General features: G+C 48.8%; 106 protein-coding genes, 2 tRNA genes and 1 other RNA gene (2 of these 109 cut by a window edge). 65 read left to right on the top strand and 44 right to left on the bottom strand.

The window, feature by feature from the left end; all coding sequences use genetic code 11:
- Nucleotides 1-596 carry the 3' portion of a restriction endonuclease PLD domain-containing protein gene (locus tag ACTHS8_RS04100; RefSeq protein WP_063075382.1) on the top strand. The gene continues 442 nt to the left of window position 1, outside the view, so the window shows 596 of its 1,038 coding nt (coding positions 443-1,038); the start codon falls outside the window, past its left edge; its stop codon occupies nucleotides 594-596.
- Nucleotides 597-2,486: a Z1 domain-containing protein gene (locus tag ACTHS8_RS04095; RefSeq protein WP_440373052.1), complete on the top strand. Its 1,890-nt coding sequence runs from the start codon at nucleotides 597-599 to the stop codon at nucleotides 2,484-2,486.
- Between the two features lie 69 nt (nucleotides 2,487-2,555).
- Here ACTHS8_RS04095 and ACTHS8_RS04090 read toward each other — a convergent pair whose 3' ends face one another.
- Both ACTHS8_RS04090 and ACTHS8_RS04085 read right to left on the bottom strand, forming a co-directional pair.
- Complete coding sequence (locus ACTHS8_RS04090) at nucleotides 2,556-4,028, bottom strand: S41 family peptidase (protein WP_314592162.1); 1,473 nt, start codon at nucleotides 4,026-4,028, stop codon at nucleotides 2,556-2,558.
- A gap of 215 nt (nucleotides 4,029-4,243) precedes the next feature.
- Nucleotides 4,244-6,160 carry a peptidoglycan DD-metalloendopeptidase family protein gene (locus ACTHS8_RS04085; RefSeq protein WP_440373051.1) on the bottom strand — a complete coding sequence of 639 codons (1,917 nt, stop codon included), beginning with the start codon at nucleotides 6,158-6,160 and terminating at the stop codon, nucleotides 4,244-4,246.
- A gap of 174 nt (nucleotides 6,161-6,334) precedes the next feature.
- Here ACTHS8_RS04085 and ACTHS8_RS04080 point away from each other — a divergent pair, with 174 nt between their 5' ends.
- The 7 genes from ACTHS8_RS04080 to ACTHS8_RS04050 all read left to right on the top strand — a co-directional run bounded on the left by ACTHS8_RS04080 (nucleotide 6,335) and on the right by ACTHS8_RS04050 (nucleotide 10,660).
- Nucleotides 6,335-6,880 (top strand): CreA family protein, encoded by a 546-nt coding sequence (locus ACTHS8_RS04080; protein ID WP_440373050.1) that lies wholly within the window; start codon nucleotides 6,335-6,337, stop codon nucleotides 6,878-6,880.
- 28 nt (nucleotides 6,881-6,908) lie between these two features.
- A complete protein-coding gene (locus ACTHS8_RS04075; protein ID WP_283121366.1) occupies nucleotides 6,909-7,457 on the top strand; it encodes a YqgE/AlgH family protein in 549 nt (182 codons plus the stop codon).
- Entirely contained in the window at nucleotides 7,450-7,905 is a 456-nt protein-coding gene (gene ruvX, locus ACTHS8_RS04070) for a Holliday junction resolvase RuvX (protein ID WP_003680463.1), read from the top strand. The genes ACTHS8_RS04075 and ruvX overlap by 8 nt, the downstream gene beginning before the upstream one ends.
- 162 nt (nucleotides 7,906-8,067) lie before the next feature.
- Entirely contained in the window at nucleotides 8,068-8,490 is a 423-nt protein-coding gene (locus ACTHS8_RS04065) for a YidB family protein (RefSeq protein WP_003684921.1), read from the top strand.
- Nucleotides 8,491-8,639: 149 nt separating this feature from the next.
- The gene (locus ACTHS8_RS04060) at nucleotides 8,640-9,188 is read left to right on the top strand and encodes a carboxymuconolactone decarboxylase family protein (protein ID WP_003685141.1); all 549 of its coding nucleotides are present in this window, start codon (nucleotides 8,640-8,642) and stop codon (nucleotides 9,186-9,188) included.
- A gap of 125 nt (nucleotides 9,189-9,313) precedes the next feature.
- Entirely contained in the window at nucleotides 9,314-10,405 is a 1,092-nt protein-coding gene (locus ACTHS8_RS04055; RefSeq protein ID WP_440373049.1) for an acyl-CoA dehydrogenase family protein, read from the top strand.
- A gap of 84 nt (nucleotides 10,406-10,489) precedes the next feature.
- Complete coding sequence (locus ACTHS8_RS04050; protein ID WP_049328628.1) at nucleotides 10,490-10,660, top strand: rubredoxin; 171 nt, start codon at nucleotides 10,490-10,492, stop codon at nucleotides 10,658-10,660.
- Between the two features lie 57 nt (nucleotides 10,661-10,717).
- Here the strand turns inward: ACTHS8_RS04050 and dapC are convergent, their stop codons facing one another.
- The 4 genes from dapC to ACTHS8_RS04030 form a co-directional block, all read right to left on the bottom strand.
- Nucleotides 10,718-11,905 (bottom strand): succinyldiaminopimelate transaminase, encoded by a 1,188-nt coding sequence (gene dapC, locus ACTHS8_RS04045; protein WP_440373048.1) that lies wholly within the window; start codon nucleotides 11,903-11,905, stop codon nucleotides 10,718-10,720.
- Between the two features lie 122 nt (nucleotides 11,906-12,027).
- On the bottom strand, nucleotides 12,028-13,200 hold the full coding sequence (locus tag ACTHS8_RS04040; protein WP_137040981.1) for an NAD(P)H-dependent flavin oxidoreductase: 1,173 nt from the start codon (nucleotides 13,198-13,200) through the stop codon (nucleotides 12,028-12,030).
- A gap of 339 nt (nucleotides 13,201-13,539) precedes the next feature.
- Nucleotides 13,540-14,220, bottom strand: a complete 681-nt coding sequence (locus ACTHS8_RS04035; RefSeq protein WP_070749195.1) for an OmpA family protein — start codon at nucleotides 14,218-14,220, stop codon at nucleotides 13,540-13,542.
- A gap of 218 nt (nucleotides 14,221-14,438) precedes the next feature.
- Nucleotides 14,439-15,314, bottom strand: a complete 876-nt coding sequence (locus ACTHS8_RS04030) for a YoaK family protein (RefSeq protein ID WP_440373047.1) — start codon at nucleotides 15,312-15,314, stop codon at nucleotides 14,439-14,441.
- A 161-nt stretch (nucleotides 15,315-15,475) separates the two neighbouring features.
- Here ACTHS8_RS04030 and ACTHS8_RS04025 point away from each other — a divergent pair, with 161 nt between their 5' ends.
- From ACTHS8_RS04025 to ACTHS8_RS04010, 4 genes are all read left to right on the top strand, one after another.
- Nucleotides 15,476-15,865, top strand: a complete 390-nt coding sequence (locus ACTHS8_RS04025) for a hypothetical protein (protein ID WP_049351446.1) — start codon at nucleotides 15,476-15,478, stop codon at nucleotides 15,863-15,865.
- A 123-nt stretch (nucleotides 15,866-15,988) separates the two neighbouring features.
- Complete coding sequence (gene ribF, locus ACTHS8_RS04020) at nucleotides 15,989-16,915, top strand: bifunctional riboflavin kinase/FAD synthetase (RefSeq protein WP_440373046.1); 927 nt, start codon at nucleotides 15,989-15,991, stop codon at nucleotides 16,913-16,915.
- Between the two features lie 138 nt (nucleotides 16,916-17,053).
- Nucleotides 17,054-19,846, top strand: a complete 2,793-nt coding sequence (gene ileS, locus ACTHS8_RS04015; RefSeq protein ID WP_440373045.1) for an isoleucine--tRNA ligase — start codon at nucleotides 17,054-17,056, stop codon at nucleotides 19,844-19,846.
- 656 nt (nucleotides 19,847-20,502) lie between these two features.
- Nucleotides 20,503-20,637: a hypothetical protein gene (locus tag ACTHS8_RS04010; protein WP_350223300.1), complete on the top strand. Its 135-nt coding sequence runs from the start codon at nucleotides 20,503-20,505 to the stop codon at nucleotides 20,635-20,637.
- A 46-nt stretch (nucleotides 20,638-20,683) separates the two neighbouring features.
- Here the strand turns inward: ACTHS8_RS04010 and ACTHS8_RS04005 are convergent, their stop codons facing one another.
- The 3 genes from ACTHS8_RS04005 to ACTHS8_RS03995 all read right to left on the bottom strand — a co-directional run bounded on the left by ACTHS8_RS04005 (nucleotide 20,684) and on the right by ACTHS8_RS03995 (nucleotide 21,733).
- On the bottom strand, nucleotides 20,684-21,091 hold the full coding sequence (locus ACTHS8_RS04005; protein WP_254346858.1) for an MliC family protein: 408 nt from the start codon (nucleotides 21,089-21,091) through the stop codon (nucleotides 20,684-20,686).
- A gap of 241 nt (nucleotides 21,092-21,332) precedes the next feature.
- On the bottom strand, nucleotides 21,333-21,458 hold the full coding sequence (gene ykgO / locus ACTHS8_RS04000) for a type B 50S ribosomal protein L36 (protein ID WP_107769292.1): 126 nt from the start codon (nucleotides 21,456-21,458) through the stop codon (nucleotides 21,333-21,335).
- Nucleotides 21,458-21,733 (bottom strand): type B 50S ribosomal protein L31, encoded by a 276-nt coding sequence (locus ACTHS8_RS03995; protein ID WP_004464264.1) that lies wholly within the window; start codon nucleotides 21,731-21,733, stop codon nucleotides 21,458-21,460. Before ACTHS8_RS03995 ends, ykgO begins: the two co-directional genes overlap by 1 nt.
- A gap of 172 nt (nucleotides 21,734-21,905) precedes the next feature.
- Here ACTHS8_RS03995 and ACTHS8_RS03990 point away from each other — a divergent pair, with 172 nt between their 5' ends.
- Nucleotides 21,906-23,402, top strand: a complete 1,497-nt coding sequence (locus tag ACTHS8_RS03990) for a TrkH family potassium uptake protein (RefSeq protein ID WP_440373044.1) — start codon at nucleotides 21,906-21,908, stop codon at nucleotides 23,400-23,402.
- Nucleotides 23,403-23,456: 54 nt separating this feature from the next.
- Here the strand turns inward: ACTHS8_RS03990 and galU are convergent, their stop codons facing one another.
- From galU to ampD, 4 genes are all read right to left on the bottom strand, one after another.
- A complete protein-coding gene (gene galU / locus ACTHS8_RS03985; protein ID WP_440373043.1) occupies nucleotides 23,457-24,320 on the bottom strand; it encodes a UTP--glucose-1-phosphate uridylyltransferase GalU in 864 nt (287 codons plus the stop codon).
- A 126-nt stretch (nucleotides 24,321-24,446) separates the two neighbouring features.
- Nucleotides 24,447-26,915 carry an NAD-dependent DNA ligase LigA gene (gene ligA, locus ACTHS8_RS03980; protein ID WP_440373042.1) on the bottom strand — a complete coding sequence of 823 codons (2,469 nt, stop codon included), beginning with the start codon at nucleotides 26,913-26,915 and terminating at the stop codon, nucleotides 24,447-24,449.
- Between the two features lie 140 nt (nucleotides 26,916-27,055).
- Nucleotides 27,056-28,324, bottom strand: a complete 1,269-nt coding sequence (locus ACTHS8_RS03975; protein WP_440373041.1) for a cell division protein ZipA C-terminal FtsZ-binding domain-containing protein — start codon at nucleotides 28,322-28,324, stop codon at nucleotides 27,056-27,058.
- Nucleotides 28,325-28,499: 175 nt separating this feature from the next.
- Complete coding sequence (ampD, locus tag ACTHS8_RS03970; protein WP_440373040.1) at nucleotides 28,500-29,066, bottom strand: 1,6-anhydro-N-acetylmuramyl-L-alanine amidase AmpD; 567 nt, start codon at nucleotides 29,064-29,066, stop codon at nucleotides 28,500-28,502.
- 115 nt (nucleotides 29,067-29,181) lie between these two features.
- Here ampD and mltG point away from each other — a divergent pair, with 115 nt between their 5' ends.
- The 3 genes from mltG to ACTHS8_RS03955 all read left to right on the top strand — a co-directional run bounded on the left by mltG (nucleotide 29,182) and on the right by ACTHS8_RS03955 (nucleotide 32,415).
- The gene (mltG, locus tag ACTHS8_RS03965; protein ID WP_049336479.1) at nucleotides 29,182-30,177 is read left to right on the top strand and encodes an endolytic transglycosylase MltG; all 996 of its coding nucleotides are present in this window, start codon (nucleotides 29,182-29,184) and stop codon (nucleotides 30,175-30,177) included.
- A 67-nt stretch (nucleotides 30,178-30,244) separates the two neighbouring features.
- Nucleotides 30,245-30,871 (top strand): dTMP kinase, encoded by a 627-nt coding sequence (gene tmk / locus ACTHS8_RS03960; protein WP_440373039.1) that lies wholly within the window; start codon nucleotides 30,245-30,247, stop codon nucleotides 30,869-30,871.
- A 263-nt stretch (nucleotides 30,872-31,134) separates the two neighbouring features.
- Entirely contained in the window at nucleotides 31,135-32,415 is a 1,281-nt protein-coding gene (locus ACTHS8_RS03955) for a malic enzyme-like NAD(P)-binding protein (RefSeq protein WP_440373038.1), read from the top strand.
- Between the two features lie 383 nt (nucleotides 32,416-32,798).
- Here ACTHS8_RS03955 and ACTHS8_RS03950 read toward each other — a convergent pair whose 3' ends face one another.
- The 8 genes from ACTHS8_RS03950 to ACTHS8_RS03915 form a co-directional block, all read right to left on the bottom strand.
- Nucleotides 32,799-33,806: an IS5 family transposase gene (locus ACTHS8_RS03950; RefSeq protein WP_440373037.1), complete on the bottom strand. Its 1,008-nt coding sequence runs from the start codon at nucleotides 33,804-33,806 to the stop codon at nucleotides 32,799-32,801.
- 129 nt (nucleotides 33,807-33,935) lie between these two features.
- Nucleotides 33,936-35,279 carry an aldehyde dehydrogenase family protein gene (locus ACTHS8_RS03945; RefSeq protein WP_440373036.1) on the bottom strand — a complete coding sequence of 448 codons (1,344 nt, stop codon included), beginning with the start codon at nucleotides 35,277-35,279 and terminating at the stop codon, nucleotides 33,936-33,938.
- A 79-nt stretch (nucleotides 35,280-35,358) separates the two neighbouring features.
- On the bottom strand, nucleotides 35,359-36,018 hold the full coding sequence (locus tag ACTHS8_RS03940) for a MarC family protein (RefSeq protein ID WP_003685320.1): 660 nt from the start codon (nucleotides 36,016-36,018) through the stop codon (nucleotides 35,359-35,361).
- A gap of 1 nt (nucleotide 36,019) precedes the next feature.
- Nucleotides 36,020-37,168, bottom strand: a complete 1,149-nt coding sequence (gene rodA / locus ACTHS8_RS03935; protein WP_440373035.1) for a rod shape-determining protein RodA — start codon at nucleotides 37,166-37,168, stop codon at nucleotides 36,020-36,022.
- Complete coding sequence (gene mrdA, locus ACTHS8_RS03930) at nucleotides 37,161-39,209, bottom strand: penicillin-binding protein 2 (RefSeq protein ID WP_440373034.1); 2,049 nt, start codon at nucleotides 39,207-39,209, stop codon at nucleotides 37,161-37,163. The genes rodA and mrdA overlap by 8 nt, the downstream gene beginning before the upstream one ends.
- 4 nt (nucleotides 39,210-39,213) lie before the next feature.
- Nucleotides 39,214-39,714, bottom strand: coding sequence for a rod shape-determining protein MreD (gene mreD / locus ACTHS8_RS03925; protein WP_063075403.1), 501 nt, complete (start codon nucleotides 39,712-39,714; stop codon nucleotides 39,214-39,216).
- Nucleotides 39,715-39,718: 4 nt separating this feature from the next.
- Nucleotides 39,719-40,561, bottom strand: coding sequence for a rod shape-determining protein MreC (gene mreC / locus ACTHS8_RS03920; RefSeq protein ID WP_440373033.1), 843 nt, complete (start codon nucleotides 40,559-40,561; stop codon nucleotides 39,719-39,721).
- An 11-nt stretch (nucleotides 40,562-40,572) separates the two neighbouring features.
- Nucleotides 40,573-41,610 carry a rod shape-determining protein gene (locus tag ACTHS8_RS03915; protein WP_039862245.1) on the bottom strand — a complete coding sequence of 346 codons (1,038 nt, stop codon included), beginning with the start codon at nucleotides 41,608-41,610 and terminating at the stop codon, nucleotides 40,573-40,575.
- 224 nt (nucleotides 41,611-41,834) lie between these two features.
- Between ACTHS8_RS03915 and gatC the strand changes: the two genes are divergently transcribed.
- The 6 genes from gatC to ACTHS8_RS03885 all read left to right on the top strand — a co-directional run bounded on the left by gatC (nucleotide 41,835) and on the right by ACTHS8_RS03885 (nucleotide 48,722).
- Nucleotides 41,835-42,125: an Asp-tRNA(Asn)/Glu-tRNA(Gln) amidotransferase subunit GatC gene (gatC, locus tag ACTHS8_RS03910; protein ID WP_003685110.1), complete on the top strand. Its 291-nt coding sequence runs from the start codon at nucleotides 41,835-41,837 to the stop codon at nucleotides 42,123-42,125.
- A gap of 150 nt (nucleotides 42,126-42,275) precedes the next feature.
- Nucleotides 42,276-43,724, top strand: a complete 1,449-nt coding sequence (gene gatA / locus ACTHS8_RS03905; RefSeq protein ID WP_440373032.1) for an Asp-tRNA(Asn)/Glu-tRNA(Gln) amidotransferase subunit GatA — start codon at nucleotides 42,276-42,278, stop codon at nucleotides 43,722-43,724.
- A 98-nt stretch (nucleotides 43,725-43,822) separates the two neighbouring features.
- Nucleotides 43,823-44,443: a trimeric intracellular cation channel family protein gene (locus tag ACTHS8_RS03900; RefSeq protein ID WP_440373031.1), complete on the top strand. Its 621-nt coding sequence runs from the start codon at nucleotides 43,823-43,825 to the stop codon at nucleotides 44,441-44,443.
- Nucleotides 44,444-44,542: 99 nt separating this feature from the next.
- Entirely contained in the window at nucleotides 44,543-45,973 is a 1,431-nt protein-coding gene (gatB, locus tag ACTHS8_RS03895; RefSeq protein WP_440373030.1) for an Asp-tRNA(Asn)/Glu-tRNA(Gln) amidotransferase subunit GatB, read from the top strand.
- Between the two features lie 79 nt (nucleotides 45,974-46,052).
- The gene (locus tag ACTHS8_RS03890; RefSeq protein WP_440373065.1) at nucleotides 46,053-47,057 is read left to right on the top strand and encodes an FAD-binding oxidoreductase; all 1,005 of its coding nucleotides are present in this window, start codon (nucleotides 46,053-46,055) and stop codon (nucleotides 47,055-47,057) included.
- Nucleotides 47,058-47,432: 375 nt separating this feature from the next.
- Nucleotides 47,433-48,722: a ferredoxin reductase family protein gene (locus tag ACTHS8_RS03885; RefSeq protein ID WP_440373029.1), complete on the top strand. Its 1,290-nt coding sequence runs from the start codon at nucleotides 47,433-47,435 to the stop codon at nucleotides 48,720-48,722.
- 352 nt (nucleotides 48,723-49,074) lie between these two features.
- Here the strand turns inward: ACTHS8_RS03885 and ACTHS8_RS03880 are convergent, their stop codons facing one another.
- Nucleotides 49,075-51,183, bottom strand: coding sequence for a LysM peptidoglycan-binding domain-containing protein (locus ACTHS8_RS03880; RefSeq protein WP_440373028.1), 2,109 nt, complete (start codon nucleotides 51,181-51,183; stop codon nucleotides 49,075-49,077).
- A gap of 155 nt (nucleotides 51,184-51,338) precedes the next feature.
- Between ACTHS8_RS03880 and ACTHS8_RS03875 the strand changes: the two genes are divergently transcribed.
- The 5 genes from ACTHS8_RS03875 to ACTHS8_RS03855 all read left to right on the top strand — a co-directional run bounded on the left by ACTHS8_RS03875 (nucleotide 51,339) and on the right by ACTHS8_RS03855 (nucleotide 56,306).
- Entirely contained in the window at nucleotides 51,339-51,998 is a 660-nt protein-coding gene (locus tag ACTHS8_RS03875; protein WP_440373027.1) for a class I SAM-dependent methyltransferase, read from the top strand.
- Between the two features lie 43 nt (nucleotides 51,999-52,041).
- Nucleotides 52,042-52,869 (top strand): bifunctional DNA-formamidopyrimidine glycosylase/DNA-(apurinic or apyrimidinic site) lyase, encoded by an 828-nt coding sequence (gene mutM / locus ACTHS8_RS03870; RefSeq protein ID WP_039863624.1) that lies wholly within the window; start codon nucleotides 52,042-52,044, stop codon nucleotides 52,867-52,869.
- 64 nt (nucleotides 52,870-52,933) lie between these two features.
- The gene (locus ACTHS8_RS03865) at nucleotides 52,934-53,719 is read left to right on the top strand and encodes a 1-acylglycerol-3-phosphate O-acyltransferase (protein ID WP_440373026.1); all 786 of its coding nucleotides are present in this window, start codon (nucleotides 52,934-52,936) and stop codon (nucleotides 53,717-53,719) included.
- A 189-nt stretch (nucleotides 53,720-53,908) separates the two neighbouring features.
- Nucleotides 53,909-54,646: a redoxin family protein gene (locus ACTHS8_RS03860; protein ID WP_188209826.1), complete on the top strand. Its 738-nt coding sequence runs from the start codon at nucleotides 53,909-53,911 to the stop codon at nucleotides 54,644-54,646.
- Between the two features lie 253 nt (nucleotides 54,647-54,899).
- On the top strand, nucleotides 54,900-56,306 hold the full coding sequence (locus ACTHS8_RS03855) for a dihydrolipoyl dehydrogenase (protein ID WP_440373025.1): 1,407 nt from the start codon (nucleotides 54,900-54,902) through the stop codon (nucleotides 56,304-56,306).
- A 75-nt stretch (nucleotides 56,307-56,381) separates the two neighbouring features.
- Here ACTHS8_RS03855 and ACTHS8_RS03850 read toward each other — a convergent pair whose 3' ends face one another.
- Complete coding sequence (locus ACTHS8_RS03850) at nucleotides 56,382-57,512, bottom strand: PilT/PilU family type 4a pilus ATPase (protein WP_440373024.1); 1,131 nt, start codon at nucleotides 57,510-57,512, stop codon at nucleotides 56,382-56,384.
- A gap of 203 nt (nucleotides 57,513-57,715) precedes the next feature.
- Here ACTHS8_RS03850 and ACTHS8_RS03845 point away from each other — a divergent pair, with 203 nt between their 5' ends.
- The 3 genes from ACTHS8_RS03845 (at nucleotide 57,716) to lepB (ending at nucleotide 61,362) form a co-directional block, all read left to right on the top strand.
- The gene (locus tag ACTHS8_RS03845) at nucleotides 57,716-58,417 is read left to right on the top strand and encodes a 5'-methylthioadenosine/adenosylhomocysteine nucleosidase (RefSeq protein WP_440373023.1); all 702 of its coding nucleotides are present in this window, start codon (nucleotides 57,716-57,718) and stop codon (nucleotides 58,415-58,417) included.
- Between the two features lie 132 nt (nucleotides 58,418-58,549).
- Complete coding sequence (gene lepA / locus ACTHS8_RS03840) at nucleotides 58,550-60,343, top strand: translation elongation factor 4 (protein ID WP_440373022.1); 1,794 nt, start codon at nucleotides 58,550-58,552, stop codon at nucleotides 60,341-60,343.
- Entirely contained in the window at nucleotides 60,343-61,362 is a 1,020-nt protein-coding gene (gene lepB, locus ACTHS8_RS03835; protein WP_440373021.1) for a signal peptidase I, read from the top strand. Before lepA ends, lepB begins: the two co-directional genes overlap by 1 nt.
- Nucleotides 61,363-61,414: 52 nt before the next feature.
- Here the strand turns inward: lepB and ACTHS8_RS03830 are convergent, their stop codons facing one another.
- Nucleotides 61,415-62,293, bottom strand: a complete 879-nt coding sequence (locus ACTHS8_RS03830; RefSeq protein ID WP_440373020.1) for a DMT family transporter — start codon at nucleotides 62,291-62,293, stop codon at nucleotides 61,415-61,417.
- 237 nt (nucleotides 62,294-62,530) lie between these two features.
- On the opposite strand from ACTHS8_RS03830, the gene ACTHS8_RS03825 reads away from it, so the two are divergent.
- The 12 genes from ACTHS8_RS03825 (at nucleotide 62,531) to greB (ending at nucleotide 72,117) form a co-directional block, all read left to right on the top strand.
- Entirely contained in the window at nucleotides 62,531-63,070 is a 540-nt protein-coding gene (locus ACTHS8_RS03825) for a gamma carbonic anhydrase family protein (RefSeq protein WP_049350611.1), read from the top strand.
- A gap of 14 nt (nucleotides 63,071-63,084) precedes the next feature.
- The gene (locus ACTHS8_RS03820; protein WP_440373019.1) at nucleotides 63,085-63,684 is read left to right on the top strand and encodes a Maf family protein; all 600 of its coding nucleotides are present in this window, start codon (nucleotides 63,085-63,087) and stop codon (nucleotides 63,682-63,684) included.
- A gap of 88 nt (nucleotides 63,685-63,772) precedes the next feature.
- Nucleotides 63,773-64,552 carry a 16S rRNA (adenine(1518)-N(6)/adenine(1519)-N(6))-dimethyltransferase RsmA gene (rsmA, locus tag ACTHS8_RS03815; RefSeq protein WP_036490462.1) on the top strand — a complete coding sequence of 260 codons (780 nt, stop codon included), beginning with the start codon at nucleotides 63,773-63,775 and terminating at the stop codon, nucleotides 64,550-64,552.
- Between the two features lie 15 nt (nucleotides 64,553-64,567).
- Complete coding sequence (locus ACTHS8_RS03810) at nucleotides 64,568-65,233, top strand: sel1 repeat family protein (protein ID WP_440373018.1); 666 nt, start codon at nucleotides 64,568-64,570, stop codon at nucleotides 65,231-65,233.
- Nucleotides 65,234-65,235: 2 nt separating this feature from the next.
- Nucleotides 65,236-65,964, top strand: a complete 729-nt coding sequence (locus ACTHS8_RS03805; protein WP_003747231.1) for an amino acid ABC transporter ATP-binding protein — start codon at nucleotides 65,236-65,238, stop codon at nucleotides 65,962-65,964.
- A 63-nt stretch (nucleotides 65,965-66,027) separates the two neighbouring features.
- The gene (locus ACTHS8_RS03800; RefSeq protein ID WP_049322913.1) at nucleotides 66,028-66,387 is read left to right on the top strand and encodes a hypothetical protein; all 360 of its coding nucleotides are present in this window, start codon (nucleotides 66,028-66,030) and stop codon (nucleotides 66,385-66,387) included.
- 4 nt (nucleotides 66,388-66,391) lie between these two features.
- Complete coding sequence (locus ACTHS8_RS03795; RefSeq protein ID WP_440373017.1) at nucleotides 66,392-66,844, top strand: protein YgfX; 453 nt, start codon at nucleotides 66,392-66,394, stop codon at nucleotides 66,842-66,844.
- Nucleotides 66,845-66,882: 38 nt separating this feature from the next.
- A complete protein-coding gene (gene folC / locus ACTHS8_RS03790) occupies nucleotides 66,883-68,166 on the top strand; it encodes a bifunctional tetrahydrofolate synthase/dihydrofolate synthase (protein WP_440373016.1) in 1,284 nt (427 codons plus the stop codon).
- A 13-nt stretch (nucleotides 68,167-68,179) separates the two neighbouring features.
- Nucleotides 68,180-69,328, top strand: a complete 1,149-nt coding sequence (gene ftsN / locus ACTHS8_RS03785; protein ID WP_440373015.1) for a cell division protein FtsN — start codon at nucleotides 68,180-68,182, stop codon at nucleotides 69,326-69,328.
- Complete coding sequence (locus tag ACTHS8_RS03780) at nucleotides 69,321-69,854, top strand: CvpA family protein (RefSeq protein ID WP_063068803.1); 534 nt, start codon at nucleotides 69,321-69,323, stop codon at nucleotides 69,852-69,854. The genes ftsN and ACTHS8_RS03780 overlap by 8 nt, the downstream gene beginning before the upstream one ends.
- 152 nt (nucleotides 69,855-70,006) lie before the next feature.
- Complete coding sequence (gene purF / locus ACTHS8_RS03775; RefSeq protein ID WP_063075427.1) at nucleotides 70,007-71,551, top strand: amidophosphoribosyltransferase; 1,545 nt, start codon at nucleotides 70,007-70,009, stop codon at nucleotides 71,549-71,551.
- A gap of 74 nt (nucleotides 71,552-71,625) precedes the next feature.
- Nucleotides 71,626-72,117, top strand: coding sequence for a transcription elongation factor GreB (gene greB, locus ACTHS8_RS03770; RefSeq protein ID WP_003685038.1), 492 nt, complete (start codon nucleotides 71,626-71,628; stop codon nucleotides 72,115-72,117).
- Nucleotides 72,118-72,194: 77 nt separating this feature from the next.
- Here greB and plsY read toward each other — a convergent pair whose 3' ends face one another.
- Nucleotides 72,195-72,806, bottom strand: a complete 612-nt coding sequence (gene plsY, locus ACTHS8_RS03765) for a glycerol-3-phosphate 1-O-acyltransferase PlsY (RefSeq protein WP_063075428.1) — start codon at nucleotides 72,804-72,806, stop codon at nucleotides 72,195-72,197.
- A 57-nt stretch (nucleotides 72,807-72,863) separates the two neighbouring features.
- Between plsY and folB the strand changes: the two genes are divergently transcribed.
- From folB to ACTHS8_RS03750, 3 genes are all read left to right on the top strand, one after another.
- Nucleotides 72,864-73,214: a dihydroneopterin aldolase gene (gene folB, locus ACTHS8_RS03760; RefSeq protein WP_063075429.1), complete on the top strand. Its 351-nt coding sequence runs from the start codon at nucleotides 72,864-72,866 to the stop codon at nucleotides 73,212-73,214.
- 46 nt (nucleotides 73,215-73,260) lie between these two features.
- A complete protein-coding gene (locus ACTHS8_RS03755; RefSeq protein WP_063075430.1) occupies nucleotides 73,261-73,908 on the top strand; it encodes a nuclease-related domain-containing protein in 648 nt (215 codons plus the stop codon).
- Between the two features lie 85 nt (nucleotides 73,909-73,993).
- Nucleotides 73,994-74,530, top strand: coding sequence for an NUDIX hydrolase (locus ACTHS8_RS03750; RefSeq protein WP_440373014.1), 537 nt, complete (start codon nucleotides 73,994-73,996; stop codon nucleotides 74,528-74,530).
- 129 nt (nucleotides 74,531-74,659) lie between these two features.
- On the opposite strand, the gene ACTHS8_RS03745 is transcribed toward ACTHS8_RS03750, so the two are convergent.
- Nucleotides 74,660-75,298: an alpha/beta hydrolase gene (locus ACTHS8_RS03745; RefSeq protein WP_440373013.1), complete on the bottom strand. Its 639-nt coding sequence runs from the start codon at nucleotides 75,296-75,298 to the stop codon at nucleotides 74,660-74,662.
- 39 nt (nucleotides 75,299-75,337) lie between these two features.
- Nucleotides 75,338-76,132, bottom strand: a complete 795-nt coding sequence (locus tag ACTHS8_RS03740; protein WP_440373012.1) for a polyamine aminopropyltransferase — start codon at nucleotides 76,130-76,132, stop codon at nucleotides 75,338-75,340.
- A gap of 215 nt (nucleotides 76,133-76,347) precedes the next feature.
- Between ACTHS8_RS03740 and ACTHS8_RS03735 the strand changes: the two genes are divergently transcribed.
- The 6 genes from ACTHS8_RS03735 (at nucleotide 76,348) to ACTHS8_RS03710 (ending at nucleotide 81,988) form a co-directional block, all read left to right on the top strand.
- Nucleotides 76,348-76,423 (top strand) — tRNA-Thr (locus ACTHS8_RS03735).
- Nucleotides 76,424-76,459: 36 nt separating this feature from the next.
- Nucleotides 76,460-76,535 (top strand) — tRNA-Thr (locus ACTHS8_RS03730).
- Between the two features lie 127 nt (nucleotides 76,536-76,662).
- Nucleotides 76,663-77,454, top strand: a complete 792-nt coding sequence (panB, locus tag ACTHS8_RS03725) for a 3-methyl-2-oxobutanoate hydroxymethyltransferase (RefSeq protein ID WP_107810601.1) — start codon at nucleotides 76,663-76,665, stop codon at nucleotides 77,452-77,454.
- Nucleotides 77,455-77,573: 119 nt separating this feature from the next.
- A complete protein-coding gene (gene panC / locus ACTHS8_RS03720; RefSeq protein ID WP_070824223.1) occupies nucleotides 77,574-78,410 on the top strand; it encodes a pantoate--beta-alanine ligase in 837 nt (278 codons plus the stop codon).
- A gap of 88 nt (nucleotides 78,411-78,498) precedes the next feature.
- The gene (gene mutS, locus ACTHS8_RS03715) at nucleotides 78,499-81,099 is read left to right on the top strand and encodes a DNA mismatch repair protein MutS (protein ID WP_440373011.1); all 2,601 of its coding nucleotides are present in this window, start codon (nucleotides 78,499-78,501) and stop codon (nucleotides 81,097-81,099) included.
- Between the two features lie 37 nt (nucleotides 81,100-81,136).
- The gene (locus ACTHS8_RS03710; RefSeq protein WP_440373010.1) at nucleotides 81,137-81,988 is read left to right on the top strand and encodes a DUF5672 family protein; all 852 of its coding nucleotides are present in this window, start codon (nucleotides 81,137-81,139) and stop codon (nucleotides 81,986-81,988) included.
- Between the two features lie 43 nt (nucleotides 81,989-82,031).
- On the opposite strand, the gene ACTHS8_RS03705 is transcribed toward ACTHS8_RS03710, so the two are convergent.
- Nucleotides 82,032-82,868 carry a DUF4198 domain-containing protein gene (locus ACTHS8_RS03705; RefSeq protein ID WP_440373009.1) on the bottom strand — a complete coding sequence of 279 codons (837 nt, stop codon included), beginning with the start codon at nucleotides 82,866-82,868 and terminating at the stop codon, nucleotides 82,032-82,034.
- Nucleotides 82,869-83,255: 387 nt separating this feature from the next.
- Here ACTHS8_RS03705 and ACTHS8_RS03700 point away from each other — a divergent pair, with 387 nt between their 5' ends.
- From ACTHS8_RS03700 to ACTHS8_RS03690, 3 genes are all read left to right on the top strand, one after another.
- Nucleotides 83,256-84,305 carry a sulfate ABC transporter substrate-binding protein gene (locus ACTHS8_RS03700; protein ID WP_440373064.1) on the top strand — a complete coding sequence of 350 codons (1,050 nt, stop codon included), beginning with the start codon at nucleotides 83,256-83,258 and terminating at the stop codon, nucleotides 84,303-84,305.
- 77 nt (nucleotides 84,306-84,382) lie between these two features.
- Nucleotides 84,383-85,441: a DNA polymerase IV gene (gene dinB, locus ACTHS8_RS03695; protein ID WP_440373008.1), complete on the top strand. Its 1,059-nt coding sequence runs from the start codon at nucleotides 84,383-84,385 to the stop codon at nucleotides 85,439-85,441.
- Between the two features lie 115 nt (nucleotides 85,442-85,556).
- The gene (locus tag ACTHS8_RS03690) at nucleotides 85,557-86,288 is read left to right on the top strand and encodes a phosphoadenylyl-sulfate reductase (RefSeq protein WP_440373007.1); all 732 of its coding nucleotides are present in this window, start codon (nucleotides 85,557-85,559) and stop codon (nucleotides 86,286-86,288) included.
- Nucleotides 86,289-86,347: 59 nt separating this feature from the next.
- On the opposite strand, the gene recB is transcribed toward ACTHS8_RS03690, so the two are convergent.
- The 4 genes from recB to ACTHS8_RS03670 form a co-directional block, all read right to left on the bottom strand.
- On the bottom strand, nucleotides 86,348-90,004 hold the full coding sequence (recB, locus tag ACTHS8_RS03685) for an exodeoxyribonuclease V subunit beta (RefSeq protein WP_440373006.1): 3,657 nt from the start codon (nucleotides 90,002-90,004) through the stop codon (nucleotides 86,348-86,350).
- Nucleotides 90,005-90,149: 145 nt separating this feature from the next.
- Complete coding sequence (locus tag ACTHS8_RS03680; protein ID WP_440373005.1) at nucleotides 90,150-93,908, bottom strand: beta strand repeat-containing protein; 3,759 nt, start codon at nucleotides 93,906-93,908, stop codon at nucleotides 90,150-90,152.
- Between the two features lie 255 nt (nucleotides 93,909-94,163).
- Nucleotides 94,164-95,831, bottom strand: coding sequence for a ShlB/FhaC/HecB family hemolysin secretion/activation protein (locus tag ACTHS8_RS03675; protein ID WP_440373004.1), 1,668 nt, complete (start codon nucleotides 95,829-95,831; stop codon nucleotides 94,164-94,166).
- A 212-nt stretch (nucleotides 95,832-96,043) separates the two neighbouring features.
- Nucleotides 96,044-96,952 carry a Dyp-type peroxidase gene (locus ACTHS8_RS03670; RefSeq protein WP_440373003.1) on the bottom strand — a complete coding sequence of 303 codons (909 nt, stop codon included), beginning with the start codon at nucleotides 96,950-96,952 and terminating at the stop codon, nucleotides 96,044-96,046.
- 103 nt (nucleotides 96,953-97,055) lie between these two features.
- Between ACTHS8_RS03670 and ACTHS8_RS03665 the strand changes: the two genes are divergently transcribed.
- Nucleotides 97,056-98,144: a metallophosphoesterase gene (locus tag ACTHS8_RS03665; protein WP_440373002.1), complete on the top strand. Its 1,089-nt coding sequence runs from the start codon at nucleotides 97,056-97,058 to the stop codon at nucleotides 98,142-98,144.
- A 141-nt stretch (nucleotides 98,145-98,285) separates the two neighbouring features.
- The gene (locus ACTHS8_RS03660; RefSeq protein WP_440373001.1) at nucleotides 98,286-98,876 is read left to right on the top strand and encodes a LemA family protein; all 591 of its coding nucleotides are present in this window, start codon (nucleotides 98,286-98,288) and stop codon (nucleotides 98,874-98,876) included.
- Nucleotides 98,877-98,983: 107 nt separating this feature from the next.
- Here ACTHS8_RS03660 and ACTHS8_RS03655 read toward each other — a convergent pair whose 3' ends face one another.
- From ACTHS8_RS03655 to ACTHS8_RS03640, 4 genes are read right to left on the bottom strand one after another with little or no spacing between them, the layout of a single operon-like run.
- Nucleotides 98,984-100,096 (bottom strand): SGNH/GDSL hydrolase family protein, encoded by a 1,113-nt coding sequence (locus ACTHS8_RS03655; protein WP_440373000.1) that lies wholly within the window; start codon nucleotides 100,094-100,096, stop codon nucleotides 98,984-98,986.
- Nucleotides 100,093-101,121, bottom strand: a complete 1,029-nt coding sequence (gene patB / locus ACTHS8_RS03650) for a peptidoglycan O-acetyltransferase PatB (RefSeq protein WP_440372999.1) — start codon at nucleotides 101,119-101,121, stop codon at nucleotides 100,093-100,095. Before patB ends, ACTHS8_RS03655 begins: the two co-directional genes overlap by 4 nt.
- 10 nt (nucleotides 101,122-101,131) lie before the next feature.
- Nucleotides 101,132-102,568 (bottom strand): MBOAT family O-acyltransferase, encoded by a 1,437-nt coding sequence (locus ACTHS8_RS03645; protein WP_440372998.1) that lies wholly within the window; start codon nucleotides 102,566-102,568, stop codon nucleotides 101,132-101,134.
- Between the two features lie 46 nt (nucleotides 102,569-102,614).
- Nucleotides 102,615-103,253 (bottom strand): DedA family protein, encoded by a 639-nt coding sequence (locus ACTHS8_RS03640; RefSeq protein ID WP_440372997.1) that lies wholly within the window; start codon nucleotides 103,251-103,253, stop codon nucleotides 102,615-102,617.
- A 230-nt stretch (nucleotides 103,254-103,483) separates the two neighbouring features.
- Here ACTHS8_RS03640 and hda point away from each other — a divergent pair, with 230 nt between their 5' ends.
- The 4 genes from hda (at nucleotide 103,484) to ACTHS8_RS03620 (ending at nucleotide 106,134) form a co-directional block, all read left to right on the top strand.
- Nucleotides 103,484-104,152 carry a DnaA regulatory inactivator Hda gene (hda, locus tag ACTHS8_RS03635; RefSeq protein WP_440372996.1) on the top strand — a complete coding sequence of 223 codons (669 nt, stop codon included), beginning with the start codon at nucleotides 103,484-103,486 and terminating at the stop codon, nucleotides 104,150-104,152.
- The gene (locus tag ACTHS8_RS03630; protein WP_295861491.1) at nucleotides 104,149-104,817 is read left to right on the top strand and encodes an HAD family hydrolase; all 669 of its coding nucleotides are present in this window, start codon (nucleotides 104,149-104,151) and stop codon (nucleotides 104,815-104,817) included. The genes hda and ACTHS8_RS03630 overlap by 4 nt, the downstream gene beginning before the upstream one ends.
- A gap of 59 nt (nucleotides 104,818-104,876) precedes the next feature.
- Nucleotides 104,877-105,191, top strand: coding sequence for a TonB family protein (locus ACTHS8_RS03625; protein WP_004519868.1), 315 nt, complete (start codon nucleotides 104,877-104,879; stop codon nucleotides 105,189-105,191).
- Between the two features lie 157 nt (nucleotides 105,192-105,348).
- Entirely contained in the window at nucleotides 105,349-106,134 is a 786-nt protein-coding gene (locus ACTHS8_RS03620) for an endonuclease/exonuclease/phosphatase family protein (protein ID WP_440372995.1), read from the top strand.
- Between the two features lie 166 nt (nucleotides 106,135-106,300).
- Here the strand turns inward: ACTHS8_RS03620 and ssrA are convergent.
- From ssrA to ACTHS8_RS03605, 3 genes are all read right to left on the bottom strand, one after another.
- Nucleotides 106,301-106,663, bottom strand: a transfer-messenger RNA (tmRNA) gene (gene ssrA / locus ACTHS8_RS03615).
- 109 nt (nucleotides 106,664-106,772) lie between these two features.
- Nucleotides 106,773-107,987, bottom strand: a complete 1,215-nt coding sequence (locus ACTHS8_RS03610; RefSeq protein ID WP_003685291.1) for a pyridoxal phosphate-dependent aminotransferase — start codon at nucleotides 107,985-107,987, stop codon at nucleotides 106,773-106,775.
- 85 nt (nucleotides 107,988-108,072) lie between these two features.
- Nucleotides 108,073-108,288 carry a tautomerase family protein gene (locus ACTHS8_RS03605; protein ID WP_137040913.1) on the bottom strand — a complete coding sequence of 72 codons (216 nt, stop codon included), beginning with the start codon at nucleotides 108,286-108,288 and terminating at the stop codon, nucleotides 108,073-108,075.
- 165 nt (nucleotides 108,289-108,453) lie between these two features.
- On the opposite strand from ACTHS8_RS03605, the gene ACTHS8_RS03600 reads away from it, so the two are divergent.
- Nucleotides 108,454-109,053: an MlaC/ttg2D family ABC transporter substrate-binding protein gene (locus ACTHS8_RS03600; protein ID WP_070632918.1), complete on the top strand. Its 600-nt coding sequence runs from the start codon at nucleotides 108,454-108,456 to the stop codon at nucleotides 109,051-109,053.
- A 59-nt stretch (nucleotides 109,054-109,112) separates the two neighbouring features.
- Here the strand turns inward: ACTHS8_RS03600 and efp are convergent, their stop codons facing one another.
- The 3 genes from efp to ACTHS8_RS03585 are packed head-to-tail and all read right to left on the bottom strand — an operon-like array spanning nucleotide 109,113 to nucleotide 111,183.
- The gene (gene efp, locus ACTHS8_RS03595) at nucleotides 109,113-109,673 is read right to left on the bottom strand and encodes an elongation factor P (RefSeq protein WP_049351376.1); all 561 of its coding nucleotides are present in this window, start codon (nucleotides 109,671-109,673) and stop codon (nucleotides 109,113-109,115) included.
- Between the two features lie 42 nt (nucleotides 109,674-109,715).
- A complete protein-coding gene (gene earP / locus ACTHS8_RS03590; RefSeq protein WP_311459833.1) occupies nucleotides 109,716-110,873 on the bottom strand; it encodes an elongation factor P maturation arginine rhamnosyltransferase EarP in 1,158 nt (385 codons plus the stop codon).
- 31 nt (nucleotides 110,874-110,904) lie between these two features.
- Nucleotides 110,905-111,183, bottom strand: a complete 279-nt coding sequence (locus ACTHS8_RS03585) for a hypothetical protein (protein WP_063075455.1) — start codon at nucleotides 111,181-111,183, stop codon at nucleotides 110,905-110,907.
- Nucleotides 111,184-111,285: 102 nt separating this feature from the next.
- Here ACTHS8_RS03585 and nadE point away from each other — a divergent pair, with 102 nt between their 5' ends.
- Entirely contained in the window at nucleotides 111,286-112,074 is a 789-nt protein-coding gene (gene nadE / locus ACTHS8_RS03580; protein ID WP_254342924.1) for an NAD(+) synthase, read from the top strand.
- 68 nt (nucleotides 112,075-112,142) lie between these two features.
- On the opposite strand, the gene ACTHS8_RS03575 is transcribed toward nadE, so the two are convergent.
- Complete coding sequence (locus tag ACTHS8_RS03575; protein WP_440372994.1) at nucleotides 112,143-112,343, bottom strand: protein MIGRI; 201 nt, start codon at nucleotides 112,341-112,343, stop codon at nucleotides 112,143-112,145.
- A 115-nt stretch (nucleotides 112,344-112,458) separates the two neighbouring features.
- On the opposite strand from ACTHS8_RS03575, the gene metX reads away from it, so the two are divergent.
- Together metX and metW are read left to right on the top strand one after the other, a co-directional pair.
- Nucleotides 112,459-113,598, top strand: a complete 1,140-nt coding sequence (gene metX, locus ACTHS8_RS03570) for a homoserine O-succinyltransferase MetX (RefSeq protein ID WP_440372993.1) — start codon at nucleotides 112,459-112,461, stop codon at nucleotides 113,596-113,598.
- Nucleotides 113,595-114,176, top strand: a complete 582-nt coding sequence (gene metW, locus ACTHS8_RS03565; RefSeq protein ID WP_440372992.1) for a methionine biosynthesis protein MetW — start codon at nucleotides 113,595-113,597, stop codon at nucleotides 114,174-114,176. Before metX ends, metW begins: the two co-directional genes overlap by 4 nt.
- A gap of 94 nt (nucleotides 114,177-114,270) precedes the next feature.
- Here metW and ACTHS8_RS03560 read toward each other — a convergent pair whose 3' ends face one another.
- On the bottom strand, nucleotides 114,271-114,452 hold the 3' portion of the coding sequence (locus ACTHS8_RS03560; RefSeq protein WP_003685247.1) for a low molecular weight protein-tyrosine-phosphatase. The gene runs 283 nt beyond the window's last position; the window shows 182 of its 465 coding nt (coding positions 284-465); its start codon lies beyond the right edge, outside the window; its stop codon occupies nucleotides 114,271-114,273.

Here is a 114,452-nt window from a genome sequence, read left to right as displayed (position 1 = left end):
AGATGTTGCAGGCAGATATTCAAAATACCATTCATAAGCTAGGCAAAAATATCCAAGAAGTTGAGAGGCCGAGTACATTTATTGAACATAACAGTCATTTAGAAAATTGTTTGGGGGTACAGAAAATTGTACCAGAAAAGATTCGGCAACTATTTGCCCAAAAGTCAGAATATCATTTCTCAATTCCGGCTAAAACCGAAGAAAAAAGTAATTTGAATGTATTTTTTGGAGAAGGTCGACGAGATAAACGGGGGTTTGTCAAACCACGACCCTGGTATGAAGTAGAGTTGATTGTATCCAAAGACATCACTTCACAAGAAGGTTATCCGATTCTGAAGTCTTTTACAGTTATTACTGATGATGGTTGGCAATTTCAATGTAAGACATCGGGAGATTATTCCAAAAATTTCCGCTCAGAAAATGATTTGAAAACACTTGGCAAATGGATTAAAGGTCGTTTGGAAAATCGTGGTTGTCTGCAAAATAACGAGAAGATTACGCATGAAACCTTACGTCAATACGGTAACGATCATTTTGAGTTCCGTTCAACCGACAATCCTGATGTTTGGCTGCTCTCATTTAAGGGGAAAAACTAAATGTTGCAAACCTACTTGAATCAATTGACCCCGCCTGAATTAGCTGATTCTGTTAAAAATACCGTTGATGGTTTTATGGGGAAATTATCACAAACCGAACCGAAAATCGCTCAAAATGTTTTATTGCTGGGCAATGTTCAAAGTGGCAAAACGGCACAGGTTTTGGGTGTATTAAGTGCGCTGGCTGATGATGGCGACCACAAAGTTTTTTTGTATCTTACTACTGACAGCGTAGATTTACAGGAACAGACAGTCAAGCGCGCCGAAGCTAATCTGAAAAATTTTATTGTGTTGTCTGAAAACGATGACCGAAGTTTTATGCAGGTAATGAAGGCAAATAATCCCATCTTGGTTGTGATTAAAAAGAATGCCCGTGTATTGAAACGTTGGCGTAATTTGTTTGCCAGTCAAAGTAGCCTGAAAGGCTATCCTTTGGTTATTGTGGACGATGAAGCCGATGCGGCCAGCCTAAATACTAATGCTGATAAGCCGGATAAAGATGTCAGTACTATCAATAAACTGCTAAATGACATTAAGAATTCCTGTTGTCAAAGCCTATTTATTCAGTTGACCGCCACACCTCAATCGCTTTTATTGCAACATGAAGAATCTGATTGGCAACCTGAATTTATCCATTTCTTTGAAGCTGGTGAAAAATACATCGGTGGCAACTTTGTCTTCTCTGATCCTCCAAGCTATATCGTTCGCTTTATTGACAGTGAATTGGACGATATGAAAGATGCAAGTGGTGAAATTGCCGAAGGGGTAAAACAGGCATTGCACAGTTTTCTGCTTACTTGTGCAGAGTTTGCTTTATGCGGTAAAACCAATTGTAATTTTGCTTTACATCCAAGTTATAAAATCCAAGACCATCAAGCCTTCTCTCAAAAAATCCAAGCTTTTTTAAATGATTTGGTACAAGCGATTAATAGCGGGGAGAATCTTGCAGACAGCTTTAAAGAAGACTATTTGGATTTACAAAAGACCAAGCCTGATATTCATCATTTTGAGGAAATTTATGAAAAACTAACAGAACTTTTAGAAAATAAGCAAATTTATATTCTCGTCGTTAACTCGCAGACAGAATCAGATTTTGATTTAGAAAGAGGCTTTAATATTATTATTGGTGGGAATGTGATTGGACGAGGCTTAACTATTCCGAAATTACAAACGGTTTATTATAGTCGCACTGCCAAAAAACCGAATGCAGATACTTTCTGGCAACATTCGCGTATTTTTGGATATGACCGTGATAAATCATTATTACGGCTTTATATTCCGTTTGATGTCTATTACTTCTTTGTACAACTCAATCAAGCAAATAATCTGATTATTGAGCAGGCAAAAAATTCAGACGGCAATATTCAGGTTATTTATCCGAAAAATATCAATCCGACTCGAAAAAATGTATTGAAATTCGACAGTATCAATCAAATTGTGGGTGGTGTGAATTATTTTCCACTTCACCCAAACGAGGATAATTTGTCGGAGATTAACAAGATTTTGCCTTCTATTTTGAAAGATGAAATTCAATCTGATTTATATCAAATGGATATAGAAGATTTATTCTTGGTTCTAGATAAATTGGGTCATTATGTCCCAGATGACTGGAATAAGGAAAAATTTATTGCTGGTGTAGAAGCATTAAAGGCACAACGTCCAAGTTTTAAAACTTACGTTTTGATCAAAACAGGACGTAAACTTTCTCGAGCAACTGGCACAATGCTTTCGGAAGACGACCGTAAATTAGGAGAAAAATATCCCAATGATTTATTTCTTACACTTTATCAAGTAGTAGGAAATAAAGACAAAGGTTGGCAGGGAGAAGATTTTTGGTTGCCTAATATTAAGTTGCCATATAAGGGACTGGTGTATTGGGGAGTGAAATAACATAGAAAAGGTCGTCTGAAAACAATCATATCGTTTTCAGACGACCTTTTTTATTGAGAAATAACAGGTTTATTTTTTGCTGTCTTTATCCGCATCTTTTTTCGGTGCAGGTTTTTTCGCTGCCAAACCCAAAGATTTTTGCCATTCGGCTGGATTTTTCACCAAGTCCAAGGCTTTACGGAGTTGATCGTCTTTGGCCGGATTTGGAATGCGGCGGCTGGAGATGTCTTCGTCTTTGTCTTTTTTGGACTTGTCTTTATCGGCTTTGGTTTCGGCGTTGGCAGGCGTTTCGGTGCTGCTGTTGACGTCTTGGCCGCCCAACGGATTGCCGATATGGCCGACCAAATCGGCTTCGCGGCTTTCAAAAGTGCGGTCTTTGTCTTTGACTTCAACGTCAGGAACAATGCCTTGCGCCTGAATCGAGCGGTCGTTTGGCGTGTAGTAAAGGGCGGTGGTCAGTTTGACTGCGCTGCCACCGGAAAGCGGAATCAGGGTTTGCACTGAGCCTTTACCGAAACTTTGTGTGCCGACGACGACGGCGCGTTTGTGGTCTTGCAATGCGCCGGCAACGATTTCGGAAGCGGAAGCGGAGCCTGCGTTAATCAGGACGGTCATAGGAATGGTTTTCAGCTCGGCAGGCAATCCGGCCAACGGGTCTTTGCCGCTGGTGGTGATGTAGTCTTCGGCAGTTGCTTTGAGTACCATGCCTTCTTTTTTGTTGCGGCCTTTGGTGCTGACGACGGTTACGTCAGGTTGTAAGAAGGCTGCGGATACGCCGACTGCGCCATTGAGCAGGCCGCCCGGGTCATCGCGCAAGTCGAGGATGATGCCTTTGAGCGGGCCTTTGTTTTCTTTGACAAGGGCTTGTGCGGCTTCGTTGAGCGCGGCAACGGTGCGCTCTTGGAATTGGGAGACGCGGATGTAGCCGTAGTCTTTTTCAAGCAGGTGATGGCGCACGCTTTTGACTTTGATGATGGCGCGGGTCAGGTTGACAACGATGGGTTTGTCGGCATTTTTGCGTGAAAGGGTCAGGGTGATTTTGGTACCCGGTTTGCCGCGCATTTTTTTGACGGCTTCGCTGACGGTCAGGCCGCGGGTAGAAGTATTGTCGATTTTGACGATGAAGTCGCCGCTTTTCACGCCGGCGCGCTCTGCGGGTGTGTCTTCAATCGGGGCAACGACTTTGACGAAGCCGTCTTCTTGTCCGATTTCCATGCCCAAGCCGCCGAATTCGCCGCTGGTAGACTCTTTCATTTCGGCATAGCCTTTTTTGTCCATATACTCGGAATGCGGATCGAGATCGGACACCATACCTTTCATTGCGCCTTCAAAGAGCTCGGCATCGGGTTTGTCTTGGTAATAGTTGGCTTTGATTTGGCCGTACACTTCTGCCATGGTGCGGATGGTTTGCACGGGCAGGGCCTCGTTGTCTTTTTTGTCTTTTTCGGCGGCAAAACTTTGTACACTCAGACTGAGGGCGATGCCGCTAAACGCGCCGAGAGTGTAGATTGCAACTTTTTTCAAAGTGGATTTTGTTGACATTCGTTTGACTTTCTTTTTGTGTACGGTAAGCAAAGTGGTTTTTGTTTTCTCTGAACCCGTTGACTTTATGTGATTTAAACGCTTGGAACAATAAGTTTAAGGTAAAAGTTTGTTGTTTAATGTGCTGAACAGGCGTGAAAATCGTGTTTTATTGTAGTTTATGATGAAATTCAGACGGCCTGAAAGGGGAAAACTCACTCAGGCCGTCTGAAGCATCAGTTAATCCAGGAAAGTGGATTCATGACTTGTCCGTTGTAGCGGACTTCAAGGTAAAGGCCGGTTTCGCCCGACGGCAAAGTGCCGCTGGTGCCAATCTTGCTGCCGGCATTGACGGCGTAGTTTTGGGCAGTGTCGATTTCGTTCAGGCCGGAGTAAATGCTGACATAGCCGTCGCCGTGGTCGAGGACGACCACTTTGCCGTAGCCTTCAAGTTCGCCGGCAAAAGTAACCGTGCCTGAGGCAATGCTGCTGACCGGAGCAGGAACGGTATTGTAGAACACGCCTTTCCAAACTTCGCCATCGCCGCGGTCTTGACCGAACAGGCCTGCCAATGTGCCGTTGACCGGTTTTTTCAGACGGCCTTGCATACGGCTGAAGCTGTTGGCATTGCTGATGGTAAAGCCTTGGGTGTTGGGAGCTTGCAGTTTCATGTCTTCGTCAGTCAGCGTGGACATGGCGGCGCGTTCGGCTTCGGCTTTTTGTTGGGCGGCAGCCTGCTCTTTGCGGGCTTTTTCAGCGGCGGCCAAACGGGCTTCGGCGGCTTTTTTACGCACTTCGGCTTCAGCTTTGCGTTGCTCGGCTTTGCGTTTTTCCAAATCTTTCAAGAGATTGTTGAGGCGTTGCTCGTTTTCTCTGTGGTTGATTTTCTTTTGCGCTTCTTTGGCCATTTGCGCGTTTTGACGGCGGCTTTCGGCTTGTTCGGCAGTATTGGTTACACCTTGTTGACGCAACGAAGCTTGGATATTGGCTTGCAGTTTTTTCAGGTAAGTCAATTCATTGTTGATTTTTTGCTCTTGCGCTGCCAGCTCTTTCTGTTGTTTTTCCAAGTCTCTCATGACTTGGTCGTTGGCGTTGTTGATATAACGCGTGTAACGCAGGAAGCGGGTTTTTTGGCCGGCATCGGCGTTTTTCAGGAAGAGGGCGACCGCGTTGGGCTGGCTGTTTTTATAGTTGCCGGACACAAAACGCGAAATTTGGGCGCGCGTGTTGGAAACTTCGGCTTTCAACTGGTTGGCATCAGCATTGAGTTTTTGGAATTTTTCCCATGCGTCGCGTTGTTTGCGGTTGATGCCGGAGAGGTTATTGCGTGTTTGTTGCAGCTGTTTGAGCGTGGCATTGACATGGATAATGAAACCCTCGTTGCGTTTTGCAAAGGATTTCTTGGTTTCCATATCGTTGGCGGCGGCAGTTACGGCTGCTTTGAAATCGTTTTCGGCTGAAGAAGCGGCTTTAGGCTCAACTTTAGGCTCGGCTTTTTTGTTTTGCTCTTTGGCTTTTGTGTCTTTTTTAGCGTCTTTTTTGTCTTCAACAGCTTTGTTCGCAGTCTCTTTGGCTTCTTTAGCGTCGGCCTTTTTGTCTTCGGCTGCTTTTTTTACGGGCTCTTTGGTTTTTTTGCCGTCTTTTTTATCTTCGGCCGCTTTTTTAGCAGGCTCTTTGGCTTTGGTTTCCTTCGTGTCTGCTTTTTTTACGGGTTCTTTGGCTTTGCTGTCTTTTTTATCTTCAACAGGTTTCTTGTCTTGTTCTTTGGCTTTGCCGGATTTTGCGGCTGCGGCTTTTTTGTCTTTTGCTGTTTCTTTAGGCTCTTCGGTTTTACGGCTGGCCTTTTTATTGTCAGCAGCTACTTCGGCGGCTTTAGCCGTTTTGTTTTTGGCTGAAGCGCGTTCGTTTTTGTCGGCGGTTTCCTTCTCTTTGGAGGCTTTGGCTTTAACCGCTTTTTTGTCTTCCTCTTTTTCTTTTACCGCTTGTTTTTTTAAGGTTTCTTTTTTTACATCTGCCTTAGCGGCTTCTTTTTCTTTTTTCACGGGCGCAGCCTTTTTGACGGCGGCCGCTTTTTCTTTCGGCGCGTCTTTGGCAGCATAGGTTGGCAGGGAGAAACTGAGCAACAGGGCGAGAATGAGGGGTTTGTAACGCATGGTTCGATCTTGCTATCAAAGTAGGAACAATAGGACGGATTATACTGTCTGTCAGGCCGTCTGAAAATAATATCGGGTTGCAATATGGACGAACGGTCTTATATAGTAACGATAGAGTAGGCGGACGTGATTTAAGTCTGCCTGGAAACTGACAGTCTGCATCGACAGGATATTATGAAAAAATATTTATTAGTAGTGTTGGGCGCCATGGTTTTGGCGGCTTGCGGTGACAATACCGATAAAATCGGACGCGCCAGTACAGTGTTTCATATGCTGGGTAAAAACGACCGTATTGAAGTGGAAGGTTTTGACGATCCTGATGTGCAGGGGGTTGCCTGTTATATTTCGTACGCGAAAAAAGGCGGTTTGAAAGAAACGGTCAATCTGGAAGAAGATGCCAGCGACGCATCGGTTTCCTGCGTGCAAAGTGCGGAAGTCATCCGTTATAACGAGGCTGCGGTTTTGAAACCGCGACAAGTGTTCAAACGCAGCGCCAGCATAGCATTTAAGAGCCAGCAGATTATCCGCTATTACGACCCGAAACGTAAGTCTTTTGCTTATTTGGTGTACAGCGATAAAATCGTTCAAGGCTCTCCGAAAAACTCTTTGAGCGCGATATCGTGTTTTGCCCATGCGAAAACCGATACGCCGGTACCGGCAGGCGGCGCGGTTTACGGTGCGTGCGTGGTGGACGCGCCGGTTGCCGACGGACAAAAATAATAAAATCAGCTTAATAGATTAAAAGAATATGAATTTAGCCAACCATTTCCTGATTGCCATGCCTCATATGGACGATCCGTTTTTTACGGATACGGTCATTTATGTGTGCGAACACGATGAAGAAGGTGCGCTGGGCATCATCATCAACAAACCTTCGCCGATTACCATGGATATGATTTTCGCCGCCGCCGACCGCAATATCCCGTTGCGCCTGCAACATGAAAACGTGATGATGGGCGGGCCGGTTCAGATTGAGCGCGGCTATGTCGTGCATACGCCGATCGGCCGCTGGCAAAACAGTATGGTGGTAACCGATAACGTGGCGCTGACTTCTTCGCGCGATGTGATTGAAAACTTGTCTAAAGAAGGTGCGGTGGACAAGGCTTTGATCAGCATTGGTTATTCGAAATGGGGTAAAGGGCAGTTAGAGCGCGAACTGGCAGAAAATGTTTGGCTGACCGTTCCCGCGGATGAGCATATTCTGTTTGATGTGCCTTACGAACTCCGTTATGCCGCCGCTTTTGAAAAATTGGGCGTCAATCCGAACGCCTTGATTTCGGGAGTCGGCCATGCCTGATGCACCAAAAGGCACGGTTTTGGCCTTTGATTTCGGCGAGGCGCGTATCGGCGTGGCGCAGGGGGATGCCGAGTTGGGCATGACCCATCCGCTGGCGACAGTAACCGGCAACAGCAATGATGAAAAATTCGAGGCCATTGCCAAGCTGGTCAAAGAATGGCAACCCAAGTATTTTGTGGTCGGTCTGCCGACGCATACCGACGGGACGGAGCATGAGCTGACCCGTTTGAGCCGCAAGTTTGGCCGCCGTTTGCACGGGCGTTTTAACTTGCCGGTTTATTGGGTGGACGAAAGGATGTCTTCCCTATACGCGGAAAGCTTGCTTGCTGAAGCCCAAGTGTTTGGCCGAAAACAAAAATCCGTACTTGACCAAGTGGCGGCGCAGGCAATTTTGCAAGGGTTTTTTGAAGGTGGTGCGGCCGAGTATTTCAATGGTCGCGAAGAATAGCGTGATTGATTATTAGGCCGTCTGAAACCGGGTTTCAGACGGCCTTTGTTTTGTTACGGTTTTGGGATAAAAGAAGTTTAGTTTGGTTAAGCCTGATTTTTTCAGCGTAAATTTTGCTACACTCCGTTTTCTTTTTTTAGACACAAATACAAGGAAAAAGTCATGGCACTCATGGACAATCTTTTGAATGCGGCTACTCAAATGTTGGGGGGCAACAGCGAAAACGGCGCACAAGGTTCTCTGACCGATATGGCGATGGATTTGGTGAAACAGCAAGGCGGCGTGGGCAACCTGATCAACCAACTGCAACAAGGCGGTTTAGGCGATGCCCTGAGCAGCTGGGTTTCCAACCAATCCAGCAACCTGCCTGTGTCCGGCAGCGACCTGCAAAATGCGTTGGGCAGCGATACGGTAAACCAAATCGCGCAAAAATTCGGCGTGGATGCCGGTCAAGCAGGCGATTTGTTGGCAAAAGTATTGCCTGACTTGGTCGATAAAGCCACGCCTAACGGCACGGCTCAAGATGCGGATGGCTTCGGCTTGGACGACATCGCTTCTATGCTGCTGAAAAACTTTATGAAATAATGAGTTGAATCATTTGATAAGGCCGTTTGAATCCGTTCAGACGGCCTTATAACTTTTGGTTCGCGGTAAATAACCAATAAGTCTTTTTCTGATGGAGGCGGATGGCTTATGATGGGCACTTCATTTCACCAAATAAGAAGGTTATACACATGTCCCGCTTGACCATACACACAGTTGAAACCGCTCCTGAAGCTGCTAAACCACGCATTGAAGCCGTATTGAAAAACAACGGCTTTATTCCTAACCTGATCGGCGTTTTGGCCAATGCGCCTGAAGCTTTGGCGTTTTATCAAGAAGTTGGCAAGCTGAATGCGGCCAACAGCCTGACTGACGGAGAAGTTGAAGTTGTTCAAATCATCGCCGCCCGTACCAACGAATGCGGTTTCTGCGTTGCCGGCCACACCAAACTGGCAACCCTGAAAAAACTGCTGTCCGAACAATCCATCAAAGCCGCACGCGCATTGGCTGCAGGCGAGTTTGACGATGCCAAACTGGGTGCTTTGGCGACATTTACCCAAGCCGTTATGGCGAAAAAAGGCGCGGTATCCGACGACGAGCTGAAAGCTTTCTTCGATGCAGGCTACAACCAACAGCAAGCCGTTGAAGTAGTTATGGGTGTTGCTTTGGCAACCTTGTGCAACTACGTCAACAACCTTGCCAAAACCGAGATCAACCCTGAATTGCAGGCATTTGCCTAATCTCATCAAAGGCCGTCTGAAAATTCAGACGGCCTTTTAGCAAAAAGCAAGGGATATCCTTGTTGCCAAGAATAATTCATGAGTAGAACCATCTACGCTTCAAACCTTATTCAGAGGAAAAAATCATGACACGCGAAGCTTTACTGAACAATGTGGCCGAACTCGTTAAAAGCAAATTAAAACCATTGGTAGACGACATCGACCGCAAAGGCCTGTACCCGAAAGAATTTATGCTGGAATTGGGCAAAATCGGTGGTTTTGCCGCGACCGGTACGGTTGAAGAAGGCGGTAACGGTTTGGGTTTGGCAACGCAAATCGCCGTATTGCGCGAAATCGGTAAAGAATGCGGCGCGACTTCGTTCAGCGCATGGTGTCAGGCAGCTTGCGCGTGGTATCTGCATCAATCCCCCAACCAAGCGGTCAAAGACAAATATTTGGCCGATATTCTGCAGGGCAAAGTTTTGGCAGGTACGGGTATGTCCAATACCGTCAAACACCTTGCCGGCATTGAAAAACACAACCTACAAGCCGAGCGCGTTGAGGGCGGCTACAAAGTCAACGGCGCTTTGCCTTGGGTATCCAATATCGGCGAAGACCATATTTGGGCGAATACCGCCCAAGTCGGCGACAGCTATGTGATGTTTATCACCGGCGGCCAATGGGAAGGCGTTACCCTGCAAGATTGCCCTGAGTTTTGCGGTTTGGAAGGCACGCGCACTTACAGCCTGAATTTTAAAGACGTGTTTATTCCCGATGAAGATGTGATTGCTTCGCCTGAGCAGTTCCAGTCTTATATCCCGACCATTAAAGCCGGTTTTATCTTGCTGCAAATAGGTATCGGCGCCGGTGTGATTGACGGTGCGCTCGGCATTATCCGCATGGCCAATGTAGTGAACGCGGAAGTGAACGCTTATCTCGACCACAGTTACGATGATTTGAAAGCCGCGTTGGACGGCGCATGGGCGGAAACCGAACGCCTTGCAGATGATGCGTGGAACAACAAACCTGATACGCTGGCAACCTTAAAACTGCGTGAAGCAGCTGCTGTGTTGGCTCTGAACGCCACTCAATCTGCCGCATTGCATGCAGGCGCGAAAGGTTATCTGATGCGCAGTCCGGCGCAACGCCGCGTCCGGGAGGCCATGTTCGTCGCCATCGTAACACCGGCCATCAAACACCTGCGTAAAGAAATCGCCGCTTTGGAAGCAGCGCAATAAATTCAAAATATCAACAATAAAACACACAAAAGGCCGTCTGAAAATACGGTTTCAGACGGCCTTTTAAAATAGAAGGAACACAAAATGGCTCAATATATGTGCGGCCCTTGCGGCTGGATTTACGACGAAGACCTTGGCGACCCCGAGCACGGCCTGCCTGCCGGAACCAAGTTTGAGGATATTCCCGACGACTGGAAATGCCCTGAGTGCGGCGTAGGTAAAGAAGATTTTTATCTGTTGGATTTCGCGATATAACTTGGTTGATTTAAAAAGGCCGTCTGAAATTTCAGACGGCCTTTGTTTGCCTAATCGTCAGCGGTAGAGCGAAACAATGGTTTCAGCCGCTTTGACACAGCTTTCCACGTCGGCAACCAAAGCGATGCGGACGTAGCCTTCGCCCGGATTGCCTTGTTCGGTATCGCGGGCGAGGAAGCGGCCGGGCAACACTTGGATAGCGGCTTTCTGCCACAGGTTGCGCGTAAATGCCAAGTCGTCGCCATCGGGAACTTTCAGCCAAATGTAGAACGACGCGTCAGGCAGTTTGACATCGAATGCCTGTTGCAAAATAGGGATGACGCGGTCGAATTTTTCTTGGTAGAGGCGGCGGTTGTCAATAACGTGTTCTTCATCGTTCCAAGCGGCAATGCTGGCGCGTTGGACGGGAATGCTCATCGCGCTGCCGTGGTAGGTACGGTAGAGCAGGAAGTTTTTGAGTAACTCGGAATCGCCTGCGACAAAGCCGGAACGCAAACCGGGGACGTTGGAGCGTTTGGACAGGCTGGTGAACATAATAATGTTGCGTGTACCGCGTCCTAATTGCGCCGCAGCCTGCAGGCCACCGATCGGTTTGTTGCCGTCAAAATAGATTTCGGAATAGCATTCGTCAGAGGCGATAACGAAGCCGTATTTGTCTTGCAAATCAAAAATTTCTTTCCAGTCTTCTAGTTGCAGGACGCTGCCGCTCGGGTTGTTGGGCGAGCAGACGATCAGGACTTTGGTGCGCTGCCATACGTCTTCGGGCAGGCTGCTCCAATCGGGGTTGAAGCTGGGCTCCGGACAGTTAGCAAAATGGATTTCGCCGCCGCCCAAAATAGTCGCGCCTTCATAAATTTGATAGAACGGGTTGGGGCTGATAACGACCGGTTTGGGGCCGTCTGAAGCCGGATTTAAAATGGTTTGGATAAAAGAGAACAAAGCTTCCCGGCTGCCCAATACGGGCAGGATTTCATTGTCGGGATTGAGGCTCAAACCATCATAACGGCGGGCAACCCATTCGGCGCAGGCTTGGCGCAGTTCGGGCAGGCCTGCGGTCAGCGGATATTTTTCCAGTTCGTGCAGGGAGGCGGTCAGCGCGTCGGTGATGACTTTGGGCGTCGGGTGTTTCGGCTCGCCGATTTGCAGATGAATGGGCGTCATGCCTTCGGGTGCATCAATGCCTTGCATGGCTTCACGCAGGCGGGCGAAAGGATAGGGTTTGAGATGGTTCAATAATGGGTTCATGATGTTTCAGCCGGATAAATTCAGGCAACAATCTTAGCATTTTTTAGATGGGTTAGGACAAAAAGGCCGTCTGAAAACAGGGTTTAAATGTTTTTCAGACGGCCTTTTGAGTGTTGATGCGTTTATTTGGCAGGGACGGCGGGCAGGGAACCGTTCAAGAGATAATGAATGGTTTCTTGAACCGTACGGATGGCGTTGCCAAACGGCAGCGGGTCTTTGCCTCGGAAAAACAGGCCTTTATCGACTTCGCCGCGGAATGCTGCGGAAAGTTGGATGTCGATACAGAATTGGCCGGCTTTGGCCAAACCGTCGCGCAAGCCGCAGCTGGTCAGGCAGTTCAGGCCTTGGGTGCAACGGCGCGGATCGTTTTTGGCATTGGCTTGCAATTTGGCTTCACGTTTGATGTAGCTGTCGAGGAATTTGGTGCGCACTCCGCGAGCAGGCAAACCGGCAACAGACATGAATTCAACCACTTGTTCGGTTTCCGCACCGGTTAGCGTTTTCTTGAAGTTGATGTGGGCATCGCCTTCTTCGGTCACGGCAAACGCGGTACCGATTTGGACGGCGGACGCGCCCCAGTTTTTCAATGCTGTTTTGACTTTTTCAAAGTTTGCCATGCCACCAGCGAGTATCAATGGGATTTTTTCGCTTTCCAAGCCCAAGTTTTTGAATACTTCAAACGTTTCTTCAATAACGCGTTTGAACTCGAATTTGGCATCGTTCACGCCGTCAACGGTCGCCGCGCCCAAATGGCCGGCTGCGTGGGCAGGATGTTCGATAACGATGGCATCGGGCAAGATGCCTTTTTTCATCCAACGTTTCAAAACGATGTTGATACCGCGTGATTCGGACAAAATAGGGAAAAGGGCGACATCTTTGTGGTAGCCCTCGGCCATTTCCGGTAGATCCAAAGGCAAACCTGCACCCATCACAATCGCGTCTGCACCGGATTCGCAGGCCTGACGAACGTAGGCGGCATGGTCTTTGACGGCTTTCATGACGTTGACGGCGATCATGCCTTTGCCTTCTGAATCGGCTTTGGCTTTTTTGATTTCACGGTCAAGCGCGATACAGTTGAGGCGGGTGTATTTTTCTTCGCTGGAATCGATTTTTGATTCGGCCAGCAAATCTTCGTGCAAGTGGCGCAAATCGACGCTGGCGATGGTACCTACACCGTTTTCGCGTGCAACCGCGCTGGAGAGTTTTGATGCGGAAACGCCTACACCCATACCGCCTTGTACGACGGGAATCAGTGATTTGCCACGGATAATCAATGGGTCAAAGTTGTTTTGCATGGATGCTCCTTCATAGATTCTGGATGATGCCGTCTGAAATCCTATGAAATAGATTGGATAACGGACTGATGTGTATATAAATAAGTGTGTTTTTCGCCGCCGTTTTTCAGACGGCATGAGGCGTGTTTTTAAAATTTTAGGAATTATACTCTAAGTTAGTGTAAAAATTAGAGTATTAATACAGTTTTTTGAAGGAAAAATTGAAAAGTCTTGTTAATAAAGGAATAAATTTTATGGTGGATTGGATTGAGGAGGAGAAATTGCAAACAAAATCTACAAAGAAAAAGGCCGTCTGAAATTTCAGACGGCCTTAAGTATGGGAATCAGACAGATGTCGGATTACATTTGTTTTTTAGCGGCGTCAATGGCGCGTTGGTCGGGGTTGATCAAGATTTCAACGCGGCGGTTTTGTGCGCGGCCTTCAACAGTAGCGTTGGAGGCGATGGGTTGACGGGAGCCGTAACCGAAAGTGCTCAAACGGGTGCTGCTTACGCCGCGGGATTGCAGGAAGGTGGCAACGGATTCGGCGCGGTTGCGAGACAATGGCTCGTTGATGGCATCGTTACCGGTGTTGTCTGTGTGGCCGTTAATGGTCAAAGTGGTGTCAGGATATTGAACCAAAGTTTGCGCGGCGGCAGACAAGGCGCTTTGAGCTTGACCGCTCAGGGCAGCGCTGCCGGTGGCGAAGGTTACGTTTTCAGGCATAACCAGTTTGATTTGGTTGCCTTGACGTTCAACTTCGATGTTGGTGTTGGCCAGGCTTTGACGCAGTTTTTTCTCTTGGTAGTCCATGTAACCGCCGATACCGGCACCTACTGCACCACAAGCCAATGCGGAGTTGCGCGCGCCTTTACCACCGTGGGTCAGCGCACCAACGATGCCGCAAACAGCCGCACCGCCCAAGCCGTACATAGCGGTTTTGCTGGCGGATTGTTGACCGGTAGCAGGATCGGTCACACAGCCGGTAAGTGCCAAAGGAATGGCAGTAGCAATAACGGTCAGGGGTTTCAAGAATTTCATGTCGTATCCTCTTTTTAGATGACGGCACGGGCCGTCTGAAAAAAATGAATAAAAACCGCGTGGGTCATTACGAATTAATGATACCGAATATCCGAAACGCAAAAGAATGGGTTTAACCCGATATTACGCAAATATTTGCCAGTTAACATAATACTGAAACATTTCTGCATTTTTCTGACCGTTTGGCCGTTTTACCGCCAGATGAAAAGCAGGTTTCTTTACGATTTCTTCCGTTTTTTCTTTTTACGGCGATACCAGCTGACAAATGCCCATTTCAATCTGACTTTGACATCATATCCCACCGAGCCTGCGCCCAGTATGAACAAAACGGCGGAAACGGGCAGGGCGAAATGATGGCCGACCAAATGATAACCCCATACGCCAACGATGCCGCCCAGTAAAAACGACAGCATCAAGCCGCTTAAAAGCCACATTTTCGGTTTGTTGACGCGGACGTGCGGCAGGCGCGGATGATGTTGTTTGGAATAATAAAGCGCGCGTGAAATTTCAATGCCCAAGTCGGTCGCCGTACCGGTCATGTGGGTGGAGCGGATGGCGCCGCCGGAAAGAAGTGTGATAACCGTATTGTGCATACCCATAATAAAACACAATAAAAACAATGCCAAAGACGGCATAATAAAATCAGAGCCGCCAAAATCCCATTCCATCGCGGCAATACCGAACCAACCGAATATCAACAGATAAACTGCTTCCAGCCACATGGAAAATCCAAAGCTGCCACGGAAACGCATTTGCTGCGTCCACAAAATCACCCAGCCCGAATGCGCGGCTCCGGCAACAAAACACAACACGCTGATTGTGGCAATAATGGCCACACTCCACTCTTGAAGATACAAAACATCTGCCAACAGCGACATTGAGCCGGTAACGTGGGAGGTATAACGTGAGAATGCGAAGTAACCGCCGGCATTAATCGCACCGGCAAGAAAGGCCATGATGTAACCCAGCCGTCTGAAACGGGCATCGGAAATATTGTGTTCGTGCAGGTACGGACGGTCTGCCTGCCAAAACGGCGGCGTGTGTTGCCTGTGGTGGCGCGGTCGGTAAGAGTGAGGCCGTTTGTCGTCGTTCATTGATTTGAGGATTGGGTCGAGCGTTTATACTGGGTGTATTTTATATGCAACTGCCTGCTACCAAGAACAAATAATATAAAGTGTTCCCAAGTTGCCACACTTGCCCATTGCAAGATGAGGGCGTACATTAATAGCCATACATGAGTATAAGGAAACATCTGATGAATCCTATCCGCCTGACCTTATTGATTGGTGCTGCCGCATTGCTTGCCGCCTGTGCCACCACGCCTGAGCAAAAAGCCGCACGCGCCCAAGCGCAGAAACGCTATGAGCAGGATCTTCAAGTCAATCTTGCCGCTCAATGCGACCAAGAAACTGCCGCGCTGATCCGCCGCAAATTTGACGAAGAAGGCAAACCTGGTGCTGCAACCGCGGAACAAAAAGCCTTCCGCCTCAAATATATCGACAAAGTTTCCGATCCGATGTTCCAGGCCTGCTACAAAATGGCATGGCAAAACTATATTTCCCAAGAACAGCTGCGCGAAGCCCGCTACTATCGCTATTACGATGATTGGGGCTATCCGTTTGGCCGTTATCCTTGGTGGTGGTAAGGTATTAACAAATTTTAGGGCCGTCTGAAAGCATATATTTATTGGTTTCAGACGGCCTAAGGTTTATTGAAACGGCAATAACGTTTACAATAGCCGCCTATTCAAACACAATACCCACCACCCATGAACATCTGGCTTGGACAGCGACACGCGCCCAAATTTCCGCAAGGAGCCGCCGTAACCATCGGCAACTTCGACGGCGTACACCTCGGGCACAAACACATTCTACAAAAACTCAAACGAGAGGCAGACCAGCGCGGTCTGCCTGTTGTCGTTGTTGTTTTTGAGCCTCAGCCCAAAGAATTTTTTGCGCGCAAAGCCGGGAAAAAGCTGCCTTACCGCATCAGCCCGCTGCGTACCAAATTGCGCCTTTTGCGTGAAACCGGCTGTGTGGATGCCGTTTGGGTCTTGCGTTTTAACCAAGCTTTCTCCGATATGAGCGCACAAGCGTTTATCGACCAACTTTTGCGCCAAACGCTCAACACGCGTTATCTGTTGATTGGCGACGATTTCCGTTTCGGTGCCGGTCGTGAAGGTTGTTTTGAACTTTTGGCACAGCAGCCCGATATGCAAACCGAGCGCACGCCGTCCGTTATCGTTGAAGACATCCGTACCAGCAGTACCGCCGTCCGCCAAGCCCTTTCAGACGGCAAGTTGGAATACGCTAAAAGATTGTTGGGCCATGATTACGTTTTAAGCGGAAAGGTCAAACACGGGCAAAAACTCGGTCGCACCATCAACGCGCCTACCGCCAATGTCCAGCTTCCTCCGTATCATTATGCTTTAAGCGGCGTATTTGTCGTTGAAGCAGACGGCACATTCGGTACGCGCCGAGGCGTTGCCAGCTTTGGTTTTAACCCCACTGTCAGCAACAACCGCTCGCAAAAGTTGGAAGTCCATCTGTTCGATTTCAACGGCGATTTGTACGGCCAACGTATCTTCGTCCGCTTCCTGCACAAACTGCGTGACGAGAAAAAATTTGAGAGTATCAAAGCATTGAAAACCCAAATTTTGCAAGATATGGAAGATGCGAGGGTTTGGGAAGCATAGAAACGCTTCTAGAAGCTTATAAAATCAAGATAATTGGGCTACAATAAGTCCTTTGAATTTTTTCAGACGGCCTGTTCTTTTCAAAATGAGCAATCAGGCCGTCTGAAACCGAAATACCGCAACAATAGAGATTAAAAAATGACTGATTACAGTAAAACCGTAAACCTGCTCGAGAGCCCGTTTCCAATGCGCGGCAATCTTGCCAAGCGCGAGCCTGCATGGCTGAAAAGCTGGTACGAGCAAAAACGCTACCAAAAACTGCGCGAAATCGCCAAAGGCCGTCCGAAATTCATTCTGCACGACGGTCCTCCGTATGCCAACGGCGACATCCACATCGGTCATGCCGTCAATAAAATTCTCAAAGACATCATTATCCGCAGCAAAACCCAAGCCGGTTTTGACGCGCCTTATGTACCGGGTTGGGACTGCCACGGTTTGCCTATCGAAGTGATGGTAGAAAAACTGCACGGCAAAGACATGCCTAAAGCCCGTTTCCGCGAATTGTGCCGCGAGTACGCCGCCGAACAGATTGCCCGCCAGAAAAAAGACTTTATCCGTTTGGGCGTGTTGGGCGACTGGGACAATCCTTACCTGACCATGGATTTCAAAACCGAAGCCGATACCGTGCGTATGCTTGGCGAAATCTACAAATCCGGCTATCTCTACCGCGGCGCGAAACCGGTTCAATTCTGCTTGGACTGCGGCTCTTCATTGGCCGAAGCCGAAGTGGAATATAAAGACAAAGTATCGCCTGCGATTGACGTTGCCTATCCGTTTAAAGACACTGCCGCGCTTGCCGCCGCATTCGGTTTGGCAAGTATCGAAGGCAAAGCGTTTGCCGTCATCTGGACAACTACGCCTTGGACTTTGCCTGCGAGCCAAGCTGTTTCAGCTGGCGCAGACGTGGTGTATCAACTGATTGATACGCCTAAAGGCAAATTGGTGTTGGCCAAGGATTTGGCAGAAGATGCGCTCAAACGCTACGGTTTTGCTTCAGACGACCTGAATGTATTGGCAGAAACCACCGGCGACAAGCTGGAAAACCTGCACATGAATCATCCGTTCCTCGAACGCGATATTCCTATGCTCAACGGCGACCACGTTACCACCGATGCCGGTACCGGTTTGGTACACACTGCCCCTGCGCATGGTCTGGAAGACTACGCTGTCTGCAATAAATACGGTATCGAGCTTTACAACCCTGTAAATGCCGAAGGCAAATACATCAGCGAAACGCCGCGTGTTGCCGGCATGAGCGTTTGGGAAGCGAATCCCGTTATTCTGCAATGGCTGGAAGAGACCGGTAACCTCTTGGCAAGCAGCAAAATCGAACACAGCTACGCACACTGCTGGCGTCACAAAACGCCGTTGATTTACCGTGCGACCGGCCAATGGTTTGTCGGTATGGACAAGGCCGGAAAAGACGGTAAAACCCTGCGCGATAAAGCCATTAAAGCCGTTGATGACACCGAATTCTTCCCGTCATGGGGGCGTGCGCGTTTGGAAGCCATGATTGAAGGCCGTCCTGACTGGGTGGTTTCACGCCAACGCTACTGGGGCACGCCGATGACTTTCTTTGTTCACAAAGAAACCGGTGAGCTGCATCCGAACTCTGCCGAGTTCTTGGAAAAAGTTGCCCAAAAAATCGAAGAAAAAGGCATCGAAGCGTGGTTCTCTCTTGATAAGAGCGAACTTTTGAGCGCGGAAGATTGCGAAAATTATGACAAACTTTCCGACACGATGGACGTGTGGTTCGACTCAGGCTCGACCCATTATTCCGTTGTGAAACAACGTGAAGAATTGGAATGGCCGGCTGACTTATACCTCGAAGGCAGCGACCAACACCGCGGCTGGTTCCAATCGTCTATGTTGACCGGTTGCGCCTCATCAATGGGTCGCGCGCCATACAAACAGCTGCTGACCCACGGTTTCGTGGTTGACCAAAACGGCCGCAAAATGTCGAAATCCATCGGCAACGTCGTCGCGCCGCAAGAAGTTTATAACGAATTCGGCGCGGACATCCTGCGTCTGTGGGCGGCATCTACCGATTACAGCGGCGAATTGGCGATTTCCAAAGAAATCCTCAAGCGCGTAACCGAAAGCTACCGCCGTATCCGCAACACCTTGAGCTTCCTGTTTGCCAACCTCAGCGACTTCAATCCTATTGAAGATGCCGTGCAACAGGCAGACATGGTGGAAATCGACCGTTACGCCGTGGTATTGGCACGTCAGCTGCAAGAGCATCTGGCAGGCGATTACTATCCGCGCTACGCCTTCCATTTTGCCGTAAAAGACATTGTTTCTTTCTGCTCGGAAGACTTGGGCGCGTTCTACCTCGATATCCTGAAAGACCGCCTCTACACTACCAAAGCAGACAGCCATGCACGCCGCAGCGCGCAAACTGCCTTGTATCACATCACACGCAGTTTGGTTCTGCTGATTGCTCCGATTTTGTGCTTTACCGGTGAGGAAGCATGGGACATCATTGGTGGTGGCGAAGAAGACAGCGTCCTTTTCCACACATGGCATGAGTTCCCACCAATCAATGAAAAAGCCGAAGCCGAATTGGTGAAAAAATGGACGGCAATCCGCGAAGCACGCGAAGCAGTAACTGCCGCCATCGAGCCTCTGCGTACGGATAAAACCGTCGGCTCTTCATTGCAAGCCGAAGCTGAAATTACGGCTCCGGAAGAAATTGCCGATTATCTGAACACTTTGGGCGAAGAATTGCGTTTTGCTTTGCTGGTGTCTAAAGCAGAAGTGAAAGTAGGTGATGAACTTGCTGTAACCGCTAAAGCCAGCGATGGTGAAAAATGCGAACGCTGTTGGCACTATACCCACGATGTGGGTGCAATTGCAGGCCATGAAACTATCTGTAAACGTTGTGCCGACAACGTTGACGGTAAAGGCGAAGACAGACATTACGCTTAATTGTTTGGTCTAAGATAAAGGCCGTCTGAAAACTTTGGAAATAGGTTTTCAGACGGCCTTTGTTTGACAAAAATGGAGATGAAGATGAAAAAAAGGATACTGCTTTTCACTATAAGCTTATTGTCTGCCTGCAATAATCAGCAACAGCAACCGGTTGAACCGTTACAGGAAACAATCCGAGTGCACAATATTCTGATTAACGTGATTACCCCTCAAAACGGCGTACCGATTGATTTTGAAAAAAAAGAATTTCAAGAAGCAAAAACATTTTTCGACAAGATTCAGCAAGTAGCAAAGGTTGCGAGGGCATATTATATTTATCCCGAACCATCATGCTATACAAGGGGAAGCGGACGCTACTCTACGAAAGAATGTCACCAGGGCTTGGTTGAAAAAACATGTTTTTTAGTGAGTATGGAGCTACTCAATCCTTCTTTGACAAAACTTTCAAACGAACAGCGGTTATCGGAAAGCCTCAAATATATTGAACATCGGAAAAGAGAACTTAAGAAAAATGCCATACCTATCGTAACATTCGATATTTTGGATGAAGGGGAAAATTATATTGTCTATGCAAAGAAATCTAGAAAATATGCCCATTTCAAACCAGAAGTTACCGCCAAGCTGGCTTTAAACGGATTATTGTTTGAAGGTGTATGCACGAACAACTCTCCCACGGCAAAGTTCACCTCTTGGGAAAGTACCGCAACAGTCAATTGGGTACGGGAACTGATAAAAATCAACCAACAAGGATCCAAGCCCGACCAGCCATAAAATTAAAGGCCGTCTGAAAACTTGTTTCAGACGGCCTTTAGCTATTTTATTAGTAAGTAGAAATTAGCGGGCAGAGCAAGAAGTTTCTACTTTGTTGCCGTATGGGTCAGTGAAGCCGAAGAATGCTTCGCTGCCTTTTTGATGCCATTCAGCGCCTTTGCCGAACAGGCCTTGGTTGGCAACATAGCGTTCGCCTGAACCTGCAACGGCAGAAGACAGGGTGGCAACTTTGTCGTCCAAACGCAGTTCAACTTGGTTGGTGCTCAGGTTGCGGACTTGTACAGACAGGCCGTTTTCGCAGCTGAATGATTGAACACGGCCATGGTTGTGCATGTCATGATGTTGGTGGCCATGTTCGTGTGCATGATTGTGCTCATGACGTTGACCATGGTCATGGCGATGGGCTTCAGGTGCGGCACAGGCAGCGAGGCTCATGGCGGCGGCAATTGCAAGCAGGGCTTTTACTTTCATTTTTGACTCCTATGGTCAGTGTTGAAGGAAGAATGTAGCGGCATGTTATAAATATCTTTATGGCTTCACAATAGGGATAACCATTATTTACTTTTTCTTCCTGTTTTCGGGAGTATGGCAGGATTCTTTGTAGTTTTGATATGAATGATTAATGCCGTTTGAAAAAAAGCCGCACTTGCGCTAGAGGTAAACGAAAGTGCGGAAAATTCAGAGAGTTACATTGAAAGAAGGGTAGGACAGCTTAACGCTGGCGTGCTTTAAAACGTGGATTGCTCTTGCAAATGACGTACACTTTGCCTTTTCGGCGGACAATTTGGCAGCCGCGGTGTCGTTTTTTTGCAGTTTTCAGGGATGAGAGGACTTGCATCATTTATCCTTTCTGAAAGAAGACATCATGGATTGGTAACGTTGGTTGAATTTGCTGGCGCGGCCTTCAACATTGACATTGCGTTGTTTGCCTGTGTATACGGGGTGGGACGCGGAAGAGGTATCAAGAGAGAAGAGGGGATACTCTACTCCGTCTTTCCAAACCATGGTTTTTCCGTGGGTATTGGCACATGAACGGATGAGCCATCCTTGGTCTGCACCGCTGTCGTAAAACAGGACGGTACGATAGTTGTCTGGGTGGATATCGGGTTTCATTTCTTTCTCCAGTGAGTGTTATGGTATAACATTATACTCCTAGAAAAAGAGCAGGCAAGTGTTTTTTGGTTTTTCTTTATCACGGGGTTGCGGCATTTTGATAAAATATGCTGTTTCAGACGGCTTTTTTTCATGAGGCCGTCTGAATATTTTGTTTTCTGATGATAGGGATATGATGTATTTGTATAAGGGTTTCAGATTGGGTGGTGCGGTAAGCAAGGTTATGCCGATTATCCATGTATTGTCCAAGCTGGGGCTGTTGTTTTCACTGCTGTTGGCAGTGCCGACACTGATGTCGTATTTTTATCACGACAGCGCGTTTATCGTGTTTGCCTATACGGCTTTGACGGTATTGTTGGTGTCGTGCGTTACTTGGGTGCTGACTTTGCGTTTCAACCGCGAGTTGCGGCCGCGTGACGGATTTACCCTGGTATTGATGCTGTGGCTGGGCTTTGCCGTCGTGGCGGCGATGCCGATTTATTTTTATATGCCGTCCATGAGTTTCACCGATGCGTTTTTTGAAGCGATGTCGGGGCTGACGACAACGGGGGCAACAGTGATTTCCGGCTTGGATACGCTGGATCCGTCGGTAAATTTTTGGCGGCACATGCTCAACTGGCTTGGCGGTATGGGTATTATCGTGCTGGCTGTAGCGATTTTGCCGATGTTGGGCGTGGGGGGGACGCAGCTTTTCAAAGCGGAAATTCCAGGTATGGATAAGGAAAGCAAGATGGCTCCCCGCATTTCACAAGTGGCCAAACGATTGTGGTTTGCCTATGCGCTGGCAACTGCTGCCGCCTTTGTGTCCTTACATATTGCCGGCATGGACTGGTTTGATGCCTTGTGCCATGCGATGTCGGCTGTGGCTTTGGGCGGTTTTTCGACGCATGATGACAGCATTGCTTATTTTGATTCCGTAGCGGTCGAATGGACGTTGATGTTTTTTACCGTCTGGGGCGGTATCAATTTTGCCAGCCACTTTACTGCATTGGGCAACCGCTCTTTGCAGGTGTATTGGAAAGATGAAGAATGCCGCACCATGTTGCTGGTTTTGTCGGGCAGTATTTTGATTTCGGCATTGTATTTATGGCAGCAGGACGTTTATCAAAGCCTTGGCGAAGCTTTGCGCTTTGTCAGCTTCAACTTTGTGTCCATCGGATTGGCAAGCGGTTTTTCCAATACTGACTTTGCCCAATGGCCGCTGATTGTGTCGTTGTGGATGTTTTTCCTGTCGAACGTATTGGCAAGTTCAGGCTCTATGGGTGGCGGTATTAAAAATGTGCGTGCGTTGGTGTTGTTCAAATTCAGCTTGCGCGAAATGTTGATTTTGCTGCACCCTCGTGCAGTTCGTACGGTAAAGGTCAACAACCGCTCCATTCCGGATCGCATGGCGCTGACTGTCATGTCGTTCATCTTTATTTATTTTATGACGGTCATCGTATTCAGCTTTTTACTAATGGCGGCAGGCTTGGACTTTTTATCCGCCTTTACGGCAGTCATTGCCTGTATTACCAATGCAGGGCCGGGTTTGGGGGCAGTTGGTCCGTCGCATAATTACGCCGCGCTGAGCGATGTACAGAAGTGGCTGTGTACGGCGGTGATGTTGTTGGGACGTTTGGAGATTTTTACCGTTCTAATTTTGTTTACTCCAGCATATTGGAAGAAATAAGTGTGAGAAAAAGGCCGTCTGAAATTTCAGACGGCCTTTTTATAATGGCAGGGCTTAAGCATATTGCTTGAGCAATTCTTTAAATTGTTCGCCAGTTTCAGGGTGTTTCAAACCATAAGCCACGGTTGCTTCAAGGTAACCCAATTTGCTGCCGCAGTCGTAGCGTTTGCCATCAAACGCATGAGCCAACACAAACTCATGGTCGAGCAGGCGGGCGATACCGTCTGTCAGTTGGATTTCGTTACCGGCGCCGCGGGGCAGGTTGGTCAACAAGTCAAAAATACGCGGAGTCAGGATGTAGCGACCGACAACGGCGAGGTTGGAAGGCGCTTCTTCCGGTTTGGGTTTTTCAACAATGTTGATGATACGTTGATAGCTTTTCAGTTTTTCAACTTCAACGATACCGTAAGAGCCTGTTTGGGAAGGATCAACGGTTTCAACGCCTAAAACGCTGTTACCGCTTTGGTTATACACGTCAACCATTTGTTTTAATGCACCTTTAGGCGCATCAATCAAATCATCTGCCAAAATAACGGCGAAAGGTTCATCGCCAACAGCAGCTTGAGCGCATAGCACGGCATGCCCCAAACCCAATGCTTCAGTTTGACGGATGTACAAGCAGGTAATGTTCGGAGGCAGGATATCGCGAACGTGTGCTAACAGCTTGTCTTTTTGACGCAATTCCAATTCGGTTTCCAACTCGTATGCTTTGTCGAAGTGGTCTTCGATACTGCGTTTGTTACGGCCGGTGATGAACACCATTTCGGTACAGCCGGCTTCAACCGCTTCTTCAACTGCATATTGAATCAGAGGTTTGTCCACAATAGGCAGCATTTCTTTGGGGCTGGCTTTGGTCGCAGGCAAGAAACGGGTACCCATACCGGCAACGGGAAAGACGCATTTTTTAATGGGTTTCATATTATTATCCTATTTTAACTGTGGGTTTATACCCAAAAAATGTAAAGATGTAGTCGTATGTAATAATAATACCACATGATAAAGTATCAGGCGGTTTGAAAAGGAGAATTGGTCATGGATACTGTCTTATCCCAGCAACGACAGTAATTCTTCTTCGCTCAATACGGCCACGCCCAAAGCTTGGGCTTTTTCCAATTTACTGCCTGCGGCTTCTCCGGCGACAACGTAGTCGGTTTTTTTGGATACGCTGCCGGAAACTTTACCGCCTGCAGCCTCAATCATAGCTTGGGCTTGGTCGCGTTTGAGTGTGGGTAAAGTCCCTGTTAATACGAAGGTTTTACCTGCTACAGTCTCATTAATGCCGTCTGAAATCGTTTCATCTTGAAGCTTAGACAGCGTTTGAGCAAAGAAAGTTTTCATATTTTCAAGCAGGGCCGCGTTTTGCGGTTTACTGCGCCATGTCTGCCAATCGGCAGGTAACGCTTTGTCGGTTTGCAAACCCTCTATGCTTTGTCCGGCAAGCTCCCACAAGGCCAGTGCTTTGGTTTCGCTGATTTTAAAATCGGGCAGGCGGGCAATCCAGCGTTGCGGTTCAGCATGGCGCAACGGCGGGATAGTGACAGCCTGGCTTTGCGGGGCAACACCTACAGTCAGCAGCTCGTCTATCATCGCCTGTTGTGCTTCTTGGGCAAAAAAGTGAGAGATGGAGCGAGCAACCACCGTGCCGATATCGGGCAGGCAGGCGAGGATGGGTTCGGGTGCATGGCGGACGTTTTCCAGTGTGCCGAATGCCTGTGCCAGCGTTTTGGCGGTGCGTTCGCCAACGTGACGGATGCCGAGGGCAAAAAGGAAGCGGGCAAGTTCGGGCGTTTTGCTGGCTTCTATGCCTGCAAGGATGTTTTCCGCCCATTTGGTCGGCTGTTTTTTAATGTTTTTGGCAAGCAGAGTATTGTCGGTCTCGCCTTCAAAGTTTTCAATCTCACTGTTTGATGGTTCTTCCTCATTGGCCGATGCTTTATCCGCCGTTTCTTTCATTTTCTGTAAGGTTGGAATATCGAGACGGTAGAGGTCGGCGAAATGACGAACCAAATCTTGCGCTACCAGCTGCTCGATTTGTTTTTGTCCAAGTCCGTCGATGTCCATGGCTTTGCGAGAGGCGAAGTGGATTAAACCTTGCGCGCGTTGTGCTTGGCAAAGCATACCGCCGCTACACCGGGCAACTGCTTCGCCTTCTTCGCGTTCGATTTCGCTGCGGCAGATAGGGCAATGGGTAGGCAGGCGGTAGGGTTTGTGAAGCGGTTCGGCTTGCGTTTTAGAAGGTGTTTCAGCAAACAAATCGTCTTGCAGGCCGTCTGAAACAGCAATTTTGGTCTCCTGCATTGGGCGGCGTTCAAAAATCACGCGTACTATCTCGGGAATCACGTCTCCGGCGCGGCGCACGACGACGGTATCGCCAACGCGCACGTCTTTGCGCGATACTTCGTCCTGATTGTGCAGGGTGGCGTTGGTAACGGTAACGCCGCCGACAAATACAGGTTGCAGGCGGGCAACCGGGGTTACTGCGCCGGTACGCCCGATTTGTACATCAATGGCTTCGACAATGGTCAATGCTTCTTCGGCAGGAAATTTGTGGGCAATGGCCCAACGTGGCGCGCGTGAGATGAAACCCAGTTTTTCTTGTTGTGCCAGACTGTTGACTTTGACCACCATGCCGTCAATTTCGTAGGGTAAAGTAGGGCGTTTTTGCTGCATTTTTTCGTAAAACGCCAATACTTCGTCGATATTTGGGAAACAGCCGAAATTACTATCGGGCAGGCTGAAGCCAAGCTCTTTACAGTAGCCCAGCTCTTGCAGGTGTTCTTCTGCGATAAAACCGCCTTGCTGTCGGGCGATGGAATAGGGGAAGAAATGCAGTTTGCGCTGTGCCGTAATGCGCGAATCGAGTTGACGCAGACTACCGGCGGCGGCATTGCGTGGATTGGCGAAAGGTTTTTGTCCGTTTTCAGCCTGTCGTTCGTTCAAGGCGGCAAAATCGGCTTTGAGCATCAGTACTTCGCCGCGTATTTCGATAAGCTCGGGAATGTTTTCTCCATGCAGGCGCAGGGGGATATTGGATACGGTTTTGACGTTTTGGGTAACGTCTTCGCCTGTTGTGCCGTCGCCACGGGTTGCCGCTTGAATCAATACGCCGTCGCGGTACAGCAGGCTGATGGCTAGACCGTCAAATTTAGGCTCGATAACGTATTCCGGTTTTTCGCCGTTTAATCCGCCACGAACGCGCTCATCGAAAGCGTACATTTCGGCATGGTCAAACACGCCGTTTTCGTCTTGTGGCGAAAAGGCGTTGGTCAGTGACAACATAGGCACTTCGTGGCGCACTTCGGCAAAGCCCGCCAAAGGCTCGCCGCCGACGCGCTGGGTTGGGCTGTCGGGCAGTTTCAACTCAGGGTGATTCAACTCCAATGCTTCAAGCTCGCGGAACAATTTATCGTATTCGGCATCGGGTACGCTGGGCGCGTCTAGGGTGTAATATTCGTAGGCGTAGCGGTTGAGGAGGTCGGTCAGGTATTTGATACGTTGTGCGGTCGGATTCATGAGTAATCGAAATAGAGTTTTCAGACGGCCTGATGGTAGAAAGGCCGTCTGAAAATCGATGAATATTGAAGACGAAGGGATTTTACCTGAAAAAAAGCGGATATGCCGTCATTGCATATCCGCTTTTTGATTAGGGAAGTTTAAGAGAACAGGCGCAGGGCTTGTTTACTGCCGGGTTTGATGCCGACTTTAAGCATTTCTTCCTGACGGGCCAAAACGTAGTTGCGTACGTCTTTAAGCCATTGGGTGGAAACTTCTTCCATTTGGTCGTTAACCAAATCCAAGCTGAGTTGGCCGGAGAGTTTGACTGCCAAGTCCATAAATTTGTCGAAAGTTTTTTCGCCGGCAGGAACATGCGGAATATCCAAAAGCATGCTGAAACCGCGGTAGGCTTGGTTGTCCAACAGAGGATTGGTAAACGGTTTGTTGTCCAAAGTATGGATGGAGAACAGTTGAGGGTTGTTGTTGTCACCGAAGTGGAACGCGCCGTCTTCGCCCAATTTGAAACCGGTCTCTTCCACGGCGGCACGCAATTCTACGCCGCTGATGTTGGAATGGGAAACCAAGTGAATGGCGATGGTTTGGTCAACACGCGCACAGAATTGGTCGAGAGCTTGTGCGACTTCGGTGAACGCATCCAAGTCGGTATGCAAAACTTTGCCGTTCATCAGTTGGGCAAAAGCATCAACCTGTTGGTCGAAGTGTTGCAGCTCTTCACGCGCGGCCAAACCGTTGCGGCTGACAGCCTGAAGGCCCATGACGAAACCTTGGTAGTAAACGCCCGGAATCGGCTCTGCAACACGGAAATGGTCGTCCATGGTGCAACCGATGATTTGGAAGCGGTGGGTAGAGGAAAGACGCGGCAGTGCGTGCAATTCTTGGGCTTGTTTCAGGGAGATGTAGGCCATGTAGTCGAAGCGCGGGTCAAACCAAGGCAACTCGACTTGGGACAATTCGTCCAAGCTGATCAATGGTACTTGTGCCACAGGCTCGGCAGCGGTTTCTACTGGAGCAGAAGCGGCTTCGGCAGGGCTTACGGTAATTTCGTTGTTCAAGCCGATAACGGTGTGTTGAACTTTTTCTTCTGCGGAGAAGTCGTCTTCCACAGTCAGCTCGATATCGGTTTTAAGTTGGGCAGGGTGGGCCAGTTTGGCTTTTGCCGCGTAGATTTCATCTTGCTCTTGCAGGTTGCGCAATGCCTCTTCGTTTTTTTTGTTTTTCTTGATAAACAAACCTTGACCGCCGGTTTCTTTGCTGTCGCGGACATGTTTGGTTTTACTGGTCAAAAGTGCATCCTTATCGGAATGGCCGAATTGTTCGCGCACTTGTTTGCGGTATTGGTTTTCCTGGTACATGTTGTAACCGATGACCGCCAAAAGAGCGGCGAGGGCTAAGACGATGAAAATCATGGAGTAATCACTTTTTAAAAAGGCAGCATTCCGTCTTTTTCAGGGTGCGGAATCTTGCTGCGCGGGAAGTTCGTTGGAGCCGGACTTTATGCGTCCGAATGAATAGCTGAATTATAACGAAAATAAACGGTTGTGACAGCATTATGTCTGCCAATCATTTCAGGCCGTCTGAAAGTTATCCGCGCCGGATGGGGAAACCTGCTTTTTGAAGGCGAGACCAATCGAAGAAATGTCCGGGATCGGTTTTCCTGTCCGGCGCGATGTCCTGATGAGCGGTAACGGCCTGAATCGGGTAATGTTCGGAAATGGCGGTCAGCAAGGCTTGCAGGCTGGTGTATTGTGCTTCGGTAAAAGGCTCGAAATCGCAGCCTTCCAATTCAATACCGATGGAAAAGGCATTGCATTTTTCTCTGCCTTGAAACGACGATACGCCGGCATGATAGGCCATGTCGTCGCAGGAAACGAATTGGACGGTTTCGCCTTTACGGCTGATGAAAAAATGACTGGAGACGCGCAAGGTATGGATGATGCTGAAGAAAGGATGCTCGTCAGGGTTGATTTGGTTGGTAAACAATTTTTCCACTGCCCCTGTGTTGTACTCAAAAGGAGGAAGGGAAATATTGTGGAGGACAACCAATGAGACGTTTTCATCCGGTTCGCGCGGGCTGAAATTGGGGGAATGAGTTTGGCGTGCATTCAGCCAACGGCCGTTTTGCCAAATGTTTTTGGAAGGGGAATTCATGGTTTCAGACGGCCTTTCGGGATAGGAAAACATACGTTGGGGAAGGTGGCAGGCTTAATGCGCTTGTTTTCGGTTATACTGTTGCCCGACACGTTCACAAACCAAGAATCCTACCATGTTGAAAAAATTGTTGAAATGGCTGGCCGTATTTTTGACGGCATTTGCCGCCGTGGTTGCCGCATTGTTGTTTGTTCCGAAAAACAACGGCAAACCATACCGTATTACCGTTGCTAAGAATCAAGGTATCTCTTCCGTCAGCCGCAAACTGGCTCAAGACGGCATCGTTTATAACCGTTATGTGCTGGTAGCCGCCGCATATGTGATGGGCGTACACAACCAACTTAATGCCGGTTCTTACCGCCTGTCTGCCAAAGTATCGGCTTGGGACATTTTAAAACGCATTAAAAAAGGCCGTCCTGACTCGGTCAGCGTGCAAATTTTGGAAGGCGCGCGTTTTGCACAAATGCGCCGTATTATCGACAACACTGCCGACATTGCCCACGACACGCGCGGTTGGAGCGATGAAAAACTGATGGCCGAAGTGGCGCCCGATGCCCTGAGCAGCAATCCGGAAGGACAGTTTTTCCCGGATAGTTACGAAATTGATGCCGGTGGCAGCGATCTTCAAATTTACAAAATCGCCTACCGTAAAATGCGGGAAAACCTGCAAGAAGCATGGGACGACCGTCAAAGCGGCCTACCTTATAAAAATCCGTACGAAATGCTGATTATGGCGAGTCTGATTGAAAAAGAAACTGCGCACGAAGACGACCGTGCCCATGTGGCCGCCGTATTCGTCAACCGCCTTAATATCGGCATGCGCCTGCAAACCGACCCAACCGTTATCTATGGCATGGGCGATGCGTATAAAGGCAGAATCCGCAAAGCCGACCTGCAACGCGATACGCCTTACAATACCTATACGCGCAGCGGTTTGACGCCGACGCCGATTGCGCTGCCAGGCAAGGCCGCGCTTGAAGCGGCGGGCCATCCGTCTGATGAAAAATATCTGTATTTCGTCTCAAAAATGGATGGTACGGGCTTGAGCGAGTTCAGCCACAATCTTTCTGAACACAACGCTGCCGTACGCAAATATATTTTGAAGAAATAAACCGAATAGGCCGTCTGAAACATTTATAATCCCTGTTTCAGACGGCCTTTAAATTGACGATATTCATATGAAACCCAGATTTATTACCCTTGACGGCATAGACGGCGCAGGCAAGTCCACCAACCTCGCCGTAATAAAAGCATGGTTTGAAAAACACCAACTGCCCGTATTGTTTACGCGCGAACCGGGAGGCACTCCGGCCGGAGAAGCATTGCGTGAAATCCTGCTCAACCCTGCCACCCAAGTCAGCCTGCGTACCGAAACCCTGCTGATGTTTGCAGCCAGACAGCAACACTTGGAAACGGTCATTCTGCCTGCCCTGAAAAACGGCACGCATGTGGTTTCCGACCGCTTTACCGATGCAACGTTTGCCTATCAAGGAGGCGGACGAGGCGTTCCCTTGCAAGATATTGCCACGCTTGAGCATTGGGTGCAGGGCGATTTCCGCCCCGATTTAACTTTGCTGTTGGATGTGCCTTTGGAAGTGTCAATGGCGCGCATCAACCAAACGCGTGAGAAAGACCGCTTTGAGCAAGAAGAAGCCGAGTTTTTCAATCGGGTACGCGAAGTGTATCTGCAACGTGCTAACGAACAGCCGGAACGCTATGCCGTCATCGACAGCAGCCAAAGTCTGGACGCGGTAAAAAATCAGATTGAAACCGCGCTAGACAGTCATTTTGGATTGAATGTTTAAGTTTAAATAAAATGCCGTCTGAAAGAAGGATAGTGTAGCGAAGAAATATTATTACAGAAGTTTTTAGACATAAAACCAAATAAAACGAAACATCAAAACAAATGTAATAAATATCGGTATGCGCCACCAAAAGAACATGATAAAATTACGGCCTCTTACAAAGCCGGTCTGTTAACAACCCGACTTTAGAAATTTTAAACGTCTGAAGCAGCCTGTTTCAGACTTGTTCGCTGTAAAATCTCTCTCGCAAACAGGATCGATAAATGGAAAATTCATTAAAAGAAGCCGCCCTGCAGTTCCACGAATTCCCCGTGCCGGGCAAAATCTCCGTTACCCCAACCAAACCTTTGGCCACTTCTAAAGACTTGGCGTTGGCGTACTCTCCGGGCGTAGCCGCTCCTTGTATGGAAATCCATGCCGATCCTCAAACTGCCTACAAATACACTGCCAAAGGCAATTTGGTTGCCGTGATTTCCAACGGTACCGCAGTGTTGGGTTTGGGCAACATCGGCGCATTGGCCGGTAAACCTGTAATGGAAGGCAAAGGCGTATTGTTCAAAAAATTCGCCGGCGTTGACGTATTCGATATCGAAATTGATGAAAAAGACCCGCAAAAATTGGTAGACATCATCGCTTCTTTGGAACCGACTTTCGGCGGCATCAACCTCGAAGACATCAAAGCGCCTGAGTGCTTCTACATCGAACGTGAATTGCGCAAACGTTGCAAAATCCCTGTATTCCACGACGACCAACACGGTACCGCCATCATTACCGCTGCCGCTGTATTGAACGCTTTGCGTTATACCGGTCGCAAAATTGAAGAAGCGACGTTGGTGTGTTCCGGTGCAGGTGCCGCAGCGATTGCTTGCTTGAACCAATTGCTGGATTTGGGTCTGAAACGTGAAAACGTAACCGTCTGCGACTCTAAAGGTGTGATTTATAAAACCCGCGAAGACAAAGACCGTATGGACGAGTCCAAACAGTTCTACGCCACCGAAGACAACGGCCAACGCGTATTGGCTGATGCCGTTAAAGGTAAAGACATCTTCTTGGGTCTGTCCGGTGCAAACCTGCTGACTCCTGAAATGCTGAACACCATGAACGAAAAACCAATCGTGTTCGCTATGGCAAACCCAAATCCGGAAATTCTGCCTCCGTTGGCAAAAGAAACCCGTCCGGATGTGGTAATCGGTACCGGCCGCTCAGACTTCCCGAACCAAGTAAACAACGTATTGTGCTTCCCATTTATCTTCCGTGGCGCATTAGATGTCGGCGCGACCACCATCAACGAAGAAATGAAACGCGCTTGCGTATACGCTTTGGCTGACTTGGCAATGGAAGAAGTAACTGAAGAAGTGGTTGCCGCTTACGGTAAGAAATTCGAATTCGGCGCGGAATACCTGATTCCTACCCCATTTGACTCCCGCCTGTTGCCTCGCGTTGCTTCTGCCACTGCTAAAGCAGCTATGGAAAGCGGCGTGGCTACCCGTCCAATCGCTGACTTGGATGCGTACGCTGCTAAATTGGCTACATGGGAACTGTAATTCAGTAAGTAGTGCTTGATTGAAAAGGCTGTCTGAAAGTTGTATTTCAGACGGCCTTTTTGTTTATTGAATATTTTAGAAACGGCTTAATGCAGTAATCAGAATGAAGAATACGATAATCTGCTGATTCAACAGAGACGTGGGAATATGGATTGCTTTCTAAGACAGGTTTCTATTTTTGAGCTGTTTTGACTTTGCAGGGTTTATACGGGATTGAATACAATATTTTTGTCAGTCTGAGACCTTTGCAAAATTCCTTTCCCAAACAGCCGAAACCTAAATAAAGATTTTCGGCTGTTTTTGTTTCAAATATCCACTGATTCTACTCAAATCCCCCCTTACTCCCCCTTGGATACCTGATTAATCAGGCATCCGGCCGCCTTTTAGGCGGCAACAGGCGCACTTAGCCTGTTGGCGGCTTTCAACAGGTTCAAACACATCGCCTTCAGATGGCTTTGCGCACTCACTTTAATCACCCCGAAATAGGCTGCCCGGGCGTAGCGGAATTTACGGTGCAGCGTACCGAAGCTTTGTTCGACCACATAACGGGTCTTTGACAAATATCGGTTGCGTTTGGTTTGCGCTTCCGACAGCGGATGTTTGCGGTGTGCTTTGCGCATAATGCCGTCCAGCAACCGATGCTCTTTCAGATGTTGTCGGTTTTCCGCACTGTCGCAGCCTTTGTCGGCATAGACGGTCGTACCTTTGGGTAACCCTTCCAATAAAGGCGACAGGTGTTTGCACTCATGGGCATTGGCGGGGGTAATGTGCAGTTTCTCGATATAGCCTTCCGCATCGGTACGGGTATGTTGTTTGTAACCGAGTTTGTAGAGGCCGTTTTTCTTTATCCAACGGGCATCGCTGTCTTTACTCGGCGTGGTTTGGCCGCTGACTTGTCCTTCCTCGTCAACTTCTATGGCCTGGCGCTGTTTGCTGCCGGAGATCTGAATAATGGTGGCGTCAACGACGGCGGCGGATGCTTTCTCTACTTTTAAACCTTTTTCAGTCAGTTGGCGGTTAATCAGTTCCAGCAATTCGGACAGGGTGTCGTCTTGCGCCAGCCAGTTGCGGTAGCGGCATAAGGTGCTGTAATCGGGAATGCTCAGTTCGTCAAAACGGCAAAACAGGTTGAAATCGATGCGGGTGATGAGGCTGTGTTCGAGTTCGGGATCGGAGAGGCTGTGCCATTGGCCGAGCAGGACGGCTTTTAACATGGACAACAGGAGATAGGCGGGACGGCCGCGGTGGTCTCGAAGGTAACGAGTTCTTTGACGATTCAGGTATTGTTCGATCGGTTGCCAATCAATCACCTGATCCAACTTCAACAGTGGGAAGCGGTCGATGTGTTTGGCAATCATGACTTGTGCGGTTTGTTGGAAGAAGGTGCTCATGAGAAATCCCCTAAATGTCTTGGTGGGAATTTAGGGGATTTTGGGGAATTTTGCAAAGGTCTCAGTCTTTTTAAACAACATCAGGCCGTCTGAAAACGGGTTTCAGACGGCCTGAGTTAATGAAATGGTTTATTTTTGCCAATAGGTTTTGACGTTGACGAACTCATACAGTCCAAATTCTGATAGCTCGCGTCCATAGCCGGAAGCTTTGACGCCGCCAAAGGGGAGGCGCAGGTCGCTGCTGGTGTGGCGGTTGATAAAGACAGAGCCTGCTTGGATTTTTTCGGCGTATTGCCATGCGTTTGCCGTGTCGGCTGTGTAGATACAGGCGCCGAGGCCGAAAGGTGTGTCGTTTGCAAGTGCGACGGCGTGATCCGGATTGTCGGCGCGTAAGATCATGGCAACTGGGCCGAAGACTTCTTCGTGCCAAACGCGGCAGTTTGGGTTGACTTGATCCAATACCGTGGCAGGATAAAACCAGCTTTCTCCCTCAGGGATATAGCCGCCACTCAAACATTGCGCACCGTGTGCAACCGCATCTTGAACCTGTTCATGTACGGTTTGACGCAAGTCTTGGCGGTGAAGCGGGGCAAGGGTGGTGTTCGGGTCTTTGGGATTGCCGGTTTGCAGTTTGGCGCACTCGGCAAGGAAAAGCGGGATAAATTGTTCGGCAATATCCTGGGTAACAATGATGCGTTTGGCGGCATTGCAGGATTGTCCGGCATCGCGAAAGCGCGAATAGCAGGCATCGATGGCTGCGCGTTGCAGATCGGCATCGGGCAGGATGATAAACGGATTGCTGCCGCCCAGTTCAAGGACGGTTTTTTTCAGATGTTTGCCTGCATGGGCGGCTAGCAGGCGGCCGGTATGGGTCGAACCGGTAAATGCCATGGCATCAGTATCTTCAATGGCTTTAAGCGTGTCTTCATGACTCAACCATGCGCCGATAAGCGGCAAACCTTTTGGGACAAGGCCGAAGAGGGTTTCGCTGATGCGGGCGACACTGGGTGCAGGTTTGACCGCGCAGGCATTGCCGGCACAGAGGGCAGGGATGGCAAATCGTAAAATCTGCCAAACAGGATAGTTCCACGGCATGACCGCCAAAACAACACCCAAAGGCTCGAAGCGGACCTGGCTGAGGCTGGCTTGGGTGGCGATGGTTTTATGGGCAAGCAGCTCGGGGGCAAGGCGGACGTAGTAGCGGATAAGCTCGATGGATTTACTGATTTCGGCACGGCATTCGTGCAGGCAGCGTCCGACTTCTTCGCAAACCATTTCGGCAAGGCGTTCTTGGTTTTGGCTAAGGCTGTCGGCAAATTGCTGTAAGAGGGCGGTGCGCTCGATAATGCTTGACTGGGTGAAGGTTTGTTGAAGGGTTTGGAGGCGGTTTAATTCGTCGGTGAACTCGGTATAGCTTTGCGCCGGTCGGCGGTAAATGGTTTCTCCGGTGAAGACATGGGTGCTGTGAAACATGGTTGACTCCTTTGTTTTTATGTTTTTATGAGGCCGTCTGAAAATGTTTCAGACGGCCTTTTATTGTGATGATTGTACTTCAAGCGACCAGTTGGGGAAAAATGGATTTTAAGCCGGCAACAATAATCTCTACGGAAATGGCGGCCAGCATCATGCCCATGATGCGGTTGAGGATGGTCAGGCCGGTAGTGCCCAAGCGTTTGCTGATGCGTCCGGCCACGACCAAAATGAAATAGCAAATCAGGCTGACCAAAAAGCCGGAGATGATAATCAGGGCAATATCGCTGTAATTCTTGGCGGCAGAGGAATAAATGATGACAGTGGAGATACCGCCGGGGCCGATGGTAATAGGAATGGCAATGGGTACGACGGCAATGGCTTTTTCGTTGCGGCGGACTTGTTGCGCATTTTGATGCTCTTCTGAATGGGGGTCAATTTTGGGTTTGGCCGGGTTGTCGTTGCCGTTCATTAAGGAGATGGCAATCAGCAAAACCAGAATACCGCCGCCGACTTGGAAAGAGCCGACGCTGATGCCGAGTACTTTCAACAAGATACCGCCGCTCAGTGCAAAGACGATGATTACGATGAAAACGGCCAATGCGGCAGTACGCGCGATTCTGCGCTTTTCTTTGGTGCTGTGGTTTTGTGTCAGATCAAGATAAATCGAGAGCGCGCTGAAAGGATTAATCAGCACGAGAAATGCCACAAGCAGCTTGCCGATTTCTACACCCAGTTCCATATTATTCCTCGCTTTCAGTTAGGTCATCGTTATCCGCATTACGGCGGCGGTTTTTGTGTTCGTTTGCAATACCCATCAGCAGGGCGAGCACCACCATGATGGAAAGCGTAGCCGTGCCGCCGTAGCTGACCAAGGGGAGGGGGACACCTACGACGGGCAAAATACCGCTGACCATGCCCATGTTTACAAAGGCATAGCAGAAAAAAGTCATGGTCAATGCGCCTGCCAAACTACGACTGTAAAGGGATTGCGCTTGCGCGGCAATCCACAATCCGCGTGCCAGAATGATAAGGTAAACCAGCAGTAAAAGGATATTGCCAATCAGGCCGAACTCTTCGCCGAATACTGCGAAAATAAAGTCAGTCGTTGATTCGGGAATGTAGTCCAAATGGGTTTGCGTACCGTTGAGCCAGCCTTTACCCCATACGCCGCCCGAGCCGATGGCAATCATGGATTGGATGATGTGGTAGCCTGCACCTAACGGATCTTTGGTTGGGTCGAGTAGGGTGAGGACGCGGGTTTTCTGATAGTCGTGCATGCCGTAATTCCATAAGAGCGGCAAGGCGGCCACAAAGGCAATAATGGCGGCAAAAATGGCTTTCCAAGGCAATCCGGCAAAAAAGATGACAAAAATACCTGAAGCCATAATCAGCGCGGCCGTACCGAGGTCGGGCTGCTTCAAAATCAGGGCGACAGGAACAAGAATCAGAACGAGGGCGACAATATAATGTATCCATTTCAGACGGCCTTCATAGCGTTGAAAATACCACGCGACGGTCATGGGAATACCGATTTTCATGATTTCGGAAGGTTGGATACGGGTAAAGCCGAGGCTCAGCCAACGGGTCGAGCCGTTGACGGTAACGCCAGCAACTTCGACGCCAATCAACAGTAATACGCCGACAATGTAAACCGGAAGGGCGACTTTGGCAGCCGTTTGCGGCTTGAATACGGCAATAATCCATAAAAGGGCAAAGCCCAAAACGGTATGGATGGTTTTGTTTTCCAATTGGCCGAACTCTTGCCCATCTGCAGAATAGAGCAGGAACAGGCTCATGATGTAGATGGCGAGCATGGCAAAAAACAGCCAAGGGTCAATCGGGGCTGTAATGGTGGATTTGAAATTTTTCCACGCTGATGTGTTATTCATGATGAACCTCCGGCTGTGAGGCAGGGCTTGTCGAAGTCAGTCCGTAGGCAGATTGGAAAATGCTGGTAATAGGCTGATGCTTGTTCGTTGTTTCAGTTTTGGCCGAATCTGACTCAATGCCGTCTGAAAACTGTTGCGGCTTGACGTGAAGCATATAAAAATCAGTCATTTCACGAGCCAATGGCGCGGCATACGCACCCCAGCCGCCGTTTTCCAAAATAACGGCAATGGCAATTTCAGGTTTTTCCAATGGTGCAAACGAGATAAACCATGCGTGGTCGCGGTGTTGTTCGCGCAGGGCTGCGGCGTTGTAGCGGCCGCCCTGTTTAATTTGTACGACCTGGGCCGTACCGGTTTTGCCGCCCATTGTATAAGCAAGTCCGCCACCAATACGGTGCGCCGTACCGCCCGGTTTCAATACCTTTTCCATTGCGCGTTTGACGTATTCGAAGTTGTCGGCTTTGAACGGAATTTGACGCTCGGGATTAGGGTTGATTCGGGTAATTTTGCGTGTGCCAAAATCTAATACTTCTTTGACCAAATGCGGCTGATAAACGACACCGTTATTGGCCAGAGATGCTGTTGCATGAGCCATTTGCAAAGGTGTGTAGGCGTTGTAGCCTTGTCCGATGCTGACAGAAACCATTTCGCCAGCGCGCCATTCTTTGGCGGTAGGGTCGGAAGATTTGGCAAAACGTTTGTCTTTCCATTCGCGGCTAGGCAAAACGCCTGCGTATTCGCTGGGCAGGTCAATGCCGGTTTTTTGTCCGAAACCGAATTGCGCCAGATACGGAGAGGCTTTATCGATACCCATTTCGTAACCCAAGCGGTAGAAGAAGGTATCTGAAGATACTTGAATGGCTTTGCTCAAGTTGGCCGAGCCGTGACCGCTGCGGACAGAGTCGCGGAAAATATGGCGGCTGCCGGGTATGCTCCATGCGCCGGGGGCGGGGACGATGGTGTTTTGAGTGATTTTTCCGCTTTCCAATAAGGCCATGCCCATAAAGGGTTTGAATGTAGAACCCGGCGGATAAAGGCCTTGGGTAACGCGGTTGATCAAAGGCTTTTTCCAATCGTCATTCAGCATTTTCCAAGTATCGCTGTCGATGCCGTCAATAAAGAGGTTGGGATCGAAAGAAGGCTTGGAAACAAAAGCCAAGACAGTACCGTCTTGCGGATTGATGGCCACCAATGCGCCACGGTGGTCGCCTAAAATGCGGTCGGCTTCCTGCTGCATACGGATATCCATGCCCAGGCGCAAGGTTTGCCCCATTTTGGACGGAACATTTTTCAATACGCGGACGATGTTGCCGTAAGCGTCTTTTTCGACTTCCTGATAGCCTGGAATGCCATGAAGCTGGTGTTCGTAATATTTTTCCAAGCCGGATTTGCCGATATGCGTACTGCCGCGGTAGAGGGCGGTCAGGCCTTCTTCTTCCAGCATTTCTTTGTCTTTGTCGCTAATACGGCCGATATAGCCTAAGAAATGGGAAGTCAGTTTGCCGTAAGGATATTCGCGGAATGTGCGTGAATTGACCTCTACGTCTTTGAATTCGCGCAGATGTACGGACAAACGGGCGGCCTCTTCATCGCTCAGTCTGAGCTTGAGCGGGATATTTTCAAATTTTCGATAGCTTTCGCGGTATTTTTTGAAGCGTTTTAAATCTGTCGGCGTGATATCGACATATTTTTTCAATGCTTCAATGACATCTTCCATCTTGCCTTCGATGCGGCTGGGAATAACTTCAAGCGAAAAGACTGGATAGTTTTTGGCCAAAGGAACGCCGTTGATATCGACGATTTCGCCGCGTACGGGCGGCGTTGGAATCAGGGTAATGCGGTTGCTCGATGCCTGACCGGAAAACTCGTTGTGCTGAGTCACTTGCAGGTAAAAGAACCGCGCCAGCAAGATGGAAAAGAAGATGACGATCAAGATAAAAGCAACGAGCAGGCGCAACAAAGCGTCGGCTTGTGCTGCCTGAGCGGAAGGTTTTTTGGTATGTTGACCACCGGAAAGACGGCGTGGAAGAATCGGTTTCATCTTTTCAGTGGGAGCGGTAAATACGGGTCACGATCAGCATCAGCTGGCTGAGTATCGGCCAAAGCAATGCGCCGACAAATGGGGCAACAAAGCCTTGCAAAGTGATGACCTGATGATTAAGGAACAGACGTGCAACAGTTAAAACGGCCTGATTGAGAAGCAGTGCAGCCAATACAGCGGCCAATTGCATAATGTGGCCGTAAAGCATGATTTGGCGGCGGCGGTTTAAAATGAAATAAGTCATCACGACGTAAGACAGGGCGTGCAAGCCCAAAGTAGCGGCGGTTGCTGCATCGACAATCAGACCGATGGCAAAAGCCAGTCCCATGCCTGCACGTTGCGGCTGGTGCAATGTCCAATATAGCAACATCAGTGCCGTCATTTCAGGCAGCCAAAAGAATCCGTCAAAGGAAAACGGCATAAAGTCCAGTATCATCATCACAATGAGACTGGCCGCCATGATGTGTAGCGGTACTGCACGGTAAGAATCGTCAAAATCGTTCATGAAATCAGCGTGGGGAAGAAGGGCCGGAAGAAAGTACCAAGACAAAACGGCTGCTGCGTAAAGCGGCCAAAGGCGTCAGTTGCGTATCGTAATAAGGCGTTCCTGATGCGCGGACAACCTTGCTGACAGTTGCAACGGGAATCCCCGCCGGATAAGTACCATCCAAACCGGAAGTCAGCAGAATATCGCCGGGTTTCAAGTCTGAGCCGGTTGGGAAATAGCGCAAATCCAAACCGTTGCCATTGCCGTATGCCAAATTGCGTTCACCGGTGCGGCTGACGGCTACGGGGACAATGCTTTGTCCGCTTGAGATCAGTTCAATTTCCGCACTTTGTGTGTGAACTTGTGTCAATAGGCCGATCAAACCGCTTTGATCGATGACCGCATCGCCAACTTTCAAGCCGTCTTGACTGCCTTTGCCGATAATCAGTCTTTCGGAAAGCGGATCTTTGCCATTGGAAATGACTTCTGCGCCGATAACATTGTGGATGCCTTTTTGTTGCAAACTGTACAGTTTTTTCAATTCGCGCAATTCATCGGTATTGACTTTATCCCGCTGCAAATCGATTTTCAGACGGCCATTTTCTTCCAGAAGTCGGCGGTTTTGTTCCAAAAGCTCGGATTTGGACTGGGAGAGGTCGGCAAAATATTGATAAAGTTGAACGGGTTGATTGGCCAGCCATTGAGCAGGATAGAGCATGGGCATTACTGCCGCGCGCACAGGCTGCATCAATGAAAAGCGGTAATCTGCCACCATCAGGCCGGCCGCCAGGGCGACATAAACGACAAAACGAGGCAACAGCTTAGGGCCTTTTGCCTCGTCAAAGCGCAAAGAAGAGCGTTCCATAGCCATCTACCTTATGGGTTTTCCGTAAACACGGTATCCCATTTGCCGATATAGTCCAAAGCCTTACCGGCACCATAGGCAACGCAGTTCAGAGGCTGGTCGGCGATGCCGACGGGCAGGCCGGTTGCATCGGCCAAGACGGTATCGATACCGTGCAGAAGCGCACCGCCGCCGGTCAGCATAATGCCGCGGTCGGCGATGTCGCCGGCCAGTTCGGGCGGAGCCTGTTCCAAAGCCAGACGGACGGCGCGGATGATTTGATTTACCGTTTCACTCAATGCTTCACGGATTTCATTTGATGTAACCGCCAAGGATTTGGGCGTACCTTCGGCCAGGTCGCGGCCTTTAATGCGCATGGCTGTTTCGGTTTCAAAGCCCGAGGCCGAGCCGATTTGTTTCTTCAATTCTTCTGCTGTCGCTTCACCGATCAAGACACCGCGATGACGGCGCAGGTAATGGATGATGCTTTTATCGAACTCGTCGCCGGCTGCGCGGACGGAAGCGGAATAGGCCATACCGCCCAGTGAAAGGATACCGATTTCGGTCGTACCGCCGCCAATATCGACAATCATCGAACCTGCCGCATCTTCAATCGGCAAGCCTGCGCCCAAAGCGGCGGCCATCGGTTCTTCAATCAAATGCACGCTTGCCGCGCCGGCGGCAAATGCAGAATCCAAAATCGCTTTACGTTCCACTTGGGTAGAGCCGCCCGGAACACAGATAACCACACGGGGCGGAACCAAAGACCGTCCTTCGGTGGCTTTTTTAATCAACATACCCAGCATACGCTCGGTAATCACAAAATCGGCAATCACGCCGTCCCTCATCGGACGGACGATTTCGATATTGCGCGGCGCACGGCCCTGCATTTTTTTGGCTTCCGTACCAACCGCCATGATTTTACTTTTATTGCCCGCGCCGGATTGAATCGCAACCATGGACGGCTCATCCAAAACAATCCCTTTGCCGCGTACAAAAATCAGCGTGTTGGCCGTGCCCAAGTCGATGGCAATATCATTAGAGAGGAAACGAGATAAAAGACGAAACATAGGATACCTGAAATTCCGGCCCAGCCCGGATGTGTTTAGCGTTATTTAAAATAAGAAAAACAGGTACACGGTTTTAGACGGATAAATGCGCCCTTAAAAGGCCGTCTGAATCAAAACACCATGCCAACCTGTTTGGTTTTCGGTTATAATTCTTCGCTTCATAGAAGACGAAATGCAATGATACCCCAAACCCAAGAGGCATTGCTATCAGACAAGGATTTTTTATGGCTTTAAGCTTAAATGATGTGGAAAAAATCGCAAAACTCTCGCGCCTCACTTTAACGGACGAAGAAAAAAACAAAACGCTTGCCGAGTTGAACGACATTTTCGCCATGGTTGAAAACATGCAAAGCGTCAATACCGACGGCATCGAACCTATGGCGCATCCGCATGAAGCCGCTTTGCGCCTGCGCGAAGATAAAGTGACTGAAACTGACCATGCTGCCGAATATCAGGCTGTTGCCCCAGAAGTGCGCAACCGCCTGTATATTGTTCCTCAAGTGATTGAAGAATAAGGTTTCAGACGGCCTTTGCTCATCTGCAAACTCCTATTGCAAGGCCGTCTGAAAGGATATTCTGTTCAGACGGCCCGATTTATTGATTTAAACGGATGTTTTCAATATCTGTTTTGAAAGCAAAAACTGTTTTATAGAAAGTACGGCACAATGACCGCTTACACGCTCAAACAAGCCAGCAGCCTGCTGCAATCCAAACAAATTTCCGCAGTCGAATTGGCGACCGAATATTTGGCCGCTATTGCTGCGAAAAACCCTGCCATCAATGGCTACGTTACCATCGATCAAGATAAGACCCTTGCTGAAGCCAAAGCAGCCGATGCGCGTATCGCGGCCGGCAATGCAACGGCTTTGACCGGTGTGCCGGTTGCTTACAAAGACATTTTCTGTCAAACAGGTTGGCGCAGCGCATGCAGCTCCAAAATATTGGATAACTTTGTTTCTCCTTATACTGCTACTGTGGTGCAAAACCTGTTGGATGCCGGCATGGTCACTCTTGGCCGTACCAATATGGACGAATTTGCCATGGGTTCGACCAATGAGACTTCGTTCTACGGCGCAACCAAAAACCCATGGAACCTTGAACATGTTCCCGGCGGTTCGTCAGGCGGTTCGGCTGCAGTGATTGCAGCGCGTTTGGCACCGGCTGCCTTGGGTTCGGATACCGGCGGTTCTATCCGTCAGCCTGCATCGCATTGCGGTATTACCGGTATTAAGCCGACTTACGGTACGGTTTCACGTTTCGGTATGGTTGCCTATGCTTCCAGCTTCGACCAAGCCGGCCCTATGGCGCAAACGGCCGAAGACTGTGCGATTTTGTTGAACGCTATGGCCAGCTTTGACGAGCGCGATTCCACCAGTTTGGAGCGCGACAAAGAAGACTACACCCGTGATTTGGACAAGCCGCTTAAAGGTTTGAAAATCGGTTTGCCTAAAGAGTATTTCGGCGAAGGTGCGGATGCCGATGTTCAGACGGCCTTGCAAAGCGTTATCGATTTGCTCAAAGCCCAAGGCGCGGAGACTGTTGAAGTTTCCCTGCCGCAAACATCATTGTCGATTCCTGCTTATTATGTTCTCGCCTCTGCGGAAGCAAGTACCAACTTGTCCCGTTTCGACGGCGTACGTTATGGCCATCGTGCAGCGCAATTCGGCGATTTGGAAGAAATGTACAGCAACACCCGTGCCGAAGGTTTCGGCAGCGAGGTCAAACGCCGTATCATGATCGGTACTTATGTATTGAGCCATGGTTACTATGATGCGTATTACCTGAAAGCGCAAAAACTGCGCCGTCTGGTTGCCAATGATTTTCAGACGGCCTTTGGTCAATGTGATTTCATTTTGGCGCCGACTGCGCCAACTGCCGCACCGAAACTCGGCAGCGACATTCACGACCCTGTGCAAATGTACTTGTCCGATATTTACACCATCGCCGTGAACCTTGCCGGTTTGCCTGCACTGACTCTGCCTGCCGGTTTTAGCGCAAACGGCCTGCCGATTGGTGTGCAATTTATCGGCAACTATTTCTCCGAAGCCAAAATTTTGGGTGCCGCACATCAAGTTCAACTGAACAGCGATTGGCACACTAAAGCGCCGGAATAATGTTTTAGGGCCTTGATGATTCAAGGCCGTCTGAAAATAAACCGTATAAAAGCGCCTGAATGTATTGAGGTGCTGCATATTGTAGATATTTAAAAATTATGACAGCCACCGACTTCATTCAAATCATTGGGACAGCCGCGTTTGCCATTTCCGGCTATTTGGTCGGCTACAACAAGCGATTGGATGTGCTCGGTGTTGTCATTACTGCGTTACTGACGGCTGTCGGCGGCGGCATGATACGCGATGGCTTGGTCGGCCGGATTCCGCAAGTGTTTTTGCAAACCGATGCGCTGATTGTTGTGTTTGCCACGCTTGCTATCGCATGGTTGATAAGGGTGCAACGTTATCGCAGCACCTATTTGGCCGCTGCTTTTATTATTGCCGATGCCATTGGTTTGGCAGCGTTCAGCATTACCGGTGCACAAATCGGTATGGTTTTGCAGCTTAATCTGTTCGGCGTTATTTCTTTGGCTTTTGTGACTGCCGTTGGTGGCGGTATTGCGCGCGATATTTTGGTCAATGATGTGCCGATGATTTTGCGTACCGACCTTTACGGTAGTGTGGCCATTTTGATTGGAGGGCTGATTTATCTGCTTGGGCATTTGGGCTGGATTAATATTTTTACGTTAAACCTGCTCTTTGCTGGCGGATTGTTGTTTCGCCTGACTGCATACCGTTTCCATTGGCAATTGCCCGGTTTCCAACGCCGCAGGAAATAAACTTATCTTACAGACGGCCTGTTATGGTTTTTATTCAGGCCGTCTGAAAAACGAATCACTCATTTAACCGATTAACTTTTTTTCGACAGAAAGACCCTTATGACTTGGGAAACCGTAATCGGACTGGAAATCCACGTCCAACTCAACACCCAATCCAAAATCTTCAGCGGCGCATCCACTGCATTCGGTGCCGAACCTAATGCCCACGCCAGCGTGGTTGAGTGTGCGTTGCCGGGCGTATTGCCGGTAATGAACCGCGAAGTCGTCGAAAAAGCCATCAAACTCGGTTTGGCTTTGGATGCGAAAATCAATCAGAAAAACGTGTTCGACCGTAAAAACTATTTTTATCCTGATTTGCCAAAAGGCTATCAAATCAGTCAGTTGGATTTGCCGATTGTGGAACATGGCAAACTGGAAATCGTAGTGGGCGATGAGGTTAAAACCATCAATGTTACCCGTGCGCACATGGAAGAAGATGCGGGTAAATCCGTGCACGAAGGCTTGAACGGTGCCACCGGTATCGACTTGAACCGTGCCGGTACGCCTTTGTTGGAAGTTGTCTCCGAGCCTGAAATGCGTTCCGCAGCCGAAGCCGTGGCATACGCTAAAGCGTTGCACGGTTTGGTGACTTGGCTGGATATTTGCGACGGCAATATGGCGGAAGGCTCGTTCCGTGTTGATGCCAACGTTTCTGTACGTCCAAAAGGTCAGGCAGAGTTCGGTACACGCCGTGAAATCAAAAACCTCAACTCTTTCCGCTTCTTGGAACAAGCCATCAATTATGAAGTGGAAGCGCAAATCGAAATTTTGGAAGACGGCGGTAAAGTACAGCAGGCAACCATGCTGTTTGACCCTGAAAAAGGCGAAACCCGTGTGATGCGTTTGAAAGAAGATGCGCACGATTACCGCTATTTCCCAGATCCGGATTTGCTGCCGGTCATTATTTCAGACGGCCAGTTGCAAAAAGCCAAAGAGCAAATGCCTGAGTTGCCGCATGAAATGGCGGCGCGTTTTGTTGCCGATTACGGCGTGTCTGACTATGATGCGCGCCTGTTGACTGCCAGCCGCGCTCAAGCTGCCTATTTTGAAGAAGCGGCCAAAGCCTGCGGCCAAGGTAAATTGACGGCGAACTGGATGAACGGCGAGCTTGCCGCTACCTTGAACAAAGAAGGTTTGGAACTGACTGAAAGCCCGATTACAGCTCCACGTCTTGCTGAGTTGGTTGCTAAAGTTGCAGATGGAACATTAAGCAGCAAACTGGCGAAAAAAGCTTTTGAAGCAATGTGGGCAGAGCCTGAAGCAGGTATTGCTGAGATCATCGAGAAACATGGTTTGCAACAAATTACTGACACTGGTGCAATTGAAGCAATGGTAGATGAAGTGTTGGCAAACAATGCGAAAGCCATTGAGCAATTCCGTTCCGGCAATGAGAAAGCCTTGAATGCGATTGTTGGCCAAGTGATGAAAGCAAGTAAAGGCAAGGCCAATCCGGCTCAAGTACAAGAGCTGATTAAAGCCAAATTAGCTTGATAGATAGGACAGGCCGTCTGAAAACAGGTTTTATTTTCAGATGGCCTTTATTTTTGATTCTAAAATTATTCTAAATACCATGACACATACTATTACCTTATCAGATCAAATAACATTTACGGCAAACGAGGATGAAACCGTTCTTGCTGCCGCGACCCGTCAGAATTTAAATTTGCCCCATTCTTGTAAAAGTGGCGCTTGCGGACAATGTAAGGCCGAGTTGATGAGTGGCGAATTTGAAATGGGCGAGCATATTGATAAAGCCATTAGCGCAGAAGAAAAAGCGCAGGGCAAAGTGTTATTGTGTCGCACTACTGCGAAGAGCAACCTGAAAATCAATGTGCCGGGGTTTAATTCGAATGCCTTGCCGGTGCGCACTTTACCTGTACGCATTGAAACGATTGAAATCAAACATGATGTTGCTTTGTTAAGATTAGCTTTGCCTAAAGCGCCGTCATTTGCATTTTATGCTGGGCAATATATTGATTTGCTGCTTCCCGGTAATATCAGCCGCAGCTATTCAATCGCCAATTCACCTGACCAAGAAGGCGTTTTGGAGTTGCATATTCGTAAACGTGAAAATGGCGTATGTTCGGAAATGATTTTTGGTGCAGAGCCTAAAATCAAAGAAAAAGGCATTGTCCGCGTTAAAGGCCCATTGGGTACATTTACGTTGCAAAAGGACAGCGATAAACCGATCGTTTTGTTGGCAACGGGTACAGGTTATGCACCTATCCGCAGTATTTTGCTTGATTTGATTCATCAGAATAGCGAACGTCAGGTTCATTTTTACTGGGGAGCACGTCGGCAGGAGGATTTGTACGCATTGGAAGAAGCAGAAGCATTAATAGGCCGTCTGAAAAATGCAAAATTCTCGCCTGTTCTTTCTAAGCCTAATTCCGATTGGAAAGGGGAGAATGGATACGTGCAAAACGTTGCCGCACAAAATTATTCTGATTTAAGCCAATATGAAGTTTATGCGTGCGGGTCACCAGCTATGACGGAGAGTGCGCAAAGTTTGCTGACTCAAAAATGCGCTTTACCGGAAGATGCCTTCTTCTGTGATGCTTTTTCACCGGCATAATCATGCTGTGAAATAGAAGATAGATGTGAATTCAAGTAGTAAGCATTGAGCTTGAAGAGAAATCAAACTTTGAAAGGGTGTACATTATGTACACTCTTCTGATTTTTTGAGTTGGCATTTTTAAATACGCTGTGCGTTGCGTGTCCATAAAATCTTTATGTAGATTGGGTTGTCTAGGGTAGCCTTAAATGTAAACCACTATGAAGTCAAACTAATCAAAACCATACTTTGTAATATTTAGAGACTTTATCAAGTTTTGAGTCAATTCACGCTCTTATTTGTAGCACAATAATTATCATCTAATTTTTTCCCTATACAATTTTTCCTGTAAACGGCGCAGGCCGTTTTAAGTCAACTTTATCAGGAACCATGACCATGAGAAACATCAAACTAACCTTAGCCATATTTTTCGGCGGCATATTCGCTTTATGGCTGCTTGCTACATCATTTCCAGACCAGTGGGGCGTATTTCCAGTACGCAACCTATTGCTGCAACTCACTGGCGCCATCAGCATACTGGCGATGAGTGCCTGCCTGATACTCGCCATGCGCCCCAAAATATTGGAAACCCCGCTTGGCGGACTGGACAAAATGTACCGCCTGCACAAATGGCTCGGCATCATCGCCCTTTCAGGCAGCATCCTCCACTGGACTACCAAGCAATTCCCCAAATGGCTGGTAAAGCTCGGACTGTTTGACGGCAAAAAACCGCCGCGCCCGCCGATGCAGGAAATATTGACGTTAAAAGATTGGCTGGCTACCCAACGCCACTTTGCTGAAGAAGTTGGTGAAATCGCTTTTTATGTCGCCATCGTTCTACTTGTCGCCGCCCTCATCAAACGCATACCCTACCGCTGGTTTGCCAAACTCCATATCCTGGTCGTACCCGTTTATCTCGCGCTTGTGTGGCACACGATCGTACTGGTAAACTTTTCCTACTGGTCGCAACCGCTGGGCTGGCTGATCATCGCCGCCTTAGGTGCAGGCATCGCCTGCTCGCTGATTGCCCTGTTTAAGCGCATCGGTAATCCGCAAAACGCTACCGTCTCCTCCCTGAATCAAAACGGTAAATTGCTCTCTCTGACTCTGAATGCCCCGAAATGGCAAGGACACTGTGCAGGACAATTCCTCTTTTTACGCACACACGGAGAAAGCCACCCCTTCACCATCGCTTCAGACTGGCAGCCTGATAACCAAGAGCTCACGCTCGTTATCAAAGATTTGGGCGATTACACACACCGCCTGCCACAACGCCTGAACATTGGCGACATCGTTCAAATCGATGGTGCATACGGACGTTTTGACTTTTCTGATAAGCAAGCGCAAATTTGGGTCAGCAACGGCATTGGTTTTACCCCATTTCTTGCACGCCTTAATGAACTGGCGAAACAGCCAATTACCCAGTCGATAGACTGGTTCCATGCTGATAGAAATCTGTCTGCTGACACGCTTGCCCATTGGCAAAATTTAGCGCAACAAGCCAACGTGAATTTCCACTATATCCCTTCGGAAACCCAAAGGCTTACTGCCGAACATATCGGACAGACTGTCCGCGACAGCGCCAACCGCAGCCTGTGGCTCTGTGGCAGCAGCAGCTTCACGCGCAGTATTTCAGACAACCTGAAAACAAGATCGCAACATTTGGAGTTCTTTGAATTCCGCTAAACATCCATAGATGTAGGATAGCTTGAGAGCGTAGTCTTAACCTAGTGCAAATAAAAACAGTCCAAGCCTTCAAAATGAAGTTGCGGACTGTTTTTTTGTTTTTCAGACGACCTCTAGCACTTAAAGAGGTTTTAGTCTGATAATGCAGCCTTAATAGTATGAAAATAAAAGCAGTCCACACCTTCATTGTGAAGGTGTAGGCTATTTTTTAATTTTCTGGTCATCCTTACAGTAGAGTCTTTACAAAGTTCCTTAAATGTTTAGATAGGACTTTAAGGGGAGGTGTAAAAAGCTATGGCCGTCTGAAATATTTCAGACGGCCATATATTCACAAGGATAGAACAGGGGAGTATTAGCTACCGATCAGTTTCAAACGTTGACCAGGAGTCACAGTACGGGTATTGCGGTTCCAACGGCGGATCTCATTAACATCAACATTGAAACGGCTGGCAATAGTGTTCAAAGTATCACCTTTGCGTACAGTGTAGGAAACGTTTTGAATCGGGTTGCTGCGGACTTTTGCCGGAGCAGCTGTAACGCGGAGGATTTGGCCTTTTTTGATATTGTTGCCTTTGATGTTGTTGGCAATAATCAAATCAGCTACGCTCAAGTTGTAACGTTTGGAAATGTTAAATAACGTATCGCCATCTTCCACACGATGTGTACCTGCTGCAAGTGCTGCGGTTTGTATGTTTTGTTGACCATTTACACGGGCAAGACGCGCATTGATGCGGCTTTGCTGTTTAGCGGTATTGGCTGCAATACGTGCGGCACGAGCACTTTCAGTAGTCACAACAGTTTGAACTTGTTTGGCTTCAGGAGTCGCTTCAGCAACAGTTGCTGCAGGTTCATCTGCAGGTCGGCTTTGTACTAAGGCCATCAGGTCATCATGCTCTTCTTGAGCCGGCGCGGCAGCAACAGATTCAACTGCAGGAGTAGGGGCTACATCGTTTGCGGCAATGGTTGGTGCAGTCAGGTTGGTAGGGATAGCTGCTTTAGGTGCTTCTGCAACATTTGTAGTAGCAGGATCAGCAGTGGTATGGATCATGGCTACAACAGGGGCGGCTACTTCCGCATTTGCAACTTGAGGCTGCGCCTTGGTTTCTGTTACCGCTACTGAAGTAACGTTTTCAGCTTTGTTGCGTTCAATAAAGTCAACCGGTTTGCTGGACTGTGGAATAACAGGTGCAACAATATTAGTCACGGTATTTTGAGCGACTTTAACCGGTTCTGCTACGTTGGAAGCAATAATCGGAGACATGGCCGGCATATTGGATTGGTAAGTATCCGGCGTATTGTCTTTGTCGATAAAGTTAATGATATCTTGACTTTGGGTAGCTGAGTTTTTAGCCACCAAAATGCTGCGACCTTCAGAAATGGCACTGCCGCTCAGGCCGTTGAGGCGTTTAAGCTCGGCTACGCTCATGCCGGTATCGTTGGCGATAGCATTAAGCTTTTTGTTGCCCAAAGAAGTATAGATATCCCAAGACATCAGGGTATCTGGATTAGCATTGCGGTAGTTTTTTTCAAATGCGGAAACCGCAGAAACCGGTAACAACAGACGACGGTTGTTTTTAGGGATAAATACCGGGGCATTGAAACCTGGGTTGAGTGCCAACAGTTCGCTTTCGCTGATGTTTGCAAAGCGAGCGATTGTGCTGTTATCAATAGGTTTGTCGATGCTGACAGATTTGAAATATGGCTGATTGCTGATTTCACTGATATTCATGCCGAAAGTTTGCGGATTGGCAACGATATTGCGGACAGCCAAAAGTTTGGGGACGTAATTTCGTGTTTCGTTCGGCATACGCAGGTTTTCGTATGTCGGCTCCAAACCTTGCGCACGGGCACGGTTTACGGCACGGCCGACGTTACCTTCACCCCAGTTGTAAGCGGCAAGTGCCAAAGACCAGTCGCCGAACATACCGTGCAGGTATTGCAGGTAGTTCAATGCGGCATCGGTAGCAGCGTAAATGTCGTGGCGGCCGTCATACAAAGGCGTTTTTTCCAAGCCGAAGTGGCGGCCGGTAGCCGGCATAAATTGCCACAGGCCGGATGCGCCGACGTGTGATTTGGCTTTGGTTACGAATGCGCTTTCAATGAAAGGCAGTAAAGCGATTTCAGCAGGCATATTGCGTTTTTTAACTTCATTGGCAATATGGTACATATAAGGTTTGCTACGGGAGATAGTGCGGTCGAAATATGCACTATTTGCAGCAAATTTGTTTTCATGGCGGCGAACCAGTTCTGTGTTGACTTCGTTGATGCGGAAGTCTTTACGCAACGATGCCCACAAGCTGCCAGAGCCGAAAGTTTGTGCTTTGGCTTGGTCGAGCAGGGAAGAGTTGAGGCGCATCATGGCCATGCCGACTTGGTTGGGCGTAGCGTTTTGCGCGTAGGCTGTGGCGGAAACTGCCGACAGGCTTGAAACGGTCAGAGCGATGGTTTTTAGTTTTGCCATAGTAAATAGAGTTATCAAATATATAATAAAATTTCGTCTTTTCGATGGTATCGTTTCAGCATTCAAACGTCAAGTCGAGTAGGGAATTTGCTTGTATGATGTGGTCGTGGTGTTAAAATTCTGTCACATAAGTCGGGATGCATAGGGGGCATTTAATGGAAACTTTTTTTATGCAAACGCCAATGGGACAATATCTTGCTCAAAAAGAGGCGGATTTTTTCAGACGGCATTTGCAATATTTGAATGGCCAAGTGGCGGTTCAATTAGGCGGTATATGGCAGAGGCCGTCTGAAAATATGATTGTGGTGCCGCGCGATGTGCGGATGGATGCTGAAATGTTGGCATTTGAAACGCATTCTGTGGATGTATTATTGATGCCCCATCTTTTGGAAATTTCGTCTGCTGATTTGGTGTTGCGAGAGGCATTTAGGATATTAAAACCCGAGGGTAGGTTGATTTTGACGGGGTTTAACCCTAAATCTTTGTGGGGATTGAGCTCGTGGTTTGATGGCAAAAGACTACCTATGAAATCTCAATGCTTGGCTCTGGCTAAGATGAAACGAAGAATTGCGGATATTGGTTTTGAAATGGAATATGGGCAGTTTATGGATTATCTGCCTGCTGTGAATTCGCCATCTGCTTTGAAGTTCTGGCAGTTTATGGAAAAGGCGGGGGACAGGTGGTGGCCACAGTGTGCGGCGGTGTATGGTGTGGTTTTAACGAAACATCTGATTGGTGTCCATCCTTTGCCTGAATTGGAATCTGCATTTGATGGCAATACGGTTGCTTTAAGTACGGCACGTTTGGCCGAATAGTTTTCAGACGGCCTATATATAATGATGAATTTGGAGAATAATGATGCCTGAATTACCTGAGGTGGAAACGACTTTACGCGGAATCGCGCCGCATATTGATGGCAAAAAGATAGAAAAAGTCATTATTCGCCAGTTTAAATTGAGATGGCCTATTCATCCAAACTTGGCGCAAATTTTGGCCGGGCGCAAAGTTTTGGCATGCAACCGGCGTGCGAAGTATTTGATTATTACTTTTGAAACGGGTATTTTACTTATTCATTTGGGTATGTCCGGTAGTTTGCGGATTTTTACCGCCAATGATGAGCGTATCGCCACGCCGGATAAGCACGATCATTTAGATTTTGTATTTGATGACGGTACCGTATTGCGTTATCACGATCCGCGTAAATTTGGTGCGGTGTTGTGGTATGAGGGTATTGCCGAACATCATCCTTTGTTGGAAAAACTGGGGCCGGAGCCGCTCTCGGACGATTTTGATGCAAATTATCTGTATCAGAAATTAAAAACCCAGAAGCGTGCAGTCAAATTAGCGCTGATGGATAATGCGGTGGTGGTTGGCGTCGGCAATATCTATGCGAATGAAAGTCTGTTTAAGGCAGGTATTTCGCCATTGCGTCCGGCGAATAAGCTGACCAAGAAAGAATGCGCATTATTGGTGGAGACCGTTAAAGCGGTTCTGCAAAGGGCGATTGAAACGGGCGGCAGTACGTTGCGAGACTTCGTTAATAGCGATGGAAAAAGCGGCTACTTTCAGCAGGAATATACGGTCTATGGCCGCCACAATGAGCCTTGTGTCCAATGTGGCGGGCTGATTTTTAAAGAAACTTTGGGGCAGCGTGGAACATTTTATTGTCCAAATTGCCAGAAATAGTTTCAGAAGGCCTTAAATATCAGAGGCCGTCTGAAAATAATAAACACAATACAGAAGAAATTTTATGTCTAAACAAAAAGCTCCTTTTTTTAAACGACTGGGCAGACTTTGCCGTTTGGCGGCTTGGTTATTCAGAACCGGTCGGGATTTGCGTGCCATCGATGGCAACAATGCAGAGGAACGCAATCACGCTGTGGTTGTTTTGGGAAAAGGTGCGTTGGATGCTTTGGATATCGAATTGGAAATCGGCGTACCGCCTCAAGGAAATGTGAGCGGTACTTTGGTGGTGGCCAACCATGTGTCTTGGTTGGATATTTTTGCCATGAGCGCCGTTTATCCGAGCAGTTTTATTGCAAAAAAGGAAATCAGCGATTGGCCGGTTTTGGGGAAAATGGGTAAAAATGCCGGCACGGTGTTTATCAACCGTAATTCCCGCCGTGATGTCGAGCCGATTAATCAGGCGATTTGTGCGGCGTTGAAAGCAGGGCAGAATGTCAGCTTCTTCCCCGAGGCGCGCACCTCTTCCGGCTTGGGTATTTTGCCGTTTAAGGCAGCCCTGTTTCAATCAGCTATTGATGCGAAAGCGCCGATTCAGGCAGTGACCTTACGCTATTATGATGACGAAGGACAACGGACGGAACTGCCATCCTATGCGGAGGTAAATCTGTTTCAGTCTTTATGGCGCATTGTTTCTATGAAGAAAACCCGTATCCGTTTGGATTTCTCGCCACAGTACAAACCGACAGACATGCCGGATAAAGACCGCTATGCTTTGAAGGATATTGCGGAAACAGCCATCGGCGAAATTGTGGCTTCGGATTCGCCCGTTCAGCCCTTACCTAAAAAATAATTTCAGTCAGGTACTTGTTTTATTTCAGACAGCCTTCATTTAGAAGAATAGCTGTTTTCGGTTTAATTGAATTGATAGTTTGATGTAATTAATATTATTTGAACTATAAATTATACAAATCGATAAGCCTGCATTAAAATGCAAGCATTGATTCATTTCTCTAACCCGAATTTTTAAAGGAGCTTAAAAATGGCTTTGCAAGATCGTACCGGTCAAAAAGTACCTTCCGTAGTATTCCACACTCGCGTTGGCGACACTTGGAAAGATGTTTCTACTGATGATTTGTTTAAAGGCAAAAAAGTAGTCGTGTTCTCTCTGCCTGGCGCATTTACTCCAACTTGTTCTTCTTCTCACCTGCCACGCTACAACGAATTGTTTGGCGCGTTCAAAGAAAACGGTGTTGACGCAATCTACTGCGTATCTGTAAACGACACTTTCGTGATGAACGCTTGGGCTGCTGAAGAAGAAGCCGACAACATCTACATGATTCCTGATGGTAACGCTGAATTCACTGAAGGCATGGGCATGTTGGTTGACAAAGAAGACTTGGGCTTCGGCAAACGCTCTTGGCGTTACTCCATGCTGGTTAACGACGGCGTGATTGAAAAAATGTTTATCGAACCTGAAGAACCAGGCGATCCTTTCAAAGTGTCTGACGCTGACACTATGTTGAAATTTATCGCTCCTGAGTGGAAAGCTCAAGAGTCTGTTGCCATCTTCACCAAACCTGGCTGCCAATTCTGTGCTAAAGCTAAAAAAGCTCTGCAAGACAAAGGCTTGTCTTACGAAGAAATCGTATTGGGTAAAGATGCAACTGTTACTTCCGTACGCGCTATTACCGGCAAGATGACTGCTCCTCAAGTATTCATCGGCGGCAAATACATCGGCGGCAGCGAAGACTTGGAAGCTTACTTGGCTAAAAACTAATTGCCTGTATGCTTGAGACGGCTTGAAAAGGCCGTCTGAAAGACCCAAATATAGAGTTATTCAGACGACGTTTGCAAATCGGCGTTCTGAATAACTCTATATTTACAAGTAGAATTTGAGATTATTGTTTTAAATCGATATTTAGGTATTAGCTATTGATTTTTAAATTTTGATAGTTTATGAAGTTTAGGCCGTCTGAAAACGGATAACCTGATGGCAATATCGGTTTGGATATAGACAGTAAGGATAAAATATGAAGAAGATTCAAGCAGATGTGGTAGTACTGGGTGGCGGTACAGCCGGTATGGGCGCATTTCGTAATGCCCGACTTCATACAGACAATGTTTACCTGATTGAAAACAATGTATTCGGAACAACTTGTGCGCGTGTCGGCTGCATGCCGTCCAAATTACTGATTGCGGCTGCGGAAGCGCGCTATCATGCTCTGCATACCGATCCATTTGGCGTGCATTTGGATAAAGACAGCGTAACGGTAAACGGTGAAGAAGTCATGCACCGCGTGAAGTCCGAACGCGACCGTTTTGTCGGTTTTGTGGTCAGCGATGTAGAAGAGTGGCCTGCCGACAAGCGTATTATGGGTACGGCAAAATTTGTTGACGAACACACCGTCCAAATCGATGACCACACTCAAATTACTGCAAAAAGTTTTGTGATTGCCACCGGTTCGCGCCCTGTGATTTTCCCTCAGTGGGAAGTTTTAGGCGATCGCTTGATTGTGAACGATGATGTTTTCTCTTGGGATACCCTGCCTAAGAGTGTGGCCGTGTTCGGCCCTGGCGTAATCGGCTTAGAGTTGGGTCAGGCTTTGCACCGTTTGGGCGTAAAGGTTGAGATTTTTGGCATGGCCGGTGCGATTGGCGGTATTTCCGACCCTGTTGTCGCTGAAGAAGCCAAAACCGTTTTTGGTGAAGAGTTGACTTTGCATTTGGATGCCAAAACCGAAGTCAAATTGGACGCAGAAGGCAATGTTGAAGTTCATTGGGAACAAGATGGCGAAAAAGGTGTGTTCCATGCCGAATATGCTTTGGCTGCCGCCGGCCGCCGTCCGAACGTGGACAATATCGGTTTGGAAAACCTGAATATCGAAAAAGATGCACGTGGCGTGCCTGTTGCCGATCCGCTGACCATGCAAACCAGCATTCCGCACATCTTTATCGCCGGCGATGCGTCCAATCAATTGCCTCTGCTGCATGAAGCTTCCGACCAAGGCAAAATTGCCGGTCACAATGCCGCTATTTTCCCGAATATTGAGGGCGGTTTGCGCCGTAGCGTCATCGGCGTGGTATTCACCAGCCCGCAAATTGCCACTATCGGCTTGAAATACGCGCAAGTTGCGGCGAAATATCAGCCTGATGAGTTTGTAATCGGCGAAGTTTCCTTCCGAAACCAAGGCCGCAGCCGCGTTATGTTGGTAAACAAAGGCCATATGCGTTTGTATGCTGAAAAAGCGACCGGCCGTTTCATTGGTGCGGAAGTTGTCGGCCCTGCTGCCGAACATTTGGCACACTTGATGGCTTGGGCGCATCAAATGAAGATGACTATTCCGCAAATGCTGGATATGCCGTTCTACCATCCGGTTATCGAGGAAGGTCTGCGTACTGCATTGCGTGATGCCGATGCAAAATTGAAACAGGCTTGATTATTTGATGGAACAAAGGCCGTCTGAAACTCGTAGTAAGGTTTCAGACGGCCTTTTTTTTATGCTTTGAAGCTGTTAAATCAATTCTAAATCCGGACCGGCATTTTGTGCGCGACGGCTTCGTAATTGAATGTCTAAGCGCAAATCATGGGCAGAGTCGGCATTTTTAATGGCGTCTTGATAGCTGATATCGCCGTTTTCATACAAATCATACAAGGCCTGGTCAAAAGTAATCATGCCCATGCCAGTTGATTTTTTCATCATTTCTTTGATGTTGTGGACTTCGCCTTTTTGAATCAAGTCGGCAATAATCGGCGAATTGAGCAAAACTTCAACCGCTGCCACACGACCCCGTCCGCTTTCACGGGGAATCAGTCGTTGTGAAATAAAGGCTTGCAGGTTGAGCGATAAGTCGGTTAGCAATTGGTTACGGCGCTCTTCGGGGAAGAAGTTGATGATGCGGTCGAGCGCTTGGTTGGTGCTGTTGGCGTGCAGTGTCGCCATACACAAATGGCCGGTTTCCGCGAAGGAAATGGCGTAGTCCATGGTCTCGCGGTCGCGGATTTCGCCAATCAGGATAACATCCGGCGCTTGGCGCAGGGTATTTTTCAGCGCAATCGGCCAATTTTCGGTATCTACGCCGATTTCGCGTTGGGTGATGATGCAGTTTTTATGTTGGTGGATAAATTCAATCGGATCTTCGATGGTGATAATGTGGTCAAAGCTGTTTTCGTTTCGATAGTCGATAAGGGAGGCGAGGGAGGTGGACTTGCCCGAACCTGTACCGCCGACAAAAATAATCAGGCCGCGTTTTCTGAGGGCGATGTCTTTCAGAATAGGGGGCAGATTGAGCGTTTCAAATTTAGGGATATTGCTGGTAATGGAGCGGAATACCAATGCAGTCGCACCGCGTTGAACCATTGCATTGACACGGAAGCGGCTGGTATCGGGTAGGCTGATGGCGAAGTTGCATTCGTTGGTGGTAGAAAATTCTTCGATTTGTTTGGAAGACATAATCGAAAAAGCGATTTCCATACATTTTTCAGCGCTTAACGGCTCATCGGTTAACCGCATGATTTTGCCGTCCACTTTCATGGCCGGCGGGAAATTGGTGGTAATGAAAAGGTCGGAGCCTTTGTATTTGTTCATGTGGCGTAGCCAAGTGAACAATTCTTCTTTTGCGCCCGGAGTATTTTCGTCAAACATAAGAATTCAGATAGTTAATGTTAAGTTATTTTATTGAAAATAATTATAACAGAAGCAATCATTATTTGCTGTTTTGCCGCTAGAGCGGCTATCTGTTTTAAATTGAGTGTCGTGCTGGGAATATAGCAGATTTTTCGGCATCCCTGTGATTTTAAATTCTGCTGTTATAATGTTGCCCGATTAGTGAACGGAAAGGTAATGAGATGTCAGTACAAACAATTGCCGTGGTCGGCGCAATGGAACAGGAAATCGAGCTTTTGCGTGAAAGCATGGCAGATGTCAAGCATGTGTCCTTCGGTAAATTCTCGGCATATGAAGGCGAATTGGCCGGAAAACGCACGGTTTTGGTTTTGAGCGGTATCGGTAAGGTCAATGCGGCGGTTTCGACTTCTTGGGTTATTCATCAGTTTGCACCGGATTGCGTCATCAATACCGGCAGCGCAGGCGGTTTGGGCAAAGGCCTGAAGGTTGGCGATGTGGTCATCGGCGAAACTGTGGCGCATCATGATGTTGATGTAACGGCTTTTGGTTATGTTTGGGGGCAAGTGCCGCAACTTCCTGCCGTGTTTGCATCGGATGAAAACCTGATTCGCCAAGCAGAAAAGGCGGCGCAAGTGTTTGAATGTGCGGCCGTAGCTCAAGGCCTGATTGTCAGTGGTGACCGTTTTGTACACAGCAGCGAAGGTGTCGCGGAAATTCGCAGTCATTTTCCTGACGTAAAAGCAGTGGAAATGGAAGCTGCGGCGATTGCGCAAACTTGTCATCAGTTGGAAGTGCCGTTTGTGATTATTCGCGCCGTATCCGATTCAGCAGATGAGAAAGCGGACATCAGCTTTGAAGAGTTTTTGAAAACGGCGGCCGTCAGCTCGGCGAAGATGGTTACCGAGATTGTCAAATCACTATAAAATCATGCAGAAGCGTTGAATTTCCGTTAGAATACGGAACGATTCAACCTTATTCTAAGGCCGTCTGAAAACCGAATCCCTGTTTTTTCAGACGGCCTTTCAGCCTTTAATTGTATTTATCTTAATAACAATATGAAAAACATACGGAATTTCTCCATCATTGCCCACATCGACCACGGTAAATCGACGCTTGCCGACCGTTTTATCCAATACTGCGGCGGTTTGGATTTGCGCGAAATGAGTACGCAGGTGCTCGACTCTATGGACATCGAAAAAGAGCGCGGCATTACCATCAAAGCGCAAACCGCCGCGCTCAACTATAAAGCACGCGACGGGCAGGTGTATCAGCTTAACCTGATTGACACGCCGGGACACGTCGACTTTTCTTACGAAGTATCCCGTTCGCTGTCTGCCTGCGAAGGTGCGCTTTTGGTTGTCGACGCATCGCAAGGTGTGGAAGCGCAAACTGTGGCGAACTGCTATACCGCAATTGATTTGGGCGTGGAAGTCGTGCCTATTTTGAACAAAATCGACCTGCCTGCCGCCGACCCCGAGCGCGTGGAACAGGAAATCGAAGACATCATCGGCATTGATGCGGTCGGCGCGGTGCAATGTTCTGCCAAAAGCGGCATCGGCGTGGAAGACGTTTTGGAAGAAATCGTTGCCAAAATCCCCGCGCCGACAGGCGATGAAAATGCGCCGCTGCAAGCCGTTATCGTCGATTCGTGGTTTGACAACTACGTCGGCGTGGTCATGTTGATTCGTGTGAAAAACGGCACCATCAAGCTGAAAGACAAAGTGCGCTTTATGAGCACTAAAGCGGAAACGCAGGTCGAGCAGCTGGGTGTATTCACGCCGAAATCGGTTCAAAAACAAGAACTCAAAGCCGGCGAAGTGGGCTTTTTGATTACCGGCGTGAAAGAATTGGGACAGGCAAAAGTCGGCGATACGGTGACTTTGGTTGCCAACCCCGCCTCTGAGCCGCTGCCCGGCTTCCAAGAGGTGCAAAGCCAAGTATTCGCGGGTCTCTATCCGGTGGAAAGCCACGACTACGAAGCCTTGCGTGACGCTTTGGAAAAATTGCAGCTGAACGATGCTTCGTTGAAATTTGAGCCTGAAGTTTCCCAGGCATTGGGCTTCGGCTTCCGTTGCGGCTTCTTGGGTCTGTTGCACTTGGAAATCGTTCAGGAACGTTTGGAGCGCGAGTTCGACATGGACTTGATTACCACTGCGCCAACAGTGGTTTATGAAGTCGTGTTGAAAAACGGCGAGAAAATCGAAGTTGAAAACCCGTCCAAACTGCCTGAAATCAGTACCATCGAAACTATTCTTGAGCCGATTATCACTGCGACCATTCTTGTGCCACAGGAATATGTCGGCAACGTCATGACTTTGTGTAACCAAAAGCGCGGCGTTCAGGTCAATATGCAATATATGGGCCGCCAAGTCATGCTGACTTATGATTTGCCGATGAACGAAGTCGTGATGGACTTTTTCGACAAACTCAAATCCACCTCGCGCGGCTATGCTTCGTTGGACTACCATTTCAAAGAGTTCCAACCGTCTGATTTGATTAAGCTCGACATTATGGTCAACGGCGAAAAAGTCGATGCCTTGAGCCTGATTGTGCACCGTCAAAGCGCCGTTCATCGCGGTCGAGAGCTGGCATCAAAAATGCGCGAACTGATTCCGCGCCAAATGTTCGACATCGCCGTCCAAGCCGCCATCGGCGGCCAGATTATCGCCCGTGAGAACGTCAAAGCCCTGCGTAAAAACGTTTTGGCGAAATGTTACGGCGGCGATATTACGCGTAAGAAAAAACTTCTTGAAAAACAAAAAGCAGGTAAGCGCCGCATGAAACAAGTGGGCAATGTGGAAATTCCGCAAAGCGCATTCTTGGCGATTCTGCAAGTGAGTGATAAATAATGAGTATAAATCTGACTTTAGGCGCAATCGTTGTGCTGCTGGCCGGCTTGGTCCTCAACTTCAAAAGCAGCAAAGAGCGTCAGGAAAACGGCGAATGGAGCTCCGGCCTGCAATGGAGTTATCTCCTGTGTATGGTCGGCGTATTCGGCATTTTGTCCGAGTTTATGAGCTTTACCGCCGTATTGCTGGTGTTTGTCGTGTTCACCGGTATTGTTTGGGCAATCCATAAAGGCCGTCTGAAAAAAAGCGAGACCGGCGAAGACAATGCACATTTTACCGACTACATGGGCGGTTTTTTCCCCATCATCTTGGTCATCTTTTTGTTGCGCAGCTTTATTGCCGAGCCATTCCAAATTCCGTCCAGCTCCATGCGTCCGGGCTTGGTCAAAGGCGATTTTATCTTGGTGAACAAATTCTCTTACGGTATCCGCCTGCCGATTTTGAATAAGGTCATTATCCCTGTCGGTAATATTGCCCGAGGCGATGTCGTGGTGTTCAATTACCCACTTCAGCCTGAGATGAATTACATCAAGCGTATCGTCGGTATTCCGGGCGACGTTGTGGAATACCGTGATAAGGTTTTGACTGTTAACGGAGAAATTATTTCTGAAAAACCAAACGGTAATTATCAATACGCAGATGATACCGATCCGTCTATGATTCATACGCTTGAGCGTTTTCATACGGCCTTAAACGGCAAAAACTTTGATGTGGTCAAAGAGGCCGGTCAGCCTTCCGTATCTATTGCCGTATTGAACAAATACACCTCCGAAGTGATGCCTGAAAGTAATTACTCGCTTGAAACAAGCGGTTTGGAAAATTGTGAATACGCAGAAGACGGTAATGGCTTTATCTGTAAAGTTCCTGAAGGCCGTTATTTCGCGATGGGCGACAACCGCGACAATAGCGCCGATTCCCGTTACTGGGGATTTGTTGATGACAAACTAATCGTCGGTAAAGCCTTTTTCGTTTGGATGAACTTTGGCGAACTCAGCCGTATTGGTACCAGTATCCAATAAGCAATAACAGATTAAAAGGCCGTCTGAAATTTTTCAGACGGCCTTTTTGTATCTATTTTTTGTCTTTTAACGAACCTAAATAAATCGCCAATAAAGTCAAAGTGGCGCCGCTCCATTGGACGGTATTAATCGGTTTATCCAGCCAGAAATAATCGATCAACATGGCGGCGACTGGTTCGGAGAGCAGTAGCAGGCCGGTCAGTGACAAGGATAAAAGCGGGATGGCGTAAGCAATTAATGCCCAAGCAAAGCATTGCATGACGATGCCGTAGATGGAGACTAGAATCACATCGTTTAAAGTTTTGGGGTATAGATGGGCGGCATCGAATAGTAGAGATGGGATGACCAGCGCCATTGCGCCGCCGAAGCTTAAAATCATCATCAGAGGAAACAAACCGACTTTTTCCTGCTCATGGGTTTTGCGTACAAAGACCATAGACAGGGCCAGCATGGCGCCGGACACTACGCCGCTGACAAATCCCCATGCAGCGTTGTCGTTATGACCGAACTCTGGGCTGCCGATTAAGGCTACGCCTATGGTGGCTAATATCAAACTTAAAATTTGTAAGGTACTTAGGCGTTCTGAATAAAAGAAGAAGCCGATGGCGGCTAAAAAGAAAATCTGCAGGCTATTGAGCAAGGTGGAAATGCCGGGGCCTACGGCGTGAATGCTTTCGTGCCAAAGGGCGAGGTCGAATGCGAGGAAAACGCCGGATAAGAGTGCGTAGCCAACCGTTTTTCTTTTCGTGGGCATTTTTTGCCTGAAAAAACGTCCGAGCAGGAAGAATATGGGGGCGGCAATCAGTAAACGCCAGAATGCGATGGCGTAAGAGCCGACATCGACAAATTTGACGATCAAACTGCCCAAGCCGAAGACGACGCAGCCGACGACCAATAGGGGCGCTGCATAATTTCCCGAACGTGTCTCCATCGGCTTCTCCATCAATCAAATGAAGACGATTATTCCATAAAAGATGGATGAGGCGCTAATGATAAATAGTGGTGGGCCAAGATAAAGGTTTATGATGAAAGGCCGTCTGAAAACTATTTCAGACGGCCTTTTGATGATTTTCTGGCTTGATTTAGTATGGTTGTAGTATAAAATCGTTTTACGCCGTGTTTTCAGACGGCCCGATCAGTTTTGGTTTTGAGAAAAGGATTATTGGAAATGGCAAACCCTATTCGTGCGTTTTTGGATTATGTGCCGTCGGTTGATGAGTCTTGTTTTGTAGATGAGACTTCGGTAGTGATTGGCGAAGTGTCGCTGGCGGAAGATGTATCGATTTGGCCTTATGCCGTATTGCGCGGCGATGTGAACAGCATTTCTATCGGTAAGCGCAGTAATGTGCAGGATGGCAGCGTCTTGCATGTGTCGCATAAGAATGCGGCGAAGCCCGATGGTTCGCCTTTGATTATCGGTGACGATGTGACGATTGGGCATAAGGTCATGCTGCATGGCTGCCGAATTGGGAATCGTGTGTTGGTGGGCATGGGCTCGATTATTTTGGACGATACGGTTGTCGAAGATGATGTGATGATAGGCGCGGGCAGTTTGGTACCGCCGCGCAAACGTTTGGAAAGTGGTTTTTTATACGTTGGCTCGCCTGTGAAACAAGTGCGTCCGCTGACGGATGAGGAAAAGGAATTTTTGACGTATTCCTCTGCGCATTATGTCCGCCTGTCCGGCCAGCATAAAATTTCAAAATAAGGAAAACCAATCCAATGAACGCAATTTATCTGGCTTCAGGCAGTCCGCGCCGTCGTGAGATTTTGGAAAATTTGGGTTTCACGGTACACCGCCTCCCAGCGGATATTGATGAAACCCCTAAAGAAGGCGAAGCTGCGGTAGAGTATGTGCGCCGTATGGCATGCGAGAAAAATCAGGCGGCGGTGGCGCAATGGTTTGCAGCTCATGATCAAGAGCCTGAGTTTGCTGTATTGACGGCGGATACGACGGTGGCGGATGGTGCGGCTATTTTGGGTAAACCGGAATCCGAGGCGGATGCGGTCGATATGCTGGAACGTTTGTCCGGACGGACGCATCAAGTGCTGACGGCTGTATGCGTTTACTGGCAAGGCGTGCGTTATGATGTGGTGCAGACGAGCGAAGTGCGCTTTAAAACGTTGACGGCTGAGGAGATTGCAGCCTATGTTGCCAGCGGCGAGCCGATGGATAAAGCCGGTGCGTATGGGATTCAGGGTTTGGGCGGCGTATTTGTCGAGCATTTGCAGGGCAGTTTTACGGGCGTGATGGGTTTGCCGGTTTATGAGACCGCTCAGCTACTAAAATCTTTGGGTTTGGAAGCGCCGCCGTTTGCTTAAAATTAGGCAAATGCCGTCTGAAAGCGTGCCGACAAAAACGCCTGTTTCAGTTACAATACTGCCTTAAACAGCTTGCTTGAAGAAAGATATGAAAGAACATAAGGCCCGGAAACGCTTCGGGCAGAATTTTTTGCAGGATACGCGGATTATTAGCGATATTGTCAACGCGGTCAGACCGCAGCCCGATGATATCGTGATTGAAATCGGCCCGGGCTTGGCAGCCATTACCGAGCCTTTGGCGAAAAAACTCAATCGCCTGCATGTTTGCGAAATCGACCGCGACATCGTACGCCGTCTGAAAACCTTGCCGTTTGCAGATAAATTGGTGATACATGAAGGCGATGTATTGCAGTTTGATTTCAACAGCATTGAAGGCAAGAAAAAAATTGTCGGTAACCTACCGTACAATATTTCCACACCGCTTTTGTTCCGATTGAGCGAAGTGGCAGACGATGTGATCGATATGCACTTTATGCTGCAAAAAGAAGTGGTCGAACGCATGGTGGCGCAGCCGAAAACCAACGACTATGGCCGTTTGGGCGTGATGCTGCAATATTTCTTCGACATGGAAATGTTGATTGAAGTACCGCCCGAGTCCTTTGATCCTGCGCCAAAAGTGGATTCGGCCGTCGTGCGCATGATTCCGGTGAAACACCGCATTGGTAAAGCGGAAGATTTTGAACATTTTGCCAAACTGGTGAAACTGGCTTTCCATCAACGCCGCAAAACCATACGCAATAATTTGAAGGAACTTGCCGGCGATGATGATTTGCAGGCAGTCGGCATCAATCCGCAGGACAGGGCAGAACACATTGCTGCTGAGAAATATGTGGAATTGAGCAATTATTTGGTTCAAAAGGCCGTCTGAAAGGTTGGGAACTTAATGTTGAAAAAATATGTCTGGTGTGGGCTGGCTGTACTTATTACCGGTACGGCATTTGCATTAGGCACCGGCGGAGAAGAAACCCTGCGGCGCAAAGCAAAAGCCGGCGATGCTGAAGCGCAATATCTGCTGGCCATGCAGTTGGAAATGACAACAGACCCTGTAAACCCCAAAGAAAGCGAGTTTTACTATTGGCTGAAAAAAGCCGCAGAAAACGGCGAGGGAGCGGCACAAGACTTACTTGATGATATTGAAGCTGAATATGATAAAACAGCTTTAGAAGACGAACTTGCACCTAATGGTTCACAAAAATTGATGAATGAAGTTTTCAAACTGGAAAATCAGAAGCAGAAAAATTATCCGCTGATCAAAGAAAAATTATTTAAAGCGGCAGCTTTGAGCAACTACGCAGCTTTAGCAGATACCGCATGGCTGTTTGGAAATCGGGACAATGCGCAGAAATACGGCGTTCCCTTCAATCCCCTGAAAGCCTGCATCCTGTCGGTATATACCAACAATCGTTATGGCGACTTGAACAAAGATGCATTGGATATATTGTGTCGCGGCATTTATACCAAGGACAACAGTGAGAAAATCGAGCATTACGCCAAACAGATTAAAAACAGGCCGTCCAAAATCTGGTCAATTTTAGAGAATGTCAAATAAACATGATTAAATTCAAAAATGTACACAAACATTTTAAAGATTTGCACGTTATCAACGGCGTGAATTTGGAAGTCAAACAAGGCGAAGTGGTCGTTGTATGCGGCCCTTCGGGCAGTGGCAAATCTACGCTGATTCGTACGGTAAACCAACTCGAGCGCATTGAAAGCGGCGAGATTTGGGTGGACGGCATCAATGTTGCCGATCCGAAAACCGATTTGAACAAAGTGCGCGAAGAAGTGGGCTTTGTGTTCCAAGGGTTCAATCTGTATCCGCATTTGACTGTCTTGGAAAATATTATTCTTTCTCCGATGAAAGTGAAAAACCAAAGCCGTGAAGAGGCGGAAAAGAAAGCGATGGAGCTTTTGGAACGCGTCGGCTTGGCGCATAAAAAAGACGCGCTGCCCGGTCAGCTTTCCGGCGGTCAGCAGCAGCGTGTGGCGATTGCACGCGGTTTGGCGATGGAGCCGCGCGTGATGTTGTTTGACGAGCCGACTTCCGCTCTTGACCCTGAAATGGTCGGCGAAGTATTAAAAGTGATGAAAGACTTGGCGGAAAGCGGCATGACCATGATGTGTGTGACCCATGAGATGGGTTTTGCACGCGAAGTTGCCGACCGTGTGATTTTTGTCGATAAAGGCCAGATTCTGGAAGATGAAACGCCGGAAGAGTTTTTTACTAATCCGAAACACGAGCGTGCCAAACAATTCCTGCAACAGGTGATGACACATTAAACTTAGGCCGTCTGAAATTTCAGACGGCATGATCGGTTTGAATGATTTTGAAAGTTGAACATTATGTATTTTGTTGACCGTACTGCTGTCGTGTTGAAGCCGACCGCCCGTTTTTTGGAATGGCTGAAGTCATCCGATGAGAATATGCCCGATTTGACCATCGAGCAACTGCGCACCAACTGTTCCGTATTCCTGGTGCCGCAATTTGACGAACCCGAATCCGTCATTTCCTATTTTGACGAACGCTACCAGCAGATTTTTGAAGCCGAATTGGCAGGCTGGGACATCGATAAAAGCAAATGGCCGCAAGACATGAGCCTGAAGGCTTTTTGGGAATTCTTCGATACCGAAATCCACGATATGGTTTTGGATATGGAAGAGGCGGAATTGAACATTACGCCTGTTTTCGACAATATGATGTAAAGCCGTGCGAAGTTTTCAGACGGCCTTAAAGCCCTCGCGTTCTTTGAAAATTCTGATTGTCTTCTTACACCTTTCGGCGTTGGCCGTATGCCTTGCCGAGTTTTACGGCTGGATGATGTGGCTGGGTTTGGCGGCATTGGCCGGCAGTTTTGCCTATGCTTGGCACAGAGTTAATTTTCACACTCAAAATGCGGTCAGAAAAATCATCATCGACCGCCAATACCGTGCGACGGTTTACTTGAATGACGAGGAAGAGGGAAGAAGCGCGGTTTTGCAAGACAGCAGTATGTTGACGGTTTATGCTTTGTTTTTGCAATGGAATGTTGACGGAAAAATGGTCAAACACTGCATCTTGCCCGATATGGCCGACCGCGATGCCTACCGCCGTCTGAAAGTATGGGCGCGCTGGTGTCGGGAAAAAGAAGACAAAGCAGAACTTGCGGCAGATATGGATTAAACGGCTGTTTCAGACGGCCTTTTGAAGCGATCAAAACAATGAAAACATTACAAGACTGGCTTTCTCATTTGGAGACTGCCCATAGTTCCGGCCTGATCGATATGGGCTTGGAGCGCGTGGGAGAAGTAAAAAAACGCATGAATTTGGTGCCGCAGTGTCCTGTCGTCGTGGTGGCGGGTACCAATGGCAAAGGCTCTGTATGCGCTTATTTGTCGCATATTTATAAAGAAGCCGGTTTTAAAGTCGGTACGCTGACCAGTCCGCACCTTCTGCGTTACAACGAACGAATCGCCGTCAACACTCAACCGGTTTCAGACGACCTGATTGTTTCCTCATTTGAGCGCATCGAAGCGGCACGCGGTGAAATTTCGCTGACGTATTTTGAGTTTAATGCTTTGGCCGCCGTCGATATTTTCATGCGTGAAAATGTGGACGTCATGATTTTGGAAGTCGGTTTGGGCGGACGATTGGATGCCGTGAATGTATTCGACGGCGACTGTTCGGTTGTTACCAGCGTGGATTTGGATCATCAGGCATTTTTGGGCGATACCGTCGAGCAGGTTGGTTTTGAAAAAGCCGGCGTGTTCCGTAGCGGCAAACCGGCCGTGTGCGGCCAAAACCCTGCGCCTGAATCATTGGTCAAACACGCAGAAGAAATTGGTGCAAAACTGTTGATGGTTCAGCAAGATTTTGATTTTGCGTCAATGGAAAGCGTGCAGTGGAATTACCGCTTCCATCCGCAATCTTCAGACGGCCAAAACCGTAACCGCAATTCCTTGCCGTTTCCTGCTTTGCGCGGCGCGTATCAGTTGTCCAATGCCGCGTGCGCACTGACTGTGTTGGAATGTTTGAACGAACAATTGCCGGTTGATATCGGCGCGATTAAACGCGGTTTGCTGTTGGTTGAGAACCCTGGACGTTTCCAAGTTTTGCCCGGCCGTCCGCTGGTGGTTTTGGATGTCGGCCACAATCCGCATGCTGCCCGTGCTTTGCGCCGAAGCCTGATTAACCTTGCCTTTGCACAAAAACGTACCGCCGTATTCAGTATGTTGTCCGACAAAGATATTGATGGCGTGCTGGAAATCGTTAAAGACCAGTTTGACGAGTGGAATATCGCGCCTTTAGATGTACCGCGCGGCATGACGGTAGAGGCTTTGCAGGCCAAATTGGCTGAACACGGCATCGACAATGTAAATGTTTTTGAAACTGTCGCTGCGGCCTATCGCGCTGCTTTGGCTAAAGCAACCGAAAATGATAGAATCGTTGTTTTCGGCTCATTCCATACTGTTGCCGATGTAATGGCTGTTTTGAAAGAACACTAACGAGGAAATTATCATGTCCGACAATAAACAAAAAGAAACTCCAAACGGATACGATTTAGACGGTTACGAACGACTCAAACGTCGCAACCGCCGTCGCTTGGTCTTGGCCTCCGGCTTGGTGGTGGCATCGGGTATGCTGTTCGGTCTGGTACTGACTTCCGGCGACGATAAAAATTCACCATTTAAAGAAGCGCCTGTTGGTCAGAGCCAAGTCAAAACGGCTGACGAGCCGAGCAAGGCCGTTGTTTTAGAGCCGAATAAAGAAGATGTCGCTGCTGCTGAGGAGGCTGCCCGCCATGCGGATGCCGAAGCATCAAATAAACCGCAAAATGCAGGCGACGAAGAAGACAATGCGCCGGTTGAAGTATTGAAGCCAAACCGTGAATCTGCTCCCGAAGATGTTGGCGAGCCGTTGGTTTTGATTAACGATACTTTGGATGACGGTAATATTAAAGGCTTGGAAGAGTCCGAACGTATTCAACGCGCCGAGGCTGCCAAGCGTGAAGCTGCGGAGCGCCGAGCCGAAGAACGCCGCCAACGTCAGGCTGAACAACGTGCCGCTGCGGCCCGTAAAACACAAGCCCAACAGGAAGCTGCTGAGAAAGAAAATGCATTGGCAGCTAAAAAACGCGCACTTCAAGCGCGTGCTGAGAAAGCAGAACGTGAAGCCGCTGCCGAACGCAATAAATTGGCACAATTGGAAAAAGCAGAGAAAGCCATTGCCGAACGTAAATCTGCCAAAAACAGCAAAGACAGTGTAAAAGACAAGGCCGAACCTGCTAAGAAAGCAGAAACCAAAGTTGAAAAACCAAAAAATGAAAAAGCTAAACCGGAAACGGCCAAAGCAGAAAAAGCCGATAAGGTAAAAACTGCCGAGAAGCCGTCTGAAAAAGCCAAACCTAAAGCTGAAAAAGAAAAAGCGGAAGCCAAGCCTGCGAAAAAAGCCGCTATTCAGGCTGGTTATGCTGAAAAAGAACGCGCGCAAAGCCTGCAACGTAAAATGAAAGCCGCAGGTATCGATTCGACTATTACTGAAGTCATGACCGATAAAGGTAAGGTGTATCGCGTGAAATCAGCCAGTTATAAAAATGCACGCGATGCAGAGCGCGATTTGAACAAATTGCGTGTGCATGGCATTGCCGGTCAGGTGACCAGTGAGTAATTTGCCTGTTGCCGATTTGTTGGCTGCCGCCGTTATCGTCATCTGCATCATTATCTCGTTGACACGGGGTATTATTGCCGAAGCAGGGGCGATGGTGGCGTGGGTGGTATCGTTTATTGCGGCCAGAACGCTTGCTGTGCCGTTTGCCGATGTGGTCTTTAAATCGGTTGAGCCGCATTCCTTGGCGGTTGCGATGGGTTTTGCCGCTGTGTTTTTTCTGGCATGGCTGTTGCAGAAACTGGCACGATCGCTGTTAAGCAGTTTGATGTCTGCCGTTGGTCTGGGAAGCATTAACCGTTTGCTTGGCGGCGTATTCGGTGCAGTAAAAGGTGTGATTTTGGTGACACTGGCAGTGATGGTTTTTTCACACACTGATTTGCCAAAAACGGAAGAGTGGCAAAGTTCGCACACAATTCCGTATTTTGAATCACTTGCCGATGCTGCGATGCCTTATCTGCCTGGAAAAGATACCGCAATGCCGCATCTTTCGGGTAAAGCAGCTGAAGTTGAAGAATTGGATGATTGAGTTTGACGGATTCAGACGGCCTATGGGTCGTCTGAATCCGTTTTTATTTGCGTAAATTTAGCATCATATTGTCGACAATTTGAGCAAACTCATCTAAATTATTTTATAATGACAGCTTACCCATTTAATCTTCAAACTCGGAGAAGCACGATATGTGTGGTGTATTAGGTTTGGTTAGTCATGAGCCGGTCAATCAGATGTTGTATGATGGTTTGCAGATGTTGCAACACCGTGGTCAGGACGCAGCAGGTATTGTTACTGCCGAAGGCAATATATTTCATATGCACAAGGGCAAAGGCATGGTGCGCGAAGTGTTCCGTACCCGCAATATGCGCGACTTGGTCGGTAATGCCGGTATCGCACATGTCCGCTATCCGACTGCAGGCAATGCGGGCAGCAGCGCAGAAGCTCAGCCGTTTTATGTCAGCTCCCCGTTCGGCATTGTTTTGGCACACAATGGTAATCTGACCAATACCGAAGAGCTGTATGAAAACGTATGCAACAAACACCTGCGCCACGTTAATACCAGCTCCGATTCTGAAGTCCTACTCAATGTATTCGCGCACGAATTACGCCGCGAAGTCTCTAAAAATACAGCCCCTTATCAACTCACCATCGACAATATTTTCAACGCCGTTTCTGAAGTACACCGCATAGTGCGCGGTGCATACGGTGTCGTAGCCATGATTGCCGGATATGGCATGGTTGCCTTCCGCGATCCTCACGGTATCCGTCCGTTGGTATTGGGTTCGCAAACCGATGAATCCGGTAAAAAATCGTATGCTGTTGCCTCTGAATCAGTTGCTTTCAACGCACTTGCCTATGACTTGGAACGCGATATCCAGCCGGGTGAAGCCGTGTTTGTCAGCTTTGACGGTTCAATCGTGTCGCGTCAATGCAGTGATAAAGTCAAACTCAGCCCTTGTCTCTTTGAATACGTCTATTTCGCGCGTCCCGACTCCGTCATCGACGGTGTATCCATCTATCAGGCGCGTCTGGATATGGGCGTTTCTTTGGCGGAAAAAATCAAACGCGAGTTGCCCGTCGACGATATCGATGTCGTGATGCCGATTCCTGATACCAGCCGACCCAGCGCGATGGAGCTTGCCGTTCATCTCGAAAAACCATATCGCGAAGGTCTGATTAAAAACCGCTATATCGGTCGCACCTTCATCATGCCTGGACAAGCAACGCGTAAAAAATCAGTACGCCAAAAACTCAGCCCGATGGAAACCGAGTTTAACGGCAAAAGCGTTTTGTTGGTGGATGATTCCATCGTGCGCGGTACGACCAGCCGTGAAATCGTTGAAATGGTACGCGCGGCAGGTGCGCGCAAAGTCTACATTGCTTCTGCTGCTCCCGAAGTGCGCTATCCGAATGTGTACGGTATCGATATGCCGACCCGTGAAGAACTGATTGCAAACGGCCGCAGCGCGTCAGAAATTGCAGCCGAGATTGGCGCGGACGGCATTGTCTTCCAAAACTTAGAAGACTTGGAAGCAGTAGTCAAAGCACTCAATCCAAAAATCGAATCCTTTGATTCTTCATGCTTCAACGGTGTTTATCAAACCGGCGATATCGACGAGGCGTATCTGAACCGCCTCTCTACTGAAAAATCAGGTTGTGGCGGCTTGAAAGTGCATCCAAGCAAAATGGAACACAGCATCAGTATCAGCGATAGTGATGATGAAGAATAAAGTAAATTGACTTACAATAAAGGCCGTCTGAAAATTAACGTTCAGACGGCCTTTAATTATGTTTTAGACACATCATGAGTACCGAAACCAAAAATTACATTACACCTACCGGTTGGCAGGCACTGAAAGACGAACTTTATCATCTGGTCAACAAAGAGCGCCCGGAAATCGTCCAAATCGTTAACTGGGCGGCAAGCAATGGCGACCGCAGCGAGAATGGTGACTATCTTTACGGCAAACGCCGTATGCGCGAAATCGACCGCCGTATCCGTTTTCTAACCAAACGCTTGGAAGCAGCCGTCGTCGTCGACCCTGAAGCGCGTGAAGCCACGGACCAGATTTTTTTCAGTGCAACCGTTGGCTTATTGCGCGGAGACGGTCGTGAACAAACCGTCAAAATCGTCGGCGTAGATGAAATCGATACCGCTAAAAACAAAATCTCATGGATTTCCCCTTTGGCGCGCAGCCTGATTAAAGCACGCGAAGGGGATGAAGTTGTTTTGGATACACCGGAGGGCCGTGAGGTTATAGAGATTCTGTCGGTAGAATATATTAAGATTGACTGATTATGCGTGAATAAAAATTATAAAGGCCGTCTGAAAAATATACTTTCAGACGGCCTTTTATTGATTGCACTACGTTTTTAAGATTTTCCGGCTTTATCTCCGATTTTGCTTTCTTTGCCTTGAATCAGGTTTTGAATATTGCTTTTATGGCGGTACAACACCAATGCGGCAATGAATACGGTTGCCCATGCCCAAGAGGCGTGCGGCATCATGAAGAAGGCGAAGATGGGTGCGCAGACGGTGGCGACCAGTGCAGCGAGGGAGGAGACTTTGAAACCGAACGCCATAACCAGCCAAATCAAGGCGCAGAGCAGGGCGGTTGCTGGGGAGAGGGCGAGCAAGACGCCCAATGCGGTGGCTACGCCTTTGCCGCCTTTAAAATTGAAAAATATTGGCCACATATGGCCAACCAATGCGGCAATCGCGACCAGGGCTATCGTTGCATCAGACAAATTTAAAGCATCTTGCAGGCAGCGCGCCAAGATGACGGCAACCAAGCCTTTTACTGCATCGCCGAGCAGGGTCAGTGCGGCCGCTTTTTTCTTACCGCTGCGCAAGACGTTGGTGGCACCGGGGTTGCCGGAGCCGTAAGTGCGCGGATCGTCCATGCCGTAATATTTTGATACGATGACGGCAAAAGACAGGGAGCCGATAAGATAGGCGGCAATAATGGCGAGTACATTGAACATTTTGGGTGCTTTACTTAAAATGGGAACGGTTATTCTATCAAAAAAACGGACAGGCAAATGGATAAAATCTTTTTGTACGGCATGAAGGCCGATACTTTAATCGGCGTATATGATTGGGAACGCGAGCGTAAACAGACTTTGATTTTGGATTTGGAAATCAGCGTTCCCGAGCGTACCGGCACAAGCGACGATATCGGCGACACCATTCATTATGGCGAAGTATGCGAAGTCGTACGCCGCAGCCTTGCCGAACAGGATTTTTTACTGCTGGAAACTTTGGCGGAACATATCGCCCAATTGATTTTAAATGATTTTGGTGCAGCCAAAGTGCGCGTCCGTATTGTGAAACCCGGTATCTTGCCCGATGTGGCGCAGGTCGGTATTGAAATTGAACGTACTCGGGAATAAACCATAAATATATAAATTTTTAGTTTTAAATAAAAAAGAAAACGTCATGATTGAACAAATATTGGGAAGTATGTCAGGTATATTTTGGATTTTTCTGATTATTATTCCTTTGCTTTTAATAAAAGCACTGTTGAAAAATCCTAAAATAAAAGGAAGCATGGGGGAAATAGCAGTTCGTTCTGTAATTGGAAAAAATTTAGATGAGAAAACTTATACTGAGTTTCACGATTTAATTATTCCATCTCGAGATGGTACGACACAAATTGATCATATTTATGTCTCAATTTTTGGGATATTTGTGATAGAAACTAAAAATTACACAGGTTGGATTTTTGGCAGTGAAAAGCAATCTAAATGGACGCAAATTATCTATAAACAGAAACATTATTTCCAAAACCCGTTGCGTCAGAATTATGCTCATATCAAAGCATTGTCAGAACTATTGCAATTTCCTGAGGAGAAGTTTCATTCAATGGTAGTTTTCTTAGGTGATTGTGAGTTGAAATCGAAAATGCCACCAAATGTTTGCCGTATTAGGCAGGCGGCGGCTTATATTAAGAATTTTCAGACGGCCTTATTACTTCCTCATGAGGTAGAGGCAATAGTTGCTGTATTGTCTTCAAGTGACTACCAAGCAAATAGTGAAAAGCTGCGAACACATACCGAGCGTTTACAACAACGACATCAGCAGTAACGATTAGAAAAGGCATCCTCTGAGTTTATTTCTGTAAAATTTCAGACGGCCTTTAATATTTAATAATTTGGAAATGAGGTAAAAAATGGATTTGAAAGAAACTAAATTAAGCAGCGAGCCAATCTACGAGGGTTCTTTTGTTACCATCAGCCGTGATCGGGTGCGCCTGCCCAACGGCAACGAAAGCCAACGGGTTGTGATCCGTCATCCGGGTGCTGCGTGTGTATTGGCGGAAACGGAAGACGGTAAAGTTGTTTTGGTGCGCCAATGGCGTTATGCCGCCGATCAGGCGACGTTGGAATTACCGGCGGGTAAATTGGATGTGGTGGATGAAGATCCTGCCGAATGCGCTTTGCGTGAATTGGCGGAAGAAACGCCATATGTCGCCGACAGCGTCAAACTGTTGTACTCCTTTTACACCGCAGTCGGTTTTTGCGATGAAAAAATGTATCTCTACCAAGCGCAAGGCGTGCGTTTGGGCAGCGAGTTGAGCAATGATGAGGATGAAATTACAGAAACCGTCCTGATGAGCAAGGAAGAGGTGCGCAATGCATTGGCAAACGATGAAATCAAAGATGGTAAAACTTTGATTGGTTTGCAGTATTGGTTGACTCAGAATTGATATGTTAAGCAGAAAATCCTTAATGGATTTCTGAATACTTGAGTCTGATATTTAGATAATAAGGTTTCATACAAATAAGGCCGTCTGAAAAAGCGTTCAGACGGCCTTGTTTTATTTTGTGGCCGGATTTTAGCCTAATAAAGCCGGTGCAAACCGTGTGATCGTATCGCGCAAAACGATGAGTTTGCCGTGGAAGAAGTGGGACGAACCGGCAATGGTCACAACAGGCAGGCCTTGTGGTTCTGCCCATGTCAGGGCTTTGTTGATTTCAACGACTTCGTCTTCCGCGCCATGAATCATCAATGTTTTGGCGACATCGGGAACGTCGGATGGTTCCGGGCGGTCGGTGTAGTGATAGACGGCTGCGCCCATCAGCAACAGTAAATCAGGCGTGCGCGCTTGTGCGGCAAAGGTGGAAACGTAGCCGCCGAATGAGAAGCCGGCAAGAACGAATTGCGGCGCGTCAGGATGTTGCGCGCGGGCGTAGTCGATAACGGCAATGCAGTCTTGCGTTTCGCCGCGGCCGTAGTCATGTTCGCCTTCGCTATTGCCTACGCCGCGCAAATTGGGCAGGTAGCAATGGAAGCCAAGTTGGCTGAGGGCTTTGGCGGCGGTTTGGATGACTTTGTTGGTATTGGTGCCGCCTTGCAGGGGATTGGGATGGTTGATGACGGCAACGCCGCGGGCGGATTCTTGTGTGCTTGGCAGGTAGATGGTTTCCAGCAAACCGGCCGGGCCGGGGATTTGAATGATGTCGGGTTTGAGCATGAGTGTGTCCTTGTTTGTTTTCAGACGGCCTGAAGCGGTTTACAGATAAAAATTCTTGCCGTTGTTTTGATTGTTGGCTTTCAAATCAGCAAGCATCCGTTTGAAGTCCAGGCCGTATTTTTCGCTTAATTTTTCTGCACGTTTTTTCAGGTTGTCGAGGTTTTGTTCTTTAGGGCTGCTTTGGAACGCCATGACTGCTACGTTGCCGTGGCTCTCGGCAGGCAGCTCGAGTACGCGGCCGTCAAAGACGTTGAGCAGGCGTTCGACAAAGCGTTGATAACGCTGGTCGCCGCTCCACCAGTTGGTAACAAATACGCCTTCGGGAGAGAGGGCATTGCGGCAGTCTTGGAAGAAGGGTTCTTCTACCAAAGCATCGATAATCTGTTCGCCGTCAAAACCATCTACCAAAATCACATCAGTATTGTGGCGGAACACTTTAATATATTCCGCGCCATCTGCCTCGATAATTTCAAAATTTTCGCCTTCGTGCGGCAATTCAAATAGGCTGCGCGCCACGGCGATGACTTGCGGATTGATGTCAATGGCGGTTTGCTTGGTATCGGGCAGGTAGCTGTCTATCCAACGGGCAAACGAGCCGCCGCCCAAGCCGATTTGGGTGATGTGTTTGGGCGGGGTTTCTGCAAACAGCAGCCAACCCATCATGGCGCGGCTGTACGACAACACCAGCTCGGACGGATGATCGACATTCATGGAGCTTTGAATGGTGTCGCTGCCCAAGTGCAGAGAACGGATATTGCCTTCTTCGGAAATGCCGACTTCGGGCAGATGGGATTTGGCTGGGCGTAGGCGGCGGTAAGGATGGCGGGGCGGCATGGGCAAAGACGGAAAGATGTAGAAGGTGTTATTTTAACAGAAACCATGATGTTTTGCGCTGGAGCGGTTTTCAGACGGCCTTTGAGCGTGTTGAATTAAGAGGTAAGGTATTATTTAATTTTCTTTAAAATCATTGGTTTTTATAATTTCATGAGTAACTTTGTTTTAAAATGCTTGCCAAGATGGGAACTTATCGGCATAATGCCGACTTCCTTGCCGGTATAGCTCAGTTGGTAGAGCACCTGACTTGTAATCAGGGGGTCCCGAGTTCGACTCTTGGTGCCGGCACCAGTTAAAGACTGATGGTGCCGCAAGGCATTTCAGTAAGCCGGTATAGCTCAGTTGGTAGAGCACCTGACTTGTAATCAGGGGGTCCCGAGTTCGACTCTTGGTGCCGGCACCAATTAAAAGCCCGATTGTGAAAGCAGTCGGGCTTTTTGCTTATGCTTTGATATTTTAAAAGCAGACCTTATAATACCGCGTTTCCATTTATAACAAAGGGCTGCCCGTCGGGCAGAACACACAGCACCATGATTACCGTAAACACTTTGCAAAAAATGAAAGCAGAGGGCGAGAAAATCGCCATGCTGACCGCTTATGAATCCAGCTTTGCCGCGCTAATGGACAATGCCGGCGTAGATGTACTGCTGGTCGGCGATTCTTTGGGCATGGCGGTGCAAGGTCGTCAGTCCACTTTGCCGGTGAGCTTGCAGGATATGTGCTACCACACTGAATGCGTGGCTCGCGGCACTCAAAATGCAATGATTGTCAGCGACTTGCCGTTTGGCGCGTATCAGCAGAGCAAAGAGCAGGCATTTGCGGCGGCGGCCGAATTGATGGCGGCCGGCGCGCATATGGTCAAACTCGAAGGCGGCGTCTGGATGGCGGAGACCACTGAATTTCTGCAAATGCGCGGCATTCCTGTTTGCGCGCACATCGGCCTGACCCCGCAATCCGTGTTTGCATTCGGCGGCTATAAAGTTCAAGGCCGCGGCGATAAGGCGGAAGCGTTGCTTAACGACGCCAAAGCGCATGATGAGGCAGGTGCGGCAATCGTATTGATGGAATGCGTTCCTGCAGAGTTGGCGAAAAAAGTAACCGAAACCGTTTCTTGCCCGACCATCGGTATTGGCGCAGGCGTGGATTGCGACGGTCAGGTTTTGGTGATGCACGATATGCTCGGCATTTTCCCCGGTAAAACCGCAAAATTCGTGAAAAACTTTATGCAGGGCAAAGACAGCGTTCAAGCTGCGGTCAAAGCCTATGTGAACGAAGTTAAAGCAAAAACGTTCCCGTCTGTCGAACATACGTTTGCCGGATAAAATAAAAACCAGGCCGTCTGAAACTTATTTCAGACGGCCTTTTTGATGAATAAAAGCGTATAATCGGCGCGTGATTTCCGTTGATGAAACGGCGGAAAAGATAAAGGATTTTTCAAACCATGCAAATTATTCATACGATTAAAGAATTGCGCGAGTGGCGCAAAACTGCCGGAAAAGTGGCATTTGTGCCGACCATGGGCAATCTGCACGAAGGCCATCTTGCGCTGGTGCGCGAAGCAAAAAAACGTGCCGATAACGTTGTGGTCAGTATTTTTGTCAACCGCCTGCAATTCGGACAAGGCGAAGATTTCGACAAATATCCGCGCACGTTGCAACAAGATGCCGACAAATTGGCAGGCGAGGGCGTTGCCGTCGTGTTTGCGCCTGATGAAAAAGAGCTGTATCCGAATGTGGAACAGCGTTTCAATGTCGAGCCTCCGCACCTGCAAAACGAATTGTGCGGTAAATTCCGTCCGGGCCATTTCCGCGGCGTTGCGACCGTTGTGACTAAGTTGTTCAATATTGTTCAACCCGATACCGCCTGTTTCGGCAAAAAAGACTATCAGCAGCTGGCGATTATCAAAGGCTTTGTTGAAGACTTGAATTTCAATATCGAAATCGTCCCGGTCGATACCGGCCGCGCTTCAGACGGCCTGGCACTTTCCAGCCGCAACCAATATTTGAGCGAAGCAGAGCGCGCAGAAGCGCCACGCCTCTATCAAGAGTTGCAAAACATTGCCGCAGCCCTGAAAAACGGCAATCTGGATTACGCCCAGCTTGAGGCCGAATGTATCCGCCGTTTGACTGATGCCGGCTGGGTGGTTGATTACGTTGAAATCCGCCATGCACACAGCCTGGCAGTGGCTCATGTCGGTGATAAAGAATTGGTGGTGCTTGCCGCCGCCCGTTTGGGTACCACGCGCCTGATTGATAATTTGGAAGTGGCTTTGGCTTAAAACCAAGCTGCTGTTAAAGGCCGTCTGAAACCTGTTTTTCAGACGGCCTTTTGTTACAATAACGCTTTTGCGTTTCTAAGGCTTTTCCATGTCTAAACCCACCGTCTCCCCGATGATGCAGCAGTATCTCGCCATCAAATCGCAACACGCCGACAAGCTGGTGTTTTACCGCATGGGCGATTTTTACGAGTTGTTTTTGGATGACGCAGTGGAGGCGGCAAAGCTGTTGGACATTACCCTGACCACGCGCGGGCAGATGGACGGCGTGCCGATTAAGATGGCGGGTGTGCCGTTTCATGCGGCGGAGCAGTATCTGGCGCGACTGGTTAAAATGGGCAAAAGCGTGGCGGTGTGCGAGCAGGTGGGCGAAGTCGGCGCGGGTAAAGGGCCGGTGGAGCGCAAAGTCGTGCGCATCGTTACGCCCGGCACGCTGACCGACGCGGCATTTTTGGAAGACAAGGAAACCAACCGCATCGCGGCGGTGAACGCGGATAAAAAACACATCGCCATCGCGTGGGCATCTTTGCAAAGCGGCGAATTCAAAACCAAGCTGACGACGGCGGACAAACTCGCTGACGAGCTGGCGCGTTTGCAGGCGGCGGAAATCCTGTTGCCCGAAGGCAAAAACCTTCCTGACGGTTTTCAGGCAACCTCCGCCAACATCACACGCCTGAACTCATGGCAGTTTGCCGCCGACGCGGGCGCGAAATTGTTGACCGAATACTTCGGCTGCCAAGACCTGCACGGCTTCGGTTTGGACGGCAAAGAACACGAAGCCGCCGTCGGTGCGGCGGGTGCGCTGTTGAACTACATCCGCCTGACGCAAAACCTGATGCCGCAACACCTCGACGGCATTTCGCTCGAAACCGACAGCCAATATATCGGCATGGACGCCGCCACGCGCCGTAATCTTGAAATCACGCAAACTCTCTCCGGCAAAAAATCGCCGACCCTGTTTTCCATACTCGACGGCTGCGCCACCCACATGGGCAGCCGCCTCTTGGCACTCTGGCTGCACCACCCCTTACGCAGTCGCGCCCACATCCGCGCCCGCCAAGAAGCTGTTGCCGCGCTGGATTCACAATACGAAACCCTGCAAGGTCGTCTGAAAAACATCGCAGACATCGAACGCATCGCCGCCCGCATCGCCGTCGGCAACGCCCGCCCGCGCGACCTAGCTGTCCTGCGCGACAGCTTGTTTGCCATGTCCGAAATCGAATTGTCCGCCGAGGGCAGCAGTCTCTTAGAAACCCTCAAAGCCGTTTTCCCCGAAACACTGCCCGTTGCCGAAACCCTCAAAGCCGCCGTAATGCCCGAACCCGCCGTCTGGCTCAAAGACGGCGGCGTCATCAACCAAGGCTATTCCACAGAACTCGACGAGTTGCGCCACATACAAAACCACGGCGACGAATTCCTGCTCGAGCTTGAAGCGCGCGAACGTGAACGCACCGGTCTTTCCACCCTCAAAGTCGAGTTCAACCGCGTCCACGGCTTCTACATCGAGTTATCCAAAGTTCAAGCCGAACAAGCCCCCGCCGACTACCAACGCCGCCAGACCCTCAAAAACGCCGAACGCTTCATCACCCCCGAACTAAAAACCTTCGAAGACAAAGTTCTGACCGCGCAAGAGCAAGCATTGGCATTGGAAAAACACCTGTTTGAAGCCCTGTTGAAAGAAGTTCAGACGGCCTTGCCGCAGCTTCAGAAAGCAGCCAAAGCCGCGGCTGCCCTCGACGTACTTTCTACGTTTGCCGCCATTGCCGCCGAACGCGGCTTCGTTTGTCCTGAGTTCGCCGACTACCCCGTCATCCATATCGAAAACGGCCGCCATCCCGTCGTCGAGCAACAAGTGCGCCACTTTACCGCCAACCACACCCGCCTCGACCACAAACACCGCCTCATGCTCCTGACCGGCCCCAACATGGGCGGTAAATCCACTTACATGCGCCAAGTCGCCCACATCGTCCTCATGGCGCACACCGGCAGCTTCGTGCCTGCCAATTCAGCCCAAATCGGCCCCATCGACCAAATCTTCACCCGCATCGGCGCATCGGACGATTTAGCCTCCAACCGCTCCACCTTCATGGTTGAAATGAGCGAAACCGCCTACATCCTCCACCACGCCACCGAGCAATCCCTCGTCCTCATGGACGAAGTCGGTCGCGGCACTTCGACTTTTGACGGCCTCGCCCTTGCGCAAGCCATTGCCGAACATTTGCTGCAAAAAAACAAATCCTTCAGTCTCTTTGCCACCCACTATTTCGAACTGACCAAACTGCCCGAAGCCCATGCAACGGCAGTCAATATGCACCTTTCCGCGCTTGAGCAAGGTCAAGACATCGTCTTTCTCCACCACATCGAGCCCGGCCCTGCCAGTAAAAGCTACGGTATCGCCGTTGCCAAACTCGCAGGTCTGCCCAACCGCGCTTTGAAAGCGGCTCAAAAGCATTTAAACGATTTGGAAAACCAAGCTGCCGCCAACCGTCCGCAGTTGGATATTTTCAGCGCCATGCCGTCTGAAAATGGGGCAGATGAGGAAGGGAAAGAACAAGAAGTTGAGCCTGTTGATAATTTGCAGAATAATGAATTGGCTGAAGCGTTGGTGCAAATTCAGCCCGACAACCTTACGCCGCGCGAAGCCTTGGATGCCTTGTATCGCTTGAAAGATATCTGCAATAAGGCGTCGTAAATATCTCAAAGGCCGTCTGAAACAGGGGAACATATTGATGAGTTTTACTGACATTACCGTGGTTGGTATTACCGGCGCAGATTCTTATACCGAGGGCACGATGTATGCCATTGTCCGCAGCTGTGCCGAATTGCCCGGCAGCCGTGGATTGCTGATCAGCCCGAGTTGTCCTCAAGGTTTGCCGGAAAATATCCGACATCAGCCTTGCCGGAAATTCGGTTATCTGGAATACAATCTGTTTGTTTTGTACCAACTGATGTATTATATCGATACTGATTATTGTTTGATTGTTCAAAATGACGGCTGGGTGTTGAACGGCCAAAACTGGCAGGATGCCTATCGGGAATATGACTATATCGGCGCACCTTTGCCGATTTTGTTGGAAACCGAAGCCGACGGGCAGTTTTTCCTGAAGGGAACCGACCAATATTTGGCCAAACAACATCTGATTCAGACTTCTTCGAATTTTGACGAGCCGCAGAACGGCGGTTTCAGCCTGCGCAGCAGACGGCTTTTAACCATGCCGCGACAACTGGGCTTAAATGTAGAAATCCGACCGCCTTTGCCGCCGAAAGACAAAAAAATTGCCGATATGGAATGGCTGGTACGGCTGCACCATGAAGATATGTTTTTGACGGCGCAACACCGTTATAGATTGCAGGACTTGGGTTTGAAATTCGCGCCTCCGGATATTGCTACGCAATTTTCTTCAGAAGTACCGTTTATCAATCAAATGAGGAATGTCCCTTTAGAGTGCGTCTTTGGGGCGCACTGGATGGGCAATGTGGTCTTGACCGGCTGCAACCGTGTCCGGTTTGCCCAATTGAATGAGGATAAATTGGAAACATACTCCCGTTTTTTTAGAAATTTAGGTTATGAGTGGGAATAAATTAAGGCCGTCTGAAAGTTCAGACGGCCTTTTTTAATGGCTGTTAATGTTGATGATGGTGGGCATGGCGTGCAGCCGCGCGTTTGGTGCCGACAGGTACGATCAGCGTTGCATAAGCTTTGTCTTGTTGGCATACGCTTTTATCGCTGTAATCGGTCTCGTTCACCACTTTGATTTTCCACAAGCCGTCAATCAACGTAATCACATTGACCACGCCGTTTTTATCGGTTTTGCCGGAGAAGCCTTGAGGCTCGCGGTGGTCATGGGTTGATTCCAAGTCCATTTCGGCCAAAGTGTCCGAGCTGGCGGTAACGGTGGCTTTAACCAAAGGCTCGCCTTTGTACAGGACTTTGACCGGCAAAATACCGCCGGCTTTGACTTCGTTCGGATTTTTCAGCGGAACAAGTTCCAGCTCTTGGCCGATAGGGCGGGTCAACACAGCTTCATCAACTGCGCCGTTGCCCACTTGGACAAAGCTCTTTCCGAACATTTGCGATTGTTCGCAATAGGTTGAACCGGCCAGCTGTTTCAAGGTTTGCTGTTTCCAGCCGTCTTGGTTTTTCGACCAGAAAGTCGGTTTGTAGGTTGCGCTGACCCAGTAGGAGCCTTCAGGCAAAGCGGCTTTGGAAACGTATTGATAGTTTTCGCCTTTATTTACCAAATCAACGGTTTTCTTTGAGCTGCCGGTCAATTGCAGCGGTTTGAAAATATGCACGCGGTCGTCGGCGATTTTTTCGACATTGGGGAAGTCATGGCTGTAACCCAAATCCGCATGCAGGATTTGGCCAGCAGGCTGATGTGTCGGTGCGGCCACCCAAACATCGTGCGCCTGCGCCGCTGCGCCCAATCCCAGCAATCCTAAAAGCATCCATTGTTTCATAGTTTCTACACTCCATTTTGTTGTTGAATGAAAGGCCTTGTATTTTGGCGAGTAGAAACATTACTCTTATTTGCATTTTTTGTAAACAAAAAGGATTATATTTTTTAATTATAAATAATTATTTATATTGGATTTTCAGACGGCCTGACGTATTAGATAATGCTGCTTGCAACGTATGTTTATCTTGTATAAATAGCTGCTTTAATCTTTATCTGATTGATGTATATGCAATTTATTATAATGTGTATTTGAGTGGGCATTTTTTCCCGACTTCCGCCCGGATTGTATATAACCAAAACTGATAAACGAGAAAGCAAACATTATTTCCAGTTTGCATCCAATCCCGATAAAGTGCTCCCATATTTTTAACAGGAGCCGACCATGAATATCCGTACGCTTTCTTTTGCCGCATTGACCGCCGCGCTGGCTTTGAGCGCGTGCTCGCCAAAAGCCGAACAATCCGCCGACAATGCCTCTCAAGCTGCCGGAGGTAAGGGGGGCGAAGTCAAATTGCTGAACGTCTCCTACGATGTCGCCCGCGATTTTTATAAAGAATACAATCCTTTATTTGTAAAAGAGTTTGCCGCAAAAAACGGCGGACAGACGGTTGAAGTCCAACAGTCGCACGGCGGCTCCAGCAAGCAGGCTTTGGCTGTCGCTAACGGTTTGGCTGCCGATGTGGTGACCATGAACCAGACTTCCGATATCGAGCTTTTGGTGAAAAAAGGTTTGGTCAAAGCCAATTGGAACACGCGCCTGCCGGACAATGCCGTGCCTTATACCAGCAACGTCGTTTTCTTGGTGCGCAAAGGTAATCCGAAACACATCCAAGACTGGGGCGATTTGGCCAAAGACGGCGTGCAAATCGTTTTGGCGAACCCGAAAACCACCGGCAACGGCCGCTACGCCTTTTTGGGTGCGTACGGTTATGGTTTGAAAGTCAATAACGGCGATGAAGGCAAAACCAAAGATTTTGTGGCCGTATTGCTGAAAAACACGCCTGTGTTTGAAAACGGCGGCCGCGCGGCAACGACGACCTTCAGCCAACGCAATATCGGCGATGTCTTGGTTACTTTTGAAAATGAAGCCAACTATGTCAGCAAAAAGTTGACCCAAGACCAGTTTGAAATTGTCTATCCAAGCTACACCATTCTTTCCGAAGCGCCGGTTGCCGTCGTGGACAGCGTAGTCGACAAAAAAGGCACACGCGCCGCTGCCGAAGCCTATCTGCAAAACCTCTGGAGCGAACCGGCTCAAGAGTTGGCCGCCAATCTTTACCTGCGTCCGCGCAACGCCGAAGTATTGGCGAAACACAAAGCCGATTTCCCTGAAATTGAGACGTTCAATCCGAATGAGAAATTTGGCACGTGGGCAGAAATCATGAAAAAATTCTTTGCCGACGGCGGATTATTTGACCAGCTTTCCAGTAAAAAATAAGGCTTAAACATAGAGGCCGTCTGAAACTTCAGACGGCCTTTTGTTACAATAAGCCTTTTTCTTATCCATCTTTTCCCATGTCCCAACGCAAAATCATCCATATCGATATGGACGCATTCTACGCTTCGGTAGAACTGCGCGAGCAGCCTCACCTGAAAGGGCTGCCCGTCGTTGTGGCGTGGGACGGTACGCGGTCGGTTATTTGTGCCGCTTCTTATGAAGCGCGCAAATTTGGTTTGCACTCGGCTATGTCGGTGGCGACGGCGAAAAGGCTGTGTCCGCAGGCGGTGTTTGTGCCGCCGCATTTTGATTTGTACCGCCAAGTTTCGGCGCAGATTCATGCCGTGTTTCGGCGTTATACCGATTTGATCGAGCCTTTGTCTTTGGACGAAGCCTATTTGGATGTTACCCGAAATTTTGAAAATATCCCGTACGCCAGCGAGGTAGCCAAACGCATTCGTGCCGAAATTTTTGAAGAAACCGGTTTGACAGCCTCCGCAGGCATCGCACCCAATAAGTTTTTGGCCAAAATCGCTTCCGACTGGCGCAAGCCGAACGGGCAGTTTGTGCTGCCGCCGCAAAAAATCATGGCGTTTTTGGAGAGCCTGCCATTGGGTAAGATTCCCGGTGTCGGCAAAGTCACGCTGAAAAAGATGAATGCCCTCGGTATGCAGACTGCCGGAGATTTGCGCCGTTTTGAGCGCGGCGAACTTTTAAACCATTTCGGCCGCTACGGCTACCGCCTTTACGATTTGGCACGCGGTATTGACGAGCGGCCTGTTAAAGCCGAACGCGAACGCCTGCAAATCTCAACCGAAATCACCTTGCCCGAAGATTTGTCTTTGGCGCAGGCTTCAAGCCATTTGCCGCACCTTGCCGAAGATCTCTGGCGGCAGATCGAACGCAAAAACGTCGAAGCCAAAGGCGTTACCCTCAAACTCAAAACCCACGATTTCCGCATTATCACGCGTTCGCTGACGTATTCTTCCATCCTGCCCGACAGCGCCTCACTGCTTCAGGCGGCGCATACTTTGTTGCAACGCATACCGCCGCAACGCGAAGACGCCTTCCGCCTGATCGGTATCGGCGTGAGTCATTTGCTGCCGAAAAACCAGCAGCAGACACTTTGGTTATAAAGAAATAGAAAAGCATTCTTTCCGTTTGAAGATAGGGCGCAGGACAATATTGTTCCATAACCATATCGGCAGCCGTTTAAACAGGCCGTCTGAAAACTATTAGGAACAACCAGCCATGTCTTTATTCCGCCCACAATTCTGGAAAATCCCCGAAATCAGCGATGCCGAACGCAGCCGCCTGCCTGAGTTGGCGGCTGCTTTGGAGCGCCGTTTGCAAGACATTGCCGTACGCTATCCGCAAGCTGTGTTCGCATCCAGCCTTGCGGTTGAAGATATGGTCATTACCGATGCCGTGTGCCGTCTGAAACTGCCCATCCGCATCATCACGCTCAATACGGGCAAACTCAATCCCGAAACCGCTGCGTTGATTGCCGAAACCAATGCGCGCTATCAAACCGAATTGGAAGTGTTTTATCCCAACCGACAAACCGCTGCCGAATTTGAAGCGGAGTTTGGCACGGCCGCGATGTACGACAGCGTCGAGTTGCGCCGCCGTTGCTGCCATATCCGCAAAATCGAACCGCTCAACCGCGCTTTGCACAACGCCCCCGCATGGCTGACCGGACAACGCTGCAGCCAGTCCGAAACGCGCAGCGAATTGAATTTTGAAGAGCTGGATACTGGCCGCAACATTGCCAAATTCAATCCTATTTTCGATTGGGAAGAGCAGGATGTTTGGGCATATGCATACGAGCACCAAGTTCCGCTCAATGCGCTGTATCATCAAGGCTATCCCAGCATTGGGTGCGAACCCTGCACGCGTCCGGTTAAGCTGGGCGAAAATATCCGTGCCGGGCGATGGTGGTGGGAAAGCAAAGACAGTAAGGAATGCGGTTTGCACAAATAATCAAAGGTCGTCTGAAAACGTTTTAGACGGCCTTTTTGACGGTTTAACAAAATGATTTATCAAGAATTTGTTTTTCGTTCAACGAAAGTGGAAAGCAGGGCGGTATCGATGTCCCATTTCCAAATACCTTGATCCGAGCCGTCCATGCCGCGCAGGAAGAGGTAGCGGATGGCGATTTTGGGCAACGGCTTGCCGCGCAGGGCATAGTAGCGCGCAATGGCAACGGCGTAGATCAGGGCCTGCAGGTAGTAGTGATGATGTGCCACAGCTTCGTTCATCGCCTGTTGCGTGTAGGCGCTTGCATCGTTGCCCAAATGGTTGGATTTATAGTCGATTAAAACGACATTGCCGTCTGAATCTTGGCAAACCATATCGATAAAGCCGTTTAAATAGCCTTGCAAATCATGGAAATCAAGCAGTTGCGCGGCTTGGACGCATTCGGGTGGCAGGTTTGCTTCGCTTGAGGCAAACCAACGGCGCAAGTCGTCCAGTTTGAAATCGTCCATGTACAGGGTGAACCCCATTTCGGGCAGGCGTCGGGTCGGCGGAATCTGCGACAGGCTCTCACCGATTAAAGGCGTCAGGCGGCAGGTGTCGAGCATGGCGCTTACCGTCGGCAGCCATTTGTCTTCAAAGCTGTGGCGTTGTAAAACTTCGGCAATCATTTCGGATTGGCTCTCGGCTGAGCCGGCGAAGTCGAGTTTTTCCAACATTTCATGCAAACATACGCCGGCATTGGTGCCGCGGGGGAAATGATGGATATCGAGGCCGTCTGAAAGTGGGGACGGCAGGTTTTCAGACGGCATGGCACGGTCTGCGCTTTCTGCCGGGTCGATGGCAGGTTGCAAAGGCTCGTGTTGTTCGTCGGTTGACTTGGTGTGTCGGCTCAAACCGGTAAAGCTGGTGTGGCGGATAAAGTCAAAATCGCGGCGTTTAATGCTATGAGCGCTAAAAGCTTGGTCTTGCTGGCGGCTGTATTGGTAGACGGTTTCCGGCGGGGCTTCTTCCGTGAAGGCAAACTCCGTATTTTTGGGCGCGTTTGTGATAAAGCGTTGCCAGTTGGTTTTGAGCATTTCGACAACGTCTGTCGCGCTTTTATAGCTTTGGCTGACGCTTTCGCGGTCGGCATCCGGCAAACCCTCGAGCAGATAGGCAAAAGGATTGTTTGGCGTACAGTTTTTGTTGGCGGCGGCGTAGATGTTGAGCTGTTCTTCGGCGCGGGTAAGGGCGACATAAAGCAGGCGTAAATCTTCTGCCGTCTTTTCGTCGGCAAGGTGGCTTAGTTCTGCTTCCGAGGTTTGCGATGTTGCCAGCAGCTCGGTTTCATGGCTTTCAGTATGTAGGATTTTCCAGTTTTCTTTGGAATTGTCTTTGGTATCCCATGCGAAGGGGCAGTAAACCAAAGGATATTGCAAACCTTTCGACGCGTGCATGGTAACAATTTTGACCAGTTTTTCGTCGCTTTCAAGACGGATGGTTTGTGCGTCTGACGGGAAATGGCCGCTGCGCGCACGGCTGATTTGTTCGTTTAACCATTTATGCAGGGCGGCAGGGTTGCGGCTTTGGCTGTCTTCTTCGGACAAAAGCTCCAGAATTTGGTAGTAGTTGGTCAGGCTGCGTTCGTTGCCGCCTTTGAGCAGGCGTGTTTCGATGTCATGTAGGGCGGCAAACTGCTGCACGGCGGCAAAAATGCCGCCTTTCCGCCATTTTCCCATGGCCTCGGCAGACGACTCCAGCCATTTCAGCAGCTGGTGTTCGTTGTGGTTGAGTTCGTAAATCTCTTTGGCGGTATAGCCGAACAAAACGCCGGTCAAGACAAAGCGCAGCCAGTTGGTTTGCCTTGGGTTGAGCCAAAAGCCGATCAGCGCGGACAGCGAGTCGGCCTCGGCGGAATCGAAAACGGACTGGCGCGACAGCAACACGCTTTGGATACGGCGCTGTTTCAGTTTTCCGGCAATCATTGCCGCTTCGTTGTTGGTGCGCACCAAGACGGCAATATCGCCGGATTCCAACGCGCGGCCTTTGAAGTTCAGACGGCCTTCGGCTGCTTCATTGAGCGCAAAGGCAATTTCATCGGCGCAATATTCGGCGGCACGGCCGCGCAAAATATCTTTGTTGGTTTGATCGTCCGTATTGAGCCAGCGCACTTGGATGGCGGGGCGGTGTGGCGACAGCCGACTTTCGGCGCGGCTGGCGGAGACATTGCTGTAATCGATGTTTTCCAACACAAAGGGATGTTTTTTTTGTTTGAACAAGGCACTGATGCCGTTAATCAGCTTGGCATGGCTGCGGTAGTTGACGGCGAGGGTGTAATGCCTGTCCGCATCTTGCGCGGCTTGCAGATAGGCGTAAATGTCCGCACCACGAAAGCTGTAAATCGCCTGCTTGGGGTCGCCAACGAGAAACAGCGGGCAGCCTTGTTCGATAAAAATTTGGCGGAAAATTTCGTATTGCAGCGGGTCGGTATCTTGGAATTCGTCAATCAGCGCGATTTCCCAGTTTGCCGCCGCCACTTTTGCCAATGTGTTGCCGTGTTCATTGGTGGTCAATGCCTGATGGACATCCAGCAGCAAATCGTCAAACACGCGCTCGCGGCGTGATTTTTTTTGTTCGGCGATGGATTGGTTGATGTAGGAAAGGAGATCAAGTTGCAGGCAGATGAAGGCCGCTTCTTCCGAGTTTTCCATTGCCTGCAAATCACGACCGAGATTGGCTAAGGCTTGCAGCTGAATAATTTCCGGCGCATCGGCATCGGCTTTATATTCTTTTTTTAGTTTGCTGTTGAGCGTGTCGATACTGAAATGGTTTAGTTTTCCTAGGATTTGTTTGTTCAGGCGGGGCAGGCGGTTGGATTCGGCGTTTGTTTTTAAATCGGTAAAAACATTTTCAAAGGTATTTCTTTTGTAGGTCTGGCCATTAAGTTTGGGCAAGATTGCCCAGAATGCTTTTTCCAGGTCTTTCAACTGGCCGCAAACTTTTTGCCATGTTTCTTGAAGGTTGGTTTGAGCTTCTTTCAAATTGCCTTTAGGCCGTCTGAATTTCAGATAGGGGCGGCCGGTATAGCTTTTGATTTCGGCAAGCATTTTTTCAGGGGTGCATTTCCGGTCAAAAACCAATTGTGCCAATGTGGCATCGGTTGCCACTTTCTGCCGCCAAAAATCCTGCGCAGGAATCAGCAGCCTCTCGCGAGAGTCGTCCGACAGCTCGACATCCAAAGGCGCGCCGCACAAAAATGCGTAATCGCGCAAGACGCGCTGACAGAAGCCGTGGATGGTGTAAATCGATGCGTTGTCAAACTGGCTCAGCGCGGCTTTGAGGCGGAGAATCAGGCGATGGCAGCTTTCTTGTCCATCTTGCTCACCTAAAGCCAAAGGAATCAAACGATTGAGAAAGTCATCGGGAGATTTTTTCTCTTTTTCGTAATATTTGTTCAGGCCGTCTGAAATATGTTCCGGCTTGCCGCCCAAGGTTTGAATTTCGTTCAAAATCTGCAACACTTCGTCCAAACGCGCGCGCAAACGGGTTTTCAGTTCTGCTGTTGCCGCTTTGGTAAAGGTAACGACCAGAATTTTCTCGATGTCTTTTTTTTCTAAAACAATCAGTCGGGTAAAGAGCGCGGCAATGCCGTAGGTTTTACCCGTACCGGCAGAAGCTTCGATGAGGTTGGTGCCGTCGATGGAAAGTGTAAGCGCATCAAAAGGAAGGGCGGAAGACATGGTGGGAACGGAATAATATTAGCGAGGCATTATCATAACAGAGATAGTGCGTCGTTTTGCATTGATGATAAAAATGCCGTCTGAAAACTTTCTGTTTTCAGACGGCATGTCTTAATGGCTATCTAAATGATTTTAGTAGTGCATCTTAGTAGCGCAAACGGCGTTTGGCGTAGCTTGGTTGGCGAGGACGGTAGGTATAACGGTTCGCCGCAGGAGCTTTACTGTCGTCATAATAGTACGCAACATTATTACCGTTGATGGTCGTATTGTTGACGTTCAAACCGGTTGGAGAGCCGGTAGTAATAACAACATTGTCGCTTTGGATGGTGTTTGCCGTATTGGTTACGTTGGCTTCGTTTTTACCTTTGGCGTTGATGCCGCCGTTTGGTTTGCCTGAAGCGTAGCTGCCGTTGACATTGACGGTCAGATTTTTTTCGTTAACGCTGCTGATCGCGCCGGAAGTATTGACTTTGTTGCCTTCTACTTCAACGGAGTTGTTGGATACCAAGTTGGTACTGTGCAGGTTGACGTCGCCGTTGTTGGCATTGATTTTAATATCGTTGCCGGCCGCTACATTTGCGCCTGTGGCGGTAGAAGAAGCGTTATCGGTTTTGTTGACGCCGACAGAGCCATTGACGTGAGGAACGGCAACACCGGTTTCAACATTGATTGTCGCACCAGCGCCGATACCGACATTAACGGCTGTACCTTGGTTGGAGGCAGTATTGGCTGACTCGGTGAAGGTTACGCCGTTGCCTGCGGTAATGTTGACGTTGTTGTTGGCAGTAATGTTGGATGCGATTTCAGCAGAGTCTTTGGCGTTGATGACAACATTGGTAGCATTCATATCGCCTTTAACGGCGGTAGATTCTTTTTTGTTTTCATCAGCGTAGTTGACGTTCAGGTTGGCATTCACATCAACGTTTGAACCATCTTTGGTGTATGCGCCGATAGTCAAAGAAGCGCCGCCTTGTTTGCTGCTGCTGTTGCTGGTGTTGTGGGCGGCAGTGTTGTGGTATGAACCTGCGTCAATGTTGATCGCACCGGTCACATCGTATTTTGTACCTTCATCAGACACTTTGTCATTTGCCAAAACGATGGCATTGCCTGCGTTGATGGTGGTGACGGTTGCAGTGGATTCATTGTGGGTCGAAGAGTTGCCTTGACCTTGCGCAGTGATTTCACCGCCGATGCCTTTGTTGGTGCTGATGCCGGCAGAAACGACCAAACCGCCGCCATTTTGTTTCACATCGGATTTCGCGCCGCTGTGTGCCGCCGCATGGGTAACGTTTTTGGCAGACTCAATCACATTGCCGGTCGCATTAATCACGGTACCTTCTTGATTAATATTGCCGTTGGCAGTGATGGTGGTGTTGCCGCCGGTGTTGATGTTGGATACATGGGATGTGTCCGTTACGGTTGTTGCATCCGTTTTGGTGCTGGTAATGCCGACAGATACGCCGACGCCTGCGGCGTTATTTTTTCCGTATGCAGTGGCAGATACGCCCAAATCAGTTACGCGGCCGGACTCGGTTACTGTGCTGCTGCCTTTGGAGGCAACAACATTGACGTCATTGGCTGCGGAAATGTTGACGGATTCTTCGCCGTTGACTTGGCTGCCGCTGACGGTAACGTTTGAGTTGGAAGACAACTGGGTGTTTTTACCGGTCAAAATGCTGCCGCTCAGGCCGACAGAATGGGTGTCGGTGTGGGTATCGGTGAATTTGATACCGGCTTTGGCAGTCACGCTGCCGTTTTCTTTATTGGTTTCAGTACCGGAGTAGCCTTTGATAGAATACTCGTTGACCTGTTGGTTTTCTACCGCTTTGGCAGCATCGATGGTCAAATCGCCTGCGGAAGCCAGTTGCAGTTTTTGTGCCGCAAACAATGCAGAGCCGATCACATTGATGTCTTTGTTGGAAACAACGGTCAGGTCGGCATTAGAAACCAGGGTAGAACCGGTTACTTTTTCAATGCTGCTGTTGCTGCTGGTTTTAGAGGTCGTGATATTGAAAATCGTACCTTTACGCGCGCTTTGTGCGGAAGTATCGGTGCTGGTGGCGTTTTTAATATCGACATTGCCTGCTTTGGAGCTGACGAATGTACCGGCTTGGCCTTCAACGGTACTGCCGTAAACGTTGACGCCGTTTTTTGCACCCAAGACTACGTTTGAGTTGGCAGTAATGCTGCTGCCGTGCAGGTTTTCGGTACGGTTGTTTTGAACTTGGCTTTCACCGCCGAACAGGCCGCCCCAGTATTTTTTCTGGTCATCAAGGCTGCTGGTGTTGATGGTGGTTTGCGTACCCAAGTTGATGTTGTTGACATCGGTAACGACATTGCCGTTTGCCGCGATGCTTGCGCCGTAAGTGCTCAAATCGCCTTCGGAAATCAAACCGATATCACCGGCTGCGGAGATTTTGGTTTCATGGGCGGTAGAGTTTTTGGAAGATTTTGTAGCGATACCGGTTTTCAGCGCGGCAGTTTCGTTTTTGAAGCTGATATAAGTCGAGCTGCTGTCGGTTTCGCTGTTGCTGCTCAATACGATGCCTTGTTGGGCGGCAATGCGTGCATTGGCAGCCGAGTTCAGTTCGGTTGCGTCCAATTGGACTTTGCCGGTGGTGGCGATATTGACAGAGCCGGCATTGATTTTAGTTTGATGCAGGCTTTCGTCAACAGAAGAACTCAGGTTGTTGTTGTACCAAAGGCCTTTGCTTTGAGTGTGGTCGGATTCTGTACGATTGGTGGTTTTTACCGCGTTAGAATTGATGTTGCCTGTGGCAGAGGCGGTCAGGGCGCCGGCATTGATGTTGGCCGCGCTTAAGTTGAGGCTGCCGCTGTTGTTCAGAGTCAATGACTCGGATGCATTGATATTGCTGGCGGTAAAGGTTTCCGTTTTGTTGCGGTCTGAACGGAAGTGCTGAACATTTTGCGCTTCTTTGCCGCTGGAAGATTTGTTGGCGGAATGGCTGGTAACCGTGCCTTTGATATCGGTATCGCGGGCAAACAATTCCATTTGTGCGCCGGTTAGGTTGGCGGACTGGATGCTCAGGTTGCCTTTGCTGTCGATATTCAGGTAGCGGGTGCCGGTAATGGCGGCGTTTTGAATGTTTTGTTTGGCGCGTTTGTCGGTCGCGTGGATGCGGATGGTACCGGCGCGCATACTGCCGAAGATATGGCCGTCAAGAACCGGCGCATTTGAAGCTGCGTCCAAGGCTTCGATTTGTGCGGTTTTGTAGTCGAAGTTGCTTTTGCCTGAAGAAACGTTGATGGCGTCGGCGGCATTGACGTTGGCTGATTTGCCGACCACAACTTGCGGCGCGAGCAGGTCAACCACGCGATTGCCGCTCAAATTGCCGTTTACTTGTAGCTGTTTGCCATTGTCGCTGATATGGAAAGATTTCAACGCGCCGTCTGAAACGGTTGGTGTACCGACAACCAAGGATGCGCGGTTGGCATTCAGGATGCTGCCGCCGTTATGGGTAATGCCGTTAGGGTTTGCCAAAACATAGTCTGCGGCAATACCGAAGATCTCTTGCTGACCCAAAATCAGGGAAGGGTTTTTGCTGACCACTTCGTTCAAGATCACAGATGCGGCCTGACCTTGGAAGTTTTTGTTGGCAGATAGGTTTCCGGCCAGTTGGGATTTACCGGCGGACAGGGCGTTATTCAAAACAGCGCCGTGTTGGGAAACGTTGTACTTGTTATATTGGTTGTGAGAAAGACCTTGGGCCGTCGGTGCGGCAATGTTGACGATGTCGACATTGTGTTGCTGCTGTACCGAAGTTTGGCCGATGGCTTCGATATTGGCCGCTACCGCTGCATTTCCCAGGAATGCAAAGCACACGGCGACAGTTACTTTGCCGGAAGCTGAGAGCTTAGGCTGATATAAAGTGTCGATTTTCATGGATTTTAATCCTTATTTATCGTGATGGAGATTGAATCAGAAATCCCATATCGGGTATTGGATTTCTGTTGAGGAAATTTTTGAATGTATTAACATTGTTATGAAATTTTTTACAATCATACCACCAGTATGGCCTTGTGTGCACTATTTCAAATGCAAATAAAAACCGCCCATCTTATTGATATTAATAGAAAATTAATAATGTTAAGATGGGCGGTTTATATATTGGATAAAAGGATATATATTTACATAACTTTAAAATGGAATGCGCAAAGAAACGGTCACATGATCCTGTATTTCGCTGTTTGATTGGTTGGGCATGCGCGCAAAACCTTTGCCATAATCGGCAGAAAGTTGCCATTTGTCCGCCTTGCCCAAATTCAAACCTGCAACCACACCCATGGCGCGTTGTGAACCTTCGTTGTTATTTTTGGCAACGCCGATGTCTGCGCCCAGATAAGGCTCGATATAGATGCCGTGGGGCGTATTGCGGCGGAAATAAACGGTATTGCTTAACAGGACTGCGCTGTTTGCGCTCAAAGAAGTCGAACGGAAACCGCGTACATTTTGATAGCCGACGATGTCCATTTCTTTGGCGGCAAACAAATCATGCGGACTATATTGGGCATCGATTTGGTGATGGTTGCGCACGATCCATTTACCCAATGGACGGTTTTGAATCAAATTGCTTTGCAAGGATACAGAGGTATAACGCTTGTCGAACGGCGTATGTTCGGTATTTTTCGCAAACCCTTGTTCCACGCCGATATTGTTGAGCCAAATGCCGTTTGGCAGGATGGCTGTATGCGACAGGCCGACTTGTGCCGAATAGATTTCCGGGCTTTGCAATTCCAGTTTGCTGTCGGCAAATTTTGCAGTCTGTTTCACATAATCGATGCCGGCATAGGCGGAGGTAATGTGTTTTTGACTGCGTGAGAATACGCGGTCTGATTTGATTCCTGCTGCTTTGGATTTGGAGCGGTAGGCATAGCGGGTCACGCTGGGCGTTAAGATGCTTTGCGATTGTGACGCGGCGGCGTAAGTGCTGAATGTCCATGCGCCATAAGGAACTTGGTAGAACATACTGCCGCCGCGACTGTAATGGCTGTCGTGGTTGTTTAGATTGGTATAGCCGTTTAGATAAAGGGAGTCGCTCAATCCCAACGGGCTGCCGATATTCAGGCTGCCGCGCAGTGTCGTGGTATTGGGTTTACTGCCTTTATTGTCGATGGTGACGCTACCGCCCCAATGTTTTTGGGCATCGTTGTTGAGTTGGATGGAGGCAGTACCGTCATCATGCGGATAAACATCGATGCTGACGTTGTTGCCGACAACATGGTTTGCCTGTTCGATACCTTGGTCGAGGTATTGGATGTTTAGCGGTTTGCCTTGATGATTGGGGAAGAGGGTGTCGACGTTGACCGTACGGGAGCCGCCGGTAATCTCACGGATTTTGCCTTCGATGACTGCCAATTTCAGGACGCGTTCAGGCGTGGTTTCAAATTTGATTTGCGTGTGCGGATAGCCTTGAGCGATATACTTGGCAACGATGTCCCGGTTCAGTTGGTTGATGTTGTTTTGATTGATGCATTTGGGTAACTTGGCTTCAATCTTTTGAGAATCGATAAGGGTAATGCCGGAAAGCTCGATACCGGTGTAATCCAAGCATTTGGTATTGTTTTCAGACGGCACCTCTTGTGCAACCGCGTCATTATCTTGTTTTTTCTGTAAATCCCATGCCGACTGCTCGCGTTTTTGGATTTCGACCGAATGAATCTGATCGAGATTGTCGCGGAAGTCTTTGTCGAATTGATTGGGTACGTTTTTATCGATTTGATCAAGCGGATTCGGCGTATTGGCCGCATAGGCGTTTAGCGCGGAGAGAATCAATACGGGCAGGGGAAGAAGGCGGGATTTATACATGGTGTCGTAATTTTATAGGGATAATAATTGGGTTTATTTTATCGAAAATAGCTGCTTGGGGCGTATCGGTTTTTATCGTTGTCTGTAATCAGGGTTTATTAAGCAATGATAGGATAAATTTCTATGATGATACCATAAAAGTATTAAGGGAATTTAAATAACAAAAACCTGCCTTTGAAAAGGCAGGTTTTTTTCAGACGGCCTGTGAGCCGTTAAAGATTTTGCAAACGCTCGATAGAAGGTGCGTAGTAGTAAGCACCTGATACGGCTTTAGACAAATATTTCAGCAGTAAGTCGGTTTTGCCGTCTGCATCGCCGAACATATTGAGCAGCTGAACTTCAATATTGTGCAGCGTGTTGCAATAGGAAGTGAACATCAAACCGTGTTCGCCGCTGATTTTGCCGAAGGGCAGGCTGCGGCGGACAATTTTCAAGCCAACACCGTTTTCTTTGACATTGACGCGGCCGAGATGGGAGTCTGGCAGGCGCACGTCTTTGCTGAATTCGTCATTGGTTTCTTTGCTGCGGCCCACGCTGGCTTCTTGTTCGGCAGTAGGAACGGCATCCCATTTTTTCAAATCGTGCAGGTATTTTTGCAGCAAAACATAGCTGCCGCCGGCATCCGGCTTGCCTTCGGGAATAATGGCGACATTGCGTACATTGTCATCCCCTTGCGGATTTTCCGTGCCATCGACAAAACCGTCCAAGCCGCGGTCTTCATATAGGCGCAGGCCGTGTTCTTCAGTGGCTACACGGATGCTGTCGCCGAATGCGCCCAAAACAGATTGAGCCAAGGCATAGGCGGCTTTTTGCTCGGTGGCTTGAATGTGGATATAGAGATCGTGTTGGGTGGAGGGGGCGAGGCCGTTGCCCAATTCAGGGAAAGGTTTGATTTCTCTGCCTTCGTCAGTATGGCCGAACGATTGCCATGCGCGGCTGCCAAAAGCAATGGTCAAACCCAAAATATCATTCGGAAAACGAGTTTTCAGTTTGGCCAAGGATTCCAAAGAAAGACGGCAGGCAGATTTGATGTCTTCGTTGCGGCCGTCTGAAATGTCTGCTTCGATAAAAATACCGGCTTGTGCGTGATCAGGAATAATAGCTGATTGAGGGTGGCTCATGATGATTCCTTTCAAAATATTATGGGTTTTTACGTGGGGGATTATACACTGAAAGTTTCAGACGGCCTAAAATCTGCCTTTTGATTTTTTAGGGCGGAAAGGCATGTTTGGCAAGATGTTTTTTGTGAGCGTCATTCTGTTGCAAGTGTTTACATTCGGGCTTGGGCGTTCGCTGCAATGGCTGTTTGCGCCTTGGATTGGCAAAGTCGGCAGGCGTTGGCTGATGGGTATTTCCTATTTCATTACAAACGGCTTATTGGTCGGCTTACTGCTGGAATTGGGGCATATGATGTTCCGCGTGGTGGCGTTTTGGATGGTGATCTTGCTGTTTGTGATGTATGCCGCGCTGGCGACATTTATCCTGTATCTTTTGCTGCGCCGTTTTGTGGCACGCCAACCGCTTTCTCGAAGCCTGAGGCTGTTTGCGCTTTTGTTTGTGATCGGTTTGCTCGGTTTGGGGATGTATAACGCCTATACGCCCGTGGTCCGCCATCAGACTGTATTCATCAATAAGAAAATGGATAAGCCGCTACGTATCGGCGTGGCCAGTGATTTGCACTTGGGGATTTTGTTCGGCGCACGTCAATTGGACAAGCTGACGGACATTATGAAGCAGGAACAAGTCGATATGGTGTTGCTGCCGGGCGATTTGATGGACGATACCGTCGACGCGTACTTGAAAGAAAACATGAAACCGCATTTGCAGAAGCTGACTGCGCCGATGGGCGTTTATGCCACTTTGGGCAATCATGACTGGTTCCGCGATCAGAAGCGTATCAAACATGAATTGGAAGCTGCAGGCTTGACGGTTTTGGCCAATCAGGTTTTGGAAGTAAATGGTGTGTTGCTGGTAGGGCGGAGCGATGATTTGGATCGCAAGCGTCCCAGTGCGGAGCAGCTTTTAGAAGGTCAAAATACCCAATTACCGGTTTTATTGATGGACCACCGTCCTACTTCAATCGAAGCCCATGCCCGGCTGCCGATTGATGTGCAGGTTTCCGGCCATGTCCACAACGGCCAAGTAGCCCCCGCCAACCTTATCGTCCGTACGCTTTATCGTCTCGCTTATGGTTATGAAGCAATCGGCAACGGCCATTTCTTCACCACTTCAGGCTACGGCTTCTGGGGTATTCCCCTGCGTTTGGGTTCGCAATCAGAAGTGTGGGTTATCGACATCAAGTCAAAGCATTGAAATAAAAATATAAACTTCAGGCCGTCTGAATTTCAGACGGCCTTTTTTATGAAAATTGGGAAAAATATTGAAATTGGATTATAATCGATGTTAATAAAATCAGCCACCGATATGAGTGGCATCATAACTAGGGAACTCACTATGGGCATTATCAGTCTTGCACTTATCTTCGTATCAATCGCCGCTGTCTTATTGTATTTCAAACAACAGTTGAAAGACCGCAAAAAAGACTGTCGCGAATCCTTTGTCTCTTTGCGCATTGCGCTTGACTGCCGACATCAGGCCGTCCGTCATGTATTGGATGCATACAGCAAACACCTGCAAGAGCAGGGCATTGCATCGGATCACAACGTTCAGCAGATGTGTGCCGAAGTTGAAACCGCATTGGTGCAAACTGCCAAAACATTTTCCGAATCCAAAATCAAACATCTGTGCGAAGCCGAAACAGCATTGAATCATGCGCTGAAAAAATTACAAACCTCCGTCAACAGCCTTTTGAAACAACATCCTGATGAGAAATTGGCCGGTTTGATGGAAATGCTGGGTGCTGCAGAAGCAGAAGTCGCATCGGCACGCCGTGCTTACAACCGTAGAGCCGGAAGCTACAACCACCATTTAAACAAATTGCCCAACCGCCTTGTCGCCAAGCCATTGGGTTTTGACAAGCAGGCAAGTTTGGTTCGTTTTACAGAAAATCAAACGCAACGAATGAGTAGCAATATATTGGCTTAAAAATAAGCAGTTTGCTGAATAAGCGATAAACAAAAGGCCGTCTGAAAAATGAATTTCAGACGGCCTTTTGTGTACTATTAATGAAAAGCACTTAGGCTTTTGCCAATTTATTGGGCAAAGCGGATCAGGCTGTCGGCAAGCTTATCGGCTGCAGTTTCATAGCCTTGTGCGGAGAAGTGAACGCCGTCTTTGGCTGCCAAGCCTTGCGCCATCCAGTTTTTCATGCTGCATGCGCCGCCCATTGCATCTTGCCAAGACCAGAACATGATTTTTTCGTCACGGGCGATGCGTTGCTGCATTTGTTGTACTTCGCTGAGCAATACGGGGCGGTTGCCGCAGCTGCCGTAGGCGGTTTTCAAAGATTCCGGCGCGCCGAGGATCAGGATGCCTGCGTTGGGCAGGGTGTTTTTGATTTGACGGATATAGTTGCGCCATGTCCGTTCGGTAGAGGAAATATCGAGGTTGCCGGAAAAGGCTTCATTGGTACCGTAGGCAAGGATGATTAAATCGGCTTTGGTTTGTGCCAAATCTTCCCACATGCCCGGCCGCCATTTTGACCATTGGGACAATTGAGCGCCGTTGATGCCCATGGCGGAAACGGTTACGCCGCGTCCGGGGCGTTCGATATTAATGAAGCCGATTTGCCAAGGCATGCTGCTGCTGAGGGTCATCGGCAGGGATGCGTTGGTATGCAACAGTTGCCAGCCGTTTTGTTTGGCTGGGATTTCGCGGCCGTTGACAATCAGGGTTTGCTCGGACCAAACCGGTTTGCCGAAGATGGAGATTTGTTGCGTATCCATGCTGCCGTCGGCTGCGCTTAAGGTAACGCTGCCGCCGTCGGCGCGTGCTTCAATGCCGCCGAAAGAGAAATCGCTGTGTGATTTGCGGCTGCTGATGGTGTTCCAACCGCTGCCGCTGTAACGGACGGTTGCCATGCGCTGGCCTTTGACGGTGTTGGGGTAAACCCAACCGATGCCGCCGTTACCCCATTTTTGTTGCAAACGGCGGCGCAGGCGGTCGGTGAAATAGTCGCCGGCGGTGTGTGAGTCGCCGACTTGAATAATGCGGAATTTGCCGTCTGAAGTATTGTTGAGCTGTTGCAGTTTGTTCAGCCAGGCAGGGCGGTTTGAGCCGTAGTTGCTTAATAGGCCGTCATCGGCAGCGCAGGCGGTCATAGGGAGTGCAAGAAGCGTGAGGAGTAAGGTTTTATTCAATTTCATGGTTGTGTATCGTGTGTAAAATTAATTTTTTCCATAATTTTTTCGGCTAGTAGTTTTTGGCCTTCTGCGGAAAAGTGAATGCCGTCCTTGCTGCGATAACGGATGATTTTTCCATCTACTTTGACAGAGTCGGCATATTCTTCTGCGCCGTTGCTCAACAGTTTGTCGGTCGGCAGCCAAATGGCTTGAGGCGACACTGTACCCGACAGGATTTTGTCGAGGTAGCGCATCTGTTCGTTGAGCTTGGCTTTTTTCATGTAAGGAATGCCCAGCCAAATGACTTGGACATCATGTGCGGAGGCTGCATCAAGAATACGGCGGACGCGGCTGAGGTATTCTGCCTCCCATTCGGGGGAGGCGAACTTCAGGTATTTTTTACCCATCGGGAAATCCCAAGGGTCGTTAGGGCCTAAGAATACAACCAAAACGCGGATGTCGGGTTCTTTTTGCAAAGTTTGTTCGATGGTTTTCGGCCAGTCGAAGAAATTGGGGTAGGACAAACCGGTACTTTGTTTGCTGAGGTTGACCGATTGTACGCCATATTCTTGCTTGAGGTGTTTTTGTACGAAAGGTGCAACGCCCTGCATCAGCGAGTCGCCGGCAAAGAAAACTTTGTTGCCTTTTTTCAATACGACCTGCGTTGCTAACTGATCAGTCTGATTGCTTGGCTCGCTGTCTGCGGTATCCGTATTGTTAGCCACATCGGAAGCAGCAGGGTCTTTTTGATTGTCCGATACTTCAATGTTTTCCGTATTTTCAGACGGCCTTGCTGTTTCAATGCCAGAGTCTTCCGAAGCCAAAGCGTCTTCTGTTTCCAGTGAAGCTTTTAGGCCATCTGAAAATTCGTAGGCTTTTTGTTGCCAATCTGCACCAATACGCCACCAAGCATATTCGGATAAAGGCTCAAGCGGACTGTTCTCATGATAGGTTTGCTGCCAATAGGCATTGATGGAGTTTTGGGCAAACCACGTCAGCGCAACCGCACTGAGCAGAATAGAAACAAACAGGGAGATAAAGCGTTTCATGTTCTGCTCCTTAGAAGTTGGCGTAAATAAAGCCGGGAATGCCGGACGGGGCGAAGACGATAATCAGGGCGAGGATAAGCGTGATGGGAATAAACCACAGCCATGCAGGCAGTTTGTCCAAGCCTTTTACCGATACTTCAAATAGGCGAAGCAAATACGGGTATAGTAAAAGCATCAGTGCAAATGCACCCAACAACATAAGGTCGGTCGGCAGAGGCGCGTTCCAACCTTTGTCATTGGCAAATAATGCGCTGAACAGCATTTCCGTATCGGCAAGCGTTGCGCTGTTGAACACGACAAAAGCGAAACAAACGAAATGGAAGGTAAACAGCCAGGCAAGCGGTTTGCCGATTTTCAGACGGCCTAAGGCATTGCGGCCGACGATTTTATCGCCGCAGTTCAGGAACACCAAAGCCGCACCGTGCAGCGCACCCCAAATCAAAAAGCTCCAGCCGTAGCCATGCCAAATGCCGGAAAGCAACATGGCAATCATCAGATTGAGCTGGGTGCGTCCGAAGCCTTTTTTGCTGCCGCCCAAAGGGATATAGATATAGTCGCGAATCCAAGTGGACAGGCTGATGTGCCATCTGTCCCAGAAGTCGCGGATGTTGATGGCGCGAAGCGGCGCGGCAAAGTTTTTCGGCAGCTGGAAGCCGAGTAGCATGGCCAAGCCGATGACCAAATCCGAGTAGCCGGAAAAGTCGAAAAAGAGTTGGAAGGTGTAGCCATAAATCGCAGACAACACGCCCCAGCCGTCGAACTGGGCCGGATTTTCAAAAACAGGTGATACCCAGCCTTCCGCCAATACGCCGGCAAGCCACCATTTTTTAGCAATGCCCAATACAATCAGGCCGACCGCCAAAGCCGGATAAATCAGCTGGCGTGCCTGTTTGGTGCGGATTTGCACCAATGCCCCCGCCTGTTCTCCATCTATACTTTTAAAAGCAGCCGCACGGATAATCGGGCCGGATGTGATGGTGGGGAAGAAGCTCAGATGAAGCAGGAGCTCGTGCCATTCAAAACGATCTCCTTTAGGCTCGCGGTAGCAATACACCAAGTAAGCCAGCGATTGGAAAGTGTAATAAGACAAGCCCAAGGGCAAAATAATGTCGATGACGGCGCTTTGCCCCGTATATTGCTGAATAATCGGGCGGAAAAAATCGAAATATTTGAAGAAACACAAAACAGTCAATGCCGCCGAAATACCGCAACCCAGCCAAAATTTGCGGATATTCTCGTTTTCAGAAAACATCAGCACACTGATCAGGTAAACCACAGACGAGTAAACCAAAATCAGCGCGGCAAAAATGGGGTCGATACGGTAAAGCCAGCCCAGTCCGGCAACCAAAAGTAAAACGTTTTGAACTTGCGGCAAACGTGCAAATGCCCAGTACACTGGCAAAAATACGATAAAGAATACCGCAAACTCAATAGACAGCAACGGCATGACAATTCCTTGATGTGTTTAAACTTTCAAACTTTTCGATTGATTGTTATTTTTTGGCGTTAAGTTTTGCACGGATGACTTCGACTACCGCAGGTAAAATCGAAATCACGATGATTGCCGCCATGACTAAGCCCAAATTGTTTTTGACGACGGGGATATTGGCGAAGAAGTAGCCTGCATAGGAAAACGATAATACCCACAACACTGCGCCGATAATGTTGTAACGGATAAATGTCCCGTAGTGCATATCGCCCATGCCTGCGACAAATGGTGCAAACGTCCGCACAATCGGCACAAAGCGGGCAATGATAATGGTTTTGCCACCGTGTTTTTCATAGAACGCATGGGTTTTTTCCAAATACGAACGTCGGAAAATTTTGGAATTCGGGTTGGCAAACAGTTTTTGTCCAAAATACTTGCCAATCATAAAGTTGGCCGCATCGCCTAAAATGGCGGCCGTCAAGAGCAGCAATACCATGATGTGGATGTTCATGCCGCCGATGGCTGCAATACCGCCGGCGGCAAACAGCAGCGAGTCGCCGGGTAAAAATGGTGTTACGACCAAACCGGTTTCGCAGAAAATCACAACAAACAAAATTGCGTAAATCCACGGGCCGTATTGGTCGGAGAGGTGGACAAGGTGTTGGTCGATATGGAGGATGAAATCAATAAGGGTAGAAATCACGAGGGTTTCCCAAATAAAAAGGCCGTCTGAAAAAGAACAGACAAATGTTTCGGCGAGAAGTTCGACATTGTAAAACCAAAGCGGAATAAAACCAATGCTGTAAGCGCGTCAAGATATGTTTAGAAGTGCAGATATGTTGCAGGTATAGGCTTCAGACGGCCTTTATCCTTGATGGTGGACGGCAAAACAACGTAGAATAAAGCCGATTTCAACCTAACCGGTGCGCCTTTGTGAACCAGCTCATCTTCGATTTTGCCAGCCATGATTATCCCGGCTTCGACAAATTTCTGGGAACAGAAAATGCCGAGCTGGTGTATGTGTTGCAGCACAGACATGGGCAATTTATCTATGTTTGGGGCGAAGAAGGCGCAGGCAAAAGCCATCTCTTGCGGGCGTGGGTTGCACAGGCGCTCGATGCCGGACGAAATGCTATTTATATTGATGCCGCCGCCACGCCGCTGACAGAAGCCGCTTTGGACGCGGAATATCTCGCCATTGACCAAATCGAAAAGCTTAATAATGAAGAACAGGCTTTACTGTTTGCCATCTTCAACCGCTTCCGCAACAGCGGCAAAGGCTTTTTGCTTTTGAGTTCCGAATATACGCCGCAGCAGCTTGTTATCCGCGAAGACCTGCGCACACGTATGGCGTATTGCTTGGTTTACGAAGTCAAACCGCTGAGCGACCGGGAAAAAATCGATGCGCTCGCCAGCATGGCGGCCGCCCGTCAGGTAACCATCGATACGGAAATTTTCGAATACCTGCTGAACCATTGGCGGCGCGATATGGACAGCCTGATGCAAATGCTCGATACCCTCGATAATTACGCCGTTATGATGGGCAAGCGCATTACTTTGCCGCTTTTGCGCCAGCTTTTAAAACAACAGGAAACCCAATGAAAAACCTTGCCATTTTCGACCTCGACAATACCTTAATCAATACCGATTCAGATCACTCCTGGCCGCAATATCTGATTAAAAAGGGCATAGTCGATGCGGCTGAAACCGAGGCGCAAAATGAAAAGTTCTACCAAGACTATCAAAACGGTTGTCTTGATATCGATGCCTTCCTTAAATTCCATCTCGCGCCTTTAGCCCGTTTCAGTAAGGAAGAATTGGCTGAGTTTCATCGTGAGTTTATGGCCGAATATATTGTTCCGCATATTTCTCCGATGCAGCGTATGTTGGTGCAAAGCCATCAAATGGCGGGCGACGAAATGTTGGTTATTTCTTCGACTAACGAATTTATCATTACCCCAATCTGCCATCTTTTCGGTATTCACAATGTTATCGGCACACAGCTTGAAACCGGTGAAGACGGCCGATATACCGGCAACTATATCGGTACGCCCAGCCTGAAAGAAGGCAAGATTACCCGATTGAACCAATGGCTTGCCGAGCGCGGCGAAACCTTTGAAAGCTACGGTAAGGTTTATTTTTACAGCGACTCCAAAAACGATTTGCCGTTGCTGCGTATCGTGGACGAACCTGTCGCCGTCAATCCGGATGCCGAGCTGGAAAAAGAAGCCAAAGCAAAAGGTTGGCCGATTTTGAATTTCAAATAACGACGAATCAGGCCGTCTGAAATATTTAACCTAACCATAACCCTAATAAGGACTAAAACATGAAAACGACTAAACTCCTCGCCTCAGCCCTGTTGTTTGCCGCTGTATTCGGTACCGCACAAGCAGCCGATACAGAAACTCTGGAAGCCATGAAAGCGCAAAACGGCAGCGTTAAAACCGTTTTGATGGATGTCTTCACAACTCCTGCCGGCGATGTTGACCGCGTGAATATCATTCAATCCAGCGGCAATCCTGAAATGGACGAACGCGCAGTGAAAAGCGTTTCCAAATATCCTTATCCGAAACGCAAAACCGCATCTAAATACCAACATACCGTTACTTTTGAAACCAATGTTGAAGTAATCAACAACTGATTTGGACGTAAGGCCGTCTGAAAAACAGAAGGCGTTTTGATTGGGAAATTCCCTATCGAAACGCCGTTTTATTCTTTAAACAAGTATAACCAAAATTGCCGTAAAACCACACGTTCCGGTGCTATACTGAAACAAATAAACCGCTTCATCACACATCATGTCTCCCCGTCCAGTTACCATCACTTCCTACAATATGCACAAAGGCATGTCTGCGCTCAACCGCAAAGTGCAGGTCAACCGCATGGCTGACGCGCTGGGTGCATTGGGTTCGGACGTTTTGTTTTTACAAGAAGTCCAAGGACAACATCTCAACAGAAGCCGCCGTACCGACTTCCCCGATGCGCCGCATTACGACATCATCGGCGACAGCCTCGATTATCATCGCAGCTACGGCAAAAATGCCGTCTATCCCAAACGCCACCACGGCAACGCCATTCTCAGCCGCCTGCCGCTGAAAATGGAAAACAACCTCAACATCAGCGTCAACAAACTCGAACAACGCGGCCTGTTGCATTGCGAAGTCGTGCCTGAAGGCTGGGAAGATCCGCTGGTGTGTTTGTGTGTCCACCTCAACTTGCGTGAGCCGGACCGCCTCAAACAATACCGCGCCATCAGCGACTACGTTGGCCGATACATTCGTCCGGAAAGCCCGTTGATTATCGCCGGCGATTTCAATGACTGGCGGCAGAAATCAGCGCGTGAGCTGGGCAGGGCATTAGATTTGAACGAAGTATTTGTCGATAATACAGGCAAACGCCCCAAAACCTTCCCTTCGCGCCTGCCCATCCTCAGCCTCGACCGCATTTACACGCGCAATCTTGATGTCATCGATTCTGAAATCCACAACAGTAAAGACTGGCAGCATTTGTCAGATCATCTGCCATTGAGTGTAACGGTTAGACCTCATCGTAAAATGAATATGAAATCAGATAGAAAAATGTAAGGCTGAAATTTTTTTAAAAAACTATTTGGAATGTATCGAAAGAAAAAGTTTTTCACTCAGATATATTTGATATAAAAACAGGCCGTCTGAAATTTTTCAGACGGCCTGTTTAAGTTTATAAAAAAAAGCGCAAACCCTTTTATATCAAAAGTTTGCGCTTCAAATCTGGTGGAGGCGGGGGGAATCGAACCCCCGTCCGAAAGTCCTCTACAGAGCGTTCTACATACTTAGTTGTGTCTATTTAGAATCTCGTCCCCATCATGCCGACCAACAGGCCTTCAGGGAACCAGTTACCTTAAATCTCGTTTCCTGCCAAGTAACCCGACAGAAAACCAGTCAATGTAGAATGACGTTGCGGTAGCTTGCGCTACACAGCCCATTGACCAACTGCTGCAACGGCAGGCCTTAAGCGGCCAGTGCGTAAGTTTCGTCGTTTGCGACTATTTAAATTCAGTGTTTAACGGGAAATCTGAGATCCCGGTATGCCCGCATCTGCTTTGCAACCCCCGTCGAAACCAAGATCGCCCCCAGATAGGAAAAGTCGATTATACGCATGTCAGCGTGCTTTGCCAAGTTGCTGATTGAAAAGGCCGTCTGAACAGCAGTTTGCTTTTTCAGACGGCCTGTTTGGTTTAGGTTTATTGATGGTAGTTTTGCAAGAAGCGTTTGAGTTTGTCCATGGCTTCTTCGATTTGATGAACGGGCGGCAGGGTAACGATACGGAAGTGGTCGGGGCGTATCCAGTTGAAGCCTGTTCCTTGGACGAACAAGACTTTTTCACGCACGAGCAAATCGTAGACGAATTTCATGTCGTCATGAATGCCGTACATTTCGGTATCGATTTTGGGGAACATATACATCGCGCCCATTGGTTTGACGCAGGAAACACCGGGGATTTGGTTGATTAGTTCCCATGCCTTATTGCGTTGTTCCAACAGGCGGCCACCTGGCAGGATAAACTCGTTGATGCTTTGATAGCCGCCCAAGGCCGTCTGAATGGCGTGTTGCATCGGTGTATTGGCACACAGACGCATGGAGGAGAGCATGTCGAGGCCTTCGATATAGCCTTTGGCATGATGTTTCGGGCCGTTGAGCACCATCCAGCCTTGGCGGAAACCGGCCACACGGTAGGCTTTGGAGAGGCCGTTAAACGTAATGGTCAGCAAGTCGGGGGCGAGGGCGGCAATGTGATGGTGTACGGCGCCGTCGTAAAGAATTTTGTCGTAAATTTCGTCGGCAAAAATAATCAGGCCGTGTTTACGCGCTAGTTCGGCGATTTCCAGTAGGATTTCTTTGCTGTACACCGCGCCGGTAGGGTTGTTGGGGTTGATGACGACGATGGCTTTGGTTTTCGGCGTAATTTTGGCTTCTATATCGGCCAGATTCGGGAACCAGTCGTTTTCTTCGTCACACAAATAATGACGTACATTGCCGCCGGCCAGTGTCGCGGCGGCGGTCCACAGTGGATAGTCAGGTGCAGGAATCAGGATTTCATCGCCGTCATTGAGCAATGCCTGCATGGACATGGTAATCAGCTCGGATACGCCGTTGCCGATGTAAACGTCGTTGACGGTAACGTCGAGCAAGCCTTTGGTTTGATAGTAATGAACGATGGCTTTGCGTGCGGAATAAAGGCCTTTGGAGTCGCAATAGCCCTGCGCGGTCGGCAGGTTGCGGATCACGTCAACCAAAATTTCATCAGGTGCTTCAAAGCCGAACGGGGCAGGGTTGCCAATATTGAGCTTGAGGATTTTGTTGCCTTCTTCTTCCAGTTGCAGGGCTTTTTTATGAACCGGGCCGCGGATGTCGTAGCAAACGTGATCCAGCTTGGACGATTTGGGAAATTTCTCCATGATGTGTGTTCCGTAAAATTGTTAACAATGGGGGTAAATGTACTCTTTTTGCGGGTAAATTAAAAGCGTTTCAGACGGCCAAAGCTTACTTATTGCGCGCTTCGGCACGGCGAACCGTCACGCTTTTGCCGCCTATGCCCCAGTTGTCCATATCGATTTCGTCAATGACGACGACGGTTGTCTCAGGATTTTTGTTGAGAACGCGTGAGAGTAATTCGGTTACGCCGCGGATTAATTCGGCTTTTTGCTCTGTGCTCGGGGCTTCGCTGCCGCCGGTTACTTTGATGTTGACGTAAGGCATGGCTGTTTCCTTTTAAAATAGCGTTCATATGTTATCTTATTTTTATCAGGCCGTCTGAAATTTAATTGCAGGATTTTTCATTGCTCATGACTGCTTTTACAAAGAATTAAGTTTTTTGGAATAGATTGTTTTTACAATGCGGTTTTATTTTGGATGGATATCGTCATGAACCGTTTTCTTCAGACTTTGATTGTGGCTGCACCGATGGTAATTGCCGCGCCTTATGTGGCGGCGGAAACTCATCCGGCGCAAAAGCAGATGCAGCAGAACATTGATACCGTGTTGAAAATTGCACGTAATACGTCTTTAACAGAAGCGCAACGTGTGAAACAGGTTGAGCAGTATGCCAACCGTTATTTGGATTATGAGCGTATTTCGGCTTTGGCTGTCGGCGCGCCATGGCGTGAATTTTCTGCCAAACAGAAAACCGATTTTATCCGTGCATTTAAAGACATGGTAATTGCGATGTACTCGCATTCTGCACTGATTGGTGCGGCGGATGCAAATGTGCGCCTGTTGCCGAAGATGACGGCAAACGGCAATAAGTTTGACGTTTTCTCGGAAATTCAGACCAAAAAAGGCACCAAGTATGAAGTGGCCTACCAGCTTTACCAAAGCGGCGGTGCGTATAAGATTTACAACATCCGTGTGGACGGTACCAGCTTGGTAACGGTATATCGCAACCAATTTGGCGAGCTGATTAAGAGCAAAGGCATTGACGGTACAATTGCGACTGTCGAAGCCAAGGGCTTGAAGAAACAGTAAGGCAGATTAAGAAAAAGGCCGTCTGAATATTCAGACGGCCTTTTTCTGTTACGGGCTGATTAAGCACGTTTGCGGAATTCACCGGTACGGGTATCGATTTCGACTTTGTCGCCGTTTTCGATGTAAGACATCACTTGGATTTCAGTGCCGCCGACCAGACGTGCGGTTTTCATCACTTTACCGGAGGTATCGCCTTTAACGGCAGGCTCGGTGTATTCAACTTCGCGAACGATGATGGTAGGCAATTCTACGGAGATTGGGTTGCCTTCGTAGAAAGTTACTTCGCATACGTCTTCCATGCCGTCAACGATGAATTTCAATGCGTCGCCGATGTTGTCGGCTTCGATTTCGTATTGGTTGAATTCTTCGTCCATGAAGACGTACATTGGGTCGGCAAAGTAGCTGTAAGTACAGTTTTTGCGGGCCAAGATTACGACGTCGAATTTGTCGTCGGCTTTGTAAATGGTTTCAGAAGCGGCACCAGTCAGCAGGTTTTTCAGTTTCATGCTGACTTTGGCGGAAGAGCGACCGCCTTTGATGTATTCGGTTTTTTGAACAACCATAGGGTCGTTGCCAACCATAAATACGTTGCCGGCGCGCAGTTCTTGTGCTGTTTTCATTGTAGTTTTCCAATCAAATCGGTTGTAATAAAACGCGCTATTTTAGCGTATTTTTTTGTGCTTTGAAATAAAGGCGGCAAGTTTTTCAACGGCACTTTTTTGGGCAAAAAGTCTGTCCCGCCATTTTGTCGTGCTTTGCAGCCATTCGTTTTGGTGTGCCGTCAGGGTTTGCCATGCCTGCAGGCGTTGGCTGTCGCTGAGTGCTTCTCCGTTGTTGAGTTCGTCGGAAAGGTGGCGGTGTGCCGTGGCGACAACATCCGGATAAACCTGATGCGCTTTGTCCCAAAACGCGTGCAGCTTGTCGAGATGGATATTTTCTTCTTGCGGGTAGATGTGCCAAAAGAAAGGTTTTCCGGCAAGCTGGGCGCGAACAAAGCTGTCTTCGCCGCGTATGACGGCGCCGTCGGCAAGGTTGAGCAGTTTATCGAAATCCTGTTGGGGGACAAAAGGGATTTTGATCAGGGTAATGTGTTCGCTCTGATACATATCGCCGTCTTCAAGCAGGGCATTTTGCGGCACTAGGCCGCTGTTTTTCAGGCTGGTGATGATTTGTGTGCCTGCCAGCAGCAGGGTTATGGGTTGGCCGGCCTGTTGCCACATGGTCAGCCATTTTGCCCAAATATCGCTTTGATAGCCGAAAAGCAGCCATTCGGGCGCATTTTTTGCGGGAAGTTTGAGTTGTCGGCGTAAGGCTTCCTTGTCAAAGCGGACAGATTCGGCATAATCGCGTTCGCGCAACAGGCCGCCGCTTTTTTCGCTAAAACCCATAAACCAAAAATATTTCTGTATGCCGCCGGCTTGGGGCGAGGGCATTAAGTGCAGCCTCTCGTTGCTGTCTTCCGCGCTGAGGTATTCCCAGTTAAGCCAAAGTGGTCGGTGTCGGCGGATGATGGTTTGAACGTTGTCGGGCAGTTCGCAGGCGAAGGTTTCGATGACGATATCGGGGGTAGGGGCTGTATCGGTATCTTCGGCATGGTCGGCTTGCCAAGCGTGAATGCCGATGCCTTGATGGATATTGGGAATCGAGGCTAAGTCAGGGCAGAGTGCCTGAAGGGATGGGAAGTCGTCTGTCCATAAATGCACTTGCCAGCCGAGTTCGCGTTGCAAAATACGCGCCAGCCGCCATGAAACGCCGATGTCGCCGAAGTTGTCGATGACGTTGCAGAAAATCCAGCAGGTATAAGGTGGGGTGGTGTTCATGGAAAAATATGCCTAAGGCCGTCTGAAAACATCAGAATGCGCCGAAATAGTGGAACAAATAAACAATCAGCAAAACAATCGGGATAAACATCAAAATGCTTTGCCGTTTCAATTCAGGCTCTTGTTTGAGGTGGTGTTTGATGACGTCAAAGAGGACGAATTTAAATAGGAACGTGGCTTCGCAGGCAAGGATGATGCCGTTGATGAGGTGTTGCGTTTTGTCTTCGGGCGGGTTGAGGGCAAACCACAAAAGGGTGGCAAGCGGAATCAGGCAGACAACGAGCCAGCGCAGGAGGATGGGTTTGGACATGGTGTGCGTGCAAGAAATAAAAAGGGCATTATACCCTGTCGTCTTTCAGACAAGTGCAAATCAGGCTATCATTCGTTTTATTTGAAGCGAACATTTATCCTTATGCAAACCCAAGCCATCATCCGCCATATTGTTCAATGGCTCAAAGATTACGCCGAGCAGGCGCGTGCCAAAGGTTTTGTCGTCGGCGTATCCGGCGGCATCGATTCTGCCGTGGTTTCCACCCTTGCCGCTCAAACCGGTTTGTCGGTTTTGTTGTTGGAAATACCGATTCGTCAGAAATCCGACCAAGTCAACCGCGCGCAAGAACACATGGGCCGTCTGAAACAGCGTTATCCCAATGTAAAAGCGCAAAGCGTCGATTTGACCCAAACTTTCGATACGTTTGCCGATACCGTTGACGTCAGCGAAACCGAATTTCCCAACAAACAGCTGGCACTTGCCAATGCACGCAGCCGCCTGCGCATGACGACGCTTTATTATTACGGCCAGCTGCATGGTTTGCTGGTGGCGGGGACGGGCAATAAAATTGAAGATTTCGGCGTCGGTTTCTTCACTAAATACGGCGACGGCGGCGTGGACATCAGCCCGATTGCCGATTTGACCAAAACTCAAGTGTACGCGTTGGCAGCCGAGCTGGACGTATCAGAAGACATTCAAAAAGCTGTACCGACGGACGGCCTTTGGGATACTGAGCGTACCGATGAAGAACAAATGGGCGCATCTTATCCCGAACTCGAATGGGCGATGAGCGTGTACGACAGCCACAAGCCTGAAGATTTTGAGGGCAGACAGCGCGAAGTTTTGGCAATCTATACCCGATTGCACAAAGCCATGCAGCACAAAGTCAATCCGATTCCGGTTTGCAAGATTCCGGAAGAATTATTTTAAGTTTGAACATCAAAATGCCGTCTGAAAACGCTGGATTAAGGTTTTCAGACGGCCTTTTATATTTTATTTCAATAAGAATTGGGAATATGCTTGAAAAACAGCATCATCAAATACCAAAACAGCGTAGCCGTCGCCGCGCCCAGCAATACCCACGCGCTGATTTTGGCGATTTCACGAATGGTGCGCTTTTGTTGGCGGCTGAACAAACGGTTCACAATCAATGCCGCTATGGCGCAAAAGAAAAAAAATCGCAAAAGCCTGCCTATCATTCCACATTCTCCCAAAAATATTGCCTTTAATCAGGGCAGGCCGTCTGAAGCCTCATGCACAAAACAAAAACGAAACGTTATAATACCCCTTTGCCGCTTCACTTGGAAATTACAAATGACAACAAATGCCTCAGTGGGCATTGTAACGCCCCAGAAAATCCCGTTTGACATACCGCTTGCTCTGGAAAACGGCAAAACCTTACCCCGTTTCGACCTGATGGTTGAGACTTACGGCACACTCAATGCCGACAAAAGCAACGCCGTCCTGATCTGCCACGCCCTGTCAGGCAATCATCACGTTGCTGGCAAGCACAGTGCGGAGGATAAATACGCCGGTTGGTGGGACAATATGGTCGGCCCTGGCAAACCCATCGATACCGAACGCTTTTTCATTGTCGGTTTGAACAACTTGGGCGGCTGCGACGGCAGTACCGGCCCTTTGTCCGAAAATCCTGAAACCGGCCACGAATATGGCGCGGATTTTCCGGTTGTAACCGTCAAAGACTGGGTGAAGTCCCAATCCATGCTTGCCGATTATCTCGGCATTCAAAAATGGGCGGCCATTGTTGGCGGCAGCTTGGGCGGTATGCAGGCATTGCAATGGACGATTTCTTTGCCTGAACGCGTTGCTCATGCGCTCGTCATCGCTTCTGCGCCTAAACTTTCCACGCAAAACATCGCGTTTAACGATGTTGCCCGTCAAGCTATTTTGACCGATCCCGATTTCCATGAAGGCAATTACCGCAGCCATCATACCGTTCCTTCACGCGGTTTGCGTATCGCGCGCATGATGGGGCACATCACCTATCTTGCCGAAGATGGCTTGGGTAAAAAATTCGGCCGCGATTTAAAATCAGACGGTTATCAATACGGCTATGGCGTTGAATTTGAAGTGGAATCTTATCTTCGCTATCAAGGCGACAAGTTTGTCGGTCGTTTTGATGCCAACACTTATCTGCTGATGACCAAGGCACTTGACTACTTCGACCCGGCTGCCGATTACGGTCACAACCTCACGCGCGCCGTGGAGAATGTGCAGGCCAAGTTTTTTGTGGCCAGCTTTAGCACCGACTGGCGCTTCTCGCCGCAACGTTCGCACGAATTGGTCAAGGCATTAATCGCCGCGCAAAAATCCGTGCAATACATTGAAGTCAAATCCAATCATGGCCACGATGCTTTCTTGATGGAAGATGAAGCCTATATCCGCGCGGTTACCGCTTATATGAACAACGTTTACAAGGACTGCCAAAAATGAATCTGCGCGACGATTTGCAACTCATTTACGATTGGATACCCGAAGGCAGCCGCGTACTCGATTTAGGCTGCGGCGACGGCGAACTGTTGGCCGCGTTGGTGGAACATAAAAATTGCACCGGCTACGGCGTTGAAATCGATACCGACAGCGTGATTGCCGCCATATCCCGCGGCGTAAACGTCATTCAAGCCGATTTGGAAGAAGGTTTGGTGGCTTTTGGTGATCAAAGTTTTGATGTGATTGTCTTGAGCCAAACCATTCAGGCGATGCAGAACACGGAAAAAATCCTGCGCTGCCTGATGCGTGTGGCCAAGCAGGCCATCGTCAGCTTCCCTAACTTCGGCTACTGGCGCAACCGCTTTCAACTCGCCATCGGCGGCCATATGCCGGTTTCCGAGCGCATGCCGTATCACTGGTACGATACGCCCAATATCCATTGGTGTACTCTCAAAGACTTCGATTTATTGTGTGCCAAAAATAAAATCCGCGTGCTGGAGCGTGCGGTAATGACCGGCAATAAACAGATTAAACATCTGCCGAATTTATTAGGCAGTCTGGCGTTTTATCGCGTAGGTTGATTGCGGTTATCAATAAAGGCCGTCTGAACAGGTAATCACGAAAGCATGGCTTTTGCGGATACCTGTTCAGACGGCCTTTTTTGTTAAAGCCGGTTTAAGCCTGTTTCAATTTTTCCAATAAGGCCAAACTGCCGGCATCGACCAGACGGTAGGTTTCGTCAAAGTCGCCTGTATACCACGGGTCGGGAACGTGGTTGTAACCTGAATCGGGGATAAGGTCGGTCAGTTTGAAGATTTTGCCGGGGTGGAAACCGAGCTGCTTTTCTGTTTCTCTGA

Source organism: Neisseria sp. P0016.S008, assembly GCF_051957775.1.
Taxonomy (GTDB): Bacteria; Pseudomonadota; Gammaproteobacteria; order Burkholderiales; family Neisseriaceae; genus Neisseria; species Neisseria flavescens_B.
The sequence above is the reverse complement of the archived record's forward strand: the minus strand, read 5'-3'. Positions and strand labels throughout refer to the sequence as shown.

Coding starts and splice junctions, on each gene's coding strand:
- ACTHS8_RS03655 (WP_440373000.1), bottom strand. CDS start 100,096: ATGAAATTGAATAAAACCTTACTCCTCACGCTTCTTGCACTCCCTATG.
- earP (WP_311459833.1), bottom strand. CDS start 110,873: ATGAACACCACCCCACCTTATACCTGCTGGATTTTCTGCAACGTCATC.
- ACTHS8_RS04075 (WP_283121366.1), top strand. CDS start 6,909: ATGAATTTAGCCAACCATTTCCTGATTGCCATGCCTCATATGGACGAT.
- ACTHS8_RS03825 (WP_049350611.1), top strand. CDS start 62,531: ATGGCAAACCCTATTCGTGCGTTTTTGGATTATGTGCCGTCGGTTGAT.
- ACTHS8_RS03915 (WP_039862245.1), bottom strand. CDS start 41,610: ATGTTTCGTCTTTTATCTCGTTTCCTCTCTAATGATATTGCCATCGAC.
- mutS (WP_440373011.1), top strand. CDS start 78,499: ATGTCTAAACCCACCGTCTCCCCGATGATGCAGCAGTATCTCGCCATC.
- ACTHS8_RS04080 (WP_440373050.1), top strand. CDS start 6,335: ATGAAAAAATATTTATTAGTAGTGTTGGGCGCCATGGTTTTGGCGGCT.
- ACTHS8_RS04095 (WP_440373052.1), top strand. CDS start 597: ATGTTGCAAACCTACTTGAATCAATTGACCCCGCCTGAATTAGCTGAT.
- ACTHS8_RS04090 (WP_314592162.1), bottom strand. CDS start 4,028: ATGTCAACAAAATCCACTTTGAAAAAAGTTGCAATCTACACTCTCGGC.
- ACTHS8_RS04055 (WP_440373049.1), top strand. CDS start 9,314: ATGACACGCGAAGCTTTACTGAACAATGTGGCCGAACTCGTTAAAAGC.
- ACTHS8_RS03705 (WP_440373009.1), bottom strand. CDS start 82,868: ATGAAACAATGGATGCTTTTAGGATTGCTGGGATTGGGCGCAGCGGCG.
- ACTHS8_RS03575 (WP_440372994.1), bottom strand. CDS start 112,343: ATGATAGGCAGGCTTTTGCGATTTTTTTTCTTTTGCGCCATAGCGGCA.
- ACTHS8_RS03600 (WP_070632918.1), top strand. CDS start 108,454: ATGAACCGTTTTCTTCAGACTTTGATTGTGGCTGCACCGATGGTAATT.
- ACTHS8_RS03860 (WP_188209826.1), top strand. CDS start 53,909: ATGGCTTTGCAAGATCGTACCGGTCAAAAAGTACCTTCCGTAGTATTC.
- galU (WP_440373043.1), bottom strand. CDS start 24,320: ATGAAACCCATTAAAAAATGCGTCTTTCCCGTTGCCGGTATGGGTACC.
- ACTHS8_RS03805 (WP_003747231.1), top strand. CDS start 65,236: ATGATTAAATTCAAAAATGTACACAAACATTTTAAAGATTTGCACGTT.
- mutM (WP_039863624.1), top strand. CDS start 52,042: ATGCCTGAATTACCTGAGGTGGAAACGACTTTACGCGGAATCGCGCCG.
- ACTHS8_RS03750 (WP_440373014.1), top strand. CDS start 73,994: ATGGATTTGAAAGAAACTAAATTAAGCAGCGAGCCAATCTACGAGGGT.
- ACTHS8_RS03755 (WP_063075430.1), top strand. CDS start 73,261: ATGATTGAACAAATATTGGGAAGTATGTCAGGTATATTTTGGATTTTT.
- nadE (WP_254342924.1), top strand. CDS start 111,286: ATGCAAACCCAAGCCATCATCCGCCATATTGTTCAATGGCTCAAAGAT.
- mrdA (WP_440373034.1), bottom strand. CDS start 39,209: ATGAAACCGATTCTTCCACGCCGTCTTTCCGGTGGTCAACATACCAAA.
- ACTHS8_RS04060 (WP_003685141.1), top strand. CDS start 8,640: ATGTCCCGCTTGACCATACACACAGTTGAAACCGCTCCTGAAGCTGCT.
- ACTHS8_RS03675 (WP_440373004.1), bottom strand. CDS start 95,831: ATGTATAAATCCCGCCTTCTTCCCCTGCCCGTATTGATTCTCTCCGCG.
- purF (WP_063075427.1), top strand. CDS start 70,007: ATGTGTGGTGTATTAGGTTTGGTTAGTCATGAGCCGGTCAATCAGATG.
- metX (WP_440372993.1), top strand. CDS start 112,459: ATGACAACAAATGCCTCAGTGGGCATTGTAACGCCCCAGAAAATCCCG.
- gatA (WP_440373032.1), top strand. CDS start 42,276: ATGACCGCTTACACGCTCAAACAAGCCAGCAGCCTGCTGCAATCCAAA.
- ACTHS8_RS03945 (WP_440373036.1), bottom strand. CDS start 35,279: ATGTTTCACAGCACCCATGTCTTCACCGGAGAAACCATTTACCGCCGA.
- tmk (WP_440373039.1), top strand. CDS start 30,245: ATGAAACCCAGATTTATTACCCTTGACGGCATAGACGGCGCAGGCAAG.
- ACTHS8_RS03710 (WP_440373010.1), top strand. CDS start 81,137: ATGAGTTTTACTGACATTACCGTGGTTGGTATTACCGGCGCAGATTCT.
- ACTHS8_RS03670 (WP_440373003.1), bottom strand. CDS start 96,952: ATGAGCCACCCTCAATCAGCTATTATTCCTGATCACGCACAAGCCGGT.
- greB (WP_003685038.1), top strand. CDS start 71,626: ATGAGTACCGAAACCAAAAATTACATTACACCTACCGGTTGGCAGGCA.
- ACTHS8_RS03855 (WP_440373025.1), top strand. CDS start 54,900: ATGAAGAAGATTCAAGCAGATGTGGTAGTACTGGGTGGCGGTACAGCC.
- gatC (WP_003685110.1), top strand. CDS start 41,835: ATGGCTTTAAGCTTAAATGATGTGGAAAAAATCGCAAAACTCTCGCGC.
- ACTHS8_RS04010 (WP_350223300.1), top strand. CDS start 20,503: ATGCACGAACAACTCTCCCACGGCAAAGTTCACCTCTTGGGAAAGTAC.
- ACTHS8_RS03680 (WP_440373005.1), bottom strand. CDS start 93,908: ATGAAAATCGACACTTTATATCAGCCTAAGCTCTCAGCTTCCGGCAAA.
- panB (WP_107810601.1), top strand. CDS start 76,663: ATGATTACCGTAAACACTTTGCAAAAAATGAAAGCAGAGGGCGAGAAA.
- dapC (WP_440373048.1), bottom strand. CDS start 11,905: ATGAACCCATTATTGAACCATCTCAAACCCTATCCTTTCGCCCGCCTG.
- ACTHS8_RS03585 (WP_063075455.1), bottom strand. CDS start 111,183: ATGTCCAAACCCATCCTCCTGCGCTGGCTCGTTGTCTGCCTGATTCCG.
- ACTHS8_RS03820 (WP_440373019.1), top strand. CDS start 63,085: ATGAACGCAATTTATCTGGCTTCAGGCAGTCCGCGCCGTCGTGAGATT.
- ACTHS8_RS03690 (WP_440373007.1), top strand. CDS start 85,557: ATGTCTTTATTCCGCCCACAATTCTGGAAAATCCCCGAAATCAGCGAT.
- ACTHS8_RS03875 (WP_440373027.1), top strand. CDS start 51,339: ATGGAAACTTTTTTTATGCAAACGCCAATGGGACAATATCTTGCTCAA.
- metW (WP_440372992.1), top strand. CDS start 113,595: ATGAATCTGCGCGACGATTTGCAACTCATTTACGATTGGATACCCGAA.
- ACTHS8_RS03620 (WP_440372995.1), top strand. CDS start 105,349: ATGTCTCCCCGTCCAGTTACCATCACTTCCTACAATATGCACAAAGGC.
- ACTHS8_RS04005 (WP_254346858.1), bottom strand. CDS start 21,091: ATGAAAGTAAAAGCCCTGCTTGCAATTGCCGCCGCCATGAGCCTCGCT.
- mltG (WP_049336479.1), top strand. CDS start 29,182: ATGTTGAAAAAATTGTTGAAATGGCTGGCCGTATTTTTGACGGCATTT.
- ligA (WP_440373042.1), bottom strand. CDS start 26,915: ATGAATCCGACCGCACAACGTATCAAATACCTGACCGACCTCCTCAAC.
- ACTHS8_RS03865 (WP_440373026.1), top strand. CDS start 52,934: ATGTCTAAACAAAAAGCTCCTTTTTTTAAACGACTGGGCAGACTTTGC.
- ACTHS8_RS03940 (WP_003685320.1), bottom strand. CDS start 36,018: ATGGAACTGGGTGTAGAAATCGGCAAGCTGCTTGTGGCATTTCTCGTG.
- ampD (WP_440373040.1), bottom strand. CDS start 29,066: ATGAATTCCCCTTCCAAAAACATTTGGCAAAACGGCCGTTGGCTGAAT.
- ACTHS8_RS04040 (WP_137040981.1), bottom strand. CDS start 13,200: ATGCAAAACAACTTTGACCCATTGATTATCCGTGGCAAATCACTGATT.
- ACTHS8_RS03995 (WP_004464264.1), bottom strand. CDS start 21,733: ATGAAACCCGATATCCACCCAGACAACTATCGTACCGTCCTGTTTTAC.
- ACTHS8_RS03830 (WP_440373020.1), bottom strand. CDS start 62,293: ATGGAGACACGTTCGGGAAATTATGCAGCGCCCCTATTGGTCGTCGGC.
- ACTHS8_RS03975 (WP_440373041.1), bottom strand. CDS start 28,324: ATGATTTTCATCGTCTTAGCCCTCGCCGCTCTTTTGGCGGTCATCGGT.
- mreC (WP_440373033.1), bottom strand. CDS start 40,561: ATGGAACGCTCTTCTTTGCGCTTTGACGAGGCAAAAGGCCCTAAGCTG.
- ACTHS8_RS03900 (WP_440373031.1), top strand. CDS start 43,823: ATGACAGCCACCGACTTCATTCAAATCATTGGGACAGCCGCGTTTGCC.
- mreD (WP_063075403.1), bottom strand. CDS start 39,714: ATGAACGATTTTGACGATTCTTACCGTGCAGTACCGCTACACATCATG.
- rodA (WP_440373035.1), bottom strand. CDS start 37,168: ATGAATAACACATCAGCGTGGAAAAATTTCAAATCCACCATTACAGCC.
- ruvX (WP_003680463.1), top strand. CDS start 7,450: ATGCCTGATGCACCAAAAGGCACGGTTTTGGCCTTTGATTTCGGCGAG.
- ACTHS8_RS03625 (WP_004519868.1), top strand. CDS start 104,877: ATGAAAACGACTAAACTCCTCGCCTCAGCCCTGTTGTTTGCCGCTGTA.
- ACTHS8_RS03950 (WP_440373037.1), bottom strand. CDS start 33,806: ATGAGCACCTTCTTCCAACAAACCGCACAAGTCATGATTGCCAAACAC.
- folC (WP_440373016.1), top strand. CDS start 66,883: ATGAAAACATTACAAGACTGGCTTTCTCATTTGGAGACTGCCCATAGT.
- ACTHS8_RS03885 (WP_440373029.1), top strand. CDS start 47,433: ATGAGAAACATCAAACTAACCTTAGCCATATTTTTCGGCGGCATATTC.
- ACTHS8_RS03745 (WP_440373013.1), bottom strand. CDS start 75,298: ATGCTCAAACCCGACATCATTCAAATCCCCGGCCCGGCCGGTTTGCTG.
- ftsN (WP_440373015.1), top strand. CDS start 68,180: ATGTCCGACAATAAACAAAAAGAAACTCCAAACGGATACGATTTAGAC.
- ACTHS8_RS03605 (WP_137040913.1), bottom strand. CDS start 108,288: ATGCCTTACGTCAACATCAAAGTAACCGGCGGCAGCGAAGCCCCGAGC.
- ACTHS8_RS03665 (WP_440373002.1), top strand. CDS start 97,056: ATGTTTGGCAAGATGTTTTTTGTGAGCGTCATTCTGTTGCAAGTGTTT.
- ACTHS8_RS03890 (WP_440373065.1), top strand. CDS start 46,053: ATGACACATACTATTACCTTATCAGATCAAATAACATTTACGGCAAAC.
- ACTHS8_RS03845 (WP_440373023.1), top strand. CDS start 57,716: ATGTCAGTACAAACAATTGCCGTGGTCGGCGCAATGGAACAGGAAATC.
- ACTHS8_RS03850 (WP_440373024.1), bottom strand. CDS start 57,512: ATGTTTGACGAAAATACTCCGGGCGCAAAAGAAGAATTGTTCACTTGG.
- efp (WP_049351376.1), bottom strand. CDS start 109,673: ATGAAAACAGCACAAGAACTGCGCGCCGGCAACGTATTTATGGTTGGC.
- ACTHS8_RS03810 (WP_440373018.1), top strand. CDS start 64,568: ATGTTGAAAAAATATGTCTGGTGTGGGCTGGCTGTACTTATTACCGGT.
- ykgO (WP_107769292.1), bottom strand. CDS start 21,458: ATGCAAGTCCTCTCATCCCTGAAAACTGCAAAAAAACGACACCGCGGC.
- ACTHS8_RS03990 (WP_440373044.1), top strand. CDS start 21,906: ATGATGTATTTGTATAAGGGTTTCAGATTGGGTGGTGCGGTAAGCAAG.
- ACTHS8_RS03660 (WP_440373001.1), top strand. CDS start 98,286: ATGGGCATTATCAGTCTTGCACTTATCTTCGTATCAATCGCCGCTGTC.
- ACTHS8_RS03610 (WP_003685291.1), bottom strand. CDS start 107,987: ATGGAGAAATTTCCCAAATCGTCCAAGCTGGATCACGTTTGCTACGAC.
- ACTHS8_RS04030 (WP_440373047.1), bottom strand. CDS start 15,314: ATGAACGACGACAAACGGCCTCACTCTTACCGACCGCGCCACCACAGG.
- plsY (WP_063075428.1), bottom strand. CDS start 72,806: ATGTTCAATGTACTCGCCATTATTGCCGCCTATCTTATCGGCTCCCTG.
- rsmA (WP_036490462.1), top strand. CDS start 63,773: ATGAAAGAACATAAGGCCCGGAAACGCTTCGGGCAGAATTTTTTGCAG.
- ACTHS8_RS03630 (WP_295861491.1), top strand. CDS start 104,149: ATGAAAAACCTTGCCATTTTCGACCTCGACAATACCTTAATCAATACC.
- panC (WP_070824223.1), top strand. CDS start 77,574: ATGCAAATTATTCATACGATTAAAGAATTGCGCGAGTGGCGCAAAACT.
- dinB (WP_440373008.1), top strand. CDS start 84,383: ATGTCCCAACGCAAAATCATCCATATCGATATGGACGCATTCTACGCT.
- ACTHS8_RS04035 (WP_070749195.1), bottom strand. CDS start 14,220: ATGAAATTCTTGAAACCCCTGACCGTTATTGCTACTGCCATTCCTTTG.
- ACTHS8_RS03645 (WP_440372998.1), bottom strand. CDS start 102,568: ATGCCGTTGCTGTCTATTGAGTTTGCGGTATTCTTTATCGTATTTTTG.
- ribF (WP_440373046.1), top strand. CDS start 15,989: ATGAACATCTGGCTTGGACAGCGACACGCGCCCAAATTTCCGCAAGGA.
- ACTHS8_RS03955 (WP_440373038.1), top strand. CDS start 31,135: ATGGAAAATTCATTAAAAGAAGCCGCCCTGCAGTTCCACGAATTCCCC.
- ileS (WP_440373045.1), top strand. CDS start 17,054: ATGACTGATTACAGTAAAACCGTAAACCTGCTCGAGAGCCCGTTTCCA.
- ACTHS8_RS03740 (WP_440373012.1), bottom strand. CDS start 76,132: ATGCCGCCCCGCCATCCTTACCGCCGCCTACGCCCAGCCAAATCCCAT.
- ACTHS8_RS04025 (WP_049351446.1), top strand. CDS start 15,476: ATGAATCCTATCCGCCTGACCTTATTGATTGGTGCTGCCGCATTGCTT.
- ACTHS8_RS03800 (WP_049322913.1), top strand. CDS start 66,028: ATGTATTTTGTTGACCGTACTGCTGTCGTGTTGAAGCCGACCGCCCGT.
- lepA (WP_440373022.1), top strand. CDS start 58,550: ATGAAAAACATACGGAATTTCTCCATCATTGCCCACATCGACCACGGT.
- ACTHS8_RS04065 (WP_003684921.1), top strand. CDS start 8,068: ATGGCACTCATGGACAATCTTTTGAATGCGGCTACTCAAATGTTGGGG.
- folB (WP_063075429.1), top strand. CDS start 72,864: ATGGATAAAATCTTTTTGTACGGCATGAAGGCCGATACTTTAATCGGC.
- gatB (WP_440373030.1), top strand. CDS start 44,543: ATGACTTGGGAAACCGTAATCGGACTGGAAATCCACGTCCAACTCAAC.
- patB (WP_440372999.1), bottom strand. CDS start 101,121: ATGAAACGCTTTATCTCCCTGTTTGTTTCTATTCTGCTCAGTGCGGTT.
- ACTHS8_RS03880 (WP_440373028.1), bottom strand. CDS start 51,183: ATGGCAAAACTAAAAACCATCGCTCTGACCGTTTCAAGCCTGTCGGCA.
- lepB (WP_440373021.1), top strand. CDS start 60,343: ATGAGTATAAATCTGACTTTAGGCGCAATCGTTGTGCTGCTGGCCGGC.
- ACTHS8_RS04085 (WP_440373051.1), bottom strand. CDS start 6,160: ATGCGTTACAAACCCCTCATTCTCGCCCTGTTGCTCAGTTTCTCCCTG.
- recB (WP_440373006.1), bottom strand. CDS start 90,004: ATGTCTTCCGCCCTTCCTTTTGATGCGCTTACACTTTCCATCGACGGC.
- ACTHS8_RS04050 (WP_049328628.1), top strand. CDS start 10,490: ATGGCTCAATATATGTGCGGCCCTTGCGGCTGGATTTACGACGAAGAC.